General features: G+C 68.2%; 104 protein-coding genes and 1 tRNA gene (1 of these 105 running past the window's edge). 56 read left to right on the plus strand and 49 right to left on the minus strand.

All coding sequences use genetic code 11. The features are described from left to right. Both KUV62_RS09745 and KUV62_RS09750 read left to right on the plus strand, forming a co-directional pair. Positions 1-1,045, plus strand: the 3' portion of a protein-coding gene (locus KUV62_RS09745) for a 4Fe-4S binding protein (protein WP_222603510.1). It extends 1,046 nt beyond the left edge of the window; the window shows 1,045 of its 2,091 coding nt (coding positions 1,047-2,091); the start codon falls outside the window, past its left edge; the stop codon is at positions 1,043-1,045. Next, on the plus strand, positions 1,042-1,926 hold the full coding sequence (locus tag KUV62_RS09750; RefSeq protein ID WP_222603511.1) for an FAD:protein FMN transferase: 885 nt from the start codon (positions 1,042-1,044) through the stop codon (positions 1,924-1,926). Before KUV62_RS09745 ends, KUV62_RS09750 begins: the two co-directional genes overlap by 4 nt. 263 nt (positions 1,927-2,189) lie before the next feature. On the opposite strand, the gene KUV62_RS09755 is transcribed toward KUV62_RS09750, so the two are convergent. Continuing rightward, positions 2,190-3,080, minus strand: coding sequence for a helix-turn-helix domain-containing protein (locus tag KUV62_RS09755; RefSeq protein WP_222603512.1), 891 nt, complete (start codon positions 3,078-3,080; stop codon positions 2,190-2,192). Positions 3,081-3,377: 297 nt separating this feature from the next. On the opposite strand from KUV62_RS09755, the gene KUV62_RS09760 reads away from it, so the two are divergent. The 13 genes from KUV62_RS09760 to KUV62_RS09820 all read left to right on the plus strand — a co-directional run bounded on the left by KUV62_RS09760 (position 3,378) and on the right by KUV62_RS09820 (position 16,267). After that, positions 3,378-6,806 (plus strand): DUF2126 domain-containing protein, encoded by a 3,429-nt coding sequence (locus KUV62_RS09760; RefSeq protein WP_222603513.1) that lies wholly within the window; start codon positions 3,378-3,380, stop codon positions 6,804-6,806. 26 nt (positions 6,807-6,832) lie between these two features. Further along, positions 6,833-9,229, plus strand: coding sequence for a circularly permuted type 2 ATP-grasp protein (locus KUV62_RS09765; protein WP_222603514.1), 2,397 nt, complete (start codon positions 6,833-6,835; stop codon positions 9,227-9,229). 5 nt (positions 9,230-9,234) lie between these two features. Next, entirely contained in the window at positions 9,235-10,113 is an 879-nt protein-coding gene (locus KUV62_RS09770) for a transglutaminase family protein (RefSeq protein ID WP_261395537.1), read from the plus strand. A gap of 320 nt (positions 10,114-10,433) precedes the next feature. After that, positions 10,434-11,423, plus strand: a complete 990-nt coding sequence (locus KUV62_RS09775; protein WP_222603516.1) for a hypothetical protein — start codon at positions 10,434-10,436, stop codon at positions 11,421-11,423. Positions 11,424-11,509: 86 nt separating this feature from the next. Beyond that, positions 11,510-12,256 (plus strand): sulfite exporter TauE/SafE family protein, encoded by a 747-nt coding sequence (locus KUV62_RS09780; RefSeq protein WP_315901574.1) that lies wholly within the window; start codon positions 11,510-11,512, stop codon positions 12,254-12,256. A gap of 71 nt (positions 12,257-12,327) precedes the next feature. Next, complete coding sequence (locus KUV62_RS09785; protein WP_222603518.1) at positions 12,328-13,158, plus strand: 2-dehydro-3-deoxygalactonokinase; 831 nt, start codon at positions 12,328-12,330, stop codon at positions 13,156-13,158. Positions 13,159-13,238: 80 nt separating this feature from the next. Continuing rightward, positions 13,239-13,727 carry a tRNA (N6-threonylcarbamoyladenosine(37)-N6)-methyltransferase TrmO gene (tsaA, locus tag KUV62_RS09790; protein ID WP_222603519.1) on the plus strand — a complete coding sequence of 163 codons (489 nt, stop codon included), beginning with the start codon at positions 13,239-13,241 and terminating at the stop codon, positions 13,725-13,727. 178 nt (positions 13,728-13,905) lie between these two features. Next, the gene (locus tag KUV62_RS09795; RefSeq protein WP_222603520.1) at positions 13,906-14,721 is read left to right on the plus strand and encodes an urease accessory protein UreD; all 816 of its coding nucleotides are present in this window, start codon (positions 13,906-13,908) and stop codon (positions 14,719-14,721) included. 3 nt (positions 14,722-14,724) lie between these two features. Then, entirely contained in the window at positions 14,725-15,027 is a 303-nt protein-coding gene (locus KUV62_RS09800) for an urease subunit gamma (RefSeq protein ID WP_222603521.1), read from the plus strand. A 24-nt stretch (positions 15,028-15,051) separates the two neighbouring features. Continuing rightward, positions 15,052-15,225, plus strand: a complete 174-nt coding sequence (locus KUV62_RS09805; protein WP_007797995.1) for a hypothetical protein — start codon at positions 15,052-15,054, stop codon at positions 15,223-15,225. After that, a complete protein-coding gene (locus KUV62_RS09810) occupies positions 15,222-15,527 on the plus strand; it encodes an urease subunit beta (protein WP_222603522.1) in 306 nt (101 codons plus the stop codon). The genes KUV62_RS09805 and KUV62_RS09810 overlap by 4 nt, the downstream gene beginning before the upstream one ends. A 1-nt stretch (position 15,528) precedes the next feature. After that, complete coding sequence (locus KUV62_RS09815) at positions 15,529-15,840, plus strand: antifreeze protein (RefSeq protein ID WP_222603523.1); 312 nt, start codon at positions 15,529-15,531, stop codon at positions 15,838-15,840. Positions 15,841-15,871: 31 nt separating this feature from the next. After that, on the plus strand, positions 15,872-16,267 hold the full coding sequence (locus KUV62_RS09820; protein ID WP_222603524.1) for a hypothetical protein: 396 nt from the start codon (positions 15,872-15,874) through the stop codon (positions 16,265-16,267). Positions 16,268-16,365: 98 nt separating this feature from the next. On the opposite strand, the gene KUV62_RS09825 is transcribed toward KUV62_RS09820, so the two are convergent. Then, positions 16,366-17,211: a c-type cytochrome gene (locus tag KUV62_RS09825; protein ID WP_261395539.1), complete on the minus strand. Its 846-nt coding sequence runs from the start codon at positions 17,209-17,211 to the stop codon at positions 16,366-16,368. A 150-nt stretch (positions 17,212-17,361) separates the two neighbouring features. On the opposite strand from KUV62_RS09825, the gene ureC reads away from it, so the two are divergent. The 6 genes from ureC (at position 17,362) to ureG (ending at position 22,090) form a co-directional block, all read left to right on the plus strand. Further along, a complete protein-coding gene (ureC, locus tag KUV62_RS09830) occupies positions 17,362-19,110 on the plus strand; it encodes an urease subunit alpha (protein WP_222603525.1) in 1,749 nt (582 codons plus the stop codon). A gap of 23 nt (positions 19,111-19,133) precedes the next feature. Beyond that, positions 19,134-19,718, plus strand: a complete 585-nt coding sequence (locus KUV62_RS09835) for a hypothetical protein (protein WP_222603526.1) — start codon at positions 19,134-19,136, stop codon at positions 19,716-19,718. 156 nt (positions 19,719-19,874) lie between these two features. Continuing rightward, positions 19,875-20,093 carry a DUF1127 domain-containing protein gene (locus KUV62_RS09840; RefSeq protein ID WP_222603527.1) on the plus strand — a complete coding sequence of 73 codons (219 nt, stop codon included), beginning with the start codon at positions 19,875-19,877 and terminating at the stop codon, positions 20,091-20,093. 139 nt (positions 20,094-20,232) lie between these two features. Further along, a complete protein-coding gene (gene ureE, locus KUV62_RS09845; protein ID WP_222603528.1) occupies positions 20,233-20,820 on the plus strand; it encodes an urease accessory protein UreE in 588 nt (195 codons plus the stop codon). Then, positions 20,810-21,445 carry an urease accessory protein UreF gene (locus KUV62_RS09850; protein WP_222603903.1) on the plus strand — a complete coding sequence of 212 codons (636 nt, stop codon included), beginning with the start codon at positions 20,810-20,812 and terminating at the stop codon, positions 21,443-21,445. The genes ureE and KUV62_RS09850 overlap by 11 nt, the downstream gene beginning before the upstream one ends. Before the next feature lie 12 nt (positions 21,446-21,457). Further along, positions 21,458-22,090 carry an urease accessory protein UreG gene (gene ureG / locus KUV62_RS09855; RefSeq protein ID WP_222603529.1) on the plus strand — a complete coding sequence of 211 codons (633 nt, stop codon included), beginning with the start codon at positions 21,458-21,460 and terminating at the stop codon, positions 22,088-22,090. 246 nt (positions 22,091-22,336) lie between these two features. Here the strand turns inward: ureG and thyX are convergent, their stop codons facing one another. Then, positions 22,337-23,251 carry an FAD-dependent thymidylate synthase gene (gene thyX, locus KUV62_RS09860; RefSeq protein WP_222603530.1) on the minus strand — a complete coding sequence of 305 codons (915 nt, stop codon included), beginning with the start codon at positions 23,249-23,251 and terminating at the stop codon, positions 22,337-22,339. Positions 23,252-23,478: 227 nt separating this feature from the next. Here thyX and KUV62_RS09865 point away from each other — a divergent pair, with 227 nt between their 5' ends. Beyond that, positions 23,479-23,913, plus strand: a complete 435-nt coding sequence (locus KUV62_RS09865; RefSeq protein ID WP_222603531.1) for a VOC family protein — start codon at positions 23,479-23,481, stop codon at positions 23,911-23,913. Continuing rightward, positions 23,907-24,635: a DUF1194 domain-containing protein gene (locus KUV62_RS09870; RefSeq protein WP_222603532.1), complete on the plus strand. Its 729-nt coding sequence runs from the start codon at positions 23,907-23,909 to the stop codon at positions 24,633-24,635. Before KUV62_RS09865 ends, KUV62_RS09870 begins: the two co-directional genes overlap by 7 nt. A 261-nt stretch (positions 24,636-24,896) precedes the next feature. On the opposite strand, the gene KUV62_RS09875 is transcribed toward KUV62_RS09870, so the two are convergent. The 3 genes from KUV62_RS09875 to KUV62_RS09885 all read right to left on the minus strand — a co-directional run bounded on the left by KUV62_RS09875 (position 24,897) and on the right by KUV62_RS09885 (position 26,143). Continuing rightward, complete coding sequence (locus KUV62_RS09875) at positions 24,897-25,394, minus strand: MarR family winged helix-turn-helix transcriptional regulator (RefSeq protein WP_222603533.1); 498 nt, start codon at positions 25,392-25,394, stop codon at positions 24,897-24,899. A 96-nt stretch (positions 25,395-25,490) separates the two neighbouring features. Beyond that, positions 25,491-25,751 carry a succinate dehydrogenase assembly factor 2 gene (locus KUV62_RS09880; RefSeq protein ID WP_222603534.1) on the minus strand — a complete coding sequence of 87 codons (261 nt, stop codon included), beginning with the start codon at positions 25,749-25,751 and terminating at the stop codon, positions 25,491-25,493. Then, positions 25,748-26,143 (minus strand): multiprotein-bridging factor 1 family protein, encoded by a 396-nt coding sequence (locus tag KUV62_RS09885; RefSeq protein ID WP_222603535.1) that lies wholly within the window; start codon positions 26,141-26,143, stop codon positions 25,748-25,750. Before KUV62_RS09885 ends, KUV62_RS09880 begins: the two co-directional genes overlap by 4 nt. Before the next feature lie 108 nt (positions 26,144-26,251). Between KUV62_RS09885 and KUV62_RS09890 the strand changes: the two genes are divergently transcribed. The 4 genes from KUV62_RS09890 to KUV62_RS09905 all read left to right on the plus strand — a co-directional run bounded on the left by KUV62_RS09890 (position 26,252) and on the right by KUV62_RS09905 (position 29,259). Continuing rightward, positions 26,252-27,454 carry a pyridoxal phosphate-dependent aminotransferase gene (locus KUV62_RS09890; protein WP_222603536.1) on the plus strand — a complete coding sequence of 401 codons (1,203 nt, stop codon included), beginning with the start codon at positions 26,252-26,254 and terminating at the stop codon, positions 27,452-27,454. A gap of 54 nt (positions 27,455-27,508) precedes the next feature. After that, positions 27,509-27,910 carry a hypothetical protein gene (locus KUV62_RS09895; RefSeq protein ID WP_222603537.1) on the plus strand — a complete coding sequence of 134 codons (402 nt, stop codon included), beginning with the start codon at positions 27,509-27,511 and terminating at the stop codon, positions 27,908-27,910. Positions 27,911-28,075: 165 nt separating this feature from the next. Beyond that, complete coding sequence (locus KUV62_RS09900; protein ID WP_222603538.1) at positions 28,076-28,396, plus strand: hypothetical protein; 321 nt, start codon at positions 28,076-28,078, stop codon at positions 28,394-28,396. Positions 28,397-28,467: 71 nt separating this feature from the next. Beyond that, positions 28,468-29,259, plus strand: coding sequence for an inositol monophosphatase family protein (locus KUV62_RS09905; protein ID WP_222603539.1), 792 nt, complete (start codon positions 28,468-28,470; stop codon positions 29,257-29,259). Positions 29,260-29,577: 318 nt separating this feature from the next. On the opposite strand, the gene KUV62_RS09910 is transcribed toward KUV62_RS09905, so the two are convergent. From KUV62_RS09910 to putA, 3 genes are all read right to left on the minus strand, one after another. Beyond that, positions 29,578-29,946 (minus strand): GFA family protein, encoded by a 369-nt coding sequence (locus KUV62_RS09910; protein WP_222603904.1) that lies wholly within the window; start codon positions 29,944-29,946, stop codon positions 29,578-29,580. 20 nt (positions 29,947-29,966) lie between these two features. Beyond that, complete coding sequence (locus KUV62_RS09915) at positions 29,967-30,710, minus strand: rhomboid family intramembrane serine protease (protein WP_222603540.1); 744 nt, start codon at positions 30,708-30,710, stop codon at positions 29,967-29,969. A gap of 81 nt (positions 30,711-30,791) precedes the next feature. After that, a complete protein-coding gene (putA, locus tag KUV62_RS09920; RefSeq protein ID WP_222603541.1) occupies positions 30,792-34,220 on the minus strand; it encodes a bifunctional proline dehydrogenase/L-glutamate gamma-semialdehyde dehydrogenase PutA in 3,429 nt (1,142 codons plus the stop codon). A 106-nt stretch (positions 34,221-34,326) separates the two neighbouring features. On the opposite strand from putA, the gene KUV62_RS09925 reads away from it, so the two are divergent. Both KUV62_RS09925 and KUV62_RS09930 read left to right on the plus strand, forming a co-directional pair. Continuing rightward, the gene (locus KUV62_RS09925; protein WP_222603542.1) at positions 34,327-34,815 is read left to right on the plus strand and encodes an Lrp/AsnC family transcriptional regulator; all 489 of its coding nucleotides are present in this window, start codon (positions 34,327-34,329) and stop codon (positions 34,813-34,815) included. A gap of 139 nt (positions 34,816-34,954) precedes the next feature. Further along, positions 34,955-35,039: transfer RNA gene (locus KUV62_RS09930), tRNA-Leu, on the plus strand. A 127-nt stretch (positions 35,040-35,166) separates the two neighbouring features. Here the strand turns inward: KUV62_RS09930 and KUV62_RS09935 are convergent. The 8 genes from KUV62_RS09935 to KUV62_RS09970 form a co-directional block, all read right to left on the minus strand. Further along, complete coding sequence (locus tag KUV62_RS09935) at positions 35,167-36,138, minus strand: GDP-L-fucose synthase family protein (RefSeq protein WP_222603543.1); 972 nt, start codon at positions 36,136-36,138, stop codon at positions 35,167-35,169. Next, positions 36,135-37,286 (minus strand): GDP-mannose 4,6-dehydratase, encoded by a 1,152-nt coding sequence (gmd, locus tag KUV62_RS09940; protein ID WP_222603544.1) that lies wholly within the window; start codon positions 37,284-37,286, stop codon positions 36,135-36,137. The genes KUV62_RS09935 and gmd overlap by 4 nt, the downstream gene beginning before the upstream one ends. A gap of 171 nt (positions 37,287-37,457) precedes the next feature. Further along, entirely contained in the window at positions 37,458-41,609 is a 4,152-nt protein-coding gene (locus tag KUV62_RS09945) for a DUF4082 domain-containing protein (RefSeq protein ID WP_222603545.1), read from the minus strand. 63 nt (positions 41,610-41,672) lie between these two features. Then, positions 41,673-42,953 (minus strand): GTP-binding protein, encoded by a 1,281-nt coding sequence (locus KUV62_RS09950; RefSeq protein ID WP_222603905.1) that lies wholly within the window; start codon positions 42,951-42,953, stop codon positions 41,673-41,675. Positions 42,954-43,368: 415 nt separating this feature from the next. After that, positions 43,369-45,519 carry an exopolysaccharide transport family protein gene (locus tag KUV62_RS09955; protein WP_222603546.1) on the minus strand — a complete coding sequence of 717 codons (2,151 nt, stop codon included), beginning with the start codon at positions 45,517-45,519 and terminating at the stop codon, positions 43,369-43,371. Beyond that, complete coding sequence (locus KUV62_RS09960) at positions 45,516-46,652, minus strand: glycosyltransferase family 4 protein (RefSeq protein WP_222603547.1); 1,137 nt, start codon at positions 46,650-46,652, stop codon at positions 45,516-45,518. Before KUV62_RS09960 ends, KUV62_RS09955 begins: the two co-directional genes overlap by 4 nt. Before the next feature lie 65 nt (positions 46,653-46,717). Then, on the minus strand, positions 46,718-47,890 hold the full coding sequence (locus KUV62_RS09965; protein WP_222603548.1) for a glycosyltransferase family 4 protein: 1,173 nt from the start codon (positions 47,888-47,890) through the stop codon (positions 46,718-46,720). Further along, entirely contained in the window at positions 47,887-48,840 is a 954-nt protein-coding gene (locus KUV62_RS09970) for a glycosyltransferase family 2 protein (RefSeq protein WP_222603549.1), read from the minus strand. Before KUV62_RS09970 ends, KUV62_RS09965 begins: the two co-directional genes overlap by 4 nt. Positions 48,841-49,265: 425 nt before the next feature. Here KUV62_RS09970 and KUV62_RS09975 point away from each other — a divergent pair, with 425 nt between their 5' ends. The 5 genes from KUV62_RS09975 to KUV62_RS09995 all read left to right on the plus strand — a co-directional run bounded on the left by KUV62_RS09975 (position 49,266) and on the right by KUV62_RS09995 (position 56,093). Beyond that, positions 49,266-50,555: an O-antigen ligase family protein gene (locus KUV62_RS09975; RefSeq protein WP_315901575.1), complete on the plus strand. Its 1,290-nt coding sequence runs from the start codon at positions 49,266-49,268 to the stop codon at positions 50,553-50,555. A gap of 306 nt (positions 50,556-50,861) precedes the next feature. Next, on the plus strand, positions 50,862-52,244 hold the full coding sequence (locus KUV62_RS09980; protein ID WP_261395540.1) for a sugar transferase: 1,383 nt from the start codon (positions 50,862-50,864) through the stop codon (positions 52,242-52,244). Between the two features lie 51 nt (positions 52,245-52,295). Next, positions 52,296-53,363 carry a UDP-glucuronic acid decarboxylase family protein gene (locus KUV62_RS09985; RefSeq protein WP_410000844.1) on the plus strand — a complete coding sequence of 356 codons (1,068 nt, stop codon included), beginning with the start codon at positions 52,296-52,298 and terminating at the stop codon, positions 53,361-53,363. Next, positions 53,360-54,610, plus strand: coding sequence for a glycosyltransferase family 4 protein (locus KUV62_RS09990; RefSeq protein WP_222603551.1), 1,251 nt, complete (start codon positions 53,360-53,362; stop codon positions 54,608-54,610). The genes KUV62_RS09985 and KUV62_RS09990 overlap by 4 nt, the downstream gene beginning before the upstream one ends. Positions 54,611-54,644: 34 nt before the next feature. Continuing rightward, complete coding sequence (locus KUV62_RS09995; RefSeq protein WP_222603552.1) at positions 54,645-56,093, plus strand: oligosaccharide flippase family protein; 1,449 nt, start codon at positions 54,645-54,647, stop codon at positions 56,091-56,093. Here KUV62_RS09995 and KUV62_RS10000 read toward each other — a convergent pair. Beyond that, on the minus strand, positions 56,087-56,725 hold the full coding sequence (locus KUV62_RS10000) for a response regulator transcription factor (protein ID WP_261395541.1): 639 nt from the start codon (positions 56,723-56,725) through the stop codon (positions 56,087-56,089). The two genes, KUV62_RS09995 and KUV62_RS10000, sit on opposite strands and share 7 nt — an antisense overlap. Before the next feature lie 414 nt (positions 56,726-57,139). On the opposite strand from KUV62_RS10000, the gene KUV62_RS10005 reads away from it, so the two are divergent. Continuing rightward, complete coding sequence (locus KUV62_RS10005; RefSeq protein WP_222603553.1) at positions 57,140-57,775, plus strand: acetyltransferase; 636 nt, start codon at positions 57,140-57,142, stop codon at positions 57,773-57,775. Positions 57,776-57,792: 17 nt separating this feature from the next. On the opposite strand, the gene KUV62_RS10010 is transcribed toward KUV62_RS10005, so the two are convergent. The 9 genes from KUV62_RS10010 to KUV62_RS10050 all read right to left on the minus strand — a co-directional run bounded on the left by KUV62_RS10010 (position 57,793) and on the right by KUV62_RS10050 (position 68,499). Then, positions 57,793-58,965, minus strand: coding sequence for a DegT/DnrJ/EryC1/StrS family aminotransferase (locus KUV62_RS10010; RefSeq protein ID WP_222603554.1), 1,173 nt, complete (start codon positions 58,963-58,965; stop codon positions 57,793-57,795). Beyond that, entirely contained in the window at positions 58,962-59,963 is a 1,002-nt protein-coding gene (locus tag KUV62_RS10015; RefSeq protein ID WP_222603555.1) for an NAD-dependent epimerase/dehydratase family protein, read from the minus strand. The genes KUV62_RS10010 and KUV62_RS10015 overlap by 4 nt, the downstream gene beginning before the upstream one ends. Next, a complete protein-coding gene (locus tag KUV62_RS10020; RefSeq protein ID WP_222603556.1) occupies positions 59,960-61,087 on the minus strand; it encodes a DegT/DnrJ/EryC1/StrS family aminotransferase in 1,128 nt (375 codons plus the stop codon). Before KUV62_RS10020 ends, KUV62_RS10015 begins: the two co-directional genes overlap by 4 nt. After that, positions 61,084-62,103, minus strand: coding sequence for a Gfo/Idh/MocA family protein (locus tag KUV62_RS10025; RefSeq protein ID WP_222603557.1), 1,020 nt, complete (start codon positions 62,101-62,103; stop codon positions 61,084-61,086). Before KUV62_RS10025 ends, KUV62_RS10020 begins: the two co-directional genes overlap by 4 nt. Beyond that, positions 62,100-62,618, minus strand: a complete 519-nt coding sequence (locus tag KUV62_RS10030) for an acyltransferase (RefSeq protein WP_222603558.1) — start codon at positions 62,616-62,618, stop codon at positions 62,100-62,102. The genes KUV62_RS10025 and KUV62_RS10030 overlap by 4 nt, the downstream gene beginning before the upstream one ends. A 228-nt stretch (positions 62,619-62,846) precedes the next feature. Beyond that, the gene (locus KUV62_RS10035; protein ID WP_410000846.1) at positions 62,847-65,657 is read right to left on the minus strand and encodes a DUF4082 domain-containing protein; all 2,811 of its coding nucleotides are present in this window, start codon (positions 65,655-65,657) and stop codon (positions 62,847-62,849) included. 577 nt (positions 65,658-66,234) lie between these two features. Beyond that, positions 66,235-67,050, minus strand: a complete 816-nt coding sequence (locus tag KUV62_RS10040) for a WecB/TagA/CpsF family glycosyltransferase (protein ID WP_222603560.1) — start codon at positions 67,048-67,050, stop codon at positions 66,235-66,237. 347 nt (positions 67,051-67,397) lie between these two features. Continuing rightward, positions 67,398-67,559, minus strand: a complete 162-nt coding sequence (locus KUV62_RS10045; RefSeq protein ID WP_222603561.1) for a hypothetical protein — start codon at positions 67,557-67,559, stop codon at positions 67,398-67,400. Positions 67,560-67,947: 388 nt separating this feature from the next. Next, a complete protein-coding gene (locus KUV62_RS10050) occupies positions 67,948-68,499 on the minus strand; it encodes a carboxymuconolactone decarboxylase family protein (protein WP_222603562.1) in 552 nt (183 codons plus the stop codon). 164 nt (positions 68,500-68,663) lie between these two features. On the opposite strand from KUV62_RS10050, the gene KUV62_RS10055 reads away from it, so the two are divergent. The 3 genes from KUV62_RS10055 to KUV62_RS10065 all read left to right on the plus strand — a co-directional run bounded on the left by KUV62_RS10055 (position 68,664) and on the right by KUV62_RS10065 (position 72,393). Further along, positions 68,664-69,254, plus strand: a complete 591-nt coding sequence (locus KUV62_RS10055) for a hypothetical protein (RefSeq protein WP_222603563.1) — start codon at positions 68,664-68,666, stop codon at positions 69,252-69,254. A gap of 184 nt (positions 69,255-69,438) precedes the next feature. Continuing rightward, a complete protein-coding gene (locus KUV62_RS10060) occupies positions 69,439-70,953 on the plus strand; it encodes an acetyl-CoA hydrolase/transferase family protein (protein WP_222603564.1) in 1,515 nt (504 codons plus the stop codon). A gap of 189 nt (positions 70,954-71,142) precedes the next feature. Continuing rightward, positions 71,143-72,393 (plus strand): malonyl-CoA decarboxylase, encoded by a 1,251-nt coding sequence (locus KUV62_RS10065; protein ID WP_222603565.1) that lies wholly within the window; start codon positions 71,143-71,145, stop codon positions 72,391-72,393. A gap of 95 nt (positions 72,394-72,488) precedes the next feature. On the opposite strand, the gene KUV62_RS10070 is transcribed toward KUV62_RS10065, so the two are convergent. Next, entirely contained in the window at positions 72,489-72,728 is a 240-nt protein-coding gene (locus KUV62_RS10070; RefSeq protein WP_222603566.1) for an Lrp/AsnC family transcriptional regulator, read from the minus strand. Between the two features lie 121 nt (positions 72,729-72,849). Between KUV62_RS10070 and hisB the strand changes: the two genes are divergently transcribed. Beyond that, complete coding sequence (gene hisB, locus KUV62_RS10075) at positions 72,850-73,437, plus strand: imidazoleglycerol-phosphate dehydratase HisB (RefSeq protein ID WP_222603567.1); 588 nt, start codon at positions 72,850-72,852, stop codon at positions 73,435-73,437. A gap of 17 nt (positions 73,438-73,454) precedes the next feature. Here hisB and cobA read toward each other — a convergent pair whose 3' ends face one another. The 3 genes from cobA to ileS all read right to left on the minus strand — a co-directional run bounded on the left by cobA (position 73,455) and on the right by ileS (position 78,130). Continuing rightward, positions 73,455-74,222: a uroporphyrinogen-III C-methyltransferase gene (gene cobA / locus KUV62_RS10080; RefSeq protein ID WP_261395542.1), complete on the minus strand. Its 768-nt coding sequence runs from the start codon at positions 74,220-74,222 to the stop codon at positions 73,455-73,457. Between the two features lie 272 nt (positions 74,223-74,494). Next, a complete protein-coding gene (locus KUV62_RS10085) occupies positions 74,495-74,974 on the minus strand; it encodes a histidine phosphatase family protein (protein WP_222603569.1) in 480 nt (159 codons plus the stop codon). 165 nt (positions 74,975-75,139) lie between these two features. Continuing rightward, positions 75,140-78,130 carry an isoleucine--tRNA ligase gene (gene ileS / locus KUV62_RS10090; protein ID WP_222603570.1) on the minus strand — a complete coding sequence of 997 codons (2,991 nt, stop codon included), beginning with the start codon at positions 78,128-78,130 and terminating at the stop codon, positions 75,140-75,142. A gap of 454 nt (positions 78,131-78,584) precedes the next feature. Here ileS and KUV62_RS10095 point away from each other — a divergent pair, with 454 nt between their 5' ends. Together KUV62_RS10095 and KUV62_RS10100 are read left to right on the plus strand one after the other, a co-directional pair. Then, positions 78,585-78,884, plus strand: coding sequence for a hypothetical protein (locus KUV62_RS10095; RefSeq protein ID WP_222603571.1), 300 nt, complete (start codon positions 78,585-78,587; stop codon positions 78,882-78,884). Between the two features lie 294 nt (positions 78,885-79,178). After that, the gene (locus KUV62_RS10100) at positions 79,179-79,382 is read left to right on the plus strand and encodes a hypothetical protein (protein WP_222603572.1); all 204 of its coding nucleotides are present in this window, start codon (positions 79,179-79,181) and stop codon (positions 79,380-79,382) included. A 35-nt stretch (positions 79,383-79,417) separates the two neighbouring features. Here the strand turns inward: KUV62_RS10100 and KUV62_RS10105 are convergent, their stop codons facing one another. The 6 genes from KUV62_RS10105 to KUV62_RS10130 form a co-directional block, all read right to left on the minus strand. Next, on the minus strand, positions 79,418-80,119 hold the full coding sequence (locus KUV62_RS10105; RefSeq protein ID WP_222603573.1) for a VIT1/CCC1 transporter family protein: 702 nt from the start codon (positions 80,117-80,119) through the stop codon (positions 79,418-79,420). A gap of 93 nt (positions 80,120-80,212) precedes the next feature. Next, complete coding sequence (locus KUV62_RS10110; protein ID WP_222603574.1) at positions 80,213-81,259, minus strand: YcjF family protein; 1,047 nt, start codon at positions 81,257-81,259, stop codon at positions 80,213-80,215. Next, a complete protein-coding gene (locus KUV62_RS10115) occupies positions 81,256-81,753 on the minus strand; it encodes a GNAT family N-acetyltransferase (RefSeq protein ID WP_315901576.1) in 498 nt (165 codons plus the stop codon). The genes KUV62_RS10110 and KUV62_RS10115 overlap by 4 nt, the downstream gene beginning before the upstream one ends. Next, complete coding sequence (locus KUV62_RS10120; RefSeq protein ID WP_222603575.1) at positions 81,750-83,177, minus strand: YcjX family protein; 1,428 nt, start codon at positions 83,175-83,177, stop codon at positions 81,750-81,752. Before KUV62_RS10120 ends, KUV62_RS10115 begins: the two co-directional genes overlap by 4 nt. Positions 83,178-83,251: 74 nt before the next feature. Next, complete coding sequence (locus tag KUV62_RS10125) at positions 83,252-84,748, minus strand: inorganic phosphate transporter (protein ID WP_261395543.1); 1,497 nt, start codon at positions 84,746-84,748, stop codon at positions 83,252-83,254. A gap of 24 nt (positions 84,749-84,772) precedes the next feature. After that, positions 84,773-85,252, minus strand: a complete 480-nt coding sequence (locus KUV62_RS10130; protein ID WP_222603576.1) for an NUDIX hydrolase — start codon at positions 85,250-85,252, stop codon at positions 84,773-84,775. 125 nt (positions 85,253-85,377) lie between these two features. Here KUV62_RS10130 and truA point away from each other — a divergent pair, with 125 nt between their 5' ends. The 4 genes from truA (at position 85,378) to gndA (ending at position 90,186) form a co-directional block, all read left to right on the plus strand. Beyond that, entirely contained in the window at positions 85,378-86,145 is a 768-nt protein-coding gene (gene truA, locus KUV62_RS10135) for a tRNA pseudouridine(38-40) synthase TruA (protein WP_222603577.1), read from the plus strand. Between the two features lie 244 nt (positions 86,146-86,389). Beyond that, entirely contained in the window at positions 86,390-87,580 is a 1,191-nt protein-coding gene (locus KUV62_RS10140; RefSeq protein ID WP_222603578.1) for an aspartate aminotransferase family protein, read from the plus strand. 80 nt (positions 87,581-87,660) lie between these two features. Continuing rightward, positions 87,661-88,587 (plus strand): ornithine carbamoyltransferase, encoded by a 927-nt coding sequence (gene argF / locus KUV62_RS10145; protein WP_222603579.1) that lies wholly within the window; start codon positions 87,661-87,663, stop codon positions 88,585-88,587. A 198-nt stretch (positions 88,588-88,785) separates the two neighbouring features. Then, entirely contained in the window at positions 88,786-90,186 is a 1,401-nt protein-coding gene (gene gndA / locus KUV62_RS10150; RefSeq protein WP_222603580.1) for an NADP-dependent phosphogluconate dehydrogenase, read from the plus strand. A gap of 66 nt (positions 90,187-90,252) precedes the next feature. Here the strand turns inward: gndA and hrpB are convergent, their stop codons facing one another. Further along, positions 90,253-92,697, minus strand: a complete 2,445-nt coding sequence (gene hrpB, locus KUV62_RS10155) for an ATP-dependent helicase HrpB (protein ID WP_222603581.1) — start codon at positions 92,695-92,697, stop codon at positions 90,253-90,255. Between the two features lie 300 nt (positions 92,698-92,997). Between hrpB and meaB the strand changes: the two genes are divergently transcribed. The 4 genes from meaB to KUV62_RS10175 all read left to right on the plus strand — a co-directional run bounded on the left by meaB (position 92,998) and on the right by KUV62_RS10175 (position 95,523). Then, positions 92,998-93,987 (plus strand): methylmalonyl Co-A mutase-associated GTPase MeaB, encoded by a 990-nt coding sequence (gene meaB / locus KUV62_RS10160; protein WP_222603582.1) that lies wholly within the window; start codon positions 92,998-93,000, stop codon positions 93,985-93,987. A gap of 262 nt (positions 93,988-94,249) precedes the next feature. After that, on the plus strand, positions 94,250-94,540 hold the full coding sequence (rpmB, locus tag KUV62_RS10165) for a 50S ribosomal protein L28 (protein WP_222603583.1): 291 nt from the start codon (positions 94,250-94,252) through the stop codon (positions 94,538-94,540). Positions 94,541-94,678: 138 nt separating this feature from the next. Beyond that, positions 94,679-94,996, plus strand: a complete 318-nt coding sequence (locus KUV62_RS10170) for a hypothetical protein (protein ID WP_222603584.1) — start codon at positions 94,679-94,681, stop codon at positions 94,994-94,996. Between the two features lie 50 nt (positions 94,997-95,046). Next, complete coding sequence (locus KUV62_RS10175) at positions 95,047-95,523, plus strand: copper chaperone PCu(A)C (protein WP_222603585.1); 477 nt, start codon at positions 95,047-95,049, stop codon at positions 95,521-95,523. Between the two features lie 66 nt (positions 95,524-95,589). Here the strand turns inward: KUV62_RS10175 and KUV62_RS10180 are convergent, their stop codons facing one another. Beyond that, the gene (locus KUV62_RS10180) at positions 95,590-96,279 is read right to left on the minus strand and encodes an NAD-dependent deacylase (protein WP_222603586.1); all 690 of its coding nucleotides are present in this window, start codon (positions 96,277-96,279) and stop codon (positions 95,590-95,592) included. A 54-nt stretch (positions 96,280-96,333) separates the two neighbouring features. Between KUV62_RS10180 and KUV62_RS10185 the strand changes: the two genes are divergently transcribed. Continuing rightward, on the plus strand, positions 96,334-96,789 hold the full coding sequence (locus KUV62_RS10185; RefSeq protein WP_222603587.1) for a low molecular weight protein-tyrosine-phosphatase: 456 nt from the start codon (positions 96,334-96,336) through the stop codon (positions 96,787-96,789). On the opposite strand, the gene KUV62_RS10190 is transcribed toward KUV62_RS10185, so the two are convergent. The 3 genes from KUV62_RS10190 to secG form a co-directional block, all read right to left on the minus strand. Next, on the minus strand, positions 96,774-96,959 hold the full coding sequence (locus tag KUV62_RS10190; protein WP_222603588.1) for a CTP synthetase: 186 nt from the start codon (positions 96,957-96,959) through the stop codon (positions 96,774-96,776). The genes KUV62_RS10185 and KUV62_RS10190 overlap by 16 nt on opposite strands. A gap of 224 nt (positions 96,960-97,183) precedes the next feature. Next, positions 97,184-98,827, minus strand: a complete 1,644-nt coding sequence (locus tag KUV62_RS10195) for a CTP synthase (protein ID WP_222603589.1) — start codon at positions 98,825-98,827, stop codon at positions 97,184-97,186. A 172-nt stretch (positions 98,828-98,999) separates the two neighbouring features. Continuing rightward, complete coding sequence (secG, locus tag KUV62_RS10200) at positions 99,000-99,383, minus strand: preprotein translocase subunit SecG (RefSeq protein ID WP_222603590.1); 384 nt, start codon at positions 99,381-99,383, stop codon at positions 99,000-99,002. A gap of 241 nt (positions 99,384-99,624) precedes the next feature. Between secG and KUV62_RS10205 the strand changes: the two genes are divergently transcribed. After that, complete coding sequence (locus KUV62_RS10205) at positions 99,625-100,566, plus strand: DMT family transporter (protein WP_222603591.1); 942 nt, start codon at positions 99,625-99,627, stop codon at positions 100,564-100,566. Here KUV62_RS10205 and KUV62_RS10210 read toward each other — a convergent pair. Next, a complete protein-coding gene (locus KUV62_RS10210) occupies positions 100,481-101,176 on the minus strand; it encodes a thiamine diphosphokinase (RefSeq protein ID WP_222603592.1) in 696 nt (231 codons plus the stop codon). The genes KUV62_RS10205 and KUV62_RS10210 overlap by 86 nt on opposite strands. A gap of 138 nt (positions 101,177-101,314) precedes the next feature. On the opposite strand from KUV62_RS10210, the gene KUV62_RS10215 reads away from it, so the two are divergent. Further along, the gene (locus KUV62_RS10215; RefSeq protein WP_222603593.1) at positions 101,315-103,582 is read left to right on the plus strand and encodes a hypothetical protein; all 2,268 of its coding nucleotides are present in this window, start codon (positions 101,315-101,317) and stop codon (positions 103,580-103,582) included. 209 nt (positions 103,583-103,791) lie between these two features. Here KUV62_RS10215 and KUV62_RS10220 read toward each other — a convergent pair whose 3' ends face one another. Next, the gene (locus tag KUV62_RS10220) at positions 103,792-104,250 is read right to left on the minus strand and encodes an Lrp/AsnC family transcriptional regulator (RefSeq protein WP_222603594.1); all 459 of its coding nucleotides are present in this window, start codon (positions 104,248-104,250) and stop codon (positions 103,792-103,794) included. 86 nt (positions 104,251-104,336) lie between these two features. On the opposite strand from KUV62_RS10220, the gene KUV62_RS10225 reads away from it, so the two are divergent. The 3 genes from KUV62_RS10225 (at position 104,337) to KUV62_RS10235 (ending at position 108,517) form a co-directional block, all read left to right on the plus strand. After that, positions 104,337-105,464 (plus strand): type III PLP-dependent enzyme, encoded by a 1,128-nt coding sequence (locus KUV62_RS10225; protein WP_222603595.1) that lies wholly within the window; start codon positions 104,337-104,339, stop codon positions 105,462-105,464. Positions 105,465-105,548: 84 nt separating this feature from the next. Continuing rightward, positions 105,549-107,840: a xanthine dehydrogenase family protein molybdopterin-binding subunit gene (locus KUV62_RS10230; protein WP_222603596.1), complete on the plus strand. Its 2,292-nt coding sequence runs from the start codon at positions 105,549-105,551 to the stop codon at positions 107,838-107,840. 209 nt (positions 107,841-108,049) lie between these two features. Beyond that, positions 108,050-108,517: a CoA-binding protein gene (locus tag KUV62_RS10235; RefSeq protein WP_222603597.1), complete on the plus strand. Its 468-nt coding sequence runs from the start codon at positions 108,050-108,052 to the stop codon at positions 108,515-108,517. A gap of 267 nt (positions 108,518-108,784) precedes the next feature. Here KUV62_RS10235 and KUV62_RS10240 read toward each other — a convergent pair whose 3' ends face one another. The 4 genes from KUV62_RS10240 to KUV62_RS10255 form a co-directional block, all read right to left on the minus strand. After that, positions 108,785-109,096, minus strand: a complete 312-nt coding sequence (locus tag KUV62_RS10240; protein ID WP_222603598.1) for a phosphoribosyl-ATP diphosphatase — start codon at positions 109,094-109,096, stop codon at positions 108,785-108,787. Further along, positions 109,096-109,854, minus strand: coding sequence for an imidazole glycerol phosphate synthase subunit HisF (gene hisF / locus KUV62_RS10245; protein WP_222603599.1), 759 nt, complete (start codon positions 109,852-109,854; stop codon positions 109,096-109,098). Before hisF ends, KUV62_RS10240 begins: the two co-directional genes overlap by 1 nt. Before the next feature lie 96 nt (positions 109,855-109,950). Next, on the minus strand, positions 109,951-110,415 hold the full coding sequence (locus KUV62_RS10250; protein WP_222603600.1) for a hypothetical protein: 465 nt from the start codon (positions 110,413-110,415) through the stop codon (positions 109,951-109,953). A gap of 28 nt (positions 110,416-110,443) precedes the next feature. Then, positions 110,444-110,836, minus strand: coding sequence for a phage holin family protein (locus KUV62_RS10255; protein ID WP_222603601.1), 393 nt, complete (start codon positions 110,834-110,836; stop codon positions 110,444-110,446). A gap of 470 nt (positions 110,837-111,306) precedes the next feature. Here KUV62_RS10255 and KUV62_RS10260 point away from each other — a divergent pair, with 470 nt between their 5' ends. Then, the gene (locus tag KUV62_RS10260; RefSeq protein ID WP_222603602.1) at positions 111,307-112,074 is read left to right on the plus strand and encodes an META domain-containing protein; all 768 of its coding nucleotides are present in this window, start codon (positions 111,307-111,309) and stop codon (positions 112,072-112,074) included. A gap of 48 nt (positions 112,075-112,122) precedes the next feature. Here KUV62_RS10260 and KUV62_RS10265 read toward each other — a convergent pair whose 3' ends face one another. Next, positions 112,123-112,437 (minus strand): hypothetical protein, encoded by a 315-nt coding sequence (locus KUV62_RS10265; protein WP_222603603.1) that lies wholly within the window; start codon positions 112,435-112,437, stop codon positions 112,123-112,125. Positions 112,438-112,518: the final 81 nt, after the last annotated feature.

Consider the following 112,518-nt stretch of genomic DNA (forward strand, 5'->3'; position numbering starts at 1 on the left):
GTGGACGCTCAAGGTCGCGGCGGTGCGCGCGCACGGCATGTTCCAGCCCGAGATCGGCCGCCGCGATCTCGAGCTCACCCACGTGACCCCCGAGCGCTTCTTCCTGCGCCCCGGCGCGGTCGAGACCCTGCCGCCCTGGCGCGAGGCGATCCTCAACCGTCAGGCCGACCTGATCGCGCTCTGCGTGTTCCTCATCGTGCTGCTGCTGGCGGTCGGTCCGGCGCAAAACCGTCTGGCGGGAATGCGGTTCTTCACGCCGGTCCGGCTCGGCATCCTCGCGGTGATGACCGGCTTCATCGGCTTCTGGGGGCAGGGGCAGCTCTCCATCGTGACGCCGCTCGGTGTGTTGCGCACGGCGCTCGACGGCGGCAGCTTCGCCTTCCTGCTCTACGACCCGTTCTCGCTGCTGGTCTGGGCGGCGGCGATCGCGGGCTTCATCCTCTGGGGGCGCGGGTTCTTCTGCGGCTGGCTCTGCCCGTTCGGCGCGTTGCAGGAATTCGCCGCCCATCTCGGCCGCCTGCTGCGCCTGCCGCAGATCGAGCCGAGCCCGCGCTGGGACAGGCGGCTCAAGGGGCTGAAATACGTGGTGCTGGCGGGGATGGTGGCGACGGTCTTCGTGGCCCCGGGCGAGGTCGACACGGTGGCCGAAATCGAGCCCTTCAAGACCGCGATCACCACGCATTTCCAGCGCGCGTGGCCCTATGTCGCCTGGGCGGTCGGGCTGATCCTGCTGAGCGCGGTTCTGTTCAAGGGCTTCTGCCGCTACCTCTGTCCCCTCGGGGCGCTGATGGCGATCGGCGGCCTGCTGCGCGGGCGCGACTGGATCGCGCGACGCAGCGAATGCGGCTCGCCCTGCCAGCTCTGCCGGGTGCGCTGCCGATACGGCGCCATCGAGAAGAGCGGCGAGATCGATTATTCCGAGTGTTTCCAGTGTCTTGACTGCGTGAAGATCCATGACGACCCGGCGCAATGCGTGCCGCTGGTGCTGGCGCAGAGGGCGCGCAAGCGTCCGATAAGCCCTGGCCAGGAGGTGCCCGCCGAATGAGCCTCACCCGACGCCGCTTTCTCGCCATCTCCGCCGCCTTCGCCGCAGGCCCCGCCACCGCGCTGGCCCCTGCGCGCTGGCGCGGCGTGGCGCTGGGGGCGGAGGCCGAGATCACCTTGCACGGCCCCGGCGCGGAGGAGGCGCTGGGCGCAGGATTGGCGCGGATCCGCGAGATCGAGGCGCGCTTCAGCCTGCATGATCCGGCCTCGGAGCTGTCGCGTCTCAATCGCGCGGGAAAGCTTGACGCATCATTACCGTTCCGCGCGCTGATGCGGCTGGCGGGAAGGGCCCATGACGCTACCGGTGGCGCCTTCGATCCGAGCGTGCAGCCGCTCTGGCAGGCGCTGGCCTTCGGGGGAGACGTGGCGGCGGCGCGCGCGCGTGTCGGCTGGGAGAGGATCACGCAGGGCGGCGATCACATCGTGCTGGCAGAGGGGCAGGCGCTGACTTTCAACGGTATCGCGCAGGGCTTCGCGACCGATGCCGTGGCCGAGCTGCTCGCGGCGCGTGGCTTCGGGCAGGCGCTGGTCAATATCGGCGAGTTCCGCGCCCTGGGCGGGCCGTGGCGGCTGGGGCTCTCGGACCCGGAGCACGGCTCCCTTGGCACCCGCACGCTGAACACCGGCGCGGTCGCGACCTCGAGCCCGGCGGCGCTGCGGCTGGGGGAGGAGACGCACATCCTCGATCCGCGCGGGGCAGGGGGGGCGCTCTGGTCGACGGTGAGCGTCGAGGCGGAGAGCGCGGCTTTGGCCGATGCGCTCTCGACCGCCGGATGTCTGCTCCCGGCGGAGGCGTTGCAGCGGGCGGCGCGGGCGCTGGGCGGGGTGCGCCGCATCACGCTGGTCACGCATGAGGGCGATCTGCGCAGCCTGACGGTCTAGGCCGGGTGCAGGGCCTTTCCGGCTTTCGGGGCAATGGAGCGATGACGCGGTCAGAGGCCGGTGCCGCCGGACGGCCATCCGTTCCACAAGACGGTTCCGTCAACGCGCGATGGCGCAACTCGATCTCAACGAGATGGGGGAACGCAGGTTGCGGGGCGCCTGTCAGTCAAGACGGTGCCGCTGCGCTGCCGGGGGCACAGAGGACACGCCTGCGTCTCCAGTTGTCGGGACGGGCCGCAACGGCGCAGGGCCAAGCGCTGCTCTCAGTCGCCGATGCCGAGGCGCTTCATCCGGCGGTAGAGCGTTGCGCGGCCGATGCCGAGATCGCGGGCGGCCTTGCTGACATTGCCGTCGGCGCGGGTCAGGGCGCGGATCACCGCCGCGCGTTCGGCGCGCTCGAAGCCCGAGGGGCCATCCTCGCGGCCGAAGAGATCCGCCGCCGGGCGCGGCTTCAGCGCGCCCTTGCTCTCGAGCTGAAAGGCGCGCCGCGCGCCGCGGGTCGCGCCCACCACGAGGTCGTCGCCATCCACCGCCAGCAGCACCGCGGTCTCGCCGTCGTCGCTGTCGCCCACGAGGATGCGGGCGTCGGGGAAGGAGGCGCGGAAATAGTCGGCCTCGATGCTGCGCGCGGTCTGCGCCACGGTGGCGGCGATCAGCCGGTTGAAGCCCTCGGTCTGGTCGGCGCGCGCCGACGAGACGTCGAGCGCCGCGACGATGCGCCCGTCGGGGCCGAAGATCGGCGCGTCCATGCAGCTCATGCCGATATTGCGGGCGAGGAAGTGATCGCCGCGATGGATCGTCACCCGGCGCGCCTCGGCAAGGCAGGTGCCGATGCCGTTGGTGCCCTCGGCGGCCTCGCTCCAGTCGGCGCCGGGGCAGAGCCCCCAGGCCTCAAAGGCATCGGCATCGCCCTCTGCGCAGCGCTGGTCGAGCACCAGACCCTCGCTGTCGGTCAGCAACACGCCGCAGCCCGAGCTCGCCACCAGCCCGAAGAGCTGGTCGAGCTTCGGCGCCGAGACCAGCAGGAAGCGTTCGAGCATGGCGCGGCGATGGGCGAGCGTGCGGTCCTCGAGCCGACGCGTGCCCTGCCGGGTGGCCGGGTCGAGCCCGTGATGCTGCATCGAGCGCCGCCACGAGGCGGCGAGAGACGACATGGCGGCAGCTCTGTCGGATGAGACGGTCTTGAAGACACGGTCGATATGGTCTGCCACGGGGGAAATGTCGGTGCTCCTCGCTGTCTGCGAAATGATCGGTCGGCGTGCGTTGCCGGGAGCCTAGCCCGCGCGGGGCGCGGCGCGATATGCGACCATCGGAGGAGGAGCGGGTGCCGCACGGGATCTGTGCAGCGCTCCGCCCCGGTCGCGCTACCGGAAGCGTCAGGCTTTACAAGGGCCTGTATCCAAGTTCTTGTGACGGTATCTCGCAGACAGCATCACGGGCGGACCGATCCCATGGCCATCACGGCAAGCATCCACCACCTGACCCATTACAAGTATGATCGCCCCGTGACGCTCGGGCCGCAGCTGATCCGCCTGCGACCGGCGCCGCATTCGCGCACGCGGGTGATCTCGCATTCGCTGAAGGTCGGCCCCGAGGGGCATTTCGTGAACCACCAGCAGGACCCCTACGGCAACTGGCTGTCGCGCTTCGTGTTTCCCGAGCCGGTAACGGAGTTCAAGATCGAGGTCGATCTGGTCGCCGACATGACGGTCTACAACCCGTTCGACTTCTTCGTCGATGAAGAGGCGCAGGAATGGCCCTTCGAATACCCGGAGGAATTCCGCAACGACCTGCGCATCTATTCCCGCCCCGACGAGGTCGGCCCGCATCTCGCGGCCTACCTGAAGAGCATCCCGCGCGATCCGGTCAACACGGTCAATTTCCTCGTCGACATCAACGCCAATCTCGAGAAGCACATTGACTACATCGTGCGCATGGAGCCCGGTGTGCAGACGCCGGAGGAGACGCTGCAGCACAAGCGCGGCTCGTGCCGCGACAGCTCGTGGCTCTTGGTGCAGATCCTGCGCAATCTCGGCTTCGCGGCGCGGTTCTGCTCGGGCTACCTGATCCAGCTGAAGCCAGACCTGCAGGCGCTCGACGGCCCCTCGGGCACGGATCACGATTTCACCGATCTGCACGCCTGGTGCGAGGTGTTCCTGCCCGGCGCCGGCTGGATCGGGCTCGACCCGACTTCGGGGCTGCTGACCGGCGAGAGCCACATCCCGCTGGCGGCGACCCCGCATTACCGCAACGCCGCCCCGATCACCGGCGGCTTCTCGGCGGCGGGCAGCCCGCATGTGAGCTTCGATTTCGACATGCAGGTCACCCGCGTGTCGGAGCACCCGCGCATCACCAAGCCGTTCTCCGAGGAGGCGTGGCAGGCGCTCGATGCGCTGGGCAAGAAGGTCGACGCCACCATCGCCGAGCAGGACATGCGCCTCACCATGGGCGGCGAGCCGACCTTCGTCAGCATCGATGATTTCGAGAGCGCCGAATGGAACACCGCCGCCGTGGGCCCGACCAAGCGAGACCGAGCAGATACGCTGATCCGCCGCCTGCGACAGCGCTTCGCGCCGGGCGGCTTCCTGCATTACGGGCAGGGCAAGTGGTATCCGGGCGAGACCCTGCCGCGCTGGACCTTTTCGCTCTATTGGCGCCGCGACGGGCTGCCGATCTGGAAAAACGCCGATCTGGTCGCCAAGGAGACCGCCAAGGGTGCCAATGCCGAGCAGGCCGACCAGTTCATGTCGGCCTTTGCCGAGAATCTCGGGCTCGAGGCCGATTACGTGCACCCGACCTTCGAGGATCCGGTCGAGTGGATCCTCAAGGAGGCGGACCTGCCGTCGAATGTGACCCCCGAGGACAGCAAGCTCAAGGATCCCGAGACCCGCGCCCGCATCGCCAAGGTGTTTTCGCGCGGGCTCGAGACGCCGGCGGGCTACGTGCTGCCAATCCAGCGCTGGCAGTCCAAGGCCAGGCCCGCGACGCGCTGGCGCTCGGAGCACTGGAAGACCCGGCGCGGCCAGCTCTTCCTGATCCCCGGCGACAGCCCGGTGGGCTTCCGCCTGCCGCTGGGCGCGCTGCCCTATATCGCGCCCTCGGCCTACCCCTATGTCTATCCCACCGACCCCTCGGTGCCGGTCAGCCCGCTGCCCGATTTCCATGCCGAGCGCGAAGAGCAGCGCAAGGCGTTGATGGACGAGCTCGAGCGCATCGCCAATGAGGCGGCGAAAATCGCCGAGGAGGAGGCCGCGCTCCTGCCCGAGGTGACCCCGGGCCACGAACAGCCGGTCTCCGAGGCGCGCGACGCCGGGCGGCGGCAGAAGATCATGGAGCAGGGCGTCGATCCGGAGGGCGGGCAGGTGCGCACCGCCATCGCCATCGAACCGCGCGACGGGCGTCTGTGCCTGTTCATGCCGCCGGTCGAGACGCTGGAGGATTACCTCGAGCTGCTGGCCACCGCGGAAGAGACCGCCGAGGAGCTCGGCCTGCCGATCCATATCGAGGGCTACACCCCGCCGCATGACAGCCGGATGAACGTCATCCGCGTGGCGCCCGATCCCGGCGTCATCGAGGTCAATATCCATCCCGCGCACAGCTGGGAGGATTGCAAGGAGATCACCGAGGCCGTCTACGAGGAGGCCCGCCAGAGCCGCCTCGGGGCCGACAAGTTCATGATCGACGGCAAGCACACCGGCACGGGCGGCGGCAACCACGTGGTCGTCGGCGGCGAGACGACGCTCGACAGCCCGTTCCTGCGCCGCCCCGACCTGATGCGCTCGCTGATCCTCTACTGGCTGCAGCATCCCTCGCTGAGCTACCTGTTCTCCGGCCTCTTCATCGGCCCGACCTCGCAGGCCCCGCGCATCGACGAGGCGCGCCATGACAGCCTCTACGAGCTGGAAATCGCGCTGTCGCATTTCCCCGGCCCGGGGGAGGGCGAGCCGCCGCAGCCGTGGCTCACCGACCGGCTGCTGCGCAACATGCTGATCGACGTCACCGGCAACACCCACCGGGCCGAGATCTGCATCGACAAGCTGTTCTCGCCCGACGGCCCGACCGGGCGCCTCGGCCTCGTCGAGTTCCGCGGCTTCGAGATGCCGCCCGACGCCAAGATGAGCCTCGCCCAGCAGGTGCTGATCCGCGGCCTTCTGGCGCGGTTCTGGAAGGCGCCGGTGCAGGGCCGCCCGGTGCGCTGGGGCACCACGCTGCATGACCGCTTCATGCTGCCCTATTTCGTCTGGGAGGATTTCCTCGAGGTGCTGCGCGACCTCAAGGGCCACGGCTTCGAGTTCCGCTCGGAGTGGTACGAGGCGCAGAAGGAGTTCCGCTTCCCCTTCGCCGGCGAGGTCGAGTACGAGGGCGTCCACCTGCAGCTCAACCAGGCGCTCGAGCCCTGGCACGTGCTGGGCGAGCGCGGCGCCATCGGCGGCACCGTGCGCTACACCGACAGCTCGGTCGAACGCATGCAGGTGCAGCTCACCGCGATGGACCCCGACCGCTACATCGTCACCTGCAACAAGCGGCCGGTGCCGCTGGCGGGGACCAAGGCGAGCGGCGTCAAGGTCGGGGGCGTGCGCTTCAAGGCGTGGCAGCCGGCAGAGGCGCTGCACCCGACGCTGCCGGTCAACGCACCGCTGGTGTTCGACATTTTTGATACCTGGACGGGCCGGGCGCTGGGCGGCTGCACCTATCACGTCGCGCATCCCGGCGGGCGCAACTACGACACCTTCCCGGTCAACACCAACGAGGCCGATGCGCGCCGTCTTGCGCGATTCGAGAAGATGGGCCATACCCCCGGCTCCTATTGGCCGGCACCCGAGCACCCGCATCCCGAGTTCCCGATGACGCTCGATCTGCGCCGGATGCCCGGCCTCTGAGCATCTTGCAGGATGGGGTGACCTCCATGGCGCCGGACCAGATGACCCGGTTCCTTTCCGGCTACGCCCCGATCGAGGGCGTGGCCGACGAACTGAAACGCCCGGACGGCTCGATGCGTCCGGTGTGGACGCCGTTGATGCGCCATCTCGCCGGGCAAAGCACCGAGACTCTGGCGCGCGCCTTTGCCCGCGGCGACCAGTACCTGCATGACACCGGCGTCTATTTCCGCCAGCACAACACGAGCGGGACAGGCACGGGCTCGACGGTGCGCGACTGGCCGCTGAGCCACGTGCCGGTGGTCATCGCCGAGACCGAATGGGCGGCGCTGGCCGATGGCATCGCGCAGCGCGCCGAGCTGCTCGAACGGGTGATGGCCGATCTCTACGGCCCCGGCGATCTGGTGCGCGACGGCTTCCTGCCCGCCGACCTGGTGGCGCAGAACCCGGAATGGCTGCGCCCGGTGGTGGGGATGACCCCGCGCTCGGGGCATTTCCTGCATTTCCTCGCCTTCGAGCTCGGACGCTCGCCCGACGGCAGCTGGTTCGTGCTGGGCGACCGCACGCAGGCGCCCTCCGGGGCGGGCTTCGCGCTGGAAAACCGCATGGCCTCGACGCGGATCTTCCACGACCTGTTCCAGAAGACCAATATCGAGCGCCTCGCCGGCTTCTTCCGCAGCTTCCGCGACGCCATGAACGGGCTGCGCGGCGAGAACGAGGGCAGGGTCGGCATCCTCACCCCGGGCCAGCACACCGACACCTATTACGAACACGCCTATATCGCCCGCTACCTCGGCTTCTCGCTGCTCGAATGCGAGGATCTCAAGGTGCAGGACGGCCGCCTCGCGGTGCGCACCATCAACGGCCCCGAGCCGGTCAGCGTGCTTTGGCGCCGGCTCGACTCGCGCTTCGCCGATCCGCTCGAGCTCGACGAGACCTCGGCGCTGGGCACGCCCGGCATGGTCGCGGCGCTGCGCGCGGGGGCAATGGACATGGTCAACTGCCTGGGGTCCGGCGTGCTCGAAAGCCGGGCGCTGATGGCCTTCCTGCCGCGCATCGCCCGCCACCTGATGGGCGCGCCGCTGCGGCTGCCCAACATTGCCACCTGGTGGTGCGGCCAGCCCAACGAGCGGGCCTACGTGCAGGCCAATCTCGAGCGCATGATGATCGGCTCGGCGCAATCGACCAAGCTGCCCTTCGACATCGAGGCCAACACCGCGGTGGGCGGCAAGTTTCCCTGCGGCGCCGACGAGACCGTGTCGGAGTGGATCGACCGCGAGGGCGCGCGGCTGGTGGGGCAGGAGGCGGTGACGCTCTCGACCACGCCGGCGATGATCGACGGCAAGCTGGTGCCGCGCCCGATGGTGGTGCGGGTGTTTGCCGCGCGCACGCCGAGCGGCTGGGCTGTGATGCCCGGCGGCTATGCGCGGATCGGGCGCAGCGGCGATGCCACCGCGCTCGGGATGCAGGCCGGCGGCTCGGTGGCGGATGTGTGGATCATGGCCGACCAGCCGGTGGTCCAGGACACGTTGACCACCCGCGACAGCGGCCCGTTCCTGCGCCGTCTGCCGGGGCTCCTGCCGGCGCGGGCGGCGGACAACCTCTACTGGCTCGGGCGCTATGTCGAGCGCGCCGAGGGCGGCGTGCGGGTGCTGCGCGCCTACCACCTGCGGCTCGAGGAATACGGCCGCCGCACCGTGCCGCTGGTCGACAGCCTCGGCAAGTTTCTCGAGAGCTACGGCTTCGACACCGACGAGGCGGTGCCCGACGCGCTGCTGAGCCATCTCGACGCGGCGACGACCTGCGCCAGCAAGGTGCGCGACCGCTTCTCCACCGACGGCTGGAATGCGCTCAACGATCTCTCCGAGAGCGCCCGCGAGCTCGCCACCCGCGTCACCCCCGGCGACGATGCCGCCCGCGCCATGAGCGTGCTGCTGCGCAAAACGGCGGGCTTCTCGGGCCTGGTGCACGAAAACATGTTCCGCTTCCTCGGCTGGCGTTTCCTGTCGATCGGCCGGGCGCTGGAGCGGGCCGATCACATGGCCTCGGTGCTGTCGAGCTTCGCCGGCGGCAACGGCCTCGCCGGCGGGCTCGACGCCGCGGTCGAGATCGGCGACAGCGTGATGACCCACCGCCGGCGCTACTCGGTCGAGACCACGCGCGACACGGTGCTCGACATGCTGGCGCTCGACCGCGACAACCCGCGCTCGATCCTGTTCCAGGTCGACCGGGTGCGCGAGGAGGAGGCGCGGCTTGCCGAGCTTTCGGGCCTGACCCAGATGGGCGAGGCCGGGCGCAAGATCCTGCTGCTGCAGACCGCGCTCGCGGTGGCGACGCCCGAGCAGATCACCGCCCGCCAGCTCAGCCGCACCCGGCGCGAGCTCGCCGCGATCTCGGAAGCGCTGACCGCGCAGTATTTGAGCTGATGCCCATGAGCCAGACATACGACATCACGCTGCGCATCGTGTACGAGTACGAGAGCCCGGCGGCGGCGAGCCGGACGCTGCTGCGGATGTTGCCGCGCACCCTTCCGGAGCAGCAGCTTCTGGCCGGCATGGTGACCACCGACCCCGCCCCCGATCATCGCATCGACGATCACGATTTCTTCGGCAATCCCTGCACCGAGCTGGCGCATGAGCGCCGCCTCACGGATATCGATTTCCTGTTCAAGGGGCGGGTGCTGCGCCGCGAGCCGCCGCGCGGGCTCGACCTGTCCTGCGCGGTCGAGGACGTCCCGCGCGAGGTGGCGCAGATCCAGAGCATCGCGCCCGAGAGCCCGCATCATTTCCTCGGCGCTTCGCCACGGCTGCGGCGCGAGCCCGAGATCGCCGCCTTCGTGCGCGACTGCGTCACGCCGGGGCTCTCGGCGCTGGCGGCGGTCGACGCGGTGAGCGCGGCACTGCACGAGGCCTTCTCCTTCGATCCCGGCGCCACCGAGGTCTCGACCACGCCGATCGAGGCCTTCCGCGCCCGTCGCGGCGTCTGCCAGGACATCAGCCACGTGATGATCACCGGGCTGCGGGCGCTGGGCATCCCGGCGGGCTATGTCTCGGGCTTCCTGCGCACCATCCCGCCCGAGGGCGAGAAGCGCCTCGAGGGGGCCGACGCCATGCATGCCTGGGTGCGTGCCTGGTGCGGGGCGGAGACCGGCTGGGTCGAGTTCGACCCGACCAATGCCATCCGCGCCGGCACCGATCACGTCACCGTCGCCATCGGACGAGACTATTCCGATGTCGCCCCGATCAAGGGATCGCTGCGCTCCTCGGGCTCGCACAAGACCACCCACCACGTCGACGTCGTGCCGGTCTGAACACGTTTACCATTGCGTAAGCCATCTGGGTCTACTCTGCCCCGGCACCGCTCGCGACGGGCGGGGCGCCGTGGTGGCGTGGCAGCGCCTTGACGGTGTGGCGCATCGGGGCGGTGTGGCGCATCGCGGCGGCGGCTTGATGGTCGAGCTGCGGCTTGCGCGTGAAACGGTGGCTTGTGGGCAAAGCGGCAGCTTGAGGATGAAGCGGCGGTTTGACGATGGAGCGGCGGCTCGAGCGTGAAGCGGATCGCGGCCGCTTGACGGCACGGCGGAGAGTGGCGGCGGCTGGACGGTAAGGCGGACTGGACGGTAAGGCGGATATGAGACGGATCGACGACAAACTGGCCAAGATCACGGCGGGCGATTACAGCCGCCGCGATTTCCTCATCACCTTCGCCAAGGATGCCGACCTGCTGCGCGGCTGCTCGGCCACAGGCCGCGACGGGCTCAACCGGCCGCGCCCGCTGGCCGCCTACCGCGCCGATGTGAAGCGGGTCATCGAGAGCGATCTTGCCGATATCGTGCTGACATCGCTCTCCACCGCCGAGATGCTGGCGGAAACCGGCGTCTATGCCCGCGCCAGCGCCACGCCCGCCGTGCGGCTCAATGATCCCACCGATACATGGCGGGTGCGCGGCGGCGCCTACCCGGCCTTTCCGGCGCTGCCGTTCCGCTCGTCGCGGCTCGACGCGGTCAAGCCGGTGTCCAATCTCGGGCTCTACGGCATGACCTTCTACAACGATCCGGTGCAGGATCATGCCACGCTGACCGCCTATTCCGAGTTCCGCGATCTCGCCAGCCGGGTCGGCATCCGGCATTTCCTGCAGGTTTCTGACCCGGCCATCGAGATCGACACCGGCGATGCCGATTACGCCGCCTACCGCAATGACATCATGATCCGCAGCCTTGCCGGAGTGGCGCGGCGCGAGCGGCCGATCTTCATCGAGGCCGAGTATCTCGGCCCCGCCGCCACGGAGGAGCTGGCGTCCTGGCATCCCTCGCGCATCGTCATCGGCATCACCGGCTGCCGCGGCGGCACCACCCGCGATTGTCTCGAGCGGCTGGCGCAGGCGGAGCGCTACGGGGCGCGGCTGGCGAATTTCAGCCGCGAGAGCTTCAACTGCGAGGATCCGGTGCTGATGCTGGTCGCGATGCGCCGGGTGATCCGCGACGGCATGTCTTCCTTCGAGGCGGCCCGCGCCTATCATGACGATCTGAAGGCGGCCGGGCTCAGGCCGAACCGCCCGCTGCAGGACGACACCGAGCTGACCTGCCCGCTGCTGAAACAGCATGCCCTCGAAGCCGCCTGACGGCTTTGGCCTTTTCGCCGCCCCCGGTCCGGTGCATGACGGGCGCAGTGGCGCGGCGCAACGAAGGGCAGGCTTTGGAACAGACGGTGGCTTTCTGGATCGCGGCGGCGGTGGCAACGCTGTTTGTCGGCATGTCGAAGGGCGGTTTGCCGATGGTGGCGATGCTCGGGGTGCCGATCTTGTCGGTCTTCATCCCGCCGCCCGCGGCCGCCGGGCTGCTGCTGCCAATGTATATCCTCGCCGATATCTACGCCGTCTGGCTGTTTCGCGGGTATTACTCGGCCCGCAACCTCAAGATTCTGATCCCCGCCGCCGCGATCGGGATCTTCGTCGCCTTCCTGTTGATCTCGCGCGTGCCGGTAGAGGCAACCAAGCTCGTGGTGGCGCTGATCGGGCTCGGCTATCTGGGCGATGCGCTGCGCAAGCGGCTCGCGGGCGACTTCGCCGCCCGCCCGGCGGATGTGCCGCGCGGGCTGTTCTGGGGCGCGCTGGCCGGTTTCACCAGCTATATCAGCCATGCCGGCGGGCCGCCGTTCCAGGCCTATACCCTGCCGCAGAAGATGCCGAAGATGATGTTTGCGGGCACCGCCACCATCACCTTCGCCTGCATCAACTGGATGAAGCTGCCGCCCTACATCCTCGCCGGGCAGCTCGACTGGCAGAGCCTGAAGCAGGTGGCGGTGCTGGCGCCGCTGGCGCTTTTCGGCGCCTGGACGGGCTATCGCCTGACCCGCTGGCTGCCCGAGCGCGCCTTCTTCGTGCTGGTCAACGTGGCGCTGGGGCTGCTCTGCCTCAAGCTGCTGGTCGAGGTCGGGCAGGCCTGGTGGCCCTGAGCCGAGGATCGCGCCGGCCTTGAACCGGGGCCGCGCCGGGCGTACCTGTCGCGCGACAAGGAGGCCTGCCCATGACAACGCCCGACTGGATCGCCGCCGAACTGAGGCAAAGCCGCCTGCGGATCTGGCAGATGGCTGCGGATGACACCGTGCTGGCGCAGACCGAGTGCATCGCCGAGGGCGGTGAGGATCTCGCGCGCACGCTCGGCCACGCGCTGCCCGGCCTCGCCGCGGGAACGCCCGTCGTGCTCAGCGGCGCAGCGCAGCTGCCCTTCGCCGCGGTGCCCTGCGCGCCGCCGAAGCTGGCGCAGGCGCAGCGCGACGGTGATCTGCAACGGTTGCCCGGCATCGCGCAGCAGCGCCCGGTCGATGTGCTCCAAGGCGAGGAGACCCGGGTCGCGGGCTTCCTCGCGCTCAACCCGCGCTTCGACGGGGTGATCTGTCTGCCGGGCTCGCAGAGCCGTTGGGTGCATGTGAGCGCCGGCGAGATCGTCAGCTTCCGCAGCTTCCTGACCGGCACGCTCTTCGAGCTGCTGGGCACGCCGGAGGCGCTGGAGGTCGAGGAGCCGGGCGCGTTCGACGAGGACGCGCTGCTGCAGGCGGCGGACCAGGCGATGGGCCGACCGGCGAATTTTGCCGGCGAGCTTGCGGTGATCCGCGCCGAGCGGCTGCTCAGCGGGCTTGCGCCGCGCCTTGCGGCGTCGCGCGCGATGGGGCTTCTGGTGGGCATGGAGCTTGCCGCGGCCAAGCCCTACTGGCTCGGCCAGAGCGTCGCCATTCTTGCTGAGGGCAACGCCGCGCAGCCCTACCGGCTGGCGCTCGAGGCGCAGGCGGTGCCGGTGGTGGTGGCCGACGGGGCGCGCATGGCGCTCGAGGGGCTGAAGGCCGCGCGCAAGGGCTGAACGGCGGCTGAGCGTATGGCGGCGTCGGGCGCTTGGCGCTAGGCTGCGCGCAACACCGGGTATACACGAGGAGATCCCTGATGTCGGACGAGGCCGAGATCCGCCCCGGAGAGACCACGCTCGATCTGCCGCCCGCCGATGACGCGCGGCTGCGCTTCATCGGACGGATCCGCACGCCCTTCCAGACCCGCGACGATTGCCCTCGGCAGGGCGATCCCGAGGCCGGGCCGGACTGCCGCGTCGAGCTCGATCCGCGTCTCGAGCCGGCGCTTGAAGGCGTCGAGGGCAAGGGCTGGCTCGAGCTGCTCTACTGGCTCGACCGCTCGCGCCGCGACCTGCTGACCCAGCGCCCGCGCGGCAGCGACGGGCCGCGCGGCACCTTCAGCCTGCGCTCGCCACAGCGCCCGAACCCGATCGGCAGCTCGGTGGTGCGGCTTCTGCGCCGCGAGGGGCCGGTGCTGGTGGTACGCGGGCTCGACTGTCTCGACGGCACGCCGCTGCTCGACCTCAAGCCGGCGCGCTGCGACCAGGGGGTGAGGGCGCGGGCCGAGAACGGGCGGGACGGGTGATTTTCTCGAAGCCCATTTTTCGGGCGCTTCTTGGAAATCTGCCTTTCGTGTGCGCATTTGGGCCGGGCGCGCTCCCTGCAAAGCGCGGCGCGGCGGGGCGCTTGCTTGCTCTTCCCGCAGGGTCTGCCAAGGGTGCCTGCCGCAGGAGGGCCGCGCCATACCATACGATCAGCCGGATATGACCGCGCCCGCCGCCAGTGCCGCGCAGCGCGCCAGAGGCAAGGCCCGGCTCGGCGCCCGGCTGCGCAACGGCCGCTCCGTGATCTCCGACCTGCACATGTCGGGCAGCTCCAAGCTGCTGTTTCCGCGCGCGAAAGACGCGCTGCAGGCGGTCTATCTCAACAGCTCGGGCGGGGTCACCGGGGGCGATGCGTTCGAGGTCGCGGCCGATGTCGCGCCCGGCGCGCACCTGGTGATGACCACGCAAGCCGCCGAGCGCGTCTACCGCGCGCTGCCCGCCGAGACCGGCCGGGTCGAGACCCGGCTGGGCCTCGCCCCCGGGGCGCGGCTCGACTGGCTGCCGCAAGAGACCATCCTCTTCGAGGGCGGGGCGCTCGACCGGCGGCTGAGCATCGACATGGCGGCGGACGCAAGGCTGACCGCCTGCGAGGCGCTGGTCTTCGGCCGTCACGCGATGGGCGAGGTGCTGCACGACCTGCGCCTGCGTGACCGCATCGACCTGCGCATCGATGGCCGTCTGGCCTTTGCCGACCGGCTGCACCTGCGCGGCGACGCCGCCGCCACGCTGGCGGATCCGGCGATTGGCAACGGCGCCGGCGCGGTTGCCACGGTGGTCCATGCTGCCCCCGGCGCGGCCACGATGCGTGACGCGCTGCGCGAGATGCTGCCGGTGTCGGCGGGCGTCTCGGCGCTCTCCGAGGAACTTCTGGTGATCCGTCTGGTTTCCGTTGACGGCTACACCCTGCGGGGCCACCTTGCCCCTGTCCTGCGTCGCCTGAGCGGCGCCGAACTTCCACGACCCTGGATGATCTGACCCATGCAATTGACCCCCCGCGAAAAGGACAAGCTGCTTGTCGCAATGGCCGCCGAGGTGGCGCGCAGACGCCTCTCCCGTGGCGTGAAGCTCAACTACCCGGAGGCGGTCGCGCTGATCACCGACGCGGTGGTCGAGGGCGCCCGCGATGGCCGCTCCGTGGCCGAGATGATGGAGGCCGGTGCGCAGGTCATCACCGCCGAGCAATGCATGGATGGCATCCCCGAGATGATCCACGAAGTGCAGGTCGAGGCCACCTTTCCCGACGGCACCAAGCTGGTCACCGTCCACAATCCGATCCGCTGATCTCCCCTCAGAAGGACACGATAGATGAAATACGCTCTCCCTCTCGCCCTTGTCGCCGGTCCGGCGCTGGCCCATTCCGGCGATGCGCCGCATGTGCACCCGCATGACGGGGCCTCGTGGCTGATCGTCGTGGCGCTGCTCGGCGTCGTGGCGGTGGGCGCACCGCTGGCGCTGGCGCGCCTCCGGGGCCGCAAATGATCCCGGGCGAGCTGATCCCCGCCGAGGGCGAGATTACCCTCAACGCCGATCGCGATGCGATCACGCTGATGGTGGCGAACACGGGCGACCGTCCGGTGCAGGTCGGCTCGCATTACCATTTCGCCGAGACCAACCCGGCGCTCGATTTCGACCGCGACGCCGCGCGCGGCATGCGGCTCGACATTGCCGCCGGCACCGCCGTCCGCTTCGAGCCGGGCCAGCGCCGCGAGGTCAACCTGATCCCGATCTCCGGGGCCCGGAAGATCTATGGCTTCAACCAGAAGATCATGGGGGCGCTCTGAGATGTTCAGCCAGATGCTGGAATGGCAGCGCAGCGCGCTGAAAGTCGCCTCGTTGGCGGCGGAGGCGCAGCAGGTGGTGGCCTACCGGACGCTCGGCATGGCCGGCCTGTGGTCGGTCGATCCGTCCGAGAGCATGCGCATGGTGACCGAGAAGACCCCGGCGCTGATGCAGAGCTGGTGGGATGCCAGCCGCGCCGCGATGGGCGGGGCCGCGCCGGAGCGCGTGGTCATGGCCTGGGCCGGACCGCTGGAGCGCAAGGCGCGCTCCAACCGCAAGCGGCTCGCCAAGCGCGGGCCGAACCTGACCTTCTGAGCCGAGCCGCAACCACGAGGAGGATGCCTTGATGCTGCCGATGCCGACCTACTGGGGATTTGCCGCCATGCAGATGGGCGTGCAGATGATGAGCCTGCAGATGCGCATGGCCCAAGCCGTCTACGAGGCCGGGGTGATGCAGCAGAAGGCATTCTGGGGCGTGCGCCCGCCGCTGGCCTCGGTGCTGCCGAGCATGGCGGCGATGCGGGGCCCGGTCAGCATGGGGATCTGCGGCCCGGTGGCCATCGCCGGTGGTGGCCGCCCGCTGCCGCGTCCGCGCGCCGGGCGCTCCAGCGCCGCGCTGAAGGCCGTGCCCAGCAGTGCCGAGGTCGCGCCCAAGACGCGCCGCCACCGTGCGCCCTCGACGCCGCCGGAGATGCCGGTGGCCGTCGCCGCCGAGGGCGGCGACGACAAGACCCCGGTCTGAGACCGGACCTGCCGATGACCCGCCGTCCGACCGCTCCCGTCAGGCCCGCGAGGGCGCCCGCGCGCCGCGCTGGCCCCGGCGTCGTGGCGGGTGTCGTGTCAGGCGTCGGGCAGCGGTGGCAGGCTGCGCAGGTAGAGGATCACCGCGTCGAGATCCTCGGGCGTGGTCTGCGCGAGGTAGCCATAGGGCATCGGCGGGAGCATCGGGCTGCCATCGGGGCGCTTGCCCTCGGTGATCATCGTCTTCAGCTCGGCATCGCTGTAGCCCGCCAGCCCGTCCTCGTGGCTGGTCAGGTTGGCGGCGGTCGAGGTGCCCCACGGGCCGTGGAACTCAAACCCGCCCTTGCCGAGATGCTCGGCGTCGAGCATCGGCCCCTGCGGGCTCATCGGCGAGTGGCACTCCATGCAATGCATCACCGGCCCCGCCAGGTAGGCGCCGTATTCGACGGTGACCCCGCGCTCGGGCGCGCTGACGCTCTCGACGGGCGGGCCGTAGGCCGGGGGCAGGGGGATGGTGTACTCGGAGGCCGGGACCTCGTTCTCGAGCGGCTCGAGCGTGCGCAGGAAGGCCACCATGTCGGCGAGATCGTCGTCGTCGAGGCCGCGATACATGGCGAAGGGCATCGGTGGGCCGATCAGGCTGCCATCGGGGCGGATGCCCTCGCGGATCGCCCGCGCCAGCTCGGCATCGCTCCAGTCGGCGATCGCGCCGGCCGGTGTGATGTTGGGCGCGTAGGCGGTGAAGCCCGGGTTCTTGTCGACCAGCCGACCGGCCAGCTCCATCCCCGCCACCGGGCCGTCTGGCCCCATCGGCGTATGACAATTGCCGCAGCCCGCCGGGCCGCGCACCAGATATTCGCCCCTTGCGAGGTCGGGTTCCGCCACCGCGCAGCCCGTCCAGGCTCCGACGCATGCGGCCATCGCCGCCAGTCTGTTGAGAGTCATCGTGTTCTCCATCCCTGTCGTGCGCTGAGATTTTCCGCAGATAACGCGCACGTGATATCCACCTTAGCAGGCCACCCGAATTCGGCGAAGCGCCATGACGCGCGCCGCTTCGGGGCGGCGCCTGCCTGACAGCCGAGGAAAGACCCAGACATGCCAGCCACGATCTCCCGCGCCGACTATGCCGCCATGTTCGGCCCCACCACCGGCGACAAGCTGCGCCTCGCCGACACCGACCTGATCATCGAGGTAGAGCGTGACCTGACCGCCGAGGCGGTGGGACAGGCCGCGGGCGGCAACAGCCCGGTCTATGGCGAGGAGGTGAAGTTCGGCGGCGGCAAGGTGATCCGCGACGGCATGGGCCAGAGCCAGGCGACACGGGCCGAGGGCGCGGTCGACACCGTCATCACCAACGCGCTGATCGTCGACCATACCGGCATCTACAAGGCCGATGTCGGGCTCAAGGACGGCCGCATCCACAAGATCGGCAAGGCCGGCAACCCCGACACCCAGCCCGGCGTCAACATCATCGTCGGCCCCGGCACCGAGGCGATCGCCGGTGAGGGGCGTATCCTGACCGCCGGCGGCATGGACAGCCACATCCACTACATCTGCCCGCAGCAGATCGAGGACGCGCTGCACTCGGGCCTGACCACCATGCTGGGCGGCGGCACCGGCCCCGCGCATGGCACGCTGGCGACCACCTGCACGCCCGGGCCCTGGCATATCGGGCGCATGATGCAGGCCGCCGACGCCTTCCCGATGAACCTCGCCTTCGCTGGCAAGGGCAACGCCTCGCTGCCGGCGCCGCTGGAAGAGCAGATCAAGGCCGGCGCCTGCTGCCTCAAGCTGCACGAGGACTGGGGCACCACCCCCGCCACCATCGACAACTGCCTGAGCGTTGCCGATGCCTGGGACGTGCAGGTGATGATCCACACCGACACGCTCAACGAGTCCGGCTTCGTCGAGAACACCGTCGGCGCCATGAAGGGCCGCACCATTCACGCCTTCCACACCGAGGGTGCGGGCGGCGGGCACGCGCCCGACATCATCAAGATCTGCGGCGAGGAGTTCGTGCTGCCGAGCTCGACCAACCCGACGCGGCCCTACACTGCCAACACGCTGGAAGAGCATCTCGACATGCTCATGGTCTGCCACCACCTCGACAAGTCGATCCCCGAGGACGTGGCCTTCGCCGAGAGCCGCATCCGGCGCGAGACCATCGCCGCCGAGGACATCTTGCACGACATGGGGGCCTTCTCGATCATCGCCTCCGACAGCCAGGCGATGGGCCGCGTCGGCGAGGTCATCATTCGCACCTGGCAGACCGCCGACAAGATGAAGAAGCAGCGCGGCCGCCTGTCGGACGAGACCGGCTACAACGACAATTTCCGCGTCCGCCGCTACATCGCCAAATACACCATCAACCCGGCCATCGCGCATGGCGTGTCGCAGGAGATCGGCTCGATCGAGGTCGGCAAGCGCGCCGACCTGGTGCTGTGGTCGCCGGCCTTCTTCGGGGTGAAGCCCGAGATGGTGCTGATGAGTGGCACCATCGTCTGCGCCCAGATGGGCGATCCCAACGCCTCGATCCCGACGCCGCAGCCCGTCTACTCGCGCCCGATGTGGGGCGCCTATGGCCGCTCGGTAGAGAACTCTGCGGTGATCTTCGTCTCCGAGGCGGCGCAGGCCGAGGGCATCGGCGCCTCGCTGGGCCTCGCCAAGCAGACGGTTGCGGTGAAGAACACCCGCGGCATCGGCAAGAAGGACCTGATCCACAATTCCGAGACGCCCGAGGTCGAGGTCAATCCCGAGACCTACGAGGTGCGCGCGAATGGCGAGCTGCTGACCTGCGAGCCGGCCACCGAGCTGCCGATGGCGCAGCGCTATTTCCTCTACTGAGGCAACGGGGTAGGGGGCTCGTCATGAAGCTCTTTCTCCCCCTCCTCGCGCTGGCGCTGCCCACCGCGGCGCCGGCGGTCTGTCCCACCGCCCGCGATCTCGACACCGGGATCCTGTTTCGCACCCTCGACGGCGATACCGAGCTGTTTCGCCGGGTCAGCGACAACGTGGTGCAGTCGGTCTACACCAGCGGCAGCGAGGAAAGCCGGGTGCTGCTGGGGCAGGGGCTCTACGTGCTCGACAACGTAGCGCTGGTCGATGGCGAGGTGCTGCCCGACACGCAGGTGCAGTTCTCCTACCCGGTGCCGGTTGCCGAGATGCCGCTGCCGCAGCCCGAGGGCGGCTGGTCGGTCGATGTTACGGTCGAGGAGGCGGGCTATTCCGAGCCGGAGGAGCAGACCTATGCTTTTGGTCCGATGACCGAGATCGGCGTCGGCAATTGCACCTTCGACATGATTCCGGTGATCCAGACCTACAGCCCCGACCCCTACGAGGTGACCGACTACGTGAACTGGCTTCCGGAACTCGGAGTGTCCTACCTGGTGCAGTCCAGCCATGCGCATGGCGAAGACCGGTACCGGTTCGTCAGCGTCGAAGCGGTGCGATAGGCGGGAAACCAGTGGAAAGTTTAATATTGAACCATCTGCGACCTATGCACCTGCAGAAACCCGACAATGCAGATGCAGCATTTGAGAACTCGGACAGCATCGCTTACCTTGTTGGCAAGGGAGGGGACCTGATAACCAATAGGAAGGTTCCTACAAATGGCATTCATGACCGCAAGCGAGCGCCACGCCGCCGCACCGTTCTTTACCCGTCTTCTGGCCTCGATCGGCAACGTGATCGTTGCGATGGGCGAAGCGAACCCGCGCCTGCGCCGCATCGAGACGCTGCAGCGCCTGTCCGACGCCGAGCTGGCCGAGCGTGGCATCCGCCGCGAAGACATCGTGCGCCACGTGTTTCACGACGTCTACTACCTCTGATCTCCGCCCGCGCCGCGCGCTTTGACGCGCGCGCCGGAGACATGCATCAAGGCCACGCGCCCGGGATCGTCCGGGCCGTGGCCTTCTTCGTTTCCCGGCCCCGCCGCGCCGCCTTCAAGACCAAGACCAAGGACATGACATGACCCAGTTGCCCACCGCTCACGAGATCGCCCGCAAGGGCCACTGGGAGACCGCCTCGGACATCGTCACCCTGTCCTATGAAGACCGCTTCCTGCGCCGCAAGGTGCTGACCGCGGGCTCGGGCGCGGGCTTCCTCGTCGATCTGGCGCATACCGAGAGCCTCGATCATGGCGATGCCTTCAAGCTCACCGACGGGCGCCTGATCGAGGTGCAGGCCGCCTCCGAGCCGCTGCTCGCGGTGAGCGGCGACGACCTGCCGCGCATCGCTTGGCATATCGGCAACCGCCACACGCCGTGCCAGATCGAGCCCGCGCGGCTGCTGATCCAGCGCGATCACGTGATCCGCGACATGCTGCAGCGCATCGGTGCCACGGTGGCGGAGGTCGACGAGCCCTTCACCCCCGAGGGCGGCGCCTATGGCCACGGCCGCACCCACGGCCACGACCATTCGCACAGCCATGGGCCGGATGCGCACGCGCACTCCCACGCGCATGGCCACCCCCACTCTCATTCTCATGACCATGGGCACAGCCATGACCACGGGCATGATCACGGCCACCACCATCACCACGACCATGAGCACTGACGCCGCGCTGACCCTGCACCAGCTGTTCTCGCCCGCCTTCCCGGTGGGCGCCTTCGCCTATTCGCACGGGCTCGAGACGGCGGTTCAGGCCGGGCAGGTGGGCGATGCCAGCGCCCTGCAGGGCTGGCTTGCGGCGGTGCTGCGCCACGGCGCCGGCTGGTCCGACGCGGTGCTGCTGGCGCAGGCGGCGCAGGGCGCGGACCCCGCGATGCTCTCGGAGCTGGGCCTCGCGCTCTCGCCCTCGGCGGAGCGACGGCTCGAGACCGAGCAGCAGGGCCGGGCTTTCGCCGCCACCGTCTCGGATGTCTGGGGGCTGGAGATTCCGGCGGCACCTTACCCGGTGGCGGTCGGCCTTGCGGTGCGGGCGCTGGAGCTGCCCCTGACCGAGGCGCTCAGGCTTTACCTGCAGGCCTTCGCGTCGAACCTTGCGGGCGCCGGCGTGCGGCTGATCCCGCTGGGCCAGACCGACGGGCAGCGCGTGGTGCAGGCGCTGGCGCCGCTCTGCGCCGAGCTGGCGGCGCGCGCCCAGGGCGCCGGGCTCGACGATCTCGGCGGCTTCGCGCCGCTGGTTGACATCGCCAGCCAGCGCCATGACATGCTGTATTCCCGGCTTTTCAGATCGTAACGGAGAGAGATGATGGCATCCCCCAATGGACCCCTGCGCGTCGGCCTCGGCGGCCCGGTCGGCGCCGGCAAGACCACGCTGACCGCGGCGCTGGCGCGTGCGCTGCGTGACCGGCTGTCGATGGCGGTGGTCACCAATGACATCTACACCCGCGAGGATGCCGAGGAGCTGATGCGCCAGCAGGTGCTGCCGCTCGACCGCATCAAGGGGGTGGAGACCGGCGGCTGCCCGCACACCGCGATCCGCGAGGATGCCTCGATCAACCTCGCCGCCATCGCCGAGCTCAATGAGACGCACCCGGATCTCGACCTGATCCTGATCGAGAGCGGCGGCGACAACCTCTCGGCCACCTTCTCGCCCGAGCTGGCCGACGTGACGATCTACGTGATCGACACCGCCGCCGGCGAGGAGATCCCGCGCAAGGGTGGACCCGCGATCACCAGGTCGGACATCCTGGTGATCAACAAGACGGATCTGGCGCCTTATGTCGGTGCCTCGCTCGAGGTGATGGAGCGCGACGCTACCACGATGCGCGCCGGGCGGCCCTTCGTCTTCGCCTCGCTGCGCCACGGCAAGGGCGTTGACGAGATCATCGCGCTCTTGGCGCGGATCGGGGGGCTGCCGCTGGTCGAGGCGGCGGAGTAAGGGGTAGACGAGCGGTCGAACGTGGCCTGCGCGGAGTCAAGGCCGAAGGCCGCCGCGCATCGCCGGACCGCCCGCACGGGCCGGCGATTTGGAAGGGCTGGGCACTCAGCTTCGAGGTCTTTCGGACTTGGCCCGGATAAATCGAGGGATTCCACAGTGGTTTCGCCGCCCCGCGGTCCGGCGATGCGCGGCGGCTCCGATCGTTTCGGGAAATGGCTTTGCAGCGGCGCCCCCAAGGGAAGGCCCTCAGCCTTCCCTGTCGAGTACCGCCTTGAACTCGCGCCATTCGCCCTTGGACATGCCCGAGCTTTCCTGCGTGACCTCTTCGCCCTTCAGCATCCGGCGCACGCAATCAAGCGCGGTCGAGGACATCTGCGCGCCGCCCATGCGGTAATCCTCGAACGCCTTGTAGGCGAAGGGCACCCAGTCGGCGACCATCTCGCAGATCGCCTCGGCATAGACCCGGATCTCGTATTGCGCGTGGCTGTCGGCGCGCAGGCGCAGGAAATGCAGCAGGTTGTGCAGATCCACCTTCCAGTACCACTGGGTGTAGGTGTTGGCGGGCAGGTTCATCCGCGCCAGCTCGCGCGCGAGGCCCTGCTGGTCCTCGGTCGAGATCATCTCTTCGTAGTGGTCGAAGGCGCGCATCGCGTCGTCGCGCAGGTAGCGCAGCACGCGGTCGGCCTCGGCGCCCTCGAGCGCTTCGCCGCGGCCCTGATTGTTGGTCACCGATTGCGCCGCCAGATGCTCGGGCGCGGGGATGTAGAACTCGCGGTCGAGGATCGAGTAGCGGGCCGAGTATTCGTTGACGTTGGCGGTGCGGTGGCGGATCCACTGCCGCGCCACGAAGATCGGCAGCTTCACGTGCAGCTTGATCTCGCACATCTCGAACGGGGTCGAGTGCCAGTGCCGCATCAGGTAGCGGATCAGCCCCTCGTCATTGCTCACCGACTTGGTGCCGCGCCCGTAGGAGACCCGCGCCGCCTGGCAGATCGCCGCGTCGTCGCCCATGTAGTCGATGACCCGGACGAAGCCGTGATCGAGCACCGGCTTGGCGGTGTAGAGATGCGCCTCCATGCCGGCGGAGACGGCGCGCAGGGTGGGCTGCGTCTCGCTGCGCTGCGCGTCGATTTCGGCCTGCTGTTCCGGGCTGAGCGGCATGGGGAATCCCTTCTTCGGTCTGCGAGTCGATAAGCCCCATATATGGCGGAAAGCTCGGTGGATGGAAACTATATAGGGTGGTGCTAGGCCAGTTTTTGGCCGGACGCGGCGCAGCCTCGCGGCGTCGATCAGCCGCTTTTGAAGCGGCAGGCAGAGCCTCGGCTCTCGACATATGCGCCACGCTCTCTACTCTCTGGTCAAGAACTGAATAGGAAGGAGCGTGCGCTATGGGTATCAAGTACCTGCACACCATGGTCCGGGTGAAGGACCTCGACAAATCCATCGCATTCTACAAGCTGCTGGGGCTGGTCGAGCGCCGCCGCACCGAGAGCGAGAAGGGCCGCTTCACGCTGGTCTTCCTGTGCCCGCCGGAGCAGGCGGACGGCACCGCCGACGTCGAGCTGACCTACAACTGGGATGGCGACGACGGCCTGCCGTCGGATTCGCGCCATTTCGGCCATCTCGCCTACACGGTGCCGAACATCTACGAGATGTGCCAGACGCTGATGGACAATGGCGTGACCATCAATCGCCCGCCACGAGACGGCCACATGGCCTTCGTGCGCTCGCCCGACAACGTCTCGATCGAGTTGCTGCAGCAGGGCGACGCGCTGGACCCGCAGGAGCCCTGGGCCAGCATGGAAAACACGGGCCATTGGTAAGGTCGGCGGCCCTTCGTCTCGCGGCCGCGGCCGCTCTGGGGCTGACGCTCTGGACCGGCGCGGCCGCGGCGGAGGGCTGCCGACTGGCGCTTCTGCTGGCGCTCGATGTCTCCTCCTCGGTGGACGAGGAGGAGTATCGCCTGCAGAAGGAGGGGCTGGCCGCGGCGCTGGCCGACCCCGACATCGCGCGCTCGATCCTAGAAGGGGAGGGCCGCGTGGCGCTTGGCGTCTACGAGTGGAGCGGGCGGCGGCAATCCACCGTGGTGCTCGACTGGACGGTGATCGGCGACCAGCCGGCGCTCGATCAGGCCATCGGCCAGATCCTCGCCGCGCCGCGCAGCCACAATCGCTTCCCGACCGCGATGGGCTACGCCCTGGGCTACGGCTCGGCCATGCTCGACCGCGCGCCGGTCTGCCTGCGGCGGGTGATCGATGTCTCCGGTGATGGCATCACCAATGACGGTTTCCGCCCGCAGCAGGCCTACCTGCACTTTCCCTTCGGCGACGTGACGGTGAACGGGCTGGCCGTGCTGGGCTCGGATCCGCGGGTGGTCGAGTATTTCCGCGGCGAGGTGGCGCATGGGCCGGGCGCCTTCGTCGAGGTGGCGCAGGGCTATGCCGATTTCCGCCGGGCGATGACGCTGAAGCTGTTCCGCGAACTCAACGACATGATCATCGGCGGGCTGGAGAGCCAGAGCGGCGACCGCCCGGAGCTGCGCTAGGCGAACGAGGTATCTGCGGGAACCGGGCAATGCGGATGCAGCCTTGACCCGCGCTGCGCCGGTGGATCGCGACGTCCGCCCGAGCTGCGGTCAGCGCCTTTGGCGTGCATCGAGCGGATCGCGAATCTCTGCCCGGGCTGTGGTCAGCGCCTTCAGCGTCGATCGAACGGACCCCGACCACTGCCTGAATGGCACTCAGCGCCTCTAGAATATATCGATACGCATCTGGGCCTCGCGCTGCGGCCGGAGCGGTGCCCGCCGCTAGTAGATATACCGGATCTGGTCGGTCCAGAACCGTTCCAGCCGGCGCAGCGAGGTGTTGATCTTGTCGAGCCCGTCGATATCGATGACGTTGCGCCCTTCGAGCCCATCTGAATGCCGCTCGAACAGGGTCTGCACCATGTCGCGGACCTCGCGTCCCTTGGCGGTCAGCCGGACCCGCACCGAGCGGCGATCAATCTCGCAGCGCTGGTGGTGCATGTAGCCCATCTCGACCAGCTTCTTGAGATTGTAGCTGACATTGCTGCCCTGGTAATAGCCACGCGATTTCAGCTCGCCCGCCGTCACCTCGTTATCGCCGATGTTGTAGAGCAGCAGCGCCTGAACCGCGTTGATATCGAGCAGGCCGGTGCGCTCGAACTCGTCCTTTATGACATCGAGCAGAAGCCGGTGCAGCCGCTCCACGAGCGAGAGCGTCTCGAGATAGCCGGTCATGTAACCGCTGAACGGCTTCTTCCCCATGGAGGCATGAATGCTCATCACCGTCTCCGCCTGTTCCTTGTGACAGGCAGGTTTGGGGGAAAAACACCAACAATCGGTTAAATCACGCCAAAGACATGAAAAACCGTGCCGACCTCAGGGATTGCAGGCGACCTGCGAGATATCGTCAATCAGCGGCTTCAGCGTGGCGGGGGGCGGGAGCTGGCCCGAGACCCACTGGTAGAGATCCTGATCGTTCTCTTCGAGCAGCGCCTCGTAGGCGTCGAGCTGGGCCGCATCCATGCCGGCGAGCCTCGCATCGGCATAGCGCATCAGGATGATGTCCATCTCCTTGATGCCACGGCGCATCGACCGCATGGTCAGCCTCTTCAGGCGGTTTTCCGGGGTCTCGGTCATGCGTCCTCCTTGAGCAGCTGGCGCAGGGTCTTTTCCAGGCGGCCGAGCCTGTCGCCGGCGGTCTGGATCTGGGTCTTGAGGGCGCGGATTTCCAGCAGAGCGTCGTTCACATCGGCGGGCAGGGCGGCCTCGGTCTCTTCCGGGCCCGATATGCCGTCGCCCTCGCCGGTGAGCAACCACATGATCGACACGTTGAGCAGCCCGGCCAGCATCTGCAGCTTGTTGGCGCGCGGCTCGGAGAGGTCGTTTTCCCAGCCATGCAGGGTCTTGAGCTTCACGCCGAGGCGGCGGGCCAGCTTCTCCTGCCCCATGCCGGCGGCCTCGCGGGCGGCGGCGATGCGGTCGCCGAAGGTGGCGGCGTCGGGGCCATACCAGTCGGTGGTGTCGTTCATTCTGCGCTCCTCCCGGCCCCTTGGGCCGCTGACCTTGCGGCGGATGCCGCTTGAACGGGTGCGGGGCGCACCCTATGACAGTCCTGATCTCAATACAAACGGTGCCCCATGGCTTTCCTCTCCGACACCCTCGCCCGCGTCAAACCCTCGCCCACCGTGGCGGTGACCCAGCTTGCCGCCGAGCTCAAGGCGCAGGGCAAGGACGTGATCGGACTCGGGGCCGGCGAACCCGATTTTGACACGCCGGAAAACATCAAGGAGGCCGCGATTGCGGCGATCCATGCGGGAAAAACGAAGTATACCGCGCCCGACGGCATCGCCGAGCTCAAGCAGGCGATCTGCGCCAAGTTCAAGCGCGAGAACGGGCTCGACTACCAGCCCTCCCAGATCAGCGTGAGCACCGGCGGCAAGCAGGTGCTCTACAACGCCTTTATGGCGACGCTGAACCCCGGCGACGAGGTGATCATTCCGGCGCCCTACTGGGTGAGCTATCCCGACATGGTGCTCCTGGGGCAGGGCACGCCGGTGATCATCGAGGGCAAGCCCGAGCTCGGCTACAAGATCACCCCCGAGCTGCTTGAGGCGGCGATCACGCCGAAGACCAAGTGGTTCCTGTTCAACTCGCCCTCGAACCCGACCGGCGCGGGCTACACCCGGGACGAGCTGAAGGCGCTCACCGAGGTGCTGATGCGCCACCCGCATGTCTGGGTGATGACCGACGACATGTACGAGCACCTGGCCTATGACGGGTTCGAGTTCTGTACGCCGGCGCAGGTCGAGCCGGCGCTCTACGACCGCACCCTGACCTGCAACGGCGTCTCCAAGGCCTATGCCATGACCGGCTGGCGCATCGGCTATGCCGGCGGTCCGGTCGAGCTCATCGCGGCGATGCGCAAGATCCAGTCGCAATCGACGACCAACCCCTGCTCGATCAGCCAGTGGGCGGCGGTCGAGGCCCTCAACGGCCCGCAGGATTACCTCGCGCCGCGCGCCGAGGCGTTCAAGCGCCGGCGCGACCTGGTGGTCGCGCGGCTCAATGCCATCGAGGGTATCACCTGTCCGGTGCCGGAGGGGGCGTTCTACGTCTATCCCTCGATCGAGGGGCTGCTGGGCAAGACCTCGAAGGGCGGCGTGCGGATCGACAGTGACGAGGCGTTCAGCACCGCGCTGCTCGAGGAAAACGGCGTGGCGGTGGTTTTCGGCGCGGCCTTCGGCCTGAGCCAGAACTTCCGCATCTCCTATGCCACCTCCGACGAGAACCTGGAAAAGGCCTGCGACCGCATCGCGGCCTTCTGTGCCGGCCTGAGCTGAGGCGCTGGATCCGGCGCCGCTGGCCGGGGCTGTCACGAGGAGAGAGGAGGGGACATGTCAGGCGATCTTCCCGAGTATTATTTTCGCGTCCGCGACAACGGTGCGACGGTGTTCCGAGTCGACACCGAGAACCGCCAGCGCCGCATCGAGATGGACCAGATCGCCGTGGTCAACGTCAATCGCGGCGAGATCAAGCCACATGGCGACCGGGTGCTCAGCGATTCCGACCTGAGCGCGATCCGGCGCTGGATGACCGACCGGCAGGCGCTGCTGGCGATGCGCGACATGGACGACATCCACCGCGCCATCGACGGGCTGAACCTGACGACGCAATGGGCCCAGTCCAAGGCCAGCGACGCGCAGCTCGACGAGGTCACCGATGCGCTGCTGCTGGCGATGCACGATCTGCGGACGGTGCTGGTGCGCAAACGCGCGGACCGGTTGCTGAAGACCTGACGCGTTTCGATAACAATCGCCTTTCTGCGGCGCGATTGTTCTCGCAGCCGGGCGGCCCGAGAGCAAACTGCCTTATTTTCGCCAAGATGTTTGACTCGCGGTCCGGCGCTGATACCCTGAATTCACGAGATTTTTTCCATCAATCCGGTTTCACGGGGGGACCAGATGCGCGCCTTCACCTTTCTCGCCGTCGCCGCGGCGCTGACGATTTCCGCGTCGCAGGCGCTGGCCTGGGACGATGCCTACAAGGGCGATGCCACCGCCGATCCCAGCCGCCAGCCGCTGATCCAGGCCTACCCGGCGGCGAATTACTGCCCGGCGGGCAAGCAGCCGGTGATCGTGGGCGGGGTGATCTATTGCGGCGTGCCGACGGCAGGCACCTATTACGACCCGGTCTCCAGGCCGCGCGTGACTGTGGCGACGCAGAACAGCTACCTGCCGCGCGCCTATGCGCCCGAGGGTGAAAAGGGCGTGGTCAGCAACTGACGCCGCGCCCCTTGGCAAATTCGGACAGGCCGCGTATATGCGCGGCCTGAACCATTTCCGGGGATCCGACCATGCAGGGCAGTGCAAATCTCAACATCATGATCAAGGCGGCGCGCAAAGCGGGCCGGTCGCTGGTCAAGGATTTCCGCGAGGTCGAGAACCTGCAGGTCTCGATGAAGGGCGCCGGCGACTTCGTCAGCCGCGCCGACATCGCCTCCGAGAAGATCCTCAAGGAAGAGCTGCTGGGTGCGCGTCCGACCTATGGCTGGCTGGCCGAGGAGGGCGGTTCCCAGGATGGCGCCGACCCGACGCGGCGCTGGATCGTCGATCCGCTCGACGGCACCACCAACTTCCTGCACGGCCTGCCGCATTGGGGCGTGTCGATCGCCCTCGAGCACAAGGGCCAGATCGTTTCCGCCGTGGTCTATGACCCGGCCAAGGACGAGATGTTCTACGCCGAGAAGGGCAGCGGTGCCTGGCTCAACGACTCGCGCCGCCTGCGCGTGTCCGGCCGCTCGCGGATGATCGAGGCGATCTTCGCCACCGGCATTCCCTACGCCGCCAAGAACACCCTGCCGGCGACGCTGAAGGATTTCGCCAAGCTGATGCCGGAATGCGCCGGCGTGCGCCGCTGGGGCGCCGCCTCGCTGGATCTCGCCTATGTCGCTGCCGGCCGCTTCGACGGCTACTGGGAGCGCGAGCTGAAGCTCTGGGACATCGCCGCGGGCTATCTCATCGCGCTCGAGGCCGGCGCGCTGGTCGACGGCGTGCGCGAGGGGCAGGATCCACTGGAGAGCGGCTCCCTGCTCTGCGCAAACAATTCGATCTACGACAGCTTCGCCAAGATCATCCGCGAGGTCTGACACGGCGCCCCTCACGGCGCCCCTGTCTTCTCTACATCGCAAAATACTCCCGCCGGAGGCGTCCTCCGCCTGCGGCCGGGCGCAAAGCCACAATGGCGCACCGGCACACGCGACCACCCATGGCCGCCCCGCGCCACGCCCAGCTCTTCTCTACGTCGCAAATACTCCCGCCGGAGGCGTACCGCGCCTGCGGCCGGGCGCAACGCCACGATGGCGCACCGGCATCCGCCACCACCCGAGGCCGCCCCGCGCCGCGCCCAGCTCTTCTCTACGTCGCAAATACTCCCGCCGGAGGCATCCCGGCCCTGCGGCCGGGCGCTACCGGTCGGAGGGGTGATTGACCCCGTCGGTCCAGGGGATGGGTTCGTGCTCGGCCGGGTTCACGCCCTCGATCGCGCCCATGTTGACGCCGTACTGGTTCGGGTTCGAGCGCCGGCGGTGGTACATGTAGATGCCGCAGACCGAGCAGAAATGGTGCTGCGCCGTCATCGTGCCGAACTGGTAGAGCGTCAGCTTGTCGGCGCCCCTGACCACCTCGACGCCGTCGAGGGGGGCCGAGACCGCCGGGGCGCCGCGGCGGCGGCAGAAGGAGCAATCGCAGCGCCGGGCGCTGGCAAGCCCCTCGGAGAGCATGACGCGCAGCTCGACGGCGCCGCAATGGCAGGTGGCCTTCAAGGGGCCGATCATCGGGTCCTTCAATTCGTGGCTCATCGTCTGCGTCCTATCCTCGGAATGCGGGTGGTGTCGGTGTAGCGGCCCGCCGGGTGGGGCGGGTGGCCGTGGGTGCGGCTCCAGAAGGCCGGGCCGCCGCGGCGCAGCCAGGTGGGGGTGATCAGTGCCATGCCGGCCACGAAGCCGCCGAGATGAGCCCAGTAGGCGACGCCGGAGCCGTCGCCCGCCGGGCCGAAGCCGCCGAAGAGCTGCAGGGCGAACCACACGGCGAGCAGGATCCAGGCCGGCACCGGGATGATCTTGAAGATGATGATCAGGATGACGAGGATGTCGACCCGGGCCCTGGGAAACATCAGCAGGTAGGCGCCCATGACGCCGGCGATGGCGCCGGAGGCACCGACGGTGGGCACCGGTGAGAGCGGCGCCGAGAGATAATGCACCAGCGCCGCGATCAGGCCGGAGGCCAGGTAGAAGCCGAGATATTTCGCGTGGCCCAGTTCATCCTCGATATTGTCGCCGAAGATGAACAGGAACAGCATGTTGCCGGCCAGGTGGGCGAGCCCGCCATGCAGGAACATTGAGGTCAGCAGCCCGCTGAAGCCGTAGCCTTCGCTGACCAGCGCCGGGATCAGCGCCCAGTCGACGAAGAAGGCGTTGAGCGCGCGCGGGTTCTGGAACAGCCCCCAATAGCTCACGAAGATGAGGATATTGGCCGCGATCAACGCGTAGGTGACATAGGGCGTGCGGCCCGACGGGTTGTGATCGCGGATCGGAAACATGGAAAGGAGCTTGGCGCGGAAGTGGCCCGCGTCAAGCTCTTACGGGGAGATCGGGGCGCGGCAGGGGGCCGCGCCCGCCGCTTACATGTTTCCGCCGAGCAGGGCCGCGTTGCCGCCCGACGCGGTGGTGTCGATGCAGACATGGCGCTCGGCGCGGGCGTGGCCGGTGTCGGGCAGGCCGGTGATCAGGCTCAGGATCGGCCCAGCGCGCCCGGCCAGCGCCGCGCGATAGGCGCGGGCCTGCGTCTCGTCGCCCCACCAGATCGCCGCCGAGAAGCCTTTGAGCGCCGTCAGCGCATCGGGCGCCAGCTTGCCCTGCGCAGTGACCGCCACGCCGCCGCGCTTGCGCACCGCCTCGGCCTGCGCCGCGGCACAGTCGCTGCCCGGACCGAGGCAGAGCACCGGCGGGCGGGCGAAGCTGGTATACTGGTTGGCCTCGCCGGTCGGCCCCGGCAGTTCGGTGAGCTTCGAGGGCGCGCCGCGCCCGGCGCCGTCGATGGCCGCCGTCAGGCGCGCGGGCACCTCACCGGTCGACCAGTTGCCGGCAGGGACGGTCGGCGCGTGGTCGCGGAAGCGGTCGCAATAGAGCGGCCCGCCGGCCTTGGGGCCGGTGCCCGAAAGCCCCTCGCCGCCGAAGGGCTGGCTGCCCACGATGGCGCCGATCTGGTTGCGGTTGACGTAGAGGTTGCCGGCCTCGACGCGCTCGGTCACGTGCTGCACCCGGTCGTCGATGCGGGTCTGCAGGCCGAAGGTCAGCCCGTAGCCTGTGGCGTTGATCGCGTCGATCACCTCGTCGAGTTCGTCTGCCTTGAAGGTGGCGAGATGCAGCACCGGGCCGAAGATCTCGCGCTCGAGATCGCCGATCCCGCCGACCCGGACCAGCGCCGGGCCGATGAAGTGGCCGGCGCGCGGCACGTCGATCTGCTTCATCAGCCGGCCCTCGGCGCGGGCGGCCTCGACATAGGCGTGGATGCCGTCATGGGCCTCGGCGTCGATCACCGGGCCGAGATCGGTGGAGAGATCCCACGGCAGGCCCGGGCGCAGCGCCTCCATGGCGCCCTCGAGCATCTCGGTGAAATGCGGCGCGATGTCCTCCTGCACGTAGAGGCAGCGCAGCGCCGAGCAGCGCTGGCCGGCGGATTGAAAGGCCGATTCGACGATCGCCCGCACCGCCTGCTCTGGGAGCGCGGTGCTGTCGACGATCATCGCGTTGAGCCCGCCGGTCTCGGCGATGAGCGGCGTGCCGGGGTCGAGGTTCTCGGCGATCGAGCGGTGGATGATCTGCGCGGTCTCGGTCGAGCCGGTGAAGGCCACGCCCTTGACGCGGCTGTTCGAGGTCAGCGCGGCGCCCACATCGCCCGCACCGGGCAGCAGTTGCAGCGCCTCGCGGGGCACGCCGGCCTCGTGCAGCAGCTGCACCGCGCGCCACGCGATCAGCGGGGTCTGCTCGGCGGGCTTGGCGAGCACCGCGTTGCCGGTGGCCAGCGCCGCGGCGATCTGGCCGGTGAAGATCGCCAGCGGGAAGTTCCACGGCGAGATGCAGGCAAAGACGCCGCGCGCAGGCGCTCCCTCGGCGCGCTCGGCGTAGTAGCGCAGGAAGTCGACCGCCTCGCGCAGCTCGGCCACCGCGTCGAGCTGGGTCTTGCCGGCTTCGCGGTGCAGCAGGGCGAAGATCTCGCCGTAATGCGCCTCGTAGAGATCGGCGGCCTTGAGCAGGGCGGCGGCCCGGTCGGAGGGGCTGGCCTGCCACGGCTGCGCGGCCTCGGCGGCGGCGGCGACGGTCTCGGGGCTGGCCCAGCTGATCTCGCCCACGTGATCGGACGGATCGGCCGGGTTCGGGACGGTGTCGGTCGCGCCCAGAGGCGCCTCGACGGCGGTGATCGGCCCGGCCTGCCACGGCGCGGAGCGGAACGGCGCGCGGGCGGCGTCGATCTCTGCCAGCGTCGGGCGGTGGGTCAGGTCAAAGCCCTTGGAGTTCTCGCGCTCGGGGTAGAAGAGCTCGGGGCCGCGGGCGAGGGGGCGCGTGTCATGCGCCTCGAACGGGTCGGCGGCGACGACCGCCGGCGGCACCTCCTCGTCGACGATCTGGTTGACGAAGGACGAGTTCGCCCCGTTCTCGAGCAGGCGGCGCACGAGATAGGCCAGCAGGTCGCGATGGGCGCCCACGGGGGCGTAGATGCGGCAGCGGGTGCCGGCATCCGCCTTGACCAGCCCATGCAGCGTCTCGCCCATGCCGTGCAGGCGCTGGAACTCGAAGGCGCTCTTGTCATTGGCCATGTGCAGCACGGCAGCGACGGTGTGGGCATTGTGGGTCGCGAATTGCGGGTAGATGCGGTCGGCCATGCCCAAGAGCTTGCGGGCATTGGCGATGTAGGAGATGTCGGTGTTGGTCTTGGCGGTGAACACTGGGAAGCCCTCTAGCCCCATGACCTGCGCGCGCTTGATCTCGGTATCCCAGTAGGCGCCCTTGACCAGCCGCACCATGATGCGGCGGTCATGCGCCTCGGCCAGCGCGTAGAGCCAGTCGATGGTCTCGGCGGCGCGCAGCCCGTAGGCCTGCACCACGACGCCGAACCCGTCCCAGCCGGCCAGCGTGGGCGAGGCGAAGGCGCGGCCAATCAGGTCGAGCGAGAGCGACAGGCGGTCGGCCTCCTCGGCGTCGATGTTGAGACCGATGCCGGCTGCCTTGGCCTCTTCGCAGAGCCGCAGCAGGCGCGGCACCAGCACCTCCATCACCGCGTCGAACTGGCCTTCCTCGTAGCGCGCGAACAGCGCCGAGAGCTTGACCGAGATGCCGGGATTGTCGCGGATGTCTTTCGCCTTCGCGGCCTTGGCGATGGCTGCGATGGCCTTGGAATAGGCCTCGAGATAGCGCAGCGCGTCATCCTCGGTGCGGGCGGCCTCGCCGAGCATGTCGTAGCTGTATGTGTAGCCCTTGGCCTCCATGGCGCTGCCGCGCTTCATTGCCTTCTCGATGGTTTCGCCCAGCACGAATTGCGCGCCCATCTCCTTCATGGCGCGGCCCACGGCGGTGCGGATCACCGGCTCGCCGAGGCGCTTGACGGCATTGCGCAGGTGGCCGGCGGGGCCGGGGCGCTGGGTCGGGTCGAGCACCTTGCCGGTGAGCATCAGCGCCCATGTCGAGGCGTTGACCAGCGGCGAGGTCGAGCGGCCCATGTGGCGGCCCCAGTCGGACGGCGCGATCTTGTCCTCGATCAGCGCGTCGATGGTCTCGGCATCGGGGACGCGCAGCAGCGCCTCGGCGAGGCACATCAGCGCGATGCCCTCGTCGGTCGAGAGGCCATACTCGGCGAGGAAGACCTCCATCATGCCGGGCTTGGTGCTGGCGCGGATCTCGGTCACGAGCCCTGCGGCGCGGTCGCCGATCTCGGCGCGGTCGGCGGGCGAGAGCGCCGCCTGCCGGCGCAGCTTCGCCACGGTCTCGGCCTCGTCGGCATAGGTGTTCTGGTCGATCAGATGGCGCAGATCGGGGGCAATGTCCTTGGGCATTCAGCGTCTCCGGTGATTTTTTCCACCATACAGTGGCGTGAGAAGTCCATTTGCCTTAAGAGCAGTTTTGCGCGCATCAAAACGACCGAAAATTCCGGGAAACGCAATGCAAGACGACTACGAAGAATACGACCGGTTCGACCGCGCGATTCTGACCACCTTAGCAGCCGAGGGGCGAATCTCGATCACCGAGCTCGCCCGCCGCATCGGGCTGTCGAAAAGCCCCACCCAGGCGCGGCTGCGGCGGCTCGAGGAGCTGGGAGTGATCCGTGGCTACCGGGCGATCCTCGACCCGATCCGGCTGCGGCTCGACCACGTGGCCTTTGTCGAGGTGCGGATGCTCGACACGCGCGAGTCGTCGCTCGAGGCGTTCAACGCCGCCGTGGCGGCGATCCCCGAGATCGAGCAGGTGCACCTGATCGCGGGAAATTTTGATTACCTGCTGAAGGTGCGCACAGCCGACATGCGCAGCTATCGCCGGGTGCTGGCGGAGAAGATCTCGACCCTGCCGCATGTCTCGACCACCTCGACCTATGTCGCCATGCAGGCGGTCAAGGAAGACGGTCTGGCGCGCCCGCCGGGGGCGAGCGCCTGAGAGGCGCAATCGGGAAAAAAGAAAGCCGCTGCTGCCGGTATGGGAAGACCAGGCACGGTGCCGCCAAATCGGGCGATCACTGGCGGGAAGATCGTTGTCACTCGTCGCTCCGAGCGGTAGACGCTTCAGGGCGCGTCGTGCGGGCGTGGTGGAATGGTAGACACAAGCGACTTAAAATCGCTAGGGCCTAGCCCGTGCGGGTTCGAGTCCCGCCGCCCGCACCACGCCGCATCCGGCGGCGTCTCGGTGTCCTGATTCCTAGCCAAGACTGGCGCGTGTCGCGAGCGTCTCCGCCGCGTTTGCGCATGGCTGCAAGCGGAGCCTTGGCGGGGGCCGCCTGGCCGTTTGCGCTCAGGTTTCCATCTGGCTGGTCTGGCCGACGAACCAGTCATAGGTCGCGGCCAGCCCCGTCTCCAGATCGATCCGTGGCCGCCAGCCCATCGCCGCCAGAACCGACGTGTCGAGCAGCTTGCGCGGCGTGCCGTCCGGCTTGCTCGGGTCGGTCAGGATCCGGCCCTTGAAGCCGGTGACGCGGGCGATCATGCCAGCCAGCTCGCGGATCGAGACATCTTCGCCGCTGCCGATATTGATGTGCGACAGGGTCGGGCGCGTGTTGAGCTTGTGGATGGTCGGCGGCAGGTCGAGCACGTGCAGCGCCGCGACGGCGAGGTCGTCGACATGCAGGAATTCGCGGCGCGGTGTGCCGGTGCCCCAGATCGTCACCTCCGAAGCCCCCGAGATCGCCGCCTCGTGGAAACGGCGCATGAGGGCGGGGATGACGTGCGAGTTCTCGGGATGGAAATTGTCGCCGGGGCCGTAGAGATTGCAGGGCATCACCGAGCGGTAGTCGCGGCCATATTGCCGGTTGTAGCTCTCGCAGATCTTGATCGCGGCGATCTTGGCGATGGCGTAGGGCTCGTTGGTACGCTCGAGTGTGCCGGTGAGCAGCGCCGACTCGGGGATCGGCTGCGGCGCGATCCGGGGATAGATGCACGACGAGCCGCATTGCAGCAGGCGCCCGACATCGGTCATGTGCGCGGCATGGATCACGTTCGCCGCGATCATCAGGTTGTCGTAGATGAATTCGGCCGGGCGGGTGTCGTTGGCGAGGATGCCGCCGACCTTGGCCGCGGCAAGGATCACCATGTCGGGCTTCTCGCTCCGGAAGAAATCGTTCACCGCGATCTGGTCGCGCAGATCGAGCTCGTCATGGCTGCGGGTGATGAGCTCGACCTCCGGACCCTCGCGCCGCTGCGACATGAGGGCCCGCACGATGGCCCGTCCGACCATGCCGCGATGACCGGCAACGAAGAGCCGCGTCATCGTCCGATCCCTTTCCCGGCGAGGCCCGCACCCGCGTTGCGCGACAGCGCCAGCGAGGGCCCGATCTCGCGGAGCGTGGCCTCCCGGCCAGCCGCGGCATGATCTGCTTCGATCATCTCGGCGCAGAGCTGGCGCGCGCTCGTGCGGGGCCGCCAGCCGAGGCGCTGATGCGCGCGGCTCGGATCGCCGAGCAGGGTTTCGACCTCGGCGGGGCGGAAGTAGCGCGGGTCGACGCGCAGCACCACGTCGCCGACCGTGACGGCGGGCGCCGCGGCGCCGGTCACTGACACCACGCGCGCGATCTCGGTCGGGCCGGCCCCCTCGAAGGTCAGCTCAATGCCCAGCTCGGCCGCCGACCAGGTCACGAAATCTCGCACCGAGTGCTGCTCGCCGGTGGCGATGACGAAGTCTTCGGGCCTGTCCTGCTGCAGCATCAGCCACTGCATCTCGACGTAGTCGCGGGCGTGGCCCCAGTCGCGCTTGGCGTCGAGATTGCCGAGGTAAAGACACTCCTCGAGCCCCATGGCGATGTTGGCCATGCCGCGGGTGATCTTGCGGGTCACGAAGGTCTCGCCCCGGCGGGGGGACTCGTGATTGAACAGGATGCCGTTGCAGGCGTAGAGCCCGTAGGCCTCGCGATAGTTCACCGTGATCCAGTAGGCGTAGAGCTTGGCCACCGCGTAGGGCGAACGCGGGTAGAAGGGCGTGGTTTCGCGCTGGGGGCTTTCCTGGACCAGGCCGTAGAGCTCGGAGGTCGAGGCCTGGTAGAACCGCGTCGTCTCGTGCAGCCCGAGGAAGCGGATCGCTTCAAGCAGGCGCAGCGTGCCGAGCGCGTCGATGTCGGCGGTGTATTCCGGTGCCTCGAAGCTGACGCCCACATGGCTCTGGGCGGCGAGGTTGTAGACCTCGTCGGGGCGGGTCTCGGCGAGGATGCGGGTCAGGTTCGAGCTGTCGGCGAGGTCGCCGTAGTGCAGCCGGAAGCGCGAGTCCTCGTGCGGATCCTCGTAAAGGTGGTCGACCCGCTGGGTGTTGAACTGCGAGGCCCGGCGCTTGATGCCGTGAACCTCGTAGCCCTTGGCCAGCAGGAACTCGGCAAGGTAGGATCCGTCCTGACCGGTGATGCCGGTGATCAATGCGCGTTTCGTCATGAAATCCTCTCCTCCGGGAAATGAAATGCGCCGCAATCGGCCGCGGCGGGGCACATGAAACTGAAGGCCAGCGGCAGCGGGCTGCCTGGCGGGCAGGGCAGGTCTCGGGGATGATCGAAGCCGGCCCCGGCGCAGCGCCGGGGCGCCCCCCGGGCCGAGCAAGATGCACGCTCAGAACAGCGCATCGCCGGTTTCCACGAAGGCATCGACCCAGTAGTTGGTGGCGTTGTAGCTCTGCGACGGGAACAGCCCGGTGCCGCCCGAGTTGAAGACGCCGTTGCCATTGGGATCGGCGGCCGCCACGGCGCTGAGCTCGCCGTCGGCGCCGACCCAGTCGGTGGCGAAGAACTGGCTGCTCGCGACGTAGTTCTGCGTCGTGCCGTAGGAGGCGATGTAGGTGGTGTCGGCGAGGATCTCGACCGGGGTGTCGAGCGCCGCCACCTGCCAGCCGTCATGGCCGGGTGTGGAGGTGACGGACGCGCTTGCCAGAAGCGTGCCGCTGGCATCCCAGAGATTGAGCGTCCTTGTGTCGGTATCGCCCGCATCCTCGGTGCCGCGCCAGTAGCGCAGCCCGGTGACCTGGCCGCCGGTGTCCGAGGTGAACTTCACCCCGAGCTCGTAATCGGTGGGGTCGTTGGTGACGGTGAGCGCCGGGGCGTCGCCGGCGGTGAAGAGGGTGGAGACCCCTGCGCCGGTCTCGGGGGCCACGTCGTCCACGGTCACGGTGACCGCCAGCTCGGTGGCCGGGTTGTCGCCATCCGAGGCCGACAGGATCAGCTCGTAGCTGTTGTCGCCGTCGAGATCGGCCGGGGCCTCGAAGTCCGGGGCGCTGTTGAAGACCAGCGCGTTGCTGCCGTTCAGGCTGAAGAGCGCGGCGTCGTCGCCCCCGGAAATGGCGAAGACCAGCTCGTCGCCCTCGGGGTCGACCGCGGTGACCGTGGTCACGTAGGTCTGGTTCTCGGGCAGGGCGAAACTGCTGCCGCCCATGGTGAAGCTGGGGGCGTCGTTTGCGATCGGTTCCGACCAGAAGCCGACATCCACCCAGTAGTTCGAGTTGGCGTAGCTCTGGGTCGGGAACGCGCCGGTGCCGCCGGCCGCGTAGACCCCTGCGCTGGCCGGGCTGCCGAGAATGCCCGATGGCCCGGTATAGGCCGAGGCGAAGAAGTTCTGGTCGACCACGTAATTCTGCGTGGTGCCGTAGGAGACGGTATATTCCTGCCCGGCGGCGACCTGGACCGGCGTGTCGAGCACGCCGACCTGCCAGCCGCTCTGCCCGGCGGCCGAGGTGACCGAGGTCGAGGCGATCAGCGCGCCGGTGTTATCCCAAAGATTGAGCACGCGGGTGTCGATGTCATCGGCGTCTGCCGCGCCGCGCCAGTAGCGCAGGCTGGTGATCTCTCCCGGCTGGGCTGTGGTGAAGCGGGTGCCGAGCTCGTAATCGGTCGGGTCGGAGACGATTTCGCTCACGGGCGCCGCGCCGCTGGCAAAGAGCGTCGATGCGAGGAAGTCGGTCTCGTTCGGATCGTCGGTCACCGTCACCGTCACCGACTGGGTCGTGGCGGTGTTGATCTGATCCAGGGCACCGAGCAGGAAGCTATAGACATTGTCTCCGTCGCTGTCGTCCGGCGCCTCGAAATCTGGCGGCTTGATGAAGCTGATCTTTCCGGTTGTGCCATCGATGCTGAACAGGGAGGCATCCGCCCCGCCCGCGATCGAGTAGAAGACCGGGTCGCCATCGATGTCGCTCGCCTCCGCGGTTGCGGCGAGGGGGCTGTTCTCGGTGACGCTGAACTCGGTGGGCGAGCTGAAGACCGGCGCGTCGTTCTGGATCTCGCCGGGCTCGAAGGTGACATCGACCCAGTAGCCGGTGCTCTGGTAGCTCTGCGTCGGCAGAATGTCTCCGCTCCCGGTGGCGAAGACCCCGCCGCTCGTCGCCGAGACGCTCATCAGGTCGAAGGGATCGGCATAGGAGTCGCCGAACTGGCCCACCGTGCCAACGTAGTTGTCGGCGGTCTCGTAGGAGACGATGTAGGTCTGCCCCGCGAGCAGCTGGGCGGGGCTGTCGAGCGCGGCGGTCTGCCAGCCGCTCTCGTTGATCCCGGAGGTGAAGGTGACGGTGCCGAGCAGCACGCCATCGGAGGTCCAGAGCCGCCCGGTCCGCACATCGGTGTCGTCGGAATCGGTCGCCGCGCGGTAATAGTGCAGCTCGGTGACCAGACCGGCGGAGGAGGTGGTGAACTTCGTGCCGATCTGCAAGGCGCCGCCGGCGTCATACATGACCCCGTCAAACACCGTCCACGGGTTGAACAGCGTCACCGCCTCGGGGGTTGTCGTCTCGACCAGTTCGCTGTTGAGGGTCGAGGTCACCGGCATGTTGAGGCTGTCATCGATCGCCCGGACGAGGATCTCGTAGCTTTGCACGGCGCTGGGCGCCCAGCTGTAGGACCAGTTGGTGGTGCCGGAGGCCACGCGCCAGGTGGTGCCGCCATCGAAGGACAGCTCGACCACGGCCACCACGCCGTCATCGGTCAGCGGATCGCCGTCATCGTCGGTCGCGGTTCCGGTGAGCAGCACCGGCTGCCCGGCGGCCACCGTCTCCGGGAGGTCGTCGATGGTGGCGACGGCGGCGACGAAATCGTTCGACGCGCTGGCCCGCACCAGCCCCTGAGAGGCGAGGAACGCATCCGCGACGGCGGGCTGGATGCCCATGTCGGCAAACATGTTCACGGTGAACTGCTGGATCGCGAGGTTCTCGATGTTCGCGGTGTACGGCTCGTTGTCGTGGTTGTTGGTCAGGGCCCAGGTCCAGAACACGGTGCCGGCCCCGAAGACGAGTGCGCCGCTGTCGGCCCGGTAGAGCGACAGGTTGTGCGTCGCCACGCCCGGCTGCACGGTGTTGCCCTGATCGACGAGGATGCTGCTCCACGGGATCGTTGTGTCCGAGAGCTTGATCAGGCCGGAGGGCCGGTAATCATCCTCGGGCGAGGTGTTCCATTCGTAGCCGAGGATGCCGGGCGCGATGTCGAGCGCGCCGCCGTTGGCGATGTCGGTGTCGCGCCAGACCCGCAGCACCGAGTAGTCGGCGGGCACGTCGAGCGCGCCGCCGAACTCGCCGGTGGCGTCCGGTCCGAAGAGCTGGCCGGTGAGCGAGTTCTCGGCGCAGTTGCACAGATCCGGCTGGCCCGAGAGCGTCGGCCGATCCTCTTCGCTGCCGGCCAGGGGGTTGCCGATGAAGCGGTCGTCGCGCCAGGTGCCGGTCCAGATGTCGGTCGGGTCGAGATCGTAATAATCGTCGGGGCCGGCGGCGGGGTCCTGCACCGCCCAGGTCTCCTTGTAGCAGACCAGCGTGCGGTACTCCTGGCCATCGACGAAACTGGTCTCCCAGCGGGTCTTCCAGTAGACTTCATTGCCGCTCCAGAACAGCAGGTTGACGCCGTCGTCGCGGGCTTCCTCGACATTGTAGCGCTGCTCGCCCGACCAGTACTCGTCATGCCCGACCGAGAGGAAGGACTCGTACTTCTTGAGGTAGTCGGCCCCGAGCCTGTCGGTGTCGACGCCGCCCATGTAGCTGACATCGTAGCCGTTCATCTCGAGCCAGTAGATCGCCGCGTACTCGGCGCCGAAGAGGTAATCCTGTGCCCCGGCGGCCGGGCCGCCCTGTTCGCCGTTGATGCCGCGGGTGATGAAGGGGCGGTTGTAGCTGACCGCGTAGGCGCGATCCTGCGCGAAGTCGCCGGCGCTATCGATGTCGGGATGGTCGATGGTGCCGCTCGAGTCGCCGTAGAAGTTGGCGCCGATCTCGCCATTGTTGCCGATCCAGCCGTTATAGGCGTGCCAGGTGGTGTCGGAGGTCTGCAGCACGATGTCGGCCGCGCGGTCGTCCTCGCGCACCACGAAGGGGATCTGGTTGACCGCGCCCTCGATCGGGTTGCCGGACTCGTCGAGCCGCTGGACCCGAGCCAGGTAGACCCCGGCGACCGCGTCCTCTGGAATCTCCCAGGTGTCGGTGACGCTCCAGTTGCCGGCATCGGCGGTGCCGGTGGTGGCGTCGAACATGGCATCGGGCTGCACCGTGCCGTTCGTGTTGGTCCACGAGGCCACCATGCGGGCGCCATCGCCGCCGTAATAGCCGAGCCGGAAGACCTCGACCATGTAGTCGCTGCCGGGGTCGTCGCTGATGTTGATCTTGAAATCCACATCGTTGCCGGCGTTGACGCTGAAGTCGGTCGTGTAGCCTTCGATCACGGTCGAATGCTCCACATCCCAATAGGATTGCGGCATGCGCCCGTCGGTGCGGGCGTTTTCCTCTACGATCTGGTTCATCTTCGGCTATGCCCCTGAAAAAAGACTTCTAAAAAATTCCGCGGTGCCTGATCCAAGCCGGTTTCAGGCGCTCGGACGCTGCTCTGCCCGCCCCTGTCCCTGGCGACGCAACGGAAAGGCCGGTCGCGAGGGCGGGCGCGGGCGCACGCGGCAGGCGTCGAGCGCCGCCACGATCGCGGCCCGGTTCATCTCGCCCGTGCCGATGAACACGATCTCCTGTCGACGGTCGCCATAGGGCGCCTGCCAGTGCGCCGCGATGCGCGCCCGCGCCTCGGGCTCCACCGGCCAGGCCGGCCGCGGCACCGAGGCCCACCAGCGGCCGGAGGTGCGGATCGTGCTGAGGCAGCCCGATAGGCTGATCTCCATCACCTTCGCGGGCATCTGCGCGGCCCAGTAATGGCCCTTGGCGCGCAGCACGCCATTGAAGAGGCAGGGCGCGCCGCCGCCGAAGATGTGCTGGATGCGGGCGGCATCGAACGGCTCGCGAGCGCGGTAGACGAAGGACGTCAGGCCGTATTCCTCGGTCTCCGGGACGTGGTCGGCAAAGCCGTTGAGCTCCTTGAACCACATCGGATGGCTGCGGGCGTGGCCGGGGCTGAACAAGCCCGTTCCGAGCAGCTCGGAGGGATCGACCTCCCCGAACTCCGTCTCGATCAGGCGGGCGTCGGGATTGAGCGCCCGGATGACCTGGCATGCCTTCGCGGTGCGCTCGGGCCCGGCCGTGCGCACCTTGTTGAGAACGATGATGTCGGCAAACTCGATCTGGTCGACCAGAAGCTCCACCAGCGTGCGCTCGTCCTCGTCGTCGCGCGCCTCGGTGCGGTCGCGCAGGAAGTCGCGGCTTTCGAAATTGGCCAGGAGGTTCGCGGCGTCGACCACCGTCACCATCGCATCGAGGCGGGTGATGTCGGCGAGGCTGGCGTGGCTCTCGTCGCAGTATTCGAAGGTCGCGGCCACCGGCAGCGGCTCCGAGATGCCGGTGGACTCGATCAGCAGGTAGTCGAACCTGCCGGCCTCGGCCAGGCCTCGCACCTCGACCAGCAGGTCATCCCTCAGGGTGCAGCAGATACACCCGTTGGTCAGCTCGACGAGCGTCTCCTCGGTGGCGCTCAGCCCGGCGCCGCCCGAACGGATCAGCTCGGCATCGATGTTCACCTCCGACATGTCGTTGACGATCACGGCGACCCGCATGCCGCCGCGATTGTTGAGGATCCGGTTGATCAATGTCGTCTTTCCGGCCCCGAGGAAGCCGGAGAAAACGGTTGTTGGCAGCCTCTTTTCCGCCGCGCCGGATCCTGCACTCACGGTCGCAGGCGCTCGGCTGGCGTGCGCGTCATCGGGCATCATCGGTCTCGTCCTCTTCTCCTTGTGGTGCCCAGCAGCCAGCCGCCTGCGTCGCCGAAATTGGCGGACAGGCCGGGCGGCGTTGTCCCTGAGGGTCACCACGACCCCTGCATTTCCCCGGTGAAGTCTGCGCGAACTCCCTGTGCGTCCGACGCCGACAGTCACGATCTTGCGGCGTCGTTGCTGTGCCGGACAACTCTCCTTGGGGGCAGCGCCGCTAGTCCTTTCGGCGCAGCGGGCGGCGGCGGTACGCCCTTTTGCCATCCGGTGCGGCCCCGGGAAGGCTTGCTCCGCACCGACAGCACGCGCCGTGCCGGAACATCTGCCCGGCAAGAGAAGCACGGCCTCGAAGACGCGCGGGCGCAGCTCGGAACGGGACGGAGGAAGGCATGGGGGCATAGGGCGGCGGGCCCGCCTAGCCGGCGCTTTCGGACATCGAGAGCCGGTCGGTGAAGCCGTAGAGCCGGTGACGGCGCGGCTGGGCATCGACGATCAGCGAGAAGGCCTGGTGCACGCTGATCTTCGCCAGCAGACCCGCGCAAAGCTCGACCACCGTCCGGGGGGTTTGGCCCCAGCGCAAGACGAGGAGGATGTCGCCGCCATACCGCGCGATCTCCAGCGTGCCGGCGGCCAGCAGCGGCGGTGCGTCGATGATCGCGACCGCCTTGTCCGCGGCGCATTGCTCCGCCAGCGCGGTCAGTGTCAGCTCGATGTCGCCATTGGCCCGGTCGAGAAGGTCGCGAAGCTGCAGCCGGCGCAGCGGAGACCCGGGTGCGCTGTCGTCGCGGGATGCCGTGCGCTCGGCTGCCGCGGGCTTCGTCCGGCCACGGGCATTCACGAGCAGCACCGTCTCGCCTTGCGCGTCCAGTTCGCGGGCGATCCATTCGGCCACCGGGACCGTCATGTCCCGGGCTCGCGGCGCACTCACGGTCAGGACACCCGGCATACGGCCGCCATTCGCGCTCCTGAGCATGAGCAGCGCCTCGCGCACGTTCTCGGAAGCAGGGGCGTTGAAGATGTCGGGCTTGGCCCGGTCCCAGGCCTTCCATCTCGTCGCCGACCGGACCCGCGGCCACAGGCCCACCGGGACGAGGGAGGGCAGATGCGCAAGCTGTTCGTGGCTGCGCGTGCTGTTGTCGCGAAGCTCGAGCAGCGCCGCCAGCGTCAGGCCAAGCAGAAGCCCGGCGAACGCGGCGCCGATCAGCAGCAGCTTGCGCCGCGGGCCGGTCGGGTTGTGGGGGATGCGGGCGGGGGACAGGACCTCGAGGGAAACCGGTGTCAGGCGCGCCTGCGCCAGGATGAGCTGGCGCTTGTACTCGAGCGTGGCCAGCGATCTCTCCGATTCCCGCAGATCGTCGAGCTGCCGGTCGATGCGGTCTTCCTGCAAATGGCGGGCGGCGAGCAGGTTGCGGGTCTCGGCCAGGTCGCGGGCCAGCTCGGTCTCGCGCGCCTCCAGCGCGGTGTCCTGCAGCGCCACCGAGCGGTCATAGGCCATGAGACCGGCGGCCAGCTCTTCGCCAAGCGCCGAGATCTCCTGCTCCTTCCGGCGCAGCGCTTCGCTGTTCTTGCCGAAGGTCAGCATCATCCGGTTGAGGTCGCGTTGTTCGGTGATCCACTCTGAGCGCAGCGACGCCAGGTGCTCGGGCTCGGAGAGGGCGGTCATGTTGGGATCCGCGAGCGCCGCCTCGATCGAGAGCCGGATGGTCGCGATTTCCTCGCGTGCCTGCCGCAGGTCGGTGTGCCGGGCCGCGAGCGTCGAGAGGCGCAGCTCGGGAAGCTCTCCGTCTGCGCCCTTGGCCTTGTCCTCCGCGTCGAGGGTCTCTTCGATGCGGCTCCGCATCTGTGAGACGCGGTCGCGGTCGACGGAGATCCGGGTGTCCAGCCAGTCGGCGGCATCGCCGACCTCGCGCTGCCAGCGCGCTTCGCGCAGGGCCAGGTAGGTCTCGACCAGGGCCGGCGGCACCGCCGCCGCGAGCTCGGGATCGGCGGCCGAGAAGCCCACGGTGATGACATCGAGAATACCCTGCCGCGAGACCGTCAGTGCCTTGTCGAAGGCCATGGCGACGTTGTCCTTCACGAATTCCTCGCTGGCGGTCGCATCCTCGGTTTCGTCGCTGCCGAGAAAGGCGGCGCGCAGCGTGGTGCGCAGGTCTTCGAGCAGCAGGTCCAGCTCAGTGGGCTCCTTCAACTCTTCATTGAACTCGGGAAGGCTTGCGAGGTCGAAGCGGGCGATGACCTGGCTGGTCACGTCCTTCGACAGCAGGCGCTCGATCTCGTCCTGCATCTCGATCCCGACCTCGCGCCCGTCGAGCCCCGCGGTCAGCGTCAGGGCCGGGGCCGGGGAGACGAGGATCCTGGTCTGGGCGTAGTAGGTCTTGGTGGTGCTCATGATGAGCGGCAGGGCCATGAGGATGAGGAGCATGGTTACGCCGGAGATCAGCAGGGCGCGGCGGCGCAGCACGCGGGCCAGCGATGACCATGCCGCGCCGTCGACCGAGGCCTCTTCGCTCGGTGGCGGATCGAAGCGGAGCGCGGAGCCGCCGTGTCGCCGGTGCGTGGTGTTCATGTCGACCGGGCCTCGGTCGCGGCGTCGTTGACCAGTTCGCCGAGGCTGGCCTCGAGGGCGGTCACGTAATCCGCCATGCCGAAGCGCGAAAGGTAGAGCTTGCGGCCGGCCTCGGCGAGCCGCTCGCGCAGCGCGTCGTCGTCGATGAGGCGTTTGAGCGCGCAGGCAAGGGCCTCGGCATCGCCGGGCGGGACGAGGAGACAGTTCTCTCCATCGATCAGGACTTCGCCATGCGCGCCGACCCTTGTGGTGATCACCGCGAGCCCCGCGGCGAGCCCTTCGAGCACCGCCATCGCGAAGCCCTCCGCATGCGAGGGCAGCACGAGGATGTCCGCTTTCGAGCGCAGCTCACTGGCGGCCTCTGTCGAGACCCAGCCCGGCAGGTGGACATGATCCGAGAGGCCGAGCTGCGCCAGCTCGTCGCGATACTGCGTGACCATGCCGTCGCCGGCCAGCGTGGCGCACCAGCTGGCGTGGCGCAGGCCGGGACCCGAAAGCGCCTCGATCAGCTCCGGGACGCCCTTGCGGGGGCCCAGCCGACCGAGGAACAGGATGTTGGTCTGAGGGTGCACCCTGGCGATGCGGGGGCCCGGGTCGGGGACGCAGTTGCGCAGGATGGTGATGCTGGCGGTCGGCACCTCGAGGCTGCGCCACACGGTGCCGAGGTCGCGCTGGCCGAGAACGAAGATCTGCTCGGCCTGCTGGAACATCGCGCGGATCATCTTCTGCTGCCATGGTGGCCGACGCTCGAAATCCTCCTCATAGGCGTAATCGTGCAAATGCAGCACGTAGGGTGCCCTGAGCAGCCGCGCCCAGCGTGAGAGCAGAAGCTTGCGCACGGTGCTGCCGCGACCCGCGATATGGAACTGCTGCAGCACGATCCGACCGCAGAACGCGTCTCCCGCGATCAGCCCGAAGGCGGCGAGGAACCGCAGAGGCGCGCGCGGGCTGCGCCACGAGGTACCACGCGTGTCGACGACCTTGTGCTCGAAATCGCTGTCGGTGCCGGTGCCTTTGGCATCCAGCACGTAGCCGATCAGCCGCCCGATGCCGCCTCCGCTTTCCGTTCCCCCGGCGATGTGGTGACGCACGAGCGGCTTGGCGCAGGTGCGGGATCTCTCTCGGCCTTCCATCTGTCGTCCTCGGGTCTTGGGCGAACCGCGCGACGGACCCCTGTTTCCGCCTGCCTCCGCCAAACTCATTTCGGATCGAGCCTGCGCTCGGGACAATGCGCGCCGTCGGTCTGCACGCTTATCCTTTCGGCGTAGGGCGCGGCGGCATCGACCAATTCGGCGTAGAGCGCGACCGCCGCTGCTCCGATGGTGCGCGGCGCGTTGGCACCGCGCGACCAGTCCAGTGCATTGCGCGCCAGCCGCGCATGATCCTCGGGATGCGTCGCCAGATGAAGAAGCGCCTGCGCCAGCTCTGCCGGGGCGCGCGGAGGCACCACGAGGCCGATCCCGTTCGGCTCGACGGTGGCGCGAAGCTCTCCGACATCGGTCACCACGACAGGCTTGCCGAAACTGGCTGCCACGTGCAGCACGCCGCTCTGGGAGGCCTCGTCGTAGGGCAGAACCACTACGTCGGCCTCGCTGAACAGGCGCGCGACCTCGGGATCGTCGATGAAGCCCGAGCGGATATCGTAGCGCTCGGGCGCGCCCATCAGCGCGCGCAAACTCCAGGGATCGTCGCCGCGCCCGGCGATGGTGATCCGCAGCCCCGGCAGGCGCGGGCCCAATCGGGCCTCGGCGCGGATCAGCGTCTCGAGCCCCTTGTAGGCGAAGATCCGGCCAAACAGCAGGATGTTGAAACCTTTCGGATCGGGCTTCTCGGCCATGCCTTCGCGCTGCGCCAACTCGGCGTAGCGGCAGATCGCCGGATGCTGCAGTACATGCACCGCACTCGCGGGCTTTGCAAAGGTGTCGCAGGCGGCGGATCTCAGCGTCTGGCCGTGGACGATCAGCTGATCGGACTGGCGCGCCACCAGCCGCGAGGCCCAGCCGGGAAGCCGCGCGGTATCGCGATCGCCGGGGTGGATGGTGACGTCGTGCACTGTGGTTACGACCGGGCGCCCGCGCCAGAAGGGCAGGGCGAGGTTCAACCATGGCGAGGTGTTGCTCAGCAGGTGCAGCACGTCGGGATCGAGCGCCTTCAGCCGCCGGCTCAGCCAGAACAGGAACGCCGGGTTGCGAAGGCTGCGGTTGCGCGGCCAGTCGACCAGCTCGAGCCTGACGCGCGGGTCGATCCACTCGCGCAGCGCCGCGTAGCGTGCCCGGGGCAGGATCGCGGTGGTCTCGGCATGGGGAGCGAGCCCATTGGCATAGGCAATGGTGTAATCCACCGGTTCGGAGTTGAGCAGAACGACCCTCACTGCGTCCGAGTCCCGGCGGAGCTCGCGCTGCTGTCCTGCATGACGTCGGCCAGCGCACCCATTGTGTGCTTGACCCGGCGCAGCAGGTTGGGCTCTCCGGTATCCGCGAGCCCCCTGAAGGCCAGCGACATCAGTCCCGGCGCACCGATCTGGCCGAGCCGGGCGGCCGCGACCTGATAGGCGAAATTGTCCTCGATGCTCACCCGGATGTCGCGGCCGCGGGCGGCCAGCACCTCGTTGGTGACCTGGGCCGTGATCTCCCAGTGCGACATGCGCTTGCTGAGCATCGCCTGATCATCCTTCGCGCGGTACCAGGCGTTGTCGTGGATCCGGTAGCAGGCGAGCGGCTGCGGCAGCGCCACGACCGGCGTCAGGAACGGCAGCACGCCGGTGAGCCAGGCATCGGCGGAGATCGCGAAATGCTTCGGTATGTTGCCGGCCTCGTCCCAGCACGACCTCCGGACCGCGAGGGAGGAGGTCATCGGGAAGGGCCAGCGCCCGCCGCTCTGCGCCAATCGCGGCGCGAGATCGCCACGGCAGAGGGTGCGCGGGATCGGGGCGAAGGCGTGGGAACCATCGGGGCGCGTCGGCTGCAGGCGATGGTACACCAGCCCGGCCTCGGGATTGGCGGCGAAGGCGTCGAGCACGGCGCGCAGCTTGCCCGGAAGGAACCAGTCATCGGCATCGAGAAACGCCATGATCGGCGCCTGCGCGAGGGCGACGCCGGCATTGATGGCGCTGGCCTGCCCGCCATTGGCCTGGAAATGCGGCCGGATGCGTGCGCCGAGCGCCGAGATCACGCAATGCGAGCTGTCGGTCGAGCCGTCGTCGACGACGATGACCTCGGCGTTGACGTCCTGCTGTTCGAGGGCCGAGTTGATCGCGTCGGGCAGGTACTGGCCGTAATTGTAGTTGTTGATGATGACGCTGATCTCCGGGATGCCGCTCATGATGCCGCCCCTGTCCCAAGATGCGTGAGGCCCGGCAGCCGTGCCTGCGCGGGGCACGCGGCAGGCGCCGCCCGGCAAGGCGTGGTCGAAACGGGGGGCAACGGTCCGCGGGCGGCATTGCGTCCGACGGAAGCGGCGACATCTGAAATGACTTTGATCATGATTTTCCGCTCGGCAAGAGAGCTGCCCGCGCAATTGCAGGCGAGTTTGAATGAAGGAAGGATCGCGTATCAGGGGGCCGCGAAGGAACTCATCCATTTGGCCATTCGGGGCCGGCGATCCGCCACGTGTTGACCAAAGGGCGAGGCCGGCAGCGTCATTTGGGGCAGGTCCGGGCCGATCGGCGGTCTTCCCGGTCGGGGCCGTCGCGCGTTTCATCTTCGCGAGGGCCCCGACCGGGCCCGGTCGACGAGGGCAAGGATCAGGTGAAGACACGCAGATCGGGTATCGGGCGCAGCTTGCGCCGTCTCGAGTGGATCGGGGCAGGGGCCGCGCTCTTCGTGTTTTCAGGAGCGATCTTTCCGCTCATGGTCAGCGGCGCCGACGGCATGCTCGATCCGTCCGAGCGCGGGCGACTACGCTTGCTTAACCTCTTGGCCTATGCGGTGATCCTCGGACTTCTCGCGCTGCGCCCGGTGGCCTTCATCCGCGCGCTGACCCGCAACCTGCCGATGCTGGCGCTGGTCGCGCTGACCTTCGCGTCGACCTTCTGGTCGATCAGCCAGTCGGTGACCATGCGGCGGGCCATCGGCCTGCTGCTCTCGATGGCGCTGGCCTATCTTCTCGCAACCCGTTTCACGCCCCGGCAGCAGATCCAGTTGATCGGAACGGTTCTCGGGGTTGCGACGGGGCTGAGCCTGCTGGCTGCGGGCGCCATGCCGGGCAAGGCCTTCCTCCCGGGTGAGAGCGAGCTGCGCGGCGTCTTCATCCACAAGAACGTGCTGGGCTGGATCGCGAGCTTCTGCGTCCTGATCGGCATCGTGGCGCAATCGGATGCCTCTCGGCGGATGCGGGTCGGTGGCCGGGTGCTGATCGTGACCGGCCTGGCGGCGACACTGGCGTCGGGATCGGCCACCGGGCTGCTTTCCGTGGTGACCGCCTTCGTCACCGTCGCCACCGTTCGGACGCTGGCGCGCAAGCGCGGCGCGGCGCGGCTGTTTGCGAAGATGGTGATCCTGCTGGCCTCCATCGCCGCGCTCTCGGCGTTGATCATCGGGCTGATTCCCCTACTCGAGTTCCTCGGCAAGGATGCAACGCTCACCGGCCGCGTGCCGCTGTGGGAACTGGTCGTGCCCGAGATCGAACGGCGCCCGGTGCTCGGTCACGGCTACGGCGCCTTCTGGTCGGAAGCCTCGCCCGCGGCATGGCGGATCTGGGAGGCCGAAGGGTGGCAGGCCCCGCATGCCCACGAGGGGTATCTGGATCTTCTGCTCGGGATCGGCGTCGTCGGGCTGGCGCTCTTCGCCGTGGTCGCGTGGTTGGCGATCGCGCGGGGCGTTCACCTGTGCTCGGTCGCGCCGGACGAGGGCTGGGCCTGGTGCGTCGCGGCGGTGGTCGGCGCCCTGGTGATGAACCTCTCCGAAAGTACGATCCTTATGCAGAACGACATCCTTTGGGTGCTGTTCTCGACCGCGGCGCTGACCATTTCCATGCGGCATGCCGAGCTGGTCCAGCCGCTGCCGCGCCACGTCCGGCTCGCCCACGCCGCGGTCTGACGCGGCCCTCCGGCGGCGCAGGCCGGCCGATTCAGCGACACCACAGCCTTCACCGCGACTTGCAGGCCGACGAACGGGGAGGATTCGCGCCAGAGGCCAGCTGCCGTCGATCGCGAAGCCGGCCAAGCCGGCACGCGATGTCCCTTTGGTCAGGTCACGTGGCCATTCTGTCAACTACACGTGAAGGTGGCTGGGGCGTCACTCTCCCTGGGGTGGACATTCAGGGCATACAGGGAGTGACAGGATGAGAGCCTTTTCTTTGACCCAACGCCGGGGACCCGTGACACGCGGGCTGCGGGCCGACCAATGAACAAGGCAATTTCCTCGGACGACCTCGATGTCGATCTCGAGCGCGTGATGGGCCGCACGCATCCGGACGAGACGGGCGAGCGGACCCGCGTGCTTGCCGGGCTGACGCTTCTCGGCTCGGATGGCGCCGCCCTGGCGCTTGTCGTGACGCTGGCCCATCTCGCCCAGAGCGCTGCCGGCGCCGACCCGATGCTGCCGCGCCTGCTGCTTTTCGCGGGGGGCATCCTCATCGGCCTCAAGGCGGCGCAATCGCTCTACCCGGGGTTCGGCCTGCATCCGGCAGCGCGGCTGCGGAAGCGCGGGCTGGCCTTTGCCGGGAGCGGTGCGATCGGCTCGATGGCGGCGCTCACCCTCATGGCGGTCGATGCCGCCACGCTCGTGGCGCTCTGGCTCGGGCTTGCGGGGGTGCTGGCCTGCCAGGCCGTGGCAGGCTTCTGGGTGCGCCGGCGTCTCATCGTCCGGGGCGCCTGGGGGCTTCCGGTCGGGCTCTGCGGAAATCCGGCGAAGGCCGCGGCCCTCGGCCGGTATCTCGGCGCGCATCCCGATCTGGGCCTGAGGCCGGTGGCGGAGGGAAAGCCCTGCCGCGTGCAGCTCTGGGCGGGTGACACCTTGCCCGACGGCGCCAAGCTGGCGGCCATGCGCGAGGCCCACGCCGAGGTCATCCTCGTGTCGGACCTGCCGCGCCTGCGCCTCTCGGGGGTCCATCCCTCGGATCACGGCGACCATATCGGGCTGCGGCTGGTGCCGCCACGGCACACGCCGCTTCGGGCCTCGGTCAAGCGTGGCTTCGATCTCGCCCTGACGCTTCCGCTGGTGGTGCTGACCGCGCCGGTGGTGCTGTTCGCGGCCGCCGCGATCAGGATGGTCGATCCCGGGCCGGCCTTCTACGTGCAGCAGCGTGAAGGCCAGGACGGCAAGCCCATCGGCGTGCTGAAGCTGCGCACCATGTATCTCGATGCCGACCGCATGCTCGCGGAGCTGCTGGAGCGCGACCCCGAGGCCCGTGCCGAGTGGGAGAGCCATTTCAAGCTGCAGGACGACCCGCGGGTGCTGCCCGGGATCGGGACCTTCCTGCGGGTCAGCAGCCTCGACGAACTGCCGCAGCTGCTCAACATCCTGCGCGGCGACATGAGCCTCGTCGGGCCGCGACCTTTCCCGGCCTATCACCTTGCCGCCATGCCATCGGATTTCCGACACCGGCGCGCCAGCGTGGTGCCGGGGCTGACCGGGCTCTGGCAGATCTCCGAACGCAGCACCTCCGATCTCGAGGGGCAGCAGGAGCTCGACGAATTCTACATCGACGGACGCTCGTTCTGGGGCGACCTCGCAATCTTCCTCGGCACCTTCTGGGCGGTTCTCGACCGGCGCGGGGCCTACTGAACGACATTTCCCCGGCTGATTTGCCTGCAAGACCTATTGGAGACGAAAGCTATGAATATGCACGTGAACACAACCAAGCGAATTCTCGTAAGCGGCGGGTCGGGCTTCCTGGGGTCCTTCCTGTGCGAGAGCCTGCTCGCGGAAGGGCACGAGGTGCTCTGCGTCGACAACTTCCAGACCGGCTCGCGCCGCAACATTGAGCACCTGACGGGGCACCCCCGCATGGAGGTGATGCGGCACGACGTGACGGTGCCGCTCTACGTCGAGGTCGACGAAATCTGGAACCTCGCCTGCCCAGCCTCACCGGTGCACTACCAGTCGGACCCGGTGAAGACCGTCAAGACCAGCGTCATGGGGGCGATCAACCTGCTGGGACTGGCGCGGCGCACCAAGTCGCGGATCTTTCAGGCCTCGACGAGCGAGATCTATGGCGATCCCAAGGTGCACCCGCAGCCCGAGGGCTACTGGGGCAACGTGAACACCATCGGCCCGCGCTCGTGCTACGACGAGGGCAAGCGCTGCGCCGAGACTCTGTTCTTCGATTACCACCGCCAGTACGGGGTCGATTTCCGCATGGCCCGGATCTTCAACACTTACGGTCCGCGGATGAGCGAGAACGACGGTCGCGTGGTGTCGAACTTCATCGTGCAGGCCCTCAGGGGCGAGGCGCTGACCCTTTACGGCGACGGATCGCAGACCCGCTCGTTCTGCTATGTCGACGACCTGATCGCCGGCTTCCGGGCGCTCATGGCCTCGGATCAGCCCGAGCCGGAGCCGGTCAACCTCGGCAACCCCGGCGAGTTCACCATCCGCGAACTGGCCGAGACGGTGATCGAGCTCACTGGATCGAGCACCAAGCTGGCCTTCCGCCCGCTGCCCGGAGACGACCCGACCCAGCGCAAGCCCGACATCTCGCGAGCCCGGGAGACGCTAAACTGGGAGCCGAAGATCGCCCTGCGCGAGGGCCTTCAGAGGACCATCGCCTATTTCGATGACCTGCTCTCGGGCCGCGGCCCGCAGGATCAGCGGGGCCTCATCAACGGCGTTGCGACGGAAGCGCCGGTCCCGATCGCGGGGTTGGCCCTGCGTGCGCAGAAAGAGGAACGTCGCCAGGTATGAGACTGCTTGTCCTGGCGCATCGTCTCGAGCTCGGTGGCACCCAACTCAACGCCATCGAGCTGGCAGCGCAACTGCAATACGCGCACGGGTTCGACGTCACCGTCCATGCCACCGAAGGGCCGGCGTTGGCGCATCTCAGGGCCCGCGGCCTGCGCTACGTGCCGGCACCGGATGCGCGTTTCCACCCTTCGCCGGAGCGCATCCGGGCGTTGCGGGCGTTGGCGCGGGAACAGCAGCCGGACCTGATCCACGCCTGGGACTGGTGGCAGGGGCTCGAAGCCTATCTCGGGGCGCACCTGCCGCAGCGGACGCCGCTGATCATCACCGACATGATGATGGAGCTGACGCGGTGCATGCCCCGCCTGGTGCCGACCACCTTCGGTTTCGCGGGGCTGAAGGAACAGGCGGTGCGGGCGGGCTGGCGCGAGACCCACCTTCTCCTGCCGCCGATCGATACCGTGACCAACGCGCCGGGGGTGGTCGACGGCAAGGCATTCCGCCAGGGCCTCTCGATGCGGCGCAGCGAGCTGCTGCTGGTCTCCGTGTCGAGGCTTGCGGAGGTCATGAAGGCCGAACCGCTTGTCCGTGCGATCGCAGCGGTGCGCGAGCATGGCGCGGCACTGCCGCTGAAGCTGGCGATCGTGGGGGACGGGCAGGCGCGGGGCCGGCTCGAAGCGCTGGCGGACGAGGCCAACCGGCATCTCGGGCGCGAGGCGATCGTGTTCACCGGCGCGATGGACGATCCTCGCCCGGCCTATGCGGCCGCCGACGTGGTGCTCGGGATGGGGGGCTCGGCGCTGCGGGGGCTCGCCTTTGCCAAGCCGGTGGTGGTGCTTGGCGAGCAGGGCTTCGCGCTAACCTTCGGGCCGGAGACCGCGGCCCGGTTCGAGCGCACCGGCATGTTCGGAAGTGGCGGCACGATATCGCTTGCCGAGGAGATCGGGGCGCTGGCCGGCAACGGCCCGCTGCGGCGCGAACTCGGGCGGTTCGGACGAAACTACGTGGTCGCGCATCACGGGCTCGAGGCGCTCGCCGACGGCTTCGCGGCGCTGTGCCGGCGAGCCACCGAGACGCACCCGTCGCGGCTCGCGCAGGCGGGGGACGCGGCGCGCAGCGCCTTCTGGTACCTGCGCGAACGACGCTTTCGCGTGGCCTCGCGCGATGCCACGGCCGCCGAGAGCCGCGCCCGGCCGGGCGGCGGGCAAGGCGATGTCGCCCCCAGGCTGGGACGTGCGCGACGCTCCTGAGATCTTGTACATGCGTTCTTTCACAGGCTGACAAATGGTCCGACGGTCGTTTTTCCTTTCCTTCGCAGACAAGTCCGTGGGGCTGGTGCTCGCGATCGCCACCATGGCCATCGTCTCGCGCCTGCTGACGCCGGCCGAGGTCGGCCTGTTCATGGTGGCCTCGAGCCTCGTCATCCTGATCGAGGCATTCCGGGATTTCGGCGTCGCCTCGTTTCTCATCCAGGAGCGCGAGCTGACGCCGGAGCTGACCCGTTCCGCGACCACGCTGATCTCGGTGCTGTCGCTCGCGCTTGGGCTCGCAGTCGTGCTCATGGCCGGGCTTGCGGCGGCGGTCTACGAAATGCCGGATCTCGCGGCGCTGCTCCGCATCGCAGCGCTGGCCTTCCTGCTGGCGCCGATCAGCAATCCGCTGCTGGCTCTGATGAAGCGGGACATGGATTTCACCTCTGTGGCGCGGATCGGGATCTCTGCCGCGGCGCTCAATTCCGCCACGACGATCGGGCTCGCCGCCGCCGGATTCGGGGCCTACAGCTTTGCCTGGGGGGCGGTGATGGGGGCGGTCGCATTAAGCGTCGGTGCGCTGCTCTGCCGGCCAGAGTGGTGGATCTTCCGGCCGTGCTTGCGGCACTGGCGCCAGATCCTGCCCTTCGGCACCTGGACCACGGTGGTGACGGTCGTGGGCATGCTCTTCGATGCCATGCCGCGCCTGATCCTCGGCCGGGTGCTTGGCTTCGGCGCGGTCGGGCTGCTGTCGCGCGCGGTGTCGCTGACGCAGCTGCCCGAGAAGGTGCTGTTGAGCGCAGTGCCGCCGGTGGTGCTGCCGGCGCTTTCGGCGCAGGTGCGGCTCGGGGCGCCGATCTCGGCGCCGTACCTGCTGGGAATGTCGCTGATCACCGCGATTCAATGGCCGGCACTGCTGTGCCTCGCGCTGCTGGCCGATCCCATCGTGCGCCTGCTGCTGGGGCCGCAATGGCTCGAGGTGATCCCGCTGGTGCGGATCGTCGCGATCGCGGCGATGCTGCTGGCGCCGATCTACCTTGCCTTCTCGGTACTCGTTGCGCTCGGCCGGGTGCGCGACATGGCGCTGGTCAGCCTCGCCTCGCTGCCGGTCTCGGCGGCCGCGGTGCTGATCGCCGCGCCGCACGGGCTCGCCGCGGTCGCCTGGGCGCTGTTCCCGGCCAACGCGGCGAACGTGTTGCCGATGCTGGTGCTGGTGCGCCGCCATGTCGGGTTCCGGTGGCGCGATCTCGGTGCGACGGTGGCGAAAAGCGCCGCGGCGTCTCTCGGAGCCGCGGCGCTGCCGGCCGCCCTCGTGGTCTTCAACCCGGGCGAAATGTCGGTTTCGCTCTTCGCGCTTGCCTCGCTCGGGGCGCTGGCAGGGTGGGCCATCGCGCTGATCGCGACGGCGCACCCGCTGCGCGCCGAGGTCATGGCCGTGCTCGGCAGCCGGATCGCGGGGAGCCGGCTGGCGGCACGTCAGTAGAGATCGCCGGCCTCGTCGTCCGGCAGCACCTCGATCTCGGTGCTGCCATTGGCCAGCTCGTTGAGGCGGAAGGCGGCCTGGGTCCGGTTGGTCGCCTTCAGCTTTCGCATGATGTTGCGGATGTGCACCTTGACGGTGCTCTCCGCGAGATTGAGTTCATATGCGATGGTCTTGTTGGCATCGCCGCGCTGCAGGGCGCGGGCGACGGCCAGTTGTCGCTCGGTGAAATACTGCTCCAGCCCGCGCGGCTTCTCGGTCCGATGCGAGAGTTGCTCGCGCAGGATCGCCATGCTGCTGCGTGGAATCACGACACTGTTCGAGGAGGGCGCACGGATTGCCTCGACCAGTTCCTTCACTCCGGTGGTCGGCGAAATATAGCTCGATGCACCGCAGTCGATGGCGTCGAGAACAGCCAGGCTGTCATCGCTGCGCGAGAGTACGATCACCTGGCGGCAATCCGCCTTGGAGATGAAGTCCTGAAGCGCGGACTTCACATCCGGATCCGAGATCGCGAGGTCACCGAGGTTGTAAAGAACGATCTCGCGGCTAGAGTTGTCGGAGCTGGTGCTTTCCCACAGAGACGCAGATTGGAAGTGCCGAATGCGCGCGCCCGGAAAAATATGTTCCAGCATGGTACTTAGCACGTCCGTCTCGAATGAGCGGTCTGAAATTATTGATATCAGGTTCGGGCTTGATCGGTCCCGAGAGAAATCTTTATTGAATGGGGTAACACCATTTAATTGACCGGCTCTGTTTTGGCTTGTATTGAATTCCCTGTCGTTCACAATTACTCCTCCTAAATACTGGCTAAACAAATTCACGTAGTATGTTACAATGCAAAAGTAGATTATTCGGACTTCGTGAGGAGCTCGCTCAATTTGCGCCGGGGCGCGTCATCAAGCTGTCGTTGACCTGGTAGAATGGTCTCCCCTGTGCGCGCCGGTTCTCCCGGCACACAGCTCCTCTACCAATATGTTAAGATGGCGGATGCCCGCCTGTACAGAAGTTTTGTTAACGGTTCTTGTTAGTTCTGAGATTGAAATGTGATGAAAAATGCTGTCGTGCCGATCGGGCTGAGTGGCAACTGCGTCGAGATATTCGAGGCGCTTTCAGCTCGCTTCGAAGTGCCCGCCATCCTGGATGATAAGTATCCAAATGATACTTGGGGTCCCCTTGGTGTGCCAGTTCGCCGCCTCAATGCGGCCAAAGATTATCACAATGATACGCGATTTTTGATGATGATCGGGTCGCCGAAGAGCTTCAGGCAGCGCGCAGCAATCGTCGAACGTCTCGGGATGGACGCGTCGCGCTATGCCACTTTCAGGCATCCAAACTCGGCGGTTTCACGCCTATGTGAAACTGGAAGAGGGGTGATTTTTTTTGATGGAGTGCTCGTCACATCGAATGCGCATATCGAAGATCATGTTCAGATCCTGCCGCGGTCCATCATCCATCATGATGTCCGAATCGGGGCGTACTCTATGATCGGCTCTGGGGTGGTTGTTTCTGGTGGTGTTCAGATTGGGTCCGGGTGTTACATTGCCAGCGGAAGTGTCATTAGAGACGGAATAAATATTGGAAATGGGGCAATGGTCGGACTCGGATCCGTGGTCGTAAAAGATGTTCCCGAAGGCGCTATTGTGGCGGGAAATCCGGCCCGGGCAATCGGCGCGAAGCGGTAATGCCCGGGAGCCGTCTTCTACTGGGCCGCGGTCCGGTGGCAGGCGCCGACACTCTCGGCGATGCACTCGGCAAGCGCCTCAACCACGCGGTTCAGATCCTCTTCGCTCATCTGGGCGTAGAGCGGCAGCAGCATGGTGTGGTCCCGCGCCATTTCTGAATGCGGCAGGGGGAAGGCGAGGGGCAGGTCGGCCTGGGCGGCTTCCTGGTGCATGTTCATGATCCCGCGCCGCGTGGCGATGCCGCGATCGAGCATGCCCTGCATCACCTGCCGCTGGTCAATGTGGGTGTCGAGCCGCACCGGGTAGCTTTGCCAGTTCGACCGCGCCCATGCCGGCTCGACCGGTGCCGTGACACCGTCGACCCGGGCGAGCGCGTGGGCATAGCAGGCGGCGAGCCTGCGCCGCGCCCGGATGATCCCCGGCAGCCGCTCGAGCTGCTTGCGGCCCACGGCGGCCTGGATGTCGGTCATCCGATAGTTGTAGCCGCGCACCGGGTAGGCTTCGAAGATGACCTTCGGGCTGCCGTGCCGCGCGGTGTCGGAGACCGACATGCCGTGCTGGCGCCAGAGCCGGAATTTTGCGTCGAGCTCGGGCTGATTGGTGGTCAGCATGCCGCCCTCGCCGGTGGTGATCACCTTCCGGGGGTGGAAGGAAAAGCAGACGACATCGCCGATCGGCGCGCCGACACGGGTCCATCGATCGGTGTGGACGATCTCCGATCCGATGGCGCAGGCCGCGTCCTCGACGATGGACAGGCCATAGCTTTTCGCCAGCGGCACGATGGTGGCCAGATCACAGGGCATGCCCATCTGGTGCACCACGAGGATCGCGCGGGTGCGCGGCCCGATTGCCTCGGCCACGGCGGCGGGATCGATGTTGTAGCCGTCGGCCTCGATGTCGACGAAGACCGGCGTGGCACCGCATTGCCGGATCGCGTTGGCGCCGGCGATGAACGAATGGCTGACGGTGATGACCTCGTGGCCGGGGCCGACGCCGAGACCCTGCAACGCCAGGTGCAGGGCCGTGGTGCAGTTCGACACCGCGCAGGCATGGCGGGCGCCGGTATAGCTGGCGAACTCTTTCTCGAAGGCCGCCACCTGCGGCCCTTGGGAGACCCATCCGCTGAGCACGGCCGCACTTGCCGCCTGGGCCTCCTCGTCGCCGAGGAGCGGTTTCGCGATCGGGATCATTGCGCCGCGACCTCCGGGGCTTGCAGGGCGCGTTCGCTGCGCCACCACTCGATCAGGTGGGCCAGGCCCTCGCGCGGCGGAATCTGTGCGACGAAGCCAAGATCGCGCGATGCGGCGGAACAGTCGGCCAGGCGCCGCGGCACCGGGTTGACCTTGCGCTCGGGGGCGTGGGTCGGGATCAGGTCGGGCCGTCCCATCCCCTCAGAGATCAGCCGCGCGAGATCGAGCAGGGTGGTCTCGGTTTGCGAGCCGATGTTGTAGACGCGGTCGCTGGCCGTGCTCTTGGAGGCAAGGATGTTGGCCCGTGCTACGTCGCGCACGTCGATCAAATCGAGCGTCTGCTGCCCGTCGCCGAACACGATCGGCGGCTGACCGTCCGCGAGGCGCTCCATCCAGCGCACCATGACCTCGGTGTATTTGCCGTGCAGGTCCATGCGCGCGCCGAAGACGTTGAAGTAGCGCAGCGCCACATAGTCGAGCCCGTACATGTCATTGAACGACCGCAGCAGACCCTCGCCCATGCTCTTGGCCGCGCCGTAGAGGGTGCGGTTGCCGTAGGGCGGGTCGGATTCCGGGGTCGGGAAATGCGTGGCGTTGCCGTAGATCGACGCGGAGGAGGCCATCACCACCTTCGAGACGTTGCGCTGCACGCAATCCTGAAGCAGGTCATAGGTGGCCTGCACCATGACCGACATCGCCTCGTCGGGCTCGCTGGCGCAATGGGTGATCCTGAGCGCCGCCTGGTGAAAGACCACGTCGCTCTCGTCGACGAGTGAGCGCATCAGCGCGCGGTCGCGGATGTCGCCGTTGATCAGGCGCACGCGCCCGGAGGGCAGGGCCCCGGCGAGGTTCTCGGGGCGGCCGCGGACCATGTTGTCGACGACCAGAACCTCCTCGACGTCCTCCTCCAGGAGCAGGTCGACAATGTGCGATCCGATGAAGCCGCTGCCGCCGGTGACGAGAACGCGAGCGCCGCTAAGGCTGTTTTGCGCGGTCATGCTGCCGCCTCCTTCTTGGACTTGACCTTGGGGGCGCTGAGCCGGTTCACCGTCTCCGCGACCTGCTCGACTTCGCCCTCGGTGAGTTCGGGGAAGATCGGCAGCGACAACGTGAGGTTGGCATAGGCCTCGGCGATCGGGAAACTGCCCGGGCCCTTGGACAGGTTGGCGTAGGCCGGCTGGAAATGGACCGGGCGCGGGTAGTGGATATTGGTCGCGATGCCCTCGGCCTCGAGCTGCTTGCGCAGCTTGTTCCGCTTGTCGGCCTTGATGGCGTAGACGTGGTAGACGTGATCGCCATCCTCGGACGGTGCGGGCCGCGCGACGTCCTCCGACAGCAGCGCGTCATAGGCCTTTGCGACGCGGCGGCGCCCGCCGTTCCAGTCGTCGAGATGCTTGAGCTTCACCCCCAAAACCGCGCCCTGGATCGCTTCCATGCGATAGTTGTAGCCCTGCATGACATGCACCGAGCGCTCGAACTGGCCCCAGTCGCGCAGCGCGCGGAGCTTGGCGGCGAAGTCGGAGTCGTTGGTGGTGACCGCGCCGCCTTCGCCCGCGGCGCCGAGGTTCTTGCCGGGGTAGAAGCTGAAGCAGCCGGCGGTGCCGAAGGCACCGGCGCGGACGCCGTCGCGGGTCGCCCCGTGGGCCTGCGCGGCATCCTCGATGAGGGTGACGCGGTTGGTCTCGGCGATGTGCCGCAGGGTGGTCATGTCCGCGAGCCGGCCGTGGAAGTGCACCGGCAGGATGGCCTTGGTGCGCGGCGTGATCGCGGCGGCGCATTTGATCGGGTCCATGGTCATGGTGTCGGGGCTGACATCGACGAAGACCGGTTTCGCGCCGCAGTAGAGGATCGCCGCGACCGTCGCCACGAAGGTTGTCGGCACGGTGATCACCTCGTCGCCCATGCCGACGCCGGCGGCGAGCAGGGCGAGATGCAGCGCGGAGGTGCCGCTGTTGACGGCGACCGCGTGACGGGTGCCGCAATAGCGCGCGAAGTCCTCCTCGAAGCGCTCCACATGCGCGCCGAGAACATAGTGGCTGCTGCGCAGCGCCGACAGCACCGCCGCTTCGACATCCTCGCCGATGGCTGCGTATTGCCGCTTGAGATCGAGAAAGGGGATCATGAGGCTTCCTTCAGGGTGACGAGATCAACGGGGTGGCCGCGCAGGCGGCAGGAGCGGGAGGCGGCGGCCAGCATCTCGACGACGCGAAGCCCGCCGAGCCCGTCGGTGAGCGGGGCGGTCCCGCTTTCGATGGCGCGGGCGAATTCCTGCAATTCGGTCTGCAACGCCTCCTTGGAGGACAGCGCGGGAGCGTACATGTCGCCGATCCGGTAGGACACGAGGTGCTCGTAGGGCTTGTCGTTGCTGGTGGCGCCGCGGTCGTAGATCTTGATCTTCTCGCTGGTCTGCATGTCGTCGTAGACCACCATCTTGCGGCTGCCGCCGATCAGGGTCTGACGGATCTTAACCGGGGCCAGCCAGTTCACGTTGAGATTGGCCATCATGCCGCCATCGTAATGGATCGTCAGGTGGGCCATGTTCTCGGGGCTGCCCGCGACGAAGCTCGCGGCACAGGCGGAGATCGCCACCGGCGCCTGTCCGAACAGGTGATCCATGATCGCGAAATCATGCACCGCGAGATCCCAGATCACGTTCACGTCGCGCTGAAACAGGCCGAGGTTCACGCGGGTGGAGTCGTAGTAGTAGAGATCGCCGAGCTCGCCCTGCTGCACGAGCTCCGAGACCTGCCGGATCGCGGGCGTGTAGACGAAGGTGTGGTCGACCATCAGCGTGAGATTGCGCCGCGCGGCCTCTTCCACGAGTTCGTGCGCCTGGGCGACGGTCTCGGTCATCGGCTTTTCGACGAGCACGTGCTTGCCCGCCTTCAGCGCCGCCATCGCGAGGGCGAAATGGGTGTGCACCGGAGTCGCGATCAGTACCGCGTCGACGGTCTTGTCGCTGAGCATTTGGTCGACATCCGAGACCAGCTTGGCGGCAGGGTGGCGCAGTGCGGCGCGCTGACGGGCCTGCGGGGAGGGGTCGGCGATGACCTGAACGCTGGCGACGCCGCTCTCGGCGGCCGCGCGGGCAAGGTTGGGGCCCCAGTAGCCGTAACCGATGATACCGACGCCGATCATGTCCGTGCCCCCGCGGCAAGAAGCCCGTGAGTCTCGGCCGCGGGGGCGCTGCGGGTGTCGCCGACCACCGAGGCCGGTACGCCGCTGACGATGGCGTAGTCGGGAACATCGCGTGTCACCACCGCCCCGGCGCCGATCAGCGCGTGGCGGCCGATGCGCAGCCCGGGCAGGATCGTTGCGTTGGAGCCGATCGAGGCACCGTGCTCGACCACCACCGCTTCGCACTGCCAGTCGTCGCCGCCCTTCAGCGTGCCGTCGGGGTTGGTGCTTGCCGGGTAGCGGTCATTGGTGAACATGACGCCGTGGCCGATGAAGACCTCGTCTTCGAGGGTGACGCCCTCGCAGATGAAGCTGTGCGAGGAGATCTTGCAGCGCGCGCCCACGACGCAGCCGGCCTGGATCTCGACGAAGGCGCCGATGCGGCTCTCCGCGCCGATCTCGCACCCGTAGAGGTTGACGAGTGTCGGCTGAAAGATGCGCACATCGGTCGCTATAGTGCAATTTTCTATGGCCATTCCTGAGTCACCCCGTTTCCTGTCGGACCTCGATTCAGCTCGAAGCTTGTGTGAAAAGAGTGTCCGCGGAAGGGGATGCAGGAAATCGTCCGAACGGAGGTGGGCGTTCATCCAATGGAATAATCAGGCGGTGCCAAGCTTGCCATTCGCGCAAATGGAGCGACTTTGGGCGGCCCGGGCAGGGCCGGGGTCGGTTCTGGCAGCCGTGGCCGCCAGAACCGGTCCTGCTCAGAGCAGGCTTTCGTCTGCGGAGGCGGTGCTTTCGATCAGGCCGATCTCGAAGCCGGCATAGCCCGCGATCTCCTTCGCATGCGCGGTCTCCATGTCTCGCGACTGCTCCTCTGTGATGCAGAGGAAGGCCCTGTCGGGCTCAAGATCCATGGTTTGCAGCGTCGCCGTGTTGCTGCCGTTGGTGGTCTGCATCTCCGCGAGGAAGACGAACTCGTCAGAGCCGAATTCGCCATCGAAAGCGATCTCGGTCGGGCGCGACGAGAGGGCGGCGGTTGAGACCGCTGCGACCGAGCCGGACGAGGGGCTGCCGCCTGCCTCGATGGCGATCCAGTCGAAGGACTGGGCCTCGATCTTGGCCGGCTTGTCTTCCTGCGAGAAGAACCGCGCTCTGAACCCGCTTTCGTCGATGCTGCGCAGCCGATCGGTGATGGCGATGGCGTTGGTCTCGCCAATCGCCTGGCCGAACACCACTGGGGCCTCGCCGAAGGCGCCCGTGTCAAAGGCGATGCGCTCGTAGCTGTCGCCGATCATGGCGTCGCCCGCCGAGATCGTGCGCCCATCGGCAAGCGTGTGCGTCCCGCTTTCGACCGCCAGCCAGTTGAGGGTCTCGGCGGCGTGGGTGCCGTCGAGATAGTCCCACTCGTCGATCTGGTACTCGAAACCGGTGTCGCTGACGTTGCGCACCCGGATGCTGTAGGGCTCGGGATCGTTGGCCGTGCCGCCGCCCATCACCACCGTGGGATCGTCGAGCGCCTCGGTGAAGGTGACGCGGTGCCACTGATCCGGCCCGTCCTGAGCGCTGGAGACCACGCCCGCCTCGCCGATCACGTCCTGCGGCTCCGAGCCGGGTTCGGCGGGGGGCTCCGCCGATGCCTCTTCGGTCTCGAGGACGAGATCCACCCAGTAGTTCGAGCTCTTGTAGCTCTGGTCGGGGAAGGTGCTCTGGCCGGTGCCATAGGCGTAGACGCCGGCATCGGCCTCGACGCTGATCGGCCCGAAATCCTGGGCGGTCTCGAAGTGATCCTCGCTGACCGAGTATCCCCCCGAGGGCGCGTTGTAGGAAACGGTGTAGCTCTCGCCTGCGGACAGCGCGACCGGCTTGTCGAACGAGATCGTCTGCCAGCCCGCCTCGGTGACGACGGCATCGGCCCGCGCGATCGACTCGCCGCTTGCAGACCACAGATTGATGGTCTGCGGCCCGGTATTGCCCGGCGCGACATGGATGCGCAGCGCCTGAAGCGATGCATCTTCGTCGGCCGAGAAGCGCAGCCCGAGCGTCACCGCCCAGGTGTCGGGGTCGTTCTGGATCTCTGGTACGGCGCTGTCATCCCAGATCTGGAACAGATCGCCATCGTCCGCCGGACGCGACGGCCGGCTCGGGGTCTCGGGCTCGACCGGGGTCTCCGTGGCCGGTGCTTCGGCGGCCTCGACCGTCACCGAGACGGTGGCGGTGTCGGTGCCGCCCTGACCGTCGGAAACGGTGTAGCGGAACTGGCCGGTGCCGGAGAAACCACTCGCCGGCGTGAACAGGATGGTGTCCGCCGTCGGCCGCGATACGGTCCCGTTCTGCGCGCCGCCGACCGAGGCCAGCGTCAGCGCATCGCCGTCTGCGTCACGGTCATTCGCGAGAATATCGGCCACCCGGATCGACACGCTCTCATCCTCGGAGGTGGAGAAGCCGCTGTCGTCCGTTGCCGCTGGGGCGCTGTTCTCAGGTTCGGGCTCCGGCTCGGGCTCAGGTTCGGGCTCGGGTGTCGGCGGCGGCGTCGTGTCCGAGGCGCCGCTCTCGTAGGCGCCGAGATCGACGATCCCTCGTTCCCGGAGGTTGCCGAACAGGTCGGTCGGCGACAGGCCATAGTCATCGGTTCCCGCGTCGATCGCGGGGGAATCGCTGGCGAGGCGGAAGTCTCCCGGCGCATCCACGAAGCGCGGATCCACTCCGAGCATGTTGCCGTTCGCGGCCGAGGGGGCCGCGTTGTTGCCATCGGTGCGCACCGACGCGGCGCCCGCGATTCCGTTGAAGGTGAGGTTGTTGGCCCAGATGACATTTTCGTTGACGTAGCCACCGTAAGACGTGCTGTCGATCGCGGTGTTGTCGGAGTTGATCGACGGGTCGGCCACGGCGATGTTGTTGACGAAGGTGTTGTCGCTCGACTGCGAGTTGCTGATCTCGCCACGCCAGGTGCCGGTGTTCAGCAGGTCCTGGTTGTTGTGCCAGGCTGTGTTGCCGCGCACCGTGACGTTGTCGCTCCAGACCACCTGGATGCCCTTGCCGCCGTTCTGGTAGACGAGGTTGTTCTCGACCAGGGTGGGGAAGGTGTAGCTGGGGTAGCCGGAGGCCTGCGTGCTCTGGAAATCATCGATAATGATGCCGTTGCCGTCAGTGTGCTGGCCGGAATAGGTCACGTTGTCGTAGGAGACATTGTCGCGCACGATGGTCCGGAAGCCGGGTGTCGTGGTGTCGCCCGAGACATTGCGGTTCTCGTAGATCGAGATTCCCGAGAACCAGCCGTCGGACGCGTTCGAATAGGTCGTGTTCCCCTCGACCAGAATGAACTCCGAGTAGTTGAACTGGATGCCCGACTCGCCGCTGCCGTGGATCGTATTGTCGAGCACCTCGATGTGATGCACGCTGTTCGCCTCGATGCCATCCCCTGGCGCATCGGCGATTTCGAAGCCCGAAACAGTGACGTAATTGGCGTTGATGCTGATCCCGTTCCACGCGCTCTGCGGTGGGTCGAGCAAAACGCTGCCCGGCTGTTCCGCGCGCAGCACGACATTCGCGCTGCTATCACCGCCGGTGTTCACGTTCAGAGCTTCCTGATACGTCCCCGCGCGTACCACGACCTCGTCTCCCGGGCGCAATCCGGCATCGAGTGCGTGCTGGATCGTCCGGAAGGGGGTTGCGGAGCTCCCGTCCGCGTTGTCGCTTCCCGTTGGGGAAACATAATAGAGCGTCATTTGGTTCTTGCCTCCAATCAGTCTTCTATCGTCGGAGTGGTCGACGATACTGAAAGCAAATATCCTCCTGATCTTTGTCGGCACATGGAGCGCAAGGGGGGGCGCGACCCATGCTGGCGGCGATTTGCCGATGCCGGTTTTCGTCACGCCGCCGTCTGCTAGGAGGTCTCCGTTTATTCTCGTTTTATCGTATATATTTAAGTGAGCTTCTGGCGCTGCGTCCGGGGCCGCTGACAGCATTGTGCAGCCCAGCGAAACGATCGTCAGAAGGGCGCCGAATAGGACGATAAGGTACCGGATTGAAACGCCTTTCCGGTGATGGTCGTGCCGTGCGCGTGGATCGGCAATGAACCGCTGCCGAGCGCCTGCTCGACAGCCTGCCAATCTCCAGATGGCCCTTTTGCCCTGTTGCGAGCGTTCCCGCTCAGCCATTCACCGACCGGTTGGGCACCGGAAAACGCCGCAGGCCGCTTCTCTGGAGGGCGAGCAGCCAGAGATAGCTCGGCACGATGCGACCGTAGCGACGCCAGAGCCTCCTGGGCTCCACGGCGAGCCTGAACAGCCATTCGAGACCGGCGCGCTGCATCCATCCCGGGGCCTGGCGGGTGTTGCCTGCGTGGAAGTCGAAGGCCGCGCCGACGCCGATCAGCAGCGGCGCCTCGAGCCTGTCGCGCACGCGGGCCATCCAGAGCTCCTGCTTGGGAGCGCCAAGGCCGACCCAGACGATATCGGGGTTCGCTGCGTTGATACGGCGCAGGTCCTCGGCTTCCTCCTCGGTGCTCAGCGCGCGAAACGGCGGGGCGTGCGTGCCGACGATCGTTGCCTGCGCGAACTTCGCCCCGAGCTTCGACTCGAGCGTCGCGAGCGTGGCGGGGGTCGCGCCGTAGAGGTAGTGCCGCAGCCCCGGCTCCTCGAACATCGCCAGCATCAGGTCGGGCCCGTAGACGCGCCCGGCGCCTTGGAATCCCCTGCGGCGGAGTTCCCAGACAAGAGGCATGCCGTCAGGCGTCACGAGGAGCGCCTGGTTGATCGCGGCGCGAAGCGCGCCGTCACTCTGGCTGTCGACCACGCCGTGGGCGCCACAGACACAGACATAGCCCCGTTCGTCCCGGGCGATGGCCTGGGTGAGGCGGTTCACGGCGGTTGCAAGATTCAGCGCCGACACCTTGATCCCGAGGAGGCTGATCTCACTCGTGGTGACGGGGGGCAACGCGATCGCTGCCGTATCGGGCTGAGGCATGTGAAACGTCCTTCTCGGGGCTTTGCCGGGATGTTCCGACGAGCTTGGAGAAGGGGCGTTCACAGGAGAAGGTGACCTTTCGGACAGGGAGGACACCAATAGGGGGAATTTCGGGCTGGCCTTTCACCTATTATCGGGTCGGGCAGGTGTTCGGTCCGCGTCTGGACTGAGCGCGGAGCGGGCGCGATTCCCGATCGATCGACCGGTCGCAAGTTGACCGAGCGCATCGGCGGAGGCGCCTTTGGTGCGGGTCAGACTCTATCCGCCCGCACCTCGCCGCATCCGGCATTGGTCCGTGAGTGGTGGTCGTTTGGCCGGTCCGGCGTATCCTGGTGACGCCGTGTGGATCAGGCCACCTCTGGCTCGTCGGCCGGGGCGGGCTGTTTCTTTGCATCAAGCTTCTGTTGCAGCTTTTCGAGATCCGAGGCCCCCTTGCCCTGAGGAGCAGCGGCATTGACCTTGTGTTCCACCATGAGTTGAGCGCGAAGGTGTTGGAAGACGTTGAGCATCGGCGGTCCTTTCCGTCGTAACAAAGATGCCCGGCGAGCGGCGGTTCAACCTTGGGCCTGCGGATCTTCCGCTGGAAGAGACTTGGGTTTCGGGTCCTGAGACGCTTCGGGCTTGGCGTCTCCTGATGGTCTTGCCGTCACTCCAAGATATAGAAATGCAGGGTCGTATTTCAATGCCTAGACCTGTAGATAAGTCTCAGTTTTTGTTGGATTTTCAGAGTTCTAACATGCATCTGAAACACGGTTTGAATATTGTTAAGATTTATCAGGACGTTAACAATGTTTGGGTTCAGGCTGCAGGCCGCAAAAAAGTCGCGGGCCGGAGCGTGTTTGCGCTCGCGGCCCCGGCCGGGTCTCGGTTTTCGCGATTTGAGAGGGGCAGCCGGCCTCAGCGCGGCGGCAGGTCGAGCGGCGCCTCGGCCATTTCGGCCGCCACGCGATCATCAATCGGCGTGTCATAGGTCATCAGCAGGTAACCCAGCACGGAATAGAAGCCGACCGTCGCGATCAGGTCGATCACCGCGTGCCGTCCGATCGCCTCGGCCAGTTCGCGTTCCTGTTCGGGGGCCAGCTTCTTGTCGTCGATCAGGGCGTCGACGGCGCGGGTGATGAGCCCGTCCTCGCCCTCGGGCGTGCCGCCGATGGCTTTGATGCGGGCATCGCTGAAGCCGAGCTGGCGGGCCCGCGAGACGTGGTGCGCCCATTCATAGGGCGAGCCCAGCCGGTAGCCGGCACGCAGGATCACCACCTCCGAGCGCTCGAGCCCCAGCGCGGTGTCGCGCACGATGTGCTGGCGCAGCGGTGCCCAGGCGCGCAACAGCTCCGGATGATGCGCCATCGTGCGGTAGACGTTGAGCGCGCCGGCGAAGCCATCGCGCAGGTCGGCGATCTCCTCGGGCCAATCGGCATCGGAGAGGGGCGGGCAGGGGGAAGCGGTCATGGCTTGTGTCTTTCTGGTCGTCGCGGGAATCGTCGCGCCGAGCTTAGGCGGCGGACGCGCGCCCGCCAATGCGGCTCGATCGCGCGACGCGGCGTTGATCGAGCGCAAGGAGCGCCGTGCTCCTCCGGCCTAGCATGTCTGCGCCGCGGGCAGGGGAGGCCAGCATGACCAGCCGCATCGACCAGATCCTCGCGCGCATCGACGCGCTGCATGGCGAACTCGAAGAGGAGATCGGGCGCCGCCGGGACGCGTTCCAATACCGGCTCGAGAAAAACCGCGTGCGCTTCGAGGCCGGGCGGCTGCGCCAGCAGCGCGCCCTGCGGATGCGTTGGCGCACTTTCCTCGCCCGCGCCAACCCGTGGCACATCCTGACCGCTCCGGTGATCTACAGCCTGATCGTGCCCTTCGCGCTGCTCGATCTCTGCGTCTCGCTCTACCAGGCGATCTGCTTCCGCGCCTACGGCATCCCGCGGGTGAAGCGCCGCGATCACATCCGCATCGACCGCCATCACCTCGCCTATCTCAACGTTATCCAGAAGGCGAACTGCGTCTATTGCGGCTATTGCAATGGCTTGCTCTCCTATGTGACCGAGATCGCCTCGCGCACCGAGGCATTCTGGTGCCCGATCAAGCACGCCGCCCGGGTCGCGCAGCCGCATCACCGCTACCCGCAATTCACCGATTACGGCGATGCGGAGGGCTATCAGGAGGGGCTCGAGGCCTCGCGACGTGACGTCACGCGGCCGGACCGCTGATTGCCAAGCTATGCGCTCAGCGCGTATCATTTTGCGTAAGCTATGCGTTTTTGGAATGCCCGTTCTGCGGGCGCGTTCTCCATCTTTCCGGCGGGACGGCGCGCTGCATACAGTGGTGTGCAGCAGTTATCCCGGTCTGAGCGGGGCGCGGCCGGTCCGCGCGGCCCGCAGTGGAGGAGCCCCCATGACGCGACACGCCCGCATTGCCCATCCCGATTTCCAGAGCCGCCTGATGAGCGCCGAGGACGCCGCGGGGCTGATCCATGACGGCATGACCGTCGGCATGAGCGGCTTCACCGGCTCGGGCTACCCGAAGTCGGTGCCCACCGCGCTGGCGGCGCGGATCGAGGCCGCCCATGCGGCGGGCGATCCGTTCCGCGTCAAGGTGTGGACCGGCGCCTCGACCGGGCCCGAGCTTGACGGCGCGCTGGCCAAGGCCGACGGCATCGAGTTCCGGCTGCCCTACAATTCCGACCCCATCGCGCGCGAAAAGATCAACGCGGGCGAAATGAACTATTTCGACATGCACCTGAGCCAGGTCGCGCCGATGGCGTGGCAGGGCTTTTTGGGGCGGCTCGACGTGGCGGTTGTCGAGATCTCGGGCATCACCGCCGAGGGCGCGCTGATCCCGTCCTCCTCGATCGGCAACAACAAGACCTGGCTCGATTGCGCCGACAAGGTGATCCTCGAGCTGAACCGCTGGCAGAGCGACGCGCTGAACGGCATGCATGATATCTACTACAGTACAGCGCTGCCGCCCAACCGGGTGCCGATCCCGCTGGTGAAGCCCGATGACCGCATCGGCCAGCCGCATTTCATGGTCGATCCCGAGAAGGTGGTCGCCATCGTCGAGACCGACGCGCCCGACCGCAACCTGCCCTTCGCCAAGCCCGACGCGGTGGCCGAGGCCATCGCAGGGCACCTGCTGGAGTTCTTTGCCCACGAGGTGGCGAAGGGGCGGCTGCCCGAGAGCCTCCTGCCGCTGCAATCCGGCGTCGGCAACGTCACCAACGCGGTGCTCTCGGGCCTGATGGAAGCGCCCTATCACGGCATGACCGCCTACACCGAGGTGATCCAGGACGGCATGCTCGACCTGCTGGACGCGGGCAAGCTGCGCATGGCCTCGGCGACCGCCTTCTCGCTCTCGCCGGAGGCTGCGGAGCGCTTCAACGCCGAGGCGGCACGGTTCCGCGACAAGCTGATCCTGCGTCCGCAGGAGATCTCCAATCATCCCGAGCTGGTGCGCCGGCTCGGCTGCATTGCGATGAACGGGCTGATCGAGGCGGATCTCTACGGCAACGTCAACTCGACCCATGTCATGGGTTCGAGGATCCAGAACGGCATCGGCGGCTCGGGGGACTTCGCCCGCAACGCCTATGTTTCGATCTTCATGACGCCCTCGACCGCGAAGGGCGGCAAGATCTCGGCCATTGTCCCGATGGCCTCGCATGTCGATCACATCGCGCAGGATGTTCACGTGCTGGTCACCGAGCAGGGGCTGGCGGACCTGCGCGGGCTGGCGCCCAAGCAGCGCGCCGAGCTGATCATCGAGCGCTGCGCCCATCCCGAGTATCGCGACGCGCTGCGCGACTATTCGGTCCGGGCGCGGGCGGGCTCCTTCGGCGGGCACGCGCCGCAACTGCTGGGCGAGGCGTTGTCCTGGCATCAGCGCTTTGTCGAGACCGGAACGATGGGCTAGGCACCGCGTCCCGGGGCCGGGCGAGGGCTGTTACCGCTCGCGGCTGGCAAGGCCGCCCAGCGGCGCGCCAAATCCCGCCCGCGGGGCGGTGTGCGGCGGTCTGCGGCTTGATTTCGCGCCCCCGAGGCCCGACGCTTGGTAGGACGCGACTCTGCCCTGTTTGCCACGCCCGCCCGGGAGGCCCAGACCATGTCCCTGCTTGCCGATCTGCTGACCACCGTTTTCGAGCGCCGCGCCCGGATCGGGCCGATCCTGCGCCGCGACCCGCGCAGCACCGAGGCGCTGATCGCCGATCTCATGGCCTCGAGCTCTGAGACCGCCATCCTCGCGCTCGCCCGCCGGGTGCTGCAGCGCTATGCCGAGATGGACGATCTGGCGCGACTCGATCTCTTTCGCCACGTCTCGCAGGGCTACGGGCTCGATGCCGAGGCGCTGCGCAGCGCGCTCGACGCCTACGAGGCCGGGCCCTCGGGCAGCAGCTACCGCGCCTTCACCCATGCCTGCGAGCCGCCCCGGCAGGAGCTGATGCGCCGGCTCAACGCGGTGCCCGGCGGCACCGAACGGCTGGTCAAGATGCGTGCAGACCTGCGCCGGCTGGGGGCGGACGACCCCGAGCTGCAGGCGCTCGATCTCGACGCCAAGCACCTGCTGCGCTCGTGGTTCAACCGCGGCTTCCTGGTGCTGCGCCCGATCAGCTGGGAAAGCCCGGCGCATATCCTCGAGAAGATCATCGAGTACGAGGCGGTGCACGCGATCCACAGCTGGGACGACCTGCGCCGCCGCCTCAAGCCCGCCGACCGACGCTGCTTCGCCTTCTTCCATCCGGCGATGCCCGACGAGCCGCTGATCTTTGTCGAGGTGGCGCTGACCAAGGGCATTCCCGGCTCGATCCAGAGTCTGCTCGCCGAGGACCGTCTGCCCGGCGGCAGCGGCGAGGCCGACACGGCGGTGTTCTACTCGATCTCCAACTGCCAGCCGGGGCTGGCGGGAATCTCCTTCGGCAACTCGCTGATCAAGCAGGTGGTCTCGGATCTCGCCGCCGAACTGCCGGGGCTCAAGACCTTCGTGACGCTGTCGCCGATCCCCGGCCTGACGCGCTGGCTCAAGGCCGAGGGCCGGGGCTTCGATCCGCAGGACGGCAAGGCGATGGCGGCGCTGGCGGCGCATTACCTGCTGCAGGCCAAGCGCCCGGACGGCCAGCCGGTCGACCCGGTGGCGCGCTTCCACCTCGGCAACGGCGCGATGGTGCAGGCGGTGCATGCCGGCGCCGATGTCTCGGAGAATGGCCTGCGCCAGTCGGGCGGGGTGATGGTCAATTATCTCTACGATCTGAACCGGGTCGAGAAATACCACGACCGCTACGCCGACAGCTTCGAAGTCACCGCGGCGCAGGGGGTGAAATCGCTGGCCAATGCGCGCGAGAAGGTGGCGGCAGGCTGAACCCGTCGCTCCATGCGCGCGGGCCGAGCCTCTCGCGGGCGAGATTGGTGCTGGACGGCAGGGTCGAAGTGGGGCGGGGCGGGCCCGCTTGCGGTTCAGAACGCCTTGAAGGTCAGCGTCGTCAGCGTGCGCTCGATGCCCGGAACGTCGGCGAGCTGCTCGTTGATGTAATGGCCGACATCCGCGCCCTCGGGGATGTAGAGCTTGACCAACAGGTCCCATTCGCCCGAGGTCGAGTAGAGCTCCGAGTGGATCTCGCGCAGCGCGATCTCTTCCGCCACCTTGTAGGTGGTGCCGGGAGTGCAGCGGATCTGGACGAAAACGCAGGTGGTCATGGCGGTCTCCTTCGGGCGCAAGCTGGCACAGACGCCACGCCGGCACAAGATGCGCCAGCGCGCCGCTTGGCCTGCGCGCGTGGCGCGCCTATAAGCGCCCGGACATCCGAGGAGTATGCCCATGCGCAAGGCCAGCATCAGCCGCAAGACCGCCGAAACCGCGATCGAGGTCAGCATCGATCTCGACGGCAGCGGCACCTATGACAACCAGACCGGCGTCGGCTTCTTCGATCACATGCTGGACCAGCTGTCGCGGCACTCGCTGATCGACATGACGATCCGCGCCGAGGGTGATTACCACATCGACGATCACCACACCGTCGAGGATACCGGTATCGCCATCGGCCAGGCGCTGGTCGCGGCGCTTGGCGACAAGCGCGGCATCCGCCGCTACGGCTCCTGCCACCTGCCGATGGATGACGCGCAGGTGCGCGCCGCGCTGGACCTCTCGGCGCGGCCCTTCCTCGTGTGGAACGTCGCGTTCCCGAGCCAGAAGATCGGCAGTTTCGATTGCGAGCTGGTGCGCGAGTTCTTCCAGGCGCTGGCGACCCATGGCGGCATCACGCTTCACGTGGACCAGCTGCACGGGATCAACTCGCACCACATCGCCGAGGCCGCCTTCAAGGCCGTGGCCCGCGCCCTGCGCGAGGCGGTCGAGCCCGACCCGCGCAAGGGCGATGCCATCCCCTCGACCAAGGGCGCGCTCTGAGCGCCACGCGCCTCCGTTCAGGCGGCGATGACCGCGCCGCTTGCGCTGAGCGCGCGGGCCAGCGATTTCGGGTAGCGGATGAAGAGGATCGCCGGGTTGGCGATCCCTTCCGCCGCGATGGTCTCCGAAAGCGCGCCAAGCGTGGTGGCGACGTGGCGCTCCTGCGCGGTGCTGGCACAGGTGACGATCTCCACCGGGCAGGCCGCCGGGGCGCCGGCGGTCAGCAGGTCGGCCTGCACCTGCGCGGCGCGCTCCACCGCCATGTAGAATGCCATCGAAGTGCCGGGATGGGCGAGGCGGGCGCGGTCGGGCGCGGCATCGCCGGGCTTGCAGGTGCCGGTGGTGATCACGAAGGTGTCGGTCTCGCCGCGCTCGGTCAGCGGGCGGCCGATGCTGGCAGCGGCGGCAGAGGCGGCGGTGATACCGGGCACGATCTCGACCTCGATGCCGGCGGCGCGGGCGGCGGCGATCTCCTCGCAGGCGCGGCCGAAGATCGACGGGTCGCCGGATTTCAGCCGCACCACGCGCAACCCGAGCTTGGCCTTGGCCACGATCAGCCGGTCGATCCGCCCCTGCGGCCATTTGCAGGCGCCGACCTCCTTGCCGACATAGAGCCTCTCGGCGTCGGGGCGGGCCAGCGCGATGATCTCGGGATCGACGAGACGGTCGTAGAGCACGACATCGGCATCGCGGATTCGTTCGAGCGCGCGCAGGGTGAGCAGGTCGCGGGCGCCGGGGCCGGCGCCGACGAGGGCGATGTGGCCTGTGGTCTTCGAAGCTGTCATCGGGTGCGTCATCGGGAGGATCTCCATGCGCAGAGTGCAGAAACAAAAAAAAGCCGCCGACACGTCGCAACATCTGAAGCGACGGATCGAGCAGCTTTGCTCAGCGATCCCGGTCATTCGGGAGACAGGTGCGGCGCCGTTGCCGCGTCTCTCCAGCTAAGAGGGCAGGGCCGGGATTCGCGCAAGGGTTTTGTGCCGCATTGCAGCTTTGCCCGGCCTTCCCGGGCCGGCAGGGGACGCCATCTGCACAGAACGCGGGCGATCCGGCGGATTCAGTAGGTGCGGCGCTCGATGCTGACCCGGCCCTCGGCATCGCTGCGCAGGACCGTCAGGTCGCCGTAGTCGAGCGGTGGATCTCCCGGCAAGCCGAGCGTCTCCCAGATCTCCGTCAGGTTCCCCTTGTTGCCGACCCAGAGCACATTGCGTCCGGCGGAGGCGGCGGCCAGCGCGGCGGTCGGGGCCTCCTGCGGGATGCGGTTGACCGGAAGCCCACGGGCGGCTGCGAGGGGCGCGGCGGTGTCGAGGTTGCGCTGGATGCCGGGGCTGTAGATGGCGTCGAGCGGGGTGCCGTCGAGCGCCGTCACCAGGTCCTGCGCCCGCTGCCGGCCCCGGGCGTTGAGCATGTCCTCCGAGCCGCTGCGGTCGCCGTGGCGGGTCAGGATCAGCGTGCTGTTCGGCGGCAATGCCACCGGCCCGCTGGCGCCGCAGGCGGCGAGCGCGGTGGCGGCGAGGATGAAGTAACGGCGTTGCATGGCGATGGCTCTCCCTGATGTCCCTCGGGGAAGCCTATCAAAGTGAGAGGGGCTGTCGGGAGTTTTCTTGTCGCGCGATGCAAGGGCGGCGCAAGGAAAAGGCCCCCGCAGGTTTCTGCGGGGGCCTCTCAGGGGCATGCCCTCATGCGGTCAGCGGCGCGTGGCTCAGTCCAGCGCGGCGTCGCATCGGGCGCAGGTGGCGGCGTGGCTGTGGGTGCCGACATCGGGCAGGATCTTCCAGCAGCGCTGGCACTTCTCGCCATCGGCCTTCTCGAACACCACGCCGACGCCCGGCACCTCGGCCATGCGGAACGCCTCCTGCGGGGCGGGATCGGCGGTCAGGTGGATGCCAGAGGTGATGCAGAGATCCTCGAAGGCCACGGTCTTCAGCGCCGCCAGCATCTCGCCATCCTCCACATGCACCACCGGCGCCGCCTCGAGCGAGGCGCCGATGACCTTGTCGGTGCGCTGGATCTCCAGCGCCGCGGTTACCGCGCGGCGCGCGGCGCGGACCTTGGCCCACTTTTCGGCAAGCGCCTCGTCGCGCCAGCTTGCCGGCGTCTCGGGGAAGTCCTGCAGGTGGATCGAGCTCTCATCGCCGGGGAAGCGGTCGAGCCAGACGTCTTCCATGGTGAAGACGAGGATCGGCGCCAGCCAGGTGGTCAGGCGGTGGAACAGGATGTCCATCACCGTGCGCGCGGCGCGGCGACGCTCGGTGTCGCCGTCGCAGTAGAGCGCATCCTTGCGGATGTCGAAGTAGAAGGCCGACAGGTCCACGGTGCAGAAGGTGAAGACCGACTGGAACACCGACTGGAAGTCGAAGCTGCGATAGCCCTCCTGCACCTTCACGTCGAGCTCGGCGAGACGGTGCAGCACCCAGCGCTCGAGCTCGGGCATGTCTTCCGCGGCGACCCGGTCGGCCTCGGTGAAGTGCCCCAGCGCGCCCAGCATGAAGCGCATGGTGTTGCGCAGGCGGCGGTAGCTGTCGGCCACGCCCTTGAGGATCTCCGGCCCGATGCGCTGGTCGGCGGTGTAGTCGGTCTGGGCCACCCAGAGACGCAGGATGTCGGCGCCGTACTGCTTCACCACCTCCTCGGGGACGATGGTGTTGCCGAGCGATTTGGACATCTTGTTGCCCTTCTCGTCCAGCGTGAAGCCATGCGTCACCACGTTGCGATAGGGGGCGCGGCCGATGGTGCCGCAGGCCTGCAGCATCGAGGAGTGGAACCAGCCACGGTGCTGGTCGGTGCCCTCCATGTAGACATCGGCGATGCCGTCCGCGGTGCCGTCCGCGCGGTCGCGCAGCACGAAGGCGTGGGTCGAGCCGGAGTCGAACCACACGTCGAGCACGTCGAAGACCTGCTCCCATTCATCCGCCGCGTAGTCGGACCCTAGGAAGCGCTCCTTGGCGCCCTCGGCGTACCAGCAATCGGCGCCCTCGGTCTCGAAGGCCTCGCAGATGCGGGCATTGACCGCCGGGTCGCGCAGCAGGAAGCCCTCGTCGGTGGGCAGGGCGCCCTTCTTGACGAAGCAGGTCAGCGGCACGCCCCAGGCGCGCTGGCGCGACAGCACCCAGTCCGGGCGGCTCTCGATCATCGAGTAGAGGCGGTTGCGGCCAGACTGGGGCGTGAACTTCACCAGCTCGTCGATCGAGCGCAGCGAGCGCTCGCGGATGCTGGTGCCGTAATCGTCCTGACCGTCGCCCACGGCGCGGTCGATGGCGGCGAACCATTGCGGCGTGTTGCGGTAGATCACCGGCGCCTTGGAGCGCCAGCTATGCGGGTAGGAGTGCTTGATCTTGCCACGCGCCAGGAGCCCGCCGACCTCGGCCAGTTTCTCGATCACGGCTTTGTTGGCGTTGCCTTCCTTGCCGTTCGGCTTGAGGATCATCTTGCCGCCGAAGAAGGGCAGATCCTCGCGGAAGGCGCCATCTTCCATGACGTTGTAGGTGATGACCTGCTCGAGCATCCCGAGATCGCGGTAGAGCTCGAATTCCTCCATGCCGTGCGACGGCGCGCAGTGCACGAAGCCGGTGCCTTCCTCGTCGGTGACGAAGGGCGCGGCGCGGAAATCGCGCGGCTGGTCCCACTCGCCATTGCCGCCCTCGGCGCCGGCCAGCGGGTGCGTGAGCGACATCGCGGCGAGCTGGTGCGGGGTCACATCGGAGACGCGCTTCCACTGGCTCTCGTCGAGGCGGGCGCGGGCAAAGGTCTGCGCCGCGAGCTTGTCGGCGAGGATGTAGCGCTCGCCCTTGGCAGCCCAGCATTCTTCGGGCGTGTCGGTGACCTCGTAGAGCCCGTACTGGAATTCCTCGCCGAAAACGACGGCCTTGTTCGAGGGGATGGTCCAGGGCGTGGTGGTCCAGATCACCACGTAGGCACCGAGGAACTTGTCATGCGCGGCCTGCGCGGCGCTGACCGCCGCCTGACGCTCATCGTCGCTCTCTTCCTCGCTGGCGCGGTCGACCTCGGGGGCGTCGTAGCCACTGACCTTGAACTTCACCCAGATGGTGAAGCTCTCCTTGTCGTGATACTCGACCTCGGCCTCGGCCAGCGCGGTCTTCTCCACCGGCGACCACATCACCGGCTTCGAGCCCTGGTAGAGCGTGCCGGTCATCAGGAACTTCATGAATTCCTCGGCGATGACGCGCTCGGCGTGGTAGTTCATCGTCAGGTACGGATCGGCCCAGTTGCCGGTGATGCCGAGGCGCTTGAACTCGTCGCGCTGGATGTCGACCCAGCCCTCGGCGAACTTGCGGCATTCCTGCCGGAAGTCGATCACCGGGACCTCGTCCTTGTTCTTGCCCTTGGCGCGGTACTGCTCCTCGATCTTCCACTCGATCGGCAGGCCGTGACAATCCCAGCCCGGCACATAGCGCGCCTCGTGCCCCATCATCTGGTGCGAGCGCACGATCATGTCCTTGATCGTCTTGTTCAGCGCGTGGCCAATATGCAGATGACCGTTGGCATAGGGAGGGCCGTCATGCAGCGTGAACGGCGGGCGCTCGGCGCCCTTCTCGCGCAGGCGGTCGTAGATGCCGATGCTCTCCCAGCGCTCCAGCCATTCCGGCTCGCGCTTGGGCAGGCCCGCGCGCATCGGGAAGTCGGTCTTGGGAAGGTTCAGCGTGTCCTTGTAGTCAGGCGTTTCGGCGCACATGATCTGTGGTCCCGGTTCTTGAATCGTGAATTGGGGAATGGTCGGTCGGCGCGGTGGTCCATACGCCTTGTCCCGGCGACTCTGCTCTCAGAGCGCCGGGCACGTAATTCGAATGAGGATCTCGAAACGGCCCATCATGGGCGGCCTTATAGGCAAGCGACTCGCGATGGTCCAGAGCTTGCGGCCCGCGCCGGGCGCATGGGGTCTGGGCGGATTTCCCCCCGATCCCGGGCCGAATCCGGCGCGACCTTGCCGGTTTTTCCGGTGCTGCACTGCGGCGCGGCGGGGTTTGGCCTACCTATGGTTGTATTTCTGGCGGTGGCTTGCCGGATTTCCGCGCCGCTGCAACGGGATGCGGCGGGGCTGCGCGGATGTGGTTCACTGATGGCAGAGGAAGGCGTGGCACTGCGCCGCGCCGGGCAACTGCCCACTCAAGGCCGAGAAGGAGCGCCCCATGGCATATCCCGACGAGCAGCTGAAGCGACCCGATCCCTACGCCACGCAGGCCGGCGGAGACCGACGACCCGCTGCCGCTGCGCCCGGCTCCCGCCGTCGCATCGGCGGCCTCGTCGTCGCGGCGCTCGTGGTGCTGGGGCTGGTCCTCGCCGTGAGCCTGTTTTCCGGCGGCGAGACGCCACAAACCGCCCCGGCTGGGGCGACAGATACCACGGTGCCGGGGGATGGTGCCGTGGACCCCGCGACCGGAGGAGCTGACGACACGGCACCGGTTGCGCCGACCGCGCCGGCCGATTAAGGCCCGCGCCCGCCGCTCCCGCCCCGGAATGCAGGCTCCGTCCTCGACGTGAGCCGCGCCACCACTCACGGACGATCGGGCGGGAGCGGTTCTTCTTCGAGAACGGGCATCGGCGCGGGTTCCCTGCGCCGATGTGGCAAAATTGCCTCATCTGGCGGGAACTGGCGCATGCGGTCGGGCGCTTGCGCAAGCCGCCGCGCATCCGCCGCAGGGCCTGAAAACTTCACGCGACAAACGCCCCGTCAGGCCCCATGTCCTCTCTATCTGCTCAATCTGCCAATCGAGTATCGAACAATGCCCCAGTCGAGAGACGACTGCCCCCCGCCCGCGCGGCATGAGCCGCTGCTGCCCATCGATCTGCGCGGTCTCGACTGGACCGCCGGGATCGTCTTTGCCGTGCTGCTGGCATTGGGCGTCCTCGTCGGCCATGACGCGATCACCACATCGCACGACACCCTGCGCATGGCGGAGCCGGAGGTCCGAGCCGCGCTGCCCTGAGCAGGCCTGCGCGAGCCCGCCCGGCCGGACCGGCGTCAGAGCCCGGCGAACAGGCTGCCGACGATATAGGCGATGCTCGCCGCGACCCCACCGATGGCAAAGGTCTCGAACCCCGAGCGCCACCAGGGCGCCAGCGACCAGCGGCTCTTGTAGGCGCCGATGGCGAAGAACACCGCCATGGTCAGCACAGTGGCGACGGCGAAGGCGTTGGGCAGCGACAGCAGGAAGGGCAGCAGCGGCACCATCCCCGCGACCAGAAAGGCGCAGAAGGTGAAGAGCGCGGCCCGGAGCGGGTGCGGATCCACCGATGACAGCCCGTAGATCCCGTCGAGGATCATCGCGACCGCGTGCTCGGGCGTGCGGCTGATCTCGTCCGCGGCGCGGTCGAGCGTGCCGTCCTCGAGCCCCTTGGCGGCGAAGATCCGGCGCAGGTCGGCGCGCACGCCCTCCGGGTCGTGCCGCAGCCGCAGCGTCTCGAGCCGACGCAGGCGGTTGAGATCATCAAGCTCGGCCTTGGTGCCCGAGTAGTTGCCGGCGGCCATCGAGAAGCCGTCGGCAAAGACATTGGCAAACCCCAGCGCGATGATCACCAGCGGCGACAGGCCGGCGCCCGCCACCCCGGCCACGATGGCGAAGGTGGTCACCGAGCCGTCGATGGCCCCGTAGATGATGTCGCGCAGGTTGCCGCGCCCGTTCGGGGTGGCGGGCGGCTGCGGGTGCTGGCTGGCAAGGGTCATGGCTGGCGTCTCCCGCCGCGACTGTGCCGCAGCGCGGAGGCGCTTGGTATGAGATGGATCAAGCCCGCCGGGTCAGCGCAGGGCGGGCGCGGCTCAGGCCTTGTCGGCGGGTTTCACCAGCCCGGCCAGCGCGGTGCGGATGATCGAGCGCACCGAGGGGCGCTTTTGCGCCTGGAAGGGCAGCGGGCGACAGACCTCGATGGCGGCAACGCCCACCCGCGCGGTCAGCGCGCCGTTGACCAGCCCCTCGCCGAAGCGGCGCGAGAGCTTGCCCAGCAGGCCGCCGCCGAGGATCGGCTCGAGCATGTCGTCACCCACCGCCACCGCGCCGGTGGCCACAAGGTGCGACATCACCGCCTTGGTCAGACGCCAGCTGCCGAGCGTCCCCGAGCGGCCGCCATAGATCTCGGCGATGCGGCGGATCATCCGCATGTTGGCGCCGAGCGCGGTGGCGACATCGGCCAGCGCCAGCGGCACCAGAGCGGTGACCGTCGCCACCTGCCGCGCCGAGGCTTCGACCTCGCGCCGGGCGGCGGCGTCGAGCGGGGCCAGAAGCTCGGTCTCGGCGAGACCCAGCAGCCCCGAGGCATCGAAGATCTCGGCCTCGCGCTCGCGCAGGCGCTCGCGGCCCCAGCGGGTGTCGTCGCGCCCGGCATAGAGCGCGGTGAGCTTGCCGGTGACGGCGCGGGCGGCCTTGAGATCCTCGTCGGCCAGCGCCTTGGCCGACGCGCGGTGCAGCGCGTCGACGCGGGCGAGCCGCGACAGCGCTGCCAGCTCCTTGAGCACGATCAGCAGCACCACGATGACAAACAGCGCCATCAGCGCGGTGACGGCGTAGCCGAGCAGCGGCACCGAGGCGATCAGGTCGGTGACGAAGCGCCAGGCGGCGATCGAGACCAGCGCCGAGATCAGCGTGCCGAGCAGCGCCCAGAACCAGCGCGCCAGCCGCGATGGGCGGCGCGCGGCCAGCACCGCGGCGGTGGTCATGGCGCGGCCTTCGGGCAGGGTCGGGGCGACCTCGGGCTCGGGAACGGGGGGCGCCTCGGCGGGCGCGGCGGGGGCGGTATGCTCGTCGAGCTCGAAGAGCACCGGGCCGCGCCGGTCGCCGGGTTTGTTGCCGGGTCTGTCCGTGTCGCTCATGATCCGGGCTCCTTCGATGCGGTGTCGGGCTTGGCCGCTGTTTCAGTGTCGGGGGCGCTCCAGCGGTAATGGATCTCGGGCAGGCCTTCCTCGTTGTCCGAGCCATCGCCGCGCGCGATTTCGGCGAAGCCGGCATCCTCATAGAAGCGGCGGGCGGCGGTGTTGGCGGCGAAGGTCCAGAGGTCGAGCGCGGGGGAGGCGGCCTTGGCGCGAGCGATCAGCGCGCGACCGATGCCGCGGCGCTGCCAGGCGGGGGCGATGAAGAGCGCGTGCACGTAGCTGCCCTCGCGGGCGAGGAAGCCTGCCACCGCGCCGCCCTCCGGGGTCTCGGCCACGGTGACCCAGCCGCGGGCGATCAGCGCATCGGCATGGGCGATGTCCTCGGCGCCGGAATGCAGGCGCGGCTTCCAGGCCCGCGCCGCCACCGCCTCCGAGATCATCGCGCCCATCTGCCCTGCGTCGAGGCTGCGCGCCGGGCGCAGCGCCGGGCTCACAGCCGGTCTCCGAACAGGAACTGCGCGGCGCGGTCGAGGCGGATATGCGGCGGGCCCTCGCCGGGCTTGAGGCTGAGCCGCGCCGGGGCGAAGCGCATGATGGCATAGTCGCCGTCGAGCCAGCTCTCGGCGCCCTCGCGGGCGGGGCCGAGCAGCCGCGACGGATCCTCGGGCAGCTCGCCGGGATAGAACGCCGCCTCGCGGCCACGACTGCCGTCGTCCTGAAGCAGCGTGCCGCGCACGCAGTCGAAGCTGTCGCCGTTGCGCGGCAGGGTCTGCTCGACCGTGGCGCGCAGCGAGGCGATCGACATGGCGCCGGTCTCGGCGCCGGCAAAGCGCGCCCGGTCGCGGGCGTCGCGGGTCAGCGCCTCCATGATCGCGGTGAGGCGTCCGTGCTGGGTGTGGTGCAGGTGGTCGGCCTTGGTGGCGGCGAAAAGGATCTTCTCGACCCGCTTGCCGAGCAGCAGGCTGGTGAGGAAGGCGTTGGCGCCGGGGCGGAAGGCGGTGAGGATCTCGGCCATCGTCCGGCGCAGATCCTCCATCGCGGCGGGGCCGGCATGGATCGCGCCGAGCGCGTCGACCAGCACCACCTGCCGGTCGATGCGGGAGAAGTGATCGCGGAAGAATGGCTTCACGATCTGGGACTTGTACGCCTCGAAGCGGCGCTCCATCTCGCGCCAGAGCGACTTGCGCGGCGGATCGGCGGGCTTGGGCAGCGGCGCGAATGTCAGCGCGGGGCTGCCCTCCTTCTCGCCGGGCAGCAGGAAGCGGCCCGGGGTGCAATCGGAGAAGCCGGCGTTGCGCGCTGCGTGCAGCGCCTCGGTGAAGCGCGCCGCCAGCGCCTTGGCGCGGACCTCGTCCAGCGCTTGCGCACTGTCTTCGGCGCGTGCCATCGCGACGTACTCGGCGCCGCCGGGGCGGTGCTGCAGCCGCGCGAGGCTCTCCTCGGCCCAGTCGGCATAGCTCTTGTCCATCAGTCCGAGATCGAGCAGCCATTCGCCGGGATAGTCGACGATGTCGAGATGCACGGTGCGCGGCCCCGACATCCCCGCCAGCAGCCCGGTGGGGCGCAGGCGCAGCGACAGGCGCAGCTGCGAAACGGCGCGGGTGCTCTCGGGCCAGTGCGGGGTGGGCGAGGTGAGGGCGCCGAGATGGCTCTCGTAATCGAAGCGCGGCATGGTGTCGTCGGGCTGCGGCTGGAGATAGGCGGCGAGGATACGCCCCTCGCTCTCGGCCAGCAGCTGCGGCATCCGCGCCCGGTCCATCAGGTTGGCCACCAGCGAGGTGATGAACACGGTCTTGCCGGCGCGCGACAGCCCGGTCACGCCGAGGCGGATCACCGGCTCGGTGAACGGGCTGGTGAGCGTATCGGTGACGTTCTCGACCCCGCGGGTCAGCCTGTCGGCGATGGTTCCGATGACCAAGGTCTGCCTCTCTGCCTGTGCTGCGCTCTACAAATAGACCCCGGGCCGCCCGGTTGCCAGTGCGGCAGGCGGCTTCAGAAGGCGAGAAGTTCCAGCAGGGTGTAGCAGATCGCCGACAGGATCGCGGCGGCGGGCACGGTGATCGCCCAGGCGCCGAGGATGGTGAGGAAGTGCGACCGCCGCACCAGCCGGCGGCGACGGCGCTCCTGGCGGGGCATCGCGGTGGCTGTGGCGGCCGCGGCCTGCCGGGCGCTGCGCTGCCGGCGGAAGCGCCACTCGGTCTCCCATTCGCGGAAGAAGCCGACGCCGAAGACGCCGCCGATGGCGATATGGGTGGTGCTGACCGGCAGCCCGGCCCAGGAGGCCGCGATCACCGTGACCGCCGTCGAGAGCGCCACGCAATAGGCCCGCATCGGGTTGAGCTTGGTGATCTGGTTGCCGACCATGCCGATCAGCTTCGGGCCGAAGAGAACAAGGCCGACGGAAATCCCGAAGGCGCCGATCAGCATGATCCAGAGCGGCAGGGCGAAGCTGCCCGACACCTGCGCATCGTGTTGCACCTGCACCAGCGCGGCCAGCGGGCCGACCGCGTTGGCGACGTCATTGGCGCCGTGGGCAAAGGAGAGCAGCGCGGCAGCGGCAATCAGCGGCAGCGAGAACAGCTGCTTGATCGAGCGGTTGCGGTTCTCCATCCCCGCGGCGCTGCGCCGCACCAGCGGCACCGAGATTGCGGTGACCAGGCAGCCGACGACGGCTCCGAGGCCGAGCGCCGCCGGCAGCGCGATCTCGAGCACCCGGTTGAGGCCCTTGATGGCGAGATAGGTGGTGAAGGCCGCCGCCATCACCCCGATCAGCAGCGGCACCCAGCGCCGGGCGGCGGAGAGCTTGTCCGGGACGCGCAGGATGCGCCACTCGATGAAGGCAAGCCCCGCGGCGGCGAAGAGCCCGCCGACCACCGGGGTCGCGACCCAGGTGGTCACGATGGCCAACAGGGTCATCCAGTTGACCGGCCCAAGCAGCCCGCCGGCGGCGAGCGCGGCGCCGACCACCGCCCCGATCATCGAATGCGTGGTCGAGACCGGCGCCCCGATCCAGGTTGCCAGGTTGACCCAGAGCGAGGCCGCAAGCAGCGTTGCCATCATCGCCGGGACGAAGGCCTCCGGGTCCTGCAGCCCGCTCGGATCGAAGATGCCGGTCGAGACCGTGTCGATCACGTCGCCCCCGGCGAGGATCGCCCCGGCGCTTTCGCAGATCGCCGCGATGGCGATGGCGAGCCCCAGCGGCAGCGCCCGCGCGCCCACTGCCGGGCCCATGTTGTTGGCCACGTCATTGGCGCCGATATTGAGCGCGAGATAGGCGCCGAAGGCGGCGGCCACGACGACGGCGAGCGTCTGCGGCTCGCCGCCCATCAGCAGCGCCGCCGACAGCGCGGCGACGGTAACGAAGACCAGCGAGATCCCGAGCCCGACTAGGGGCCGTGCGGTGTACATCGTCGCCGCCTCGAGCCGCGACACGCGCTTCAGATCGCGGTCGAGCGTGCGCCAGTCCTGTGAAAGCGGGTCCTGTGCCAACTGCGCTGTCCTTCGCCCGGCGGCCTAGTGCGCCGCCCCGGCGTCCGGCAGGGACGGCAGGTTGCGCAGGAGCTCGGCGAGCTCGCTTTCATCGACCAGCTCGGCGGCGCGCCCGGGCGCCATCCAGTGGCGCTCGCGCTCATGCATCTCGGGGAAGCTGTCGAGCAGCTTGTCGACCGCGATGGCATAGACCTCGACATCGGTGGGCACCGGCAGGCCGCCATCGAGAACCTTGTCGTAGCGATAGCGGCCGATCCGCACCGGCCGCGCGCCGCGCGCCTTGACGCCGGCCTCCTCCCAGGCCTCCTGCAGAGCGGTTCCGGCGGCATCGGTGCCATGCATCGGCCAGCCCTTCGGGATGATCCAGCGCTTGGTGGTGCGCGAGGTGATCAGCAGGATCTCGGGCCCCGCATCGCCCGGCCGATGGCACAGCGCTCCGATCTGCACCCGCGGAGGGCGGCGCAGCATGGGCGCGATATAGCTTTTCCAGACGCGGGCAAGCATGGAAGACACCGGTTTCGGGGCAGGTCGGCCTGCTCTAGAGAACCTGTCGGGAAAACTCAACCCGGCACGGGGTGCGCCGCCCGCGGGCATTGCCCAGATGCGACAGCGCTTGTATGGGAGCGGCCATGCCCAGATACGCCCTTCTCGTCGAATATGATGGCCAGCCCTTTGCCGGATGGCAGCGCCAGGCCGATCAGCCCTCGGTGCAGGGCGCGATCGAGGCCGCGCTCGGCAAGCTGGAAAAGCGCGACCACACCATCGCCGCCGCCGGGCGCACCGATGCCGGCGTGCATGCGCGCGGGCAGGTGGCCCATTGCGACATGGAGAAGGACTGGGATCCGTTCCGTCTCTCGGAGGCGCTGAACTTCCACCTCAAACCCGCCCCGGTGGCGATCCGCGACTGCGCCGCCGTCCCCGACGACTGGCACGCACGGTTCTCGGCGATGGAGCGGCGCTACCTGTTCCGCCTGCTGGTGCGCCGCGCGCCCGCGACTCTGGAGCATGGCCAGGTCTGGCGGGTGATGAACCCGCTCTCGCTCGAGGCGATGCAGGCGGGAGCGGCCCATCTCATCGGGCAACACGATTTCACCACCTTCCGCTCGACCATGTGCCAGGCCGCCTCGCCGCTGAAGACCATGGACGAGATCCGCATCGAGCAAACCGACACCGGGGCAGGGCCGGAGTTTCGCTTCCACCTGCGCGCCCGCAGCTTCCTGCACAACCAGGTGCGCTCCATCGTCGGCACGCTCGAGCGCGTCGGCGCCGGCGCCTGGGCGCCGGAAGACGTGAATGCGGCGCTCGAGGCGCGCGACCGCGCCGCCTGCGGGCCGGTCTGCCCGCCGGACGGGCTCTACCTGGTGGGCGTGGGCTACCCGGACGATCCCTTCGCCTGAGGCGTCTCGGCCACGGGCTCCGGCGCTCCCCTGACCCGTGGTCAAGAAACCGCTTTGCGCGGCGAGCAAACCCCGCTATCAGCGCGGCATGACGCTTGCGACCCGAATCCGACGAGCCTGAACGCTCCTCTTTCGTGCCTCCTCTCCGGGGAGGTCGCCGCTTCGCACGTCTCACCCCCTTGAAACTTGACTTGGCCCCGTGCCCTTGGCACCAATCGGGCCTCATTCCACCGAGGATATGCTGATGATCCCGTCCGTCCTGCCGACCTATTCCCGCGCCCCCCTGCACTTCGTGAAGGGCGAAGGCACCTGGCTGGTGGAGGAAGACGGCCGACGCTTCCTCGATCTCGGCAGCGGCATCGCGGTCAACGCGCTGGGCCACGCACATCCGGCGCTGGTCGATGCGCTGACCCGGCAGGCGCAAAACCTGTGGCACGTGTCGAACCTCTACGAGATCCCGCAGCAGCAGGCGCTGGCCGACAAGCTGGTCGCGGCGAGCTTTGCCGATACCGTGTTCTTCACCAATTCCGGCACGGAGAGCTGCGAGCTCGCGGTCAAGATGGCGCGCAAGTACTGGTACGAGAAGGGGCATCCCGAGAAGACCGACATCATCGCCTTCACCGGCTCGTTCCACGGCCGCTCCTCGGCGGGCATCGCCGCGGCGGGCTCGGAGAAGATGGTCAAGGGCTTCGGCCCGCTGCTTCCGGGCTTCAAGCACGTGGCCTGGGGCGATCACGAGGCGCTCAAGGCCGCCATCGACGACACCACCGGCGCCATCCTGATCGAGCCGGTGCAGGGCGAAGGCGGCATCCGTCCGCTGCCCGACCAGTGCCTGCAAGGTCTGCGCAAGCTCTGCGACGAGAAGGGCCTGCTGCTGATCCTCGACGAGGTGCAATGCGGCATCGGCCGGACCGGGCGTCTCTTCGCCCATGAGTGGGCCGGCATCACGCCGGACATCATGATGGTCGCCAAGGGCATCGGCGGTGGCTTCCCGCTCGGCGCGGTGCTGGCCACCGAGGAGGCCGCCTCGGGCATGACCGCCGGCACCCACGGCTCGACCTATGGAGGCAACCCGCTGGGCTGCGCGGTGGGCTGCGCGGTGATGGACCACGTCACCGACCCGGCCTTCCTCGACGGCGTCAACCGCAAGGCCGGCCTGCTGCGCCAGAAGCTCGAGGGCCTCGTCGCCGCCCATCCCGAGATTTTCGAGGAGGTGCGCGGCATGGGCCTGATGCTCGGCCTCAAGTGCAAGATCGCCCCGGCGGATCTGGTCAAGGCGGGCTACGAAGCGCTGGTCATCACCGTGCCGGCCGCCGACAACGTCGTGCGCCTGCTGCCGCCGCTCACCATCACCGAGGACGAGATCGGCGAGGCCATCGCGCGCCTCGACACCGCCGCCTCCGCCCTCGCAACGTCGGCCTCTTCTTCGGTTTGACAAATACCTCGGGGTGAATGGGCGCTGCGCGCCCAGAGGGGCAGCGCCCCTCCGCCCCGCCAGAGAAAAAGAACAGTCGCATGAACCACTTCCTCGACATCCACAAGACCGACAAGGCCGACCTGCGGGCGATCATCGACGCCGCCAAGGCGATCAAGGACAAGCGCAACGGCCGCCCGCGCGCCGCCCCCGACGACGACCTGCCGCTCAAGGACCGCATGGTCGCGCTGATCTTCGAGAAGCCCTCGACCCGGACCCGCGTCTCCTTCGACGTGGGCGTGCGCCAGATGGGCGGCCAGACCATGGTGCTCTCGGGCTCCGACATGCAGCTCGGCCACGGCGAGACCATCGCCGACACCGCCCGGGTGCTGTCGCGCTTCGTCGACATGATCATGATCCGCACCTTCGACGAGGCGGTGCTGACCGAGATGGCGGATTATGCCGACGTGCCGGTGATCAACGGTCTCACCGACCGCACCCACCCCTGTCAGATCATGGCCGACATCCTCACCTTCGAGGAGCATCGCGGCCCGATCGCCGGCAAGAAGGTGGTGTGGTGCGGCGACGGCAACAATGTCTGCGCCTCCTTCCTGCACGCCGCCGGCCAGTTCGGCTTCGACCTGACCTTCACCGGCCCCGTGCAGCTCGACCCCGAGATGGAATTCGTCGGCCTCGCCCGCAATCAGGGCAGCACCATCACCATCGAGCGCGACCCGTTCAAGGCGGTCGAGGGCGCCGACCTCGTGGTCGCCGACACCTGGGTCTCGATGCATGACGCGCAATCCGCCAAGGAGCGCCGCCACAACATGCTGCGCCCCTACCAGGTCAACGACAAGCTGATGGAGGCCGCCGGCAAGGACGCGCTCTTCATGCATTGCCTGCCGGCCCATCGCGGCGAGGAGGTGACCTCCGAGATCATGGACGGCCCGCAATCGGTGATCTGGGACGAGGCCGAGAACCGGCTGCACGCCCAGAAGGCGATCATGCGCTGGTGCCTTGGCGGCTGATCTTCGGCGGCGGATATGCTGCACCCGGCCGGGCTGCCTCTCGCGGGCGGCCCGGTTTCTTTTTTGAGTATTTGAAACGTAGAGAAGCCAGCAGCGCGGCGCGGGGGCGGTGAGGGCGGACATCGCCTGTGCGTGAGCGCATATTGCGCCCGGCCCGCCCGGCCTTAGGTTAGCGCTGTCACGATCACGGAGGCAGACATGGCGGACCCGAAAATCGGTATCTACGGGCTGGGCACGATGGGCGCGGCGCTGGCGCTCAACATGGTCGAGAAGGGCGTGTCCATCGCGGTCTCAAACCGGACCGACGACATGATCACGGCGTTTTCCGAGCGCGCCGCGCCGCTTGGGGGAGACGTGACCACCGCGCCGGATCTCGCGGCGCTGGTGACGCTGCTGCCCAAGCCGCGCCTGCTGCTGGCGATGATCCCCTCCACCGGCCCGCTCGACGCGTTGCTCGATGACGTCATCCCGCTGCTCGACGCGGGCGACACCGTGATCGACGCCGGCAACGCCGATTTCCACGCCACCCGCCGCCGCGCCGCGCGGCTGGCTGAGCACGGCATGCATTTCGTCGGGCTCGGCGTCTCGGGCGGCGAAGACGGTGCGCGGCACGGACCCTCGATGATGTTCGGCGGCTCCTCCGAGAGCTGGCAGGGGCTGAAGCCGCTGCTTGAGCCGATTGCGGCCCGTTTCGAGGGGGATCCTTGCGTCGACCGCATGGGTCCCGATGGCGCCGGGCATTTCGTCAAGACCGTGCACAACGGCATCGAGTATGCCGACATGCAGATGATCGCCGAAACCTACGACCTGCTGCGCCACGGGCTGGGCCAGGAGACCAGCGCCATCGCCGATCGCTTCGCGGCATGGAACGAGGGCCCGCTGGGCAGCTATCTCTTCGAGATCACCGCGACGGTGCTGCGCCATGACGATCCGCTCGGCGCGGGTCCAATGGTCGATGCCATCCTCGACCGCGCCGGCCAGAAGGGCACCGGCCGCTGGACCGCCATCGAGGCGGTGACGCTGGGCCAGTCCGCAACGATGATCGAGGGCGCCGTGGCCGCCCGCGCCTGGTCGGCGGAGAAGGATCTCCGGATTGCCGCCGGCGCGGCCTTCGGCGCGGAGCGCGCGACCCTTCAGATCGATGAGGCGGATCTCGAGCCGGCGCTGCTGGCCGCCCGGGTGCTGGAATACGCGCAGGGCTTCCGCATCCTGGCGGCGGCGTCGCAGGAATACGGCTGGGAGCTCGATTTCGCCCGCATCGCGGAGATCTGGCGCGCCGGCTGCATCATCCGCGCCACGCTTCTCGACGACATTGCCGGCGCCTTCCGCGACGGGCCGCCACGCGACCAACTGCTGCTTGCGCCGCGCTTCGCCGAGACCTTCGCCAGGGGCATCCCGGCGCTGCGCCGGATCGTCTCCGCGGCGATTTCCGCCGGCTACCCGCTGCCGGTCCTGGGCTCGGCGCTGTCCTTCTGGGACACGCTGCGCCAGCCCTCCGGCACCGCCAACCTGATCCAGGCACAGCGCGACTTCTTTGGCCGCCACGGCTTCGACAGGGTCGACGGCCAGGAGGTCCATCACGGTCCCTGGTGGCCCTGAGGGCTTCTTTGGTTCAAAAATACCTCGGGGTGAATTGGCCCAACGGGCCAAGAGGGGCAGCGCCCCTTACTGCCCGCGCGGCTTGGCGCGCAGGGTCGGGTCTGCCTGGCGCGGGTCCTCGGGCCAGGGATGCTTGGGGTATTGCGCCTTCATGTCCTTTCGCACATCGGCGTAGGAGCCATCCCAGAAGCCCGGCAGGTCCATCGTGGTCTGAACCGGGCGGCGGGCCGGCGAGAGCAGCGTGACGCGCAGCGGGCGGCGGCCCACCATCGGATGGCTGCGCTGGCCGAACATCTCCTGCAGGCGCAGCGCGATCTCCGGGTGCTCGCCGGAATAGTCGATCGGGATCTCGCGCCCGAGCGGCGTGGTGAACTTGCCCGGCACCGCGGCGTCGAGGGCATGCATCTGGCTCCAGTCGAGCCGGGCGCGCAGCGCCGGCAGCGGGTCGAAGCGCTTCCAGTCCTCCGCCGATTTCACGCCTGCCAAGTAGGGCAGCAGCCAGTCGTCGAGCGTCTCCATGAGGGCGGATTCGGACATCTCGGGCAGGTCGAGCCCGCCCTCGCGGGCGATGGCGACGCGAGCGCAGAAGCGCCGCGCAGCGTCGGAGAGGGAGAGGCCGAGATCGCGCACCCCGTCGAGCATCGCGCGGGCGACCGCGTCCGGAGGCGCGTCCTTCCAGAGCCGGTCATCGAGCGCGATGGCGCCGAGCCGTTCCTGCTGGCGCGCCAGCACCCGGCGCTCGCGTTTCGACCATGCGCAGAGGTCGTGCCAGCGGATCTGCTCGGGAAACAGCGCGCGCAGCTCGCTCTCGGTGATCTGCGTGGCCTGCCGGATGCGGGCCTCGCGCGGGTTGCCGTCGGTGTCGGTGACGACGATGAGCCGGGCCGAGGCCAGCGGGTCAGCGGCGTCGAGCACCGCGCCTTTGCCGCCGGAGAGATGGAAGCGCGGGGCATCGCCCTTGCGGCGCAGGCCAATGCGGTCGGGATAGGCCAGCGCCGCCATGGCGGCAGGGCTCATCGTCTCCTCGCGGAGACTCTTCGCCCGTGACCGCAGCCGTTTCGCCTCGGACCGGATGCGCTCGAGGGCTGCGCGGCTGAGGCCGTAGGGCCGGGTCTCGGCGAAGCGCTTCGGGTCGCGCAGCGCCTCGAGCCGCAGGGTCAGATCGGTGGGGGCGCCGGTGAGTGGGTCGCGCTCGGCCAGCAGGGCGGCGAGCGGCGCGGCCTGCGCGCCCGCGAGCGTCAGCATGTGTCCGAGCCGGGGGTGCAGCGGCAGCGCTGCCAGCGCGTTGCCATGCTCGGTGATGCGGCCCGCCTCGTCGAGCGCGCCCAGCATCTGCAACAGCGCCTGCGCCTCGGCATAGGCGCCGGGGTTGGGCGCGCTCAGGAAGGGCAGATCGTCGGGCGTGGCGCCCCAGAGTGCCAGTTCGAGCGCCAGCCCGGCGAGATCGGCGGTCTCGATCTCGGCCGGGGGATAGGCCTGCAGCGCGCCTTCCTCGCCTTTCGTCCAGAGCCGGTAGGCCACGCCCTCGGCGACGCGCCCGGCACGGCCTGCGCGCTGGGTGGCCTCGGCGCGGGTGACGCGCTCGGTCACCAACCGGGCCATGCCCGAGCCCGGATCGAACCGCGCACGCCGCGCGCGGCCGCCGTCGATGACCACGCGGATGTCCTCGATGGTGAGCGAGGTCTCGGCGATGGCGGTGGCGAGCACCAGCTTGCGGCCCTGCGTCTCGGGGCGGATCGCGGCGCGCTGGGCGGCGAACTCCATCGCGCCGAAGAGCGGTCGCACGGTCACGTCGCGCGGCAGCCGGCCTTTCAGAAGCGCTTCGGTGCGGCGGATCTCGCCCTCGCCCGGCAGGAAGGCGAGCAGGCCGCCTTTGGTCTCCGAAGCCGCCTTCGCGATGAGATCGGCCATGCTCTCCTCGAAGCGGCGCTGCTTCGGCAGCGGCGTCTCGAGCCAGCGGGTTTCGACCGGGAAGGCGCGTCCTTGCGAGGTGACGATCGGGGCCCGCATGAGCTCGGCCACCGGGCCCGCGTCGAGCGTGGCCGACATGGCGAGCAGGATCAGGTCGTCGCGCAGGGCGCCGGCCACCTCGAGGCAGAGCGCGAGGCCGAGATCGGCGTTGAGCGAGCGCTCGTGGAACTCGTCGAAGATCACCGCGCCGACACCGCTGAGCTCGGGGTCGGATTGCAGCCTCCGGGTCAGGATGCCCTCGGTCACCACTTCGATGCGGGTGGCCTTCGAGACCTTCGCCTCGCCGCGGATGCGGTAGCCCACGGTCTCGCCCGGTGCTTCGCCGAGCGTGTCGGCCATGCGCGCGGCGCTGGCGCGGGCGGCGAGGCGGCGCGGCTCGAGCATCAGGATGGTCTGGTCGGTGAGCCCGGCCTCGAGCATCGCCAGCGGCACGCGGGTGGTCTTGCCGGCGCCGGGCGGCGCCTGCAGCACGGCGCGGCCCTCGGCGCGGAGGGCGGTGATCAGCTCGGGCAGGGCGTCGTCGATGGGCAGGCGGGTCATGGCGGGGGTTATGCGGGAGGATGGGGGCGGCGTCGAGAGGGGCGGTGTGTTGGGGGTGGGGCGCCGGCTGGTGTTGCGCAGGGTGGGACAGCTGTGGCGGTGGGGGCGCTGCCCCCGTCCGCCGTGGGCGGACTCCCCCGAGGTATTTTCGAACCAGAGAAGATGGGGGCTTGGGGAGGCCTGGAGGGAGGTTGGCCGGAGGGGATTGGTGGTGGCTTCGGCGAAGGGACGGGAGACGGGGGTGGACATCGGCGGGCGGTGGGGGTCATTTCGAGGGCGGCAGTGAAGAGGGCAGACGGCATGGACATCGAGGATCTTGCGACACGCATCCTGGCTGGCGAGCGGCGCGCATTGGCGCGGGCGATCACGCTGGTGGAGAGCGGGCGGGCCGACCACCGGGTGCAGGCGCGGGCGCTGATCGAGCGGCTGCACGGGCATGACAACGTCGCTTTGCGTGTCGGCCTTTCGGGCACGCCCGGGGTCGGGAAATCGACCTTCATCGAGGCCTTCGGGATGATGCTTACCGCGCAGGGCCTGAAGGTGGCGGTGCTGGCGGTGGACCCGTCCTCGGCGCGGTCTGGCGGCTCGATCCTGGGCGACAAGACCCGGATGGAGCGGCTGTCGCGGGACCGCAACGCCTTCATCCGGCCCTCGCCCTCGCAATCGCATCTCGGCGGCGTGGCGCGGCGCACCCGCGAGGCGATCGATCTCTGCGAGGCCGCCGGGTTCGACGTCATCCTGATCGAGACCGTGGGGGTGGGCCAGTCGGAGACCGTGGTGGCGGAGATGTCGGACCTGTTCCTGCTGCTGCTGGCGCCGGCGGGCGGCGACGAGCTGCAGGGGGTCAAGCGCGGCATCATGGAAACCGCCGACATCATCCTGATCAACAAGGCCGATGGCGATCTCAAGGCCACCGCGACCCGGACCTGTGCCGATTATGCCGGCGCGCTGCGGCTGTTGCGCAAGCGGGTGCAGGACCCGGAGGGCTTCCCCAAGGCGCTGACCGTGTCGGCGGTGGAGGAGAACGGGCTCGACCGGGCCTGGGAGGAGATGACCACGCTCAGCGACTGGCGCCGCGAGGCCGGGCATTTCGAGGCCCGCCGGGCGGCGCAGGCGCGCTACTGGTTCGAAGCCGAGGTGCGCGAGGGGCTGCTGGCGCGGCTGCGGCGCGAGCCGGTCAAGGGCGCGATGACGACGCTGGCGCATCAGGTGGAGGCCGGCGAGATCAGCGCTGCCGCCGCGGCTGAGGAGCTGCTCGAGACCTATCTCGGCGAGGTGCCACCGGCCTGAGGGGGGATTCGCGGGGCCCGCGGAGGGCGCGCGCTGGCGGCAGCCTGCCGGGCGCCTCGAAAGGCGCCAATCCCCGTGAAACAGGCGGTTTCACGGCACCCCGCAAAGCTCCGGGGGAAGGGGTTGACGCGCGAGGGGCTTGGAGCTAGAGAAGCCCGACCAGATTCCGGGCGCCCCTGGTGGCGCCCTTTCATATTGGCGGAACGATCGGCATGAGCTGCCTCTCACCGGTCCGAAGCCCAGAGACGATGAGGATGGACCCATGTCGCGCGTATGCGAACTGACCGGCAAAGGCCCGATGACGGGTCATAACGTGAGCCACGCCAACAACAAGACCAAGCGGCGCTTCCTGCCGAACCTGAACGATGTGACCCTTCAGTCCGAGACCCTGGGTCGCGGCGTGAAGCTGCGCATCTCGGCTTCGGCCCTGCGTTCGGTCGACCACCGCGGCGGTCTCGACAAGTTCCTGGACAAAGCCAAGGACACCGAGCTCAGCGCCAACGCGCTGAAGCTGAAGAAAGAGATCGCAAAGGCCCGCGCCGCGCAGGCCTGAGCCATTTGATTCCACAGAATCATCCACAGCCCCGATGCAAGCCGCATCGGGGCTGTTTCCTTTTGTCACATGACATTTGGCGCGCTGTTGCCTAAACCTTCGGCGATGGTTCGGAAAAGATATCCACTGGTCGCAGTCTTGCTGGCTCTGGCGGTCGCGCTGACCGGGTTCCAGATGGCCTTTGCGCGCGCCCAGCCGCAGCCCGTGGGCCAGATGGTGATCTGCTCCGGGCTCGGCCTGACCACCGTCATGGTCGATGCCGACGGCGCGCCGGTGGCGCAGAGCCATGTCTGCCCCGACGGGCTTCTGACGCTGTTTCTCGCCGCTGGCGGCGCCTGGGAACCGCCCGAGCGGCTGCCGGGCTGGGTGGCGCTGTCGCAGGCCATGGCGGCGGTGCGCGGGCAGGGGCTGCGGGCGCCGGGCGCGCAGGCACGTGATCCCCCGGTCCTGGTCTGACTTTCCCAAGACAGACCTCACGGACTCACTAAGATCACAGGACAGACACAATGAAATCCCTGATTCTCGCCGGCGCCGCTGCGCTGGCCCTCTCGACGCCCGCCCTCGCCGAGATCGCGGTGCACGATGCCTATGCCCGCAGCGCCATGGCGACCGCCAAGACCGGCGCCGCCTTCATGGTGATCGAGAACACCGGCGACAGCGACGACCGGCTGGTCTCAGCCAGCTCCGACGCCGCGATGAAGGTCGAGCTGCACACCCACGTGGCCGATGGCAACGGCGTGATGAAGATGATGGAGGTCGAGGAGGGCTTCGTCATCCCCGCGAAGGGCCAGCACGCGCTGGCGCGCGGTGGCGACCACGTGATGTTCATGGGGCTGACCGGGCCCTTCGTTCAGGGCGAGACCGTGACCGTGACCCTGACCTTCGAGGAGGCCGGCGAAATGGTGGTCGAGATCCCGGTGGATCTCGAGCGTCAGCCGCACCACGGCATGACGCACGGCACCATGAACAAGATGAGCAACTGAGCCACGGCTCAGGCGTGAAGGGGGCCGCGCCGGGGCAAGCCCGGGCGCGGCCTTTCCATGTCCGGCTCAGTCGAGCAGCTCCGAGACCCAGGCGGGCACCACCTCGCTGGCTGGGCCGGTGCGGTGATCGTCGAAGGCGCGGCTGATCTCGCTCTCGGCCAGGTTCAGCTCGATGCTGCGGGCGCCGGCATAGGCCGCCTCCTGCACGAAGCCCGCCGCCGGGTAGACCTGCCCCGAGGTGCCGATCGAGGCGAAGAGATCGCAGCTCAGGAGATGCGCCTCGATCTCGTCCATGTGGTAAGGCATCTCGCCGAACCAGACGATGTCGGGCCGGGCCGTGGGCCTGTTGCAGGCAGGGCAGGGCGCGCCGGGCGACATCTCAAGCGGGGCCGTCCAGCGATGGCCGCAGGCGGCGCAGAGCGCGCAAGAGAGCTCACCATGCATGTGGATCGCCCGCGCCCCGGCCTTCTCGTGCAGCCCGTCGACATTCTGCGTCACGATCACCACCTCGCCGGGCCAGTCGCGCTGCAGCCGCGCAAGCGCCGCGTGGGCGGGGTTGGGCAAGGCGCTGGCGGCCTGCACCCGGCGGGCATTATAGAAGCGGTGCACCAGCGCGGGATCTCGGGCAAAGCCCTCGGGCGTGGCCACGTCCTCGATGCGGTGCTGCGCCCAGAGCCCGCCCTCGTCGCGGAAGGTGCCGAGGCCGCTTTCGGCGGAGATGCCGGCCCCGGTGAGGATCACGATCTTGTCGGCCATGCTTTTCCCTTCCTGGCTGCCGCGTTAGGCTCCGGCGCAAAAGGAGCGCGCCCCATGACCCAGAGTATCCTCTTCGTCTGCCTCGGCAATATCTGCCGCTCACCCTCGGCGGAAGGCGTGGTGCGGCAGATGGCGGCGGAGCGCGGGCTGACGCTCGAGCTCGACAGCGCCGGCACCGGGACATGGCACCTGGGCGATCCGCCCTACGCGCCGATGCAGGCGGCCGCCAGCGCGCGCGGCTACGACCTTTCGGCGCTGCGGGCGCGGCAGGTCAGCCGGGCGGATTTCGAGCGTTTCGACCTGATCGTGGCGATGGATGGCGACAACCTCGCCAACCTTGAGGCGATGCGGCCCGGGCAGGGCGGGGCCGAGCTGCGGCTCTTCACCGAGTATGCCGCCGCCACCGGCGCACAGGAGGTGCCCGATCCGTATTTCACCCGCGATTTCGACGGCACGCTCGACCTCATCGAGATCGCCGCGCGCGGGCTTCTGGATCAGCTCTCGGAATAGATCGCCCTTGTGACCAGCCAGGTCGCGGGAAGCGCCACGACCGCGCCCGCCGCCGCCGCCGAAACGATCGGCACCAGCGTGTCGAACCCGGCGACGAGGGATGCGACGATAAAGCTGCCCGCCAGCGTGGTGCCGATCAGCGAGTAGAGGATTCCGGCCAGTCTGAGCATGGATCTGTCTCCCGATTGCGGCCCTACGGTGGGGCGCTCCCGGAATACATATCGAAAATTATATGTGATCCTTGATGCGGATCAAGAAACGCTGGTTTGCGGGGGGCAGGGCGGGCAGCCCCCGCGGCAGGCACGCCCTGATCAGGGCCCGGACGCAGTTGGCTGATACGAAAACAGGCGCCGGTTTCCCGGCGCCTGTTTCGATCTGTCGCTGTGCCGTGGTCTCAGACCAGCCGCGAGGCTTCCTTGGCGGCGCGGACGAAATCCTTGAACAGCGGATGCGGATCGAAGGGCTTCGACTTCAGCTCGGGGTGGAACTGCACGCCGATGAACCACGGATGGTCCGGCCATTCCACGATCTCGGGCAGACGGCCGTCGGGCGACATGCCCGAGAAGCACATGCCGGCGTCTTCCAGCGGTTTGCGGTACTTGATGTCGACCTCGTAGCGGTGACGGTGGCGCTCGTCGATGGCGGTGGTGCCATAGACGGCGGCGACCTTGGACCCCTCGGTCAGCACCGCGTCATAGGCGCCGAGACGCATGGTGCCGCCCTTGTCGTCGGCCACCGAACGGTTGACCTTCTGGTTGCCCTGCACCCATTCCTTGAGGTGGTAGACCACCGGCTCGAAGCGCTTCTCGCCGGCCTCGTGGTCGAACTCCTCGGAGCCCGCCTTGCGCACCCCGGCGACGTTGCGCGCCGCCTCGATGACGGCCATCTGCATGCCGAGGCAGATGCCGAGATAGGGCACCTTGTGTTCGCGGGCGAACTGCGCCGCCTTGATCTTGCCTTCGGTGCCGCGCTCGCCGAAGCCGCCGGGCACCAGAATCGCGTCATAGCTCTCCAGATAGGGCGCGGCATCCTCGCGGTCGAAGAGCTCGGCATCGACCCAGTTCACCTTGACCTTCACCCGGTTCGCCATGCCGCCATGCGTAAGTGCCTCGGCGATGGATTTGTAGGCGTCCTCGAGCTGGGTATACTTGCCGACGATGGCGACGTTGACCTCTCCCTCGGGGTTGTGGATGCGTTCGCTGACGTCTTCCCACTTGTCGAGGGCGGGGCGCGGCGCCGGGGTGATCTGGAATGCATCCAGCACCGCCTGGTCGAGCCCCTCGCGGTGATAGGCGAGCGGCGCGTCGTAGATCGAGGGCAGGTCCTGTGCGGCGATCACGCTGTCGGGGCGCACGTTGCAGAACAGCGCAAGCTTCTCGCGCTCCTTCTGCGGGATCGGGCCCTCCGAGCGGCAGACGAGGATGTCGGGGGCGATGCCGATCGAGCGCAGCTCCTTGACGGAGTGCTGGGTCGGCTTGGTCTTGAGCTCGCCGCTGGCGCGGATGAAGGGCAGCAGGGTCAGGTGCATGAAGATGCACTGGCCGCGCGGCTTGTCCTGGGCGTATTGGCGGATCGCCTCGAAGAACGGCAGGCCCTCGATATCGCCGACGGTGCCGCCGATCTCGCAGAGCATGAAATCGACCTCGTCCTCGCCGATCGAGAGCCAGTCCTTGATCTCGTCGGTGACGTGGGGAATCACCTGGATGGTCTTTCCGAGGTAATCGCCGCGGCGCTCCTTCTCGAGCACGTTGGTGTAGATCCGGCCCGAGGAGACCGAGTCGGTCTTGCGGGCGGGCACGCCGGTGAAGCGCTCGTAATGGCCGAGGTCGAGATCGGTCTCGGCGCCGTCATCGGTGACGAAGACCTCGCCGTGCTCGAAGGGCGACATCGTGCCCGGATCGACGTTGAGATAGGGGTCGAGCTTGCGCAGCCGGACCGAGAAGCCGCGCGCCTGCAGCAGCGCACCAAGCGCCGCGCTGGCAAGGCCCTTGCCCAGCGAAGAAACGACACCGCCTGTGATGAAGATGTAACGTGCCATTGTGGCAGGACCCCGTGATTTGCATCGAATTCTGGACACCCACGGGCCTTCCGGACCGCAGCATCACGGGAGTCCATATATAAAGGATTCGGGCTGCACTGTCCAGAGAACCGCAAGATGCTGTTGCGGTTCAGGGTGCAGCCCTCAATCTATGGTGGTTTGGCTCGTGGCCTTAGTCAGCGCGCGGCACCAGCGGCGCGTCGGGCGACGTCTCGCTGTCGGAGGCCGACGGCGGCGGCAGCAGCGCATCGGTGTCGATCTCGCCCGGAGCGGTCTGTTCCGCGGCCGGAGCCGAACCCGACCCGCCGAGACGGTCCATGACCGAGACGCCCGAGGCGTCCTGCGCGGCGAGAATGGTCAGCGTGATCGAGGTCACGATGAAGCCGATCGCCAGGATCCAGGTCACCTTGCCGAGCGCGGTTGCCGCGGCGCGCTGGCTCATGGCGCCACCGCCACCGCCCATGCCAAGCCCGCCCCCTTCGGAGCGCTGCAGCAGCACCGCGCCGATCAGCGACAGCGCGAGAAGAAGATGGACGATGAGAATGACGTTCTGCATGGAAGGTCCCGAAGCCTGCGGTCTTGGCGGGCTATGTAGGGGAAGCGGGTGATGGGCGCAACCCGCCAGATGGGCCCGTGGCGCCAGCCCGTGGATCGCCGCGCATGCCGGGGCCCGGCGCGGGGGGCGGGCGCAGGTAAAAGATGTGTTGATAGACTCTCTTTTAAATTGAATCGGCTTTCCGATGAAATAATGGAGGTAGTGTATTGCCGGATCATCGGCGGCTCGCTACCGTCGCCGCATGAGACAGGACAAACCGCTTCTCGGCATCGCGCTGATGCTCGGATTTTGCATCATCGCGCCGCTGGCCGATGCTGTGGCCAAGCTGCTTGCCGACACCGTGCCGCTCGCCGAGCTGGTGTTCTTCCGTTTCGCCGTGCAAGCGGTCCTGCTGGTGCCGGTGATGGTGGCCACAAGGCGCAGCTTCCGGATGCGCCGGCGGGTGGCGGGAATCGTGTTCCTGCGCACGCTCATGCATATTCTCGGCATCGGCATGATGGTGACCGCGCTGCGCTACCTGCCGCTGGCAGACGCCGTGGCCATCGCCTTCGTCATGCCGTTCATGCTGTTGATCCTGGGCCATTATTTCATGGGCGAAGAGGTTGGCTGGCGCCGCCTCGCCGCCTGCGCCGTGGGCTTCTCCGGCACCCTCCTGGTGGTGCAGCCGGCGTTTCGCGATGTCGGCTGGCCGGCGCTTCTGCCGCTCGGCGTGGCGCTCAACTTCTCGCTCTTCATGATCACCACCCGGCAGATCTCGCGCGATATCGACGCGATCTCGCTGCAGGCGGTGTCGGGGCTGATGGCGATGGCGGTGATCGGTCCAATGCTGCTGGTGCTGCCCGCGGGCCGCATCCCCGAGCTGCAATGGGCCGTGCTGCCGGCCGATACCTGGGGGCTGCTGCTCTCGATCGGGCTTCTCGGCACCGTGGCACATCTGCTGATGACCTGGTCGCTGCGCTATGCTCCGGGGGCCACGCTGGCGCCAATGCAATATCTCGAGATGCCCTTCGCCACGCTCTTCGGCTTCATGATGTTCCACGAGCTGCCGAATCCGATGGCCTCGGTCGGCATCTGCATCATAATCGCGTCGGGGCTGTTCATCCTCGCGCGCGAGCGGGCCATCCATCGGGCGCAGAAAGCAGCGCCCGTGCCAGTTCCGGACGTTGCGACGCCGGCAGAATGATCAGCATCAGCGGCGCGTCGAAGCGCAGCGAGATTTGCTCTTCGCTGGCCTCGTTCGAGGTCCCCGCGCGCTGTGCCGGGGTGAAGTCCAGCCCATTGAGCGGCCAGCGCAGGCCCTCACTCTCACCGTGTACCAGCCCCATCGGATAGAGCGAGACCCGCGTGCCGACGGGCAGGGATAGCTTGAGGCGCGGCGGCGCGAGCGCGATCACGTCTTCCTCTCCCACGAGAATGCAGCGCCGGTCGGCGCGCAGGCACAGCACCGTCAGCGCGGCGAGCTGGTGGTCGACGCGCAGGCCGAGAAAGCCGGTGCCATAGACCAGCGGCGCCGAGATGTTGCGCAGGCACTTGTCGAAATCGGTGCTGTCCTGCTCGGCAATATGATGCACGCGCCCGGCCGGGATTCGCGCCCGGGCGCTCTCGGAAAGAGAATCGAGGTCGCCGATCACCGCATCCGGCAGGGCTCCGGCGCGCAGCAGCGTATCGGCGCCGCCATCCGCTCCCACACGGGTCGAACAGGTCTCGAGCAGCTCCGCAAGAGCGGATCTCGGGCTTTCGCCACCGCCCACCAGCAGGATCGGATCGGGACTTCTCAGGATGGGAGGATTCATGGCAATTTTACGGTTTTCGGGGACTCAGGTCACAATGGAGACACGAAATGATACGCTCGCGACCAAAGATTCGGTCAGCTTTCGTCTCGTATGACGTGGTAAACACATTGTTGCAAAGCGATTGAGAGTGAGCAGCACATGGTGAGTTCGAGCAAGATCCTGACGGTCTCCTACGGCACCTTCTCCTGTACCGCGGAGGGGTTCGAGGATCCGCTGGCGGTGGTGAAGGAAACCACTCATTTCTTCCGTGGCGTGGTCCGCGAAGACCGGTTCTTTGGTGCCGAGCCGCCGCAATTCGATCCCGAGCTGGCTGCCGAGCTGCTGCAATCCCAGATCAGCGCCGAGGTCGGACAGGGGACGCTGACGCTGCGCAACCCGCTGAGCGGGGCCGCGGCGTCGAGCGGTGCGATGAGCGCCGCGCTGGCCGCCGGCCGCGCGCCGGAGCGTCCTGCTGCTGCGGTGGCCGAGCCCGCGCCCGCCGCAGCGCCCGAGGTCTCCGTGGCCGAGGAGGTCGCCGAGATGGCGGCGGAGCCGGCGCCCGAGGAAGCCAAGGTTGCCGTGTCCTATCAAGGCGATGGCAGCGAGGATGACGCCCTGCAGGCGCAGATGGCGGAAGACACGATCGCGGCGCTGCTCGCCGAGGATCTGGCTGAGGATCTGGCCGACGAGATGCCGGGTGATGACAGCCTGGCAGCCGAGGCCGAGTTCTTCGAGGCGGAAGAGGAAGTCGCGGCGCCGCAGCCCGGAGTCGGGCTGAGCGATCCGGAAAGCGTTGCCGCCAAGCTCCGTCGCATTCGCGCGGTGGTGGCGCAGGGCGCACCGGCAGAGGACGATGTCGAGCCCGAGGCCGAGACCGAGAAGGCCGAGGCATCGGTTTCGGCGATGCTCGATGCGCTGGCGCCCGAGCGCGATGAGACCCCGAGCTCGGCACAGGCGCTGCGCGACAATCTGTTCTCCGACACGCTGGCGGGCGCCGAGTTCGATCTCTCCTACGAGGATGATGACGCCGAAGACGACGAGGACGCGCTGTTTGACATGCCCGCCGCCGAGGCGGATGCGGCCGCGTCCGAGGAGGCCGAAGCCGAGGCTGAAGACGCCGAGATCGCGCCGGTGCAAGAGAAGGCGCCGCTGCGCCTGCCGCGCGCCAGGGTGGTGAAGGTCAAGCGGGCAGAGTTCGATGCCGCCCTGGGTCAGGGCCTGATCGAGGAGGCCGAAGCGGCCCCGGCGGCTCCGGTGAGCAGCCTCAGCCCAGAGGACGAGGATGATCTCGCCCGCGAGCTCGAGGCAGTCCGCGCCGAGCTCAAGGGCGATTTCCAGGAGGCATTCGACGAGCCGGAAGAGATCGACGCGGCAGATGCGGACGAGGCCGACGAGGTCACCTCCGCGATCGGCCAGCTGATGGGCGCCGACCAGGATGACGACGGCTGGGACGACGACGAGGACGAATGGGAAGACGAGGAGCCGATGAGCGCCTCCGACGCCGCCGACCCGCTGCGCCTCGAGCCCTCCGATGCCGCCCGGGATTGGGATGACGACTCCGACAGCGCCGTCGATTTCGAGTTCACCGACGCGTTCGACGACGAGCAGGACGAGGATGACGACGCGGAGGAGGCCGACGACGAGCTGGTCGACCAGGCCGAGGCCGAGCGCGAGGAGGCCCTGCGCCAGGCCGCGCATCAGGAGGTCCGCAAGGCTGTGAAGATGTCGAGCCCGGCCCGGGCGATGCTCACCGAGCGCCGGGTCGAGGACAACGACGCCTCGCGCATCCTCGACGAGACCAACACCCAACTGCAGGAGCCGGAGGGCAACCGCCGCCGCAGCGCCATCGCGCATCTGCGCGCCGCCGTCGCCGCGACCCGCGCCGACAAGCTGCTGGGCCGCAAGCGCGACGCCCGCGAACAGACCGAGCCCTACCGCGCCGATCTCGCCAACGTGGTGCGCCCGCGCCGCCCCGAGGCCCCGGCCAGCCAGACCGAGCGTCCGGCCGAGATCGTGCGCCCGGCGCCGCTCAAGCTGGTGGCCGAGCAGCGCGTCGATGCCGAGGCACCGGCGCCGCGCCCGCGCCGTGTCCGGATCTCCGACATGGAGGATGCCGCGGCGCTGACCGGCGGCGAGGCCGATGACAGCTTCGCCGAATATGCCGAGAGCGTCGGTGCGCGCGAGCTGCCGGAGCTGCTCGAGGCGGCCGCGGCCTACATGTCCTTCGTCGAGCGCCGCGAGCAGTTCTCGCGCCCGCAGCTGATGACCAAGGTGCGCCAGGTCGAGACCGAGGAATCGAGCCGCGAAGACCGGCTGCGCAGCTTCGGCCAGCTCCTGCGCGAGGGCAAGATCGAGAAGACCCGCGGCGGCCGCTTCACCGCCTCGGAGCGCATCAGCTTCAAGCCGGACGCCCGCGCGGCGAGCTGATCGCTCAATACCTGGCACGCGTAGAGCGGCGGGGGCCTCGGCCTCCGCCGCTTTCGTTTCGTTTGGCCGGTTTCCAGGGCGTCTCGAGGAGGGGAGGGGCGCGCTCGTGGCGGGGAGGAAGGGGGCGCTGCCCCCTCTTGGCGCTGTGCGCCAATTCACCCTCGAGGTATTTTTGAACCAGAGAAGATGCGGGGTGTGGCCGGGGGGGCTCAGCCGCGGCGGTCGAGCTTGGTGGTGAGGTGGATCAAGCTTTCCGAGCTTTTCACCCCGCGCGCCTCGGCGATGCGGTCGAGGGCGGCGTCGAGCGCCTCGGTGGAGGCGGCGCAGACAATCACCATCAGGTCGACCCGCCCGGAGGTGGTGTGCACCGTCTCGACCTCGGGCATCTGGCGCAGCCGGGCCAGCACGTCGGCCTGGGCGCGGGGCTCGATGCAGACCAGCACCGTGGCCCGGATCGCCTCCTTCAGCGCCGGGCCGCGGCGGATGGTGAAGCCGGCGATGGCACCGCGCTGGATCAGCCGCTCGATCCGGGCCTGCACCGTGGTGCGCGCCAGCCCCAGCCGGCGCGCGAGATCGGAGACCGGCATCCGCGCATCGGCGGAGAGCAGCGCCACGAGGGCGCGGTCGGTTTCGTCGATCTGTTGGGGAGTATGGTCGAATTGTTGCATATCGGGATCAGAGTGACAGTTCTGCCGGGCGAAATCGAGTCTCTTGCCGCGCATACTTGGGAAAACTTTGAACAGGAGGTGTCTTCATGGGCAGAGAGCAGGCGCTGATGCCGTCGCCCGAGACGTGGCTGGCGCGCGAGCAGCCCGACGAGCCGGTGTTCTTCTTCTGCCCGCAGCGGCTTGGCGCCGTGGCCGGGCGGTTTCTCGCGGGCTTTCCGGGGCTGGTGAGCTATGCGGTCAAGGCCAACCCGCTGCCCGAGATGATCGAGGGGCTGTGGCTGGCGGGGCTGCGCGCCTTCGACGTGGCTTCGCCGGCGGAGATGGCGCTGGTGCGGGCGCATTGCCCGGGGGCTGTCCTGCATTACCACAACCCGGTGCGCTCGCAGGCCGAGATCCTCGCCGGCCTGGCGCAGGGTTGCGTGTCGTGGTCGGTCGATCGGATGAGCGAGCTAGAGAAGCTCTCCGCCCTGCCGGCGGGCACCGAGATCGCGGTGCGGCTGAAGCTGCCGGTGGCGGGGGCGGCCTATGATTTCGGCGCCAAGTTCGGCGCCGAGCCGGCAGGCGCGGTGGCGCTGCTGCGCCGGGTGACCGAGATGGGGCTGACGCCGTCGCTGACCTTCCATCCCGGCACGCAATGCCGCAGCGCCGAGCCCTGGGCGCGCTACATCCAGGCCGCGGCGGAGGTGGCCGGCGAGGCGGGTGTCGCGCTGCACCGGCTGAACGTCGGTGGCGGCTTTCCCAGCGACCGGGGCGAGGGCCACCCGGATCTCGAGACCATCTTCAGCACCATCGCGGACGCCGCGCGCGCAGCCTTCAAGACGCCGCCGGAGCTGGTCTGCGAGCCGGGCCGCGGGCTCTGCGCCGAGGCCTTCATGCTGGCGCTGCGGGTCAAGGCGGTGGAGCCGGAGGCAATCTTCGTCAATGACGGCATCTATGGGGGCATGGCCGAATGGCGCGATCTCGGCCCGATGGGGCGGCTGCGGGTCGTTGATCCGGAGGGCCGGCTGCGGGCAGGCCGCGCGCAGGACCGCGTCGTCTTCGGTCCGACCTGCGACAGCCTCGACCGTCTGCCCGAGCCGCTGGCGCTTCCGGCAGGCATCAAGGACGGCGATTTCATCATCTGCGAGGGCATGGGCGCCTATTCCCGGGCGCTGGTCACCGGCTTCAACGGCTACGGAGCGCGCAGGGTGGTGCGCATGACCGCCGGCTGCTGAGATTTCCCGGGCGTCGCGCTGGACACTTCCCTGGCAGAGCGCCACTCTCCGCCGCAGAAGACCAGCCAAGCGCGAGGACGGGATATGGAAAAGTTCGGCAAGAGCCAGTCATTCAAGCGCAGCGAGGACGTGCGCTTTCTCACCGGGCATGGCCGCTATATCGACGATATCGCGCCCGAGGGCGCGCTGCACGCCTTCGTCCTGCGCTCGCCGGTGGCCCATGCGGTGATCACCGGGCTGGATGTCGAGGCGGCGCGCGAGGCCGAGGGCGTGGCGCTGGTCCTGACCGTCGACGACCTGCTCGCGGCGGGCATGGACATTCACATGGGCGGCACGGTGCTCACCAACCGCGATGGCAGCAAGGCCGCCGAGCCCGAGCGCCCGATGCTCGCGCGCGGCAAGCTGCGCCATGTCGGCGAGCCGGTGGCGCTGATCGTGGCCGAGACGCTGCAGCAGGCCCGTGACGCGGCGGAGCTGATCGAGCTCGATTACGACGATCTGCCCGCCCATGTGGAGATCTGCGCCGGCGGCGAGACCATTCACCCCGAGGCCCCCGACAACCGCGCCTTCGACTGGGGCATGGGCGACGAGGCGGCCACCGCAGAGGCCTTCGACAAAGCGGCGCGGGTGGTGCGGCTCGAGGTCGGCGACAACCGGGTGATCGTCAACGCCATGGAGGGGCGCGGCTGCTTCGCCGAGTGGGATGGCAATCGCATCCACCTTGCGTTCAACGGGCAGGGGGTCTGGGATCTCAAGGGCGAGCTGGCGGCGGCCATGGGGCTCGACGAGGGCGCGGTGCGCATCACCAACCCCGATGTCGGCGGCGGCTTCGGCATGAAGGCGGCCTCCTACCCGGAATATTTCGTCGTGGCGCAGGCGGCGCGGGTGCTGGGCAAGCCGGTGCGTTGGATCTCGGAGCGCACCGAGGGGATGCTGTCGGACCATGCCGGGCGCGACCTGACGACGATGGCGGAGCTGGCCTTCGATGCGGAGCACCGGATTCTCGGCTACCGCATCCACACGCTGTGCAACCTCGGCGCCTACAACTCGGGTTTCGGCCAGCCGATCCAGACGCTGCTGTTCTCCAAGGTGCTGACCGGAACCTATGACATCCCCGCCGCCTACATGCGGGTCGAGGGGTTCTACACCAACACCACGCAGGTAGATGCCTATCGCGGCGCCGGGCGGCCCGAGGCGATCTACGTGATCGAGCGGGTCATGGACCGGGCCGCGCGCGAGCTCGGGCTCGACCCGATCGAGCTGCGCAAGATCAACTTCATCAAGGAGTTCCCCTACAAGACCGTCACCGGCGAGACCTATGACGTGGGCGATTTCCCCCGCGTGCTGGATCATGCGATCGCGGATGCCGATGTGGCGGGCTTTGCCGCGCGCAGGGCCGAGAGCGCGGCGCAGGGCAAGCTGCGCGGGCTGGGTCTGTGCTTCTACATCGAATCGATTCTCGGCGACCCGGCAGAGGATGTGCGGGTCGAGTTCACCGAAGAGGGCGGCGCGGTGATCTATGTCGGGACGCAGTCGAACGGGCAGGGGCATGAGACGGTGTTTGCCAAGTTCCTCAGCGATCAGACCGGCATTCCCTTCGACAAGATCGCCTTCGTGCAGGGCGACAGCGATCTGATCGCCCGCGGCGGAGGCACCGGCGGCTCGCGCTCGGTGACCACGCAGGCCAACGTGACGCTGTCCTGCGTGCGCCAGATGGTCGAGGGGTTCTCGGCCTTCCTTGCCGAGGAGATGGGCGTGGAGGCCGCCGAGCTGCGCTTCGATGACGAACGCTTCCGGGCGGAAGGCTCGAACCTGACGCCGACGATGCTGGAGGTGGCCGAGATGGCCCGCGCCAAGGGCCGGGAAGATCTGCTGACCTGGTCCGCCCGTGATCAGATCGAGGCCCGGTCCTACCCCAACGGCGCGCATTTTGCCGAGGTGGAGATCGATCTCGAGACCGGTGTGGCCGAGGTGGTGAAATACACCGTGGTCGACGATTTCGGCAATCTCATCAACCCGATGCTGGCCGAGGGTCAGGTGCATGGCGGGGTGGCGCAGGGGCTCGGGCAGGCGCTCTGCGAGCGCACGGTGTTCGACGAGGACGGCCAGCTGCTGTCGGCGAGCTTCATGGACTACGCCATGCCGCGCGCCGATGACATGCCATGGATCCGCTTCGACGTCGAGCCGGTGCCCTCCACCGGCAACCCAATGGGGATGAAGGGCTGCGGCGAGGCCGGGACTGTGGGCGCGCTGGCGGCGGTGTCGAACGCCATGCAGGACGCGCTTTGGGCGAAGGGCGTGAAGCAGGTCGACATGCCGTTCACCCCGATGCGGGTCTGGAGCCTGCTGCAGGGCGCGCCGCTGGCGGCGGAGTGATCCGCGGCGGAACGCGGGAAATGGCGGCGTCAAGTTTTTTGTTCACGCTTCCTTGAGGGGGTTTGCAATTGTGGCTTTCGTGCCCATATCCCCTACAGGATCGCGGAGACGGAACCTTCGCGACGCCTTCACTGTCCCTCGTTCCGCACTTGCGCCCAAGGTCTCCTTGGGCGCTTTTTCTTTGCGCAGGCCAAGCCTAGGGTAGGGACATGAGCTATTCCGATGCGTTTCTGAAAGACATCCTCGCGCGGACCAGGGTGATTGCCGTGGTCGGCGTGTCGCTGAACCCGGTGCGGCCAAGCTACTACGTCGCCCGCTACCTGAGCCTGCGCGGCTACCGGGTGATCGGGGTGAATCCCGGCCACGCGGCCGCGATGCTGTTCGGCGAGCAGGTGCGGGGCGCGATCGAGGAGCTTCCGCCGGAGGTCGACATGGTCGACATCTTTCGCCGCTCGGAGGCGGTGCCGCCGATCGTCGATGCGGCGCTGGCGCATCTTCCGGGCCTGAGGACGGTGTGGATGCAGATCGGGGTCGAGAACGCGGCTGCCGCTGCGGCGGCGGAAGCCAGGGGAGTCGACGTGGTGATGAATCGCTGCCCCAAGATCGAATACCAGCGCTTGCACGGCGAGCTGCGCATGGGCGGGTTCAACACCGGGGTGATTTCCTCGAAGCTGTGATCCTGTGTGTCACGGCTCCTCCGCCCTTGCGGGCGTCCTCGCTTGCGCCGGCGCACCCGTGCCGAAACGGGCACGGGAGGGGTCCGTCAGGCCGGCCTCCGGCGGGAGTATTTATGACGAAGAGAAGCCAGGGGCGCAGCGCTCCTGTCTTCTCTGGTTCCCAAATACCTCGGGGGTGAATTGGCGCGTAGCGCCAAGAGGGGGCTGGCCCCCTCCTGCCGCGACGGTGACGCAAGTGATCGGTCGGGAGGGCACTCGGCGCCGGTTTCAGCTCGGGCGCGAGGCTTTCTCGGCGAGGCCGGACTGGCCCTGTCGCCGCGCGAGCTCGTCCATCACGCGCGAGAGCGGCACATCGCGCGCCTTCAGCATCACGAGGAAGTGGAACAGCACATCGGCGCCTTCGGAGGCCAGTTTCTCGCGGTCGCCCTTGACCGCCTCGATGATGGCCTCCACCGCCTCCTCGCCGAATTTCTCGGCGCATTTCTCCGGCCCCTTGGCGAGCAGCTTGGCGGTCCAGCTGTCGTCGGGCGAGGCGCTGGCGCGGGCGGCGACGATGGTTTCGAGCTCTTCGAGGGTCATCACAGCCTCACCGGGATGCCGGCCGCGGCCATGTGAGCCTTGGCCTCCTGGATGGTGAATTCGCCGAAGTGGAAGATCGAGGCGGCGAGCACCGCCGAGGCGTGGCCCTCGGTCACGCCCTCGACGAGATGGTCGAGCGTGCCGACGCCGCCGGAGGCGATCACGGGAATGTCGACCGCGTCGGAGATCGCCCGAGTCAGCGGCAGGTTGAACCCCGCCTTGGTGCCATCGCGGTCCATCGAGGTCAGCAGGATCTCCCCGGCGCCCTTGGTGGCGACGGTCCGGGCGAACTCGACCGCGTCGATGCCGGTGGGCTTGCGGCCGCCGTGGGTGAAGATCTCCCAGCGGCCCGGCTCCACGGTCTTGGCGTCGATCGCCACGACGATGCATTGCGAGCCGAAATGATCCGCCGCCTCGGCGACCACGTCGGGATTGGCCACCGCCGCCGAGTTGAAGCTGACCTTGTCGGCCCCGGCGAGCAGCAGGTTGCGCACATCGGCGACCGTGCGCACGCCACCGCCCACGGTGAGCGGGATGAAGCATTGCTCGGCGGTGCGGGTCACCACATCGAACATGGTGCCGCGATTCTCGTGCGTGGCATGGATGTCGAGGAAGGTGATCTCGTCGGCGCCGGCGGCGTCATAGGCGCGGGCGGCATCGACCGGGTCGCCCGCATCGCGCAGGTCGACAAAATTGACGCCCTTGACCACGCGGCCATCGGCGACATCGAGACAGGGAATGATGCGGGTTTTCAGCATATGCGCCTTATGGCGCGGATCGGCGGGGGAGGGAAGGGGGCGCAGCGCCGCGCCGGTCCCGCGCGGCGTCCGGTTCCGGGCGGCATCGCGGCCGGTCTAGGGCTGTGGCGCGCGATCCGGGTCGGGCGCGAGGCCGATCGCCCCGAGCAGCGTTGTCGCGAAGGCGCTGCCAAGGCTGCCGAAGGCGCTGACCGTCGCTTCGGCGATGGCCGGGGCCAGCTCGGCCTCGAGGCCCTGAAGGGTCTCGGTCAGCTCGGCGACGCGGGTCTCCATGCGCGCCAGCTGCGCCTCGAGCGCCGAGCAGAGCTGCAGATCCGCGCCGTCCTCGCGCAGCGCCGCTAGCGCGCTGCGGGTCTCGCCGATCTGGGTGGTCAGGCCCTGGATCTCGGAACGCAGCGGGCGGATCGTGCCGGTGATCTCGGCCACGTCACCGGTGATGCTCTCGACGGTGGAGAACAGGCTCCAGCCCAGCCAGAGGCAGAGCGCCAGCAGGATCAGCGTGGCGTTCAGGACGGCAAGGAAAAGGGTCCAGAGGGTGCGCCCGAGGCTGCGTTCGGTCATGGCGCTCCCTCCCTTGCCAAGCTTCGTCTCAGGCCTTCTTCTTGGCGCCCTCGGCGAGCTGCTTGAAGACGTAGATCGGGATCAGGATGGTCGCGATCAGGCTGCCGAGCCAGACCAGGAGCGTTGCCGCCAGCCAGTTGGCGACCCCGCCGATCGACATGCCGCCGAGCAGCAGGTCGGTGATCAGGAGCCCGATCGACACGGTGACCAGCGCCACCCCGCCCATCAGCTGCGGCAGTTGCTTGAGCGAGATCTTGGTGATCATCGGCCCGAGCACCGCCTGGATGACCGAGAAGGCGAGCACGACGATGAGGAAGGACAGCGGATCGATCTCGAACCCGGCCAGCAGCACGGCGGCGAGCAGCAGCCCCACGGCATTGGCGATGAGATAGGCGGCGGCGGAAAGGGCGAGCTTGATCAAATGAATTCTCCCGATGGGGCAGGGCCGCGGAGGGCATTTCCCGGACGGTCCCGTGTGCAACAATCTCCAGTTGATCTTTCGCCTCAACGGCTGATGGGTCAAGGATTTTTGGGCGCTTCCGCGGCCGGCGCGTCGGCTGGGGCGGCGTTTGGTGGCCGGGCCCATCCGGTGGCGTCGGGCGTCGCTGGCATCGGTGGCGGCAGGTGCCCCTGCGCGCGTGATGGCAGGGGGGCGGCGATGCGCCGCCGCCGCGGGGCGCGGGCGTGGACAGGAGAAGGGGGCGCCGATACAGTTCTCGCAACGGCGCCGCGACCGCGGTCCAGACATGCCTCTGACCGCGGACATGGCATTTGCGATGGCGGGCTGAGACGCCGGGGCCGGTAACCGCCCCTCGCAAGACCACGACGCAGACCGGGGACACGCGGGTTTCGCACGTAGTTTCGGCAATGACGGCAATTGGGAGAGCCTTGATGAAACCGATTTCGACCCTGCGCCGCGGCCTCGCGGCGGCCACGCTCGCCGCCTTTACGACCCTGCCGGCCAGCGCGGAACCCGCCGACCTCAACGTGGTGGTGCGGCTCGCCGACGGCGCGACGCTGCCGCCCGAGGCGATGATGCAGGTCTCGCTGCTCGACGTGTCGCGCGCCGACGCGCCCGCGATCCCGCTGGCCGCGCGCGCCTATCGCATCGATACGCTGCCCGCCGCGATCCGTCTGCCCTACGATACCGACGACGTCGACGAGCGCATGAGCTATGCGGTCTCGGCCAGCATTTCGATGGACGGCAAGACCGTGCTGCGCACCACGACCTCCTTCCCGGCGCTGACCCGCGATGCGCCCGAGCGCCCGGAGATCGTCCTCGAGCAGATCGCGCCCGTGATGATGGAGAGCGACATGCCCGGCATCGCCGGAATCCCCTGGCAGGCGACCGAGATCGGCGGGCGGCTTCTCGTGGTCGAGGACGCGCCGACGCTGGCCTTCGACGCGGATGGCCGGTTTGCCCTGTTCGGCGGCTGCAACCGCTTCACCGGCAGCGCCGAGATCGGTGCGGGCACGATCTCCTTCCCGGAGGCCTTCGCCGGCACCCGCCGCATGTGTCCCGAGCCGCGCATGACGCTCGAGCAGACCATGATCGACGCGCTGGGCGCGGCGACGGGCTACGTGCGCAACGGCAGCCTGCTGAGCCTGACCAACGAGGCCGGCGTCACTGTGCTTCGGTTCAACGAGCGGCCCGAGTGATCCGCACCTGACCGCGCCGCGGTCGGCCGGCGGGCCCGAGCCTCGGGCTCAGTGCTCGTCGAGCCAGAAAATGTCGGGGTTGGCCTCGCAGAAGGCGCCGAACTCGGCGAGGATCGTGCCGTAGCTCACCCCCTTGGCGGCGGCGTAGCCGCGCATGTAGGTGAAGATGAACTGCATGGCGATGACATCGTGCTCGCTCATGTCAGCGGCCTTGGCCGGTTCGACGAGGAAGAGCCCCCGCGCCTCGGCGCAGCTCGCCTTGGTCATCGCCCAGTCTTCCGCCTGATCGACCACCTGAAGGGTCTCGACCCCCGCAGTGGCGAAACATGGAACCGCCAGCAATACCGCAAGAAACAGTCTCATGATTGGCCCCGTCCTCCTTTGGGTCATCGCCGGCACGGGCCGCGCCGGGGCAGCCTGGGCCGGAAACGGCCCTTAGGCAAG

It is taken from the genome of Salipiger bermudensis, assembly GCF_019801965.1.
GTDB classification, from domain to species: domain Bacteria; phylum Pseudomonadota; class Alphaproteobacteria; order Rhodobacterales; family Rhodobacteraceae; genus Salipiger; species Salipiger bermudensis_A.

Bases quoted from the DNA above. Each gene is read 5' to 3' on its own strand.
- hrpB (WP_222603581.1), bottom strand. From the start codon at position 92,697: ATGACCCGCCTGCCCATCGACGACGCCCTGCCCGAGCTGATCACCGCC.
- KUV62_RS09840 (WP_222603527.1), top strand. From the start codon at position 19,875: ATGGCATTCATGACCGCAAGCGAGCGCCACGCCGCCGCACCGTTCTTT.
- KUV62_RS09815 (WP_222603523.1), top strand. From the start codon at position 15,529: ATGTTCAGCCAGATGCTGGAATGGCAGCGCAGCGCGCTGAAAGTCGCC.
- KUV62_RS09865 (WP_222603531.1), top strand. From the start codon at position 23,479: ATGGGTATCAAGTACCTGCACACCATGGTCCGGGTGAAGGACCTCGAC.
- KUV62_RS09895 (WP_222603537.1), top strand. From the start codon at position 27,509: ATGTCAGGCGATCTTCCCGAGTATTATTTTCGCGTCCGCGACAACGGT.
- tsaA (WP_222603519.1), top strand. From the start codon at position 13,239: ATGTCGGACGAGGCCGAGATCCGCCCCGGAGAGACCACGCTCGATCTG.
- argF (WP_222603579.1), top strand. From the start codon at position 87,661: ATGAACCACTTCCTCGACATCCACAAGACCGACAAGGCCGACCTGCGG.
- KUV62_RS09805 (WP_007797995.1), top strand. From the start codon at position 15,052: ATGAAATACGCTCTCCCTCTCGCCCTTGTCGCCGGTCCGGCGCTGGCC.
- KUV62_RS09785 (WP_222603518.1), top strand. From the start codon at position 12,328: ATGACAACGCCCGACTGGATCGCCGCCGAACTGAGGCAAAGCCGCCTG.
- KUV62_RS10220 (WP_222603594.1), bottom strand. From the start codon at position 104,250: ATGCAACAATTCGACCATACTCCCCAACAGATCGACGAAACCGACCGC.
- KUV62_RS10180 (WP_222603586.1), bottom strand. From the start codon at position 96,279: ATGGCCGACAAGATCGTGATCCTCACCGGGGCCGGCATCTCCGCCGAA.
- KUV62_RS09810 (WP_222603522.1), top strand. From the start codon at position 15,222: ATGATCCCGGGCGAGCTGATCCCCGCCGAGGGCGAGATTACCCTCAAC.
- KUV62_RS10235 (WP_222603597.1), top strand. From the start codon at position 108,050: ATGAGCTATTCCGATGCGTTTCTGAAAGACATCCTCGCGCGGACCAGG.
- KUV62_RS10045 (WP_222603561.1), bottom strand. From the start codon at position 67,559: ATGCTCAACGTCTTCCAACACCTTCGCGCTCAACTCATGGTGGAACAC.
- KUV62_RS09800 (WP_222603521.1), top strand. From the start codon at position 14,725: ATGCAATTGACCCCCCGCGAAAAGGACAAGCTGCTTGTCGCAATGGCC.
- meaB (WP_222603582.1), top strand. From the start codon at position 92,998: ATGGACATCGAGGATCTTGCGACACGCATCCTGGCTGGCGAGCGGCGC.
- KUV62_RS09775 (WP_222603516.1), top strand. From the start codon at position 10,434: ATGAGACGGATCGACGACAAACTGGCCAAGATCACGGCGGGCGATTAC.
- KUV62_RS10240 (WP_222603598.1), bottom strand. From the start codon at position 109,096: ATGACCCTCGAAGAGCTCGAAACCATCGTCGCCGCCCGCGCCAGCGCC.
- KUV62_RS10105 (WP_222603573.1), bottom strand. From the start codon at position 80,119: ATGACCCTTGCCAGCCAGCACCCGCAGCCGCCCGCCACCCCGAACGGG.
- KUV62_RS09755 (WP_222603512.1), bottom strand. From the start codon at position 3,080: ATGTCGTCTCTCGCCGCCTCGTGGCGGCGCTCGATGCAGCATCACGGG.
- KUV62_RS10110 (WP_222603574.1), bottom strand. From the start codon at position 81,259: ATGAGCGACACGGACAGACCCGGCAACAAACCCGGCGACCGGCGCGGC.
- ileS (WP_222603570.1), bottom strand. From the start codon at position 78,130: ATGTGCGCCGAAACGCCTGACTACAAGGACACGCTGAACCTTCCCAAG.
- hisF (WP_222603599.1), bottom strand. From the start codon at position 109,854: ATGCTGAAAACCCGCATCATTCCCTGTCTCGATGTCGCCGATGGCCGC.
- ureE (WP_222603528.1), top strand. From the start codon at position 20,233: ATGACCCAGTTGCCCACCGCTCACGAGATCGCCCGCAAGGGCCACTGG.
- KUV62_RS09960 (WP_222603547.1), bottom strand. From the start codon at position 46,652: ATGGAAGGCCGAGAGAGATCCCGCACCTGCGCCAAGCCGCTCGTGCGT.
- gndA (WP_222603580.1), top strand. From the start codon at position 88,786: ATGGCGGACCCGAAAATCGGTATCTACGGGCTGGGCACGATGGGCGCG.
- rpmB (WP_222603583.1), top strand. From the start codon at position 94,250: ATGTCGCGCGTATGCGAACTGACCGGCAAAGGCCCGATGACGGGTCAT.
- KUV62_RS09925 (WP_222603542.1), top strand. From the start codon at position 34,327: ATGCAAGACGACTACGAAGAATACGACCGGTTCGACCGCGCGATTCTG.
- truA (WP_222603577.1), top strand. From the start codon at position 85,378: ATGCCCAGATACGCCCTTCTCGTCGAATATGATGGCCAGCCCTTTGCC.
- KUV62_RS09910 (WP_222603904.1), bottom strand. From the start codon at position 29,946: ATGATCGGCCCCTTGAAGGCCACCTGCCATTGCGGCGCCGTCGAGCTG.
- KUV62_RS10230 (WP_222603596.1), top strand. From the start codon at position 105,549: ATGGAAAAGTTCGGCAAGAGCCAGTCATTCAAGCGCAGCGAGGACGTG.
- KUV62_RS09820 (WP_222603524.1), top strand. From the start codon at position 15,872: ATGCTGCCGATGCCGACCTACTGGGGATTTGCCGCCATGCAGATGGGC.
- KUV62_RS10140 (WP_222603578.1), top strand. From the start codon at position 86,390: ATGATCCCGTCCGTCCTGCCGACCTATTCCCGCGCCCCCCTGCACTTC.
- KUV62_RS09990 (WP_222603551.1), top strand. From the start codon at position 53,360: ATGAGACTGCTTGTCCTGGCGCATCGTCTCGAGCTCGGTGGCACCCAA.
- KUV62_RS09950 (WP_222603905.1), bottom strand. From the start codon at position 42,953: ATGCCCGATGACGCGCACGCCAGCCGAGCGCCTGCGACCGTGAGTGCA.
- KUV62_RS10000 (WP_261395541.1), bottom strand. From the start codon at position 56,725: ATGCTGGAACATATTTTTCCGGGCGCGCGCATTCGGCACTTCCAATCT.
- KUV62_RS10225 (WP_222603595.1), top strand. From the start codon at position 104,337: ATGGGCAGAGAGCAGGCGCTGATGCCGTCGCCCGAGACGTGGCTGGCG.
- KUV62_RS09905 (WP_222603539.1), top strand. From the start codon at position 28,468: ATGCAGGGCAGTGCAAATCTCAACATCATGATCAAGGCGGCGCGCAAA.
- KUV62_RS10055 (WP_222603563.1), top strand. From the start codon at position 68,664: ATGACCAGCCGCATCGACCAGATCCTCGCGCGCATCGACGCGCTGCAT.
- KUV62_RS09980 (WP_261395540.1), top strand. From the start codon at position 50,862: ATGAACAAGGCAATTTCCTCGGACGACCTCGATGTCGATCTCGAGCGC.
- KUV62_RS10030 (WP_222603558.1), bottom strand. From the start codon at position 62,618: ATGGCCATAGAAAATTGCACTATAGCGACCGATGTGCGCATCTTTCAG.
- cobA (WP_261395542.1), bottom strand. From the start codon at position 74,222: ATGACAGCTTCGAAGACCACAGGCCACATCGCCCTCGTCGGCGCCGGC.
- KUV62_RS10065 (WP_222603565.1), top strand. From the start codon at position 71,143: ATGTCCCTGCTTGCCGATCTGCTGACCACCGTTTTCGAGCGCCGCGCC.
- KUV62_RS09945 (WP_222603545.1), bottom strand. From the start codon at position 41,609: ATGAACCAGATCGTAGAGGAAAACGCCCGCACCGACGGGCGCATGCCG.
- KUV62_RS09935 (WP_222603543.1), bottom strand. From the start codon at position 36,138: ATGACGCGGCTCTTCGTTGCCGGTCATCGCGGCATGGTCGGACGGGCC.
- KUV62_RS10025 (WP_222603557.1), bottom strand. From the start codon at position 62,103: ATGATCGGCGTCGGTATCATCGGTTACGGCTACTGGGGCCCCAACCTT.
- KUV62_RS10060 (WP_222603564.1), top strand. From the start codon at position 69,439: ATGACGCGACACGCCCGCATTGCCCATCCCGATTTCCAGAGCCGCCTG.
- KUV62_RS10005 (WP_222603553.1), top strand. From the start codon at position 57,140: ATGAAAAATGCTGTCGTGCCGATCGGGCTGAGTGGCAACTGCGTCGAG.
- KUV62_RS09765 (WP_222603514.1), top strand. From the start codon at position 6,833: ATGGCGCCGGACCAGATGACCCGGTTCCTTTCCGGCTACGCCCCGATC.
- secG (WP_222603590.1), bottom strand. From the start codon at position 99,383: ATGCAGAACGTCATTCTCATCGTCCATCTTCTTCTCGCGCTGTCGCTG.
- KUV62_RS10050 (WP_222603562.1), bottom strand. From the start codon at position 68,499: ATGACCGCTTCCCCCTGCCCGCCCCTCTCCGATGCCGATTGGCCCGAG.
- KUV62_RS09915 (WP_222603540.1), bottom strand. From the start codon at position 30,710: ATGTTTCCGATCCGCGATCACAACCCGTCGGGCCGCACGCCCTATGTC.
- KUV62_RS10250 (WP_222603600.1), bottom strand. From the start codon at position 110,415: ATGACCGAACGCAGCCTCGGGCGCACCCTCTGGACCCTTTTCCTTGCC.
- KUV62_RS10095 (WP_222603571.1), top strand. From the start codon at position 78,585: ATGGCATATCCCGACGAGCAGCTGAAGCGACCCGATCCCTACGCCACG.
- KUV62_RS10070 (WP_222603566.1), bottom strand. From the start codon at position 72,728: ATGACCACCTGCGTTTTCGTCCAGATCCGCTGCACTCCCGGCACCACC.
- KUV62_RS09835 (WP_222603526.1), top strand. From the start codon at position 19,134: ATGAAGCTCTTTCTCCCCCTCCTCGCGCTGGCGCTGCCCACCGCGGCG.
- KUV62_RS10260 (WP_222603602.1), top strand. From the start codon at position 111,307: ATGAAACCGATTTCGACCCTGCGCCGCGGCCTCGCGGCGGCCACGCTC.
- KUV62_RS09985 (WP_410000844.1), top strand. From the start codon at position 52,296: ATGAATATGCACGTGAACACAACCAAGCGAATTCTCGTAAGCGGCGGG.
- putA (WP_222603541.1), bottom strand. From the start codon at position 34,220: ATGCCCAAGGACATTGCCCCCGATCTGCGCCATCTGATCGACCAGAAC.
- KUV62_RS10085 (WP_222603569.1), bottom strand. From the start codon at position 74,974: ATGCAACGCCGTTACTTCATCCTCGCCGCCACCGCGCTCGCCGCCTGC.
- KUV62_RS10100 (WP_222603572.1), top strand. From the start codon at position 79,179: ATGCCCCAGTCGAGAGACGACTGCCCCCCGCCCGCGCGGCATGAGCCG.
- KUV62_RS10040 (WP_222603560.1), bottom strand. From the start codon at position 67,050: ATGCCTCAGCCCGATACGGCAGCGATCGCGTTGCCCCCCGTCACCACG.
- KUV62_RS10215 (WP_222603593.1), top strand. From the start codon at position 101,315: ATGGTGAGTTCGAGCAAGATCCTGACGGTCTCCTACGGCACCTTCTCC.
- KUV62_RS09750 (WP_222603511.1), top strand. From the start codon at position 1,042: ATGAGCCTCACCCGACGCCGCTTTCTCGCCATCTCCGCCGCCTTCGCC.
- gmd (WP_222603544.1), bottom strand. From the start codon at position 37,286: ATGACGAAACGCGCATTGATCACCGGCATCACCGGTCAGGACGGATCC.
- KUV62_RS09955 (WP_222603546.1), bottom strand. From the start codon at position 45,519: ATGAACACCACGCACCGGCGACACGGCGGCTCCGCGCTCCGCTTCGAT.
- KUV62_RS10205 (WP_222603591.1), top strand. From the start codon at position 99,625: ATGAGACAGGACAAACCGCTTCTCGGCATCGCGCTGATGCTCGGATTT.
- KUV62_RS09890 (WP_222603536.1), top strand. From the start codon at position 26,252: ATGGCTTTCCTCTCCGACACCCTCGCCCGCGTCAAACCCTCGCCCACC.
- KUV62_RS10190 (WP_222603588.1), bottom strand. From the start codon at position 96,959: ATGCTCAGACTGGCCGGAATCCTCTACTCGCTGATCGGCACCACGCTG.
- hisB (WP_222603567.1), top strand. From the start codon at position 72,850: ATGCGCAAGGCCAGCATCAGCCGCAAGACCGCCGAAACCGCGATCGAG.
- KUV62_RS09760 (WP_222603513.1), top strand. From the start codon at position 3,378: ATGGCCATCACGGCAAGCATCCACCACCTGACCCATTACAAGTATGAT.
- KUV62_RS09875 (WP_222603533.1), bottom strand. From the start codon at position 25,394: ATGAGCATTCATGCCTCCATGGGGAAGAAGCCGTTCAGCGGTTACATG.
- KUV62_RS10195 (WP_222603589.1), bottom strand. From the start codon at position 98,827: ATGGCACGTTACATCTTCATCACAGGCGGTGTCGTTTCTTCGCTGGGC.
- KUV62_RS10210 (WP_222603592.1), bottom strand. From the start codon at position 101,176: ATGAATCCTCCCATCCTGAGAAGTCCCGATCCGATCCTGCTGGTGGGC.
- KUV62_RS09825 (WP_261395539.1), bottom strand. From the start codon at position 17,211: ATGACTCTCAACAGACTGGCGGCGATGGCCGCATGCGTCGGAGCCTGG.
- thyX (WP_222603530.1), bottom strand. From the start codon at position 23,251: ATGCCGCTCAGCCCGGAACAGCAGGCCGAAATCGACGCGCAGCGCAGC.
- KUV62_RS10010 (WP_222603554.1), bottom strand. From the start codon at position 58,965: ATGATCCCGATCGCGAAACCGCTCCTCGGCGACGAGGAGGCCCAGGCG.
- KUV62_RS10265 (WP_222603603.1), bottom strand. From the start codon at position 112,437: ATGAGACTGTTTCTTGCGGTATTGCTGGCGGTTCCATGTTTCGCCACT.
- ureG (WP_222603529.1), top strand. From the start codon at position 21,458: ATGGCATCCCCCAATGGACCCCTGCGCGTCGGCCTCGGCGGCCCGGTC.
- KUV62_RS09900 (WP_222603538.1), top strand. From the start codon at position 28,076: ATGCGCGCCTTCACCTTTCTCGCCGTCGCCGCGGCGCTGACGATTTCC.
- KUV62_RS09795 (WP_222603520.1), top strand. From the start codon at position 13,906: ATGACCGCGCCCGCCGCCAGTGCCGCGCAGCGCGCCAGAGGCAAGGCC.
- KUV62_RS09970 (WP_222603549.1), bottom strand. From the start codon at position 48,840: ATGAGCGGCATCCCGGAGATCAGCGTCATCATCAACAACTACAATTAC.
- KUV62_RS09850 (WP_222603903.1), top strand. From the start codon at position 20,810: ATGAGCACTGACGCCGCGCTGACCCTGCACCAGCTGTTCTCGCCCGCC.
- KUV62_RS09880 (WP_222603534.1), bottom strand. From the start codon at position 25,751: ATGACCGAGACCCCGGAAAACCGCCTGAAGAGGCTGACCATGCGGTCG.
- KUV62_RS10015 (WP_222603555.1), bottom strand. From the start codon at position 59,963: ATGACCGCGCAAAACAGCCTTAGCGGCGCTCGCGTTCTCGTCACCGGC.
- KUV62_RS10020 (WP_222603556.1), bottom strand. From the start codon at position 61,087: ATGATCCCCTTTCTCGATCTCAAGCGGCAATACGCAGCCATCGGCGAG.
- KUV62_RS09770 (WP_261395537.1), top strand. From the start codon at position 9,235: ATGAGCCAGACATACGACATCACGCTGCGCATCGTGTACGAGTACGAG.
- KUV62_RS09885 (WP_222603535.1), bottom strand. From the start codon at position 26,143: ATGAACGACACCACCGACTGGTATGGCCCCGACGCCGCCACCTTCGGC.
- ureC (WP_222603525.1), top strand. From the start codon at position 17,362: ATGCCAGCCACGATCTCCCGCGCCGACTATGCCGCCATGTTCGGCCCC.
- KUV62_RS10175 (WP_222603585.1), top strand. From the start codon at position 95,047: ATGAAATCCCTGATTCTCGCCGGCGCCGCTGCGCTGGCCCTCTCGACG.
- KUV62_RS10130 (WP_222603576.1), bottom strand. From the start codon at position 85,252: ATGCTTGCCCGCGTCTGGAAAAGCTATATCGCGCCCATGCTGCGCCGC.
- KUV62_RS10185 (WP_222603587.1), top strand. From the start codon at position 96,334: ATGACCCAGAGTATCCTCTTCGTCTGCCTCGGCAATATCTGCCGCTCA.
- KUV62_RS09995 (WP_222603552.1), top strand. From the start codon at position 54,645: ATGGTCCGACGGTCGTTTTTCCTTTCCTTCGCAGACAAGTCCGTGGGG.